101 protein-coding genes, 9 pseudogenes and 1 riboswitch (1 of these 111 running past the window's edge) are annotated in these 113204 nt (G+C 73.3%); of the genes and pseudogenes, 50 read left to right on the forward strand and 60 right to left on the reverse strand.

Annotated features, from left to right (window positions below):
• Positions 1–815, reverse strand: an 815-nt coding sequence (locus ABZZ79_RS28040) for a maltotransferase domain-containing protein (RefSeq protein WP_356693268.1), incomplete at its 3' end; no start/stop codon positions are given.
• Positions 816–946: 131 nt separating this feature from the next.
• A complete protein-coding gene (locus tag ABZZ79_RS28045; protein ID WP_356693270.1) occupies positions 947–1246 on the reverse strand; it encodes a DUF5133 domain-containing protein in 300 nt (99 codons plus the stop codon).
• A gap of 260 nt (positions 1247–1506) precedes the next feature.
• Here ABZZ79_RS28045 and ABZZ79_RS28050 point away from each other — a divergent pair, with 260 nt between their 5' ends.
• Together ABZZ79_RS28050 and glgX are read left to right on the forward strand one after the other, a co-directional pair.
• Positions 1507–2019, forward strand: coding sequence for a pep a2 (locus ABZZ79_RS28050; RefSeq protein WP_356693272.1), 513 nt, complete (start codon positions 1507–1509; stop codon positions 2017–2019).
• Entirely contained in the window at positions 2016–4163 is a 2148-nt protein-coding gene (gene glgX / locus ABZZ79_RS28055) for a glycogen debranching protein GlgX (protein WP_356693274.1), read from the forward strand. The genes ABZZ79_RS28050 and glgX overlap by 4 nt, the downstream gene beginning before the upstream one ends.
• A 142-nt stretch (positions 4164–4305) precedes the next feature.
• Here glgX and ABZZ79_RS28060 read toward each other — a convergent pair whose 3' ends face one another.
• Positions 4306–5103 carry a VOC family protein gene (locus ABZZ79_RS28060; RefSeq protein ID WP_356693276.1) on the reverse strand — a complete coding sequence of 266 codons (798 nt, stop codon included), beginning with the start codon at positions 5101–5103 and terminating at the stop codon, positions 4306–4308.
• 125 nt (positions 5104–5228) lie between these two features.
• Between ABZZ79_RS28060 and ABZZ79_RS28065 the strand changes: the two genes are divergently transcribed.
• Positions 5229–5561 (forward strand): ANTAR domain-containing protein, encoded by a 333-nt coding sequence (locus ABZZ79_RS28065; RefSeq protein ID WP_356693278.1) that lies wholly within the window; start codon positions 5229–5231, stop codon positions 5559–5561.
• Between the two features lie 28 nt (positions 5562–5589).
• Here the strand turns inward: ABZZ79_RS28065 and ABZZ79_RS28070 are convergent, their stop codons facing one another.
• Entirely contained in the window at positions 5590–6381 is a 792-nt protein-coding gene (locus tag ABZZ79_RS28070) for an RNA polymerase sigma factor SigF (protein ID WP_356693280.1), read from the reverse strand.
• A 454-nt stretch (positions 6382–6835) separates the two neighbouring features.
• On the opposite strand from ABZZ79_RS28070, the gene ABZZ79_RS28075 reads away from it, so the two are divergent.
• Positions 6836–7354, forward strand: coding sequence for a hypothetical protein (locus ABZZ79_RS28075; protein WP_356693282.1), 519 nt, complete (start codon positions 6836–6838; stop codon positions 7352–7354).
• A gap of 25 nt (positions 7355–7379) precedes the next feature.
• On the opposite strand, the gene hemC is transcribed toward ABZZ79_RS28075, so the two are convergent.
• The 3 genes from hemC to ABZZ79_RS28090 all read right to left on the reverse strand — a co-directional run bounded on the left by hemC (position 7380) and on the right by ABZZ79_RS28090 (position 10436).
• Positions 7380–8321, reverse strand: coding sequence for a hydroxymethylbilane synthase (gene hemC, locus ABZZ79_RS28080; RefSeq protein ID WP_356693284.1), 942 nt, complete (start codon positions 8319–8321; stop codon positions 7380–7382).
• 229 nt (positions 8322–8550) lie between these two features.
• Complete coding sequence (locus tag ABZZ79_RS28085; protein WP_356693286.1) at positions 8551–9324, reverse strand: NPP1 family protein; 774 nt, start codon at positions 9322–9324, stop codon at positions 8551–8553.
• 131 nt (positions 9325–9455) lie between these two features.
• A complete protein-coding gene (locus ABZZ79_RS28090; protein WP_356693288.1) occupies positions 9456–10436 on the reverse strand; it encodes an ATP-dependent DNA ligase in 981 nt (326 codons plus the stop codon).
• Between the two features lie 224 nt (positions 10437–10660).
• Between ABZZ79_RS28090 and ABZZ79_RS28095 the strand changes: the two genes are divergently transcribed.
• The 3 genes from ABZZ79_RS28095 (at position 10661) to ABZZ79_RS28105 (ending at position 14590) form a co-directional block, all read left to right on the forward strand.
• The gene (locus ABZZ79_RS28095) at positions 10661–11128 is read left to right on the forward strand and encodes a peroxiredoxin (RefSeq protein WP_356693290.1); all 468 of its coding nucleotides are present in this window, start codon (positions 10661–10663) and stop codon (positions 11126–11128) included.
• Positions 11129–11990: 862 nt separating this feature from the next.
• Positions 11991–13544, forward strand: coding sequence for a glycoside hydrolase family 32 protein (locus ABZZ79_RS28100; RefSeq protein ID WP_356693292.1), 1554 nt, complete (start codon positions 11991–11993; stop codon positions 13542–13544).
• A gap of 95 nt (positions 13545–13639) precedes the next feature.
• Positions 13640–14590, forward strand: coding sequence for a TauD/TfdA family dioxygenase (locus ABZZ79_RS28105; protein ID WP_356693294.1), 951 nt, complete (start codon positions 13640–13642; stop codon positions 14588–14590).
• A gap of 89 nt (positions 14591–14679) precedes the next feature.
• Here the strand turns inward: ABZZ79_RS28105 and ABZZ79_RS28110 are convergent, their stop codons facing one another.
• The 3 genes and pseudogenes from ABZZ79_RS28110 to ABZZ79_RS28120 all read right to left on the reverse strand — a co-directional run bounded on the left by ABZZ79_RS28110 (position 14680) and on the right by ABZZ79_RS28120 (position 15792).
• Positions 14680–14997, reverse strand: a complete 318-nt coding sequence (locus ABZZ79_RS28110; RefSeq protein ID WP_356693296.1) for a hypothetical protein — start codon at positions 14995–14997, stop codon at positions 14680–14682.
• Positions 14998–15021: 24 nt separating this feature from the next.
• A pseudogene (locus tag ABZZ79_RS28115) lies at positions 15022–15153 on the reverse strand (MHYT domain-containing protein); the annotation flags it as partial.
• 18 nt (positions 15154–15171) lie between these two features.
• The gene (locus tag ABZZ79_RS28120) at positions 15172–15792 is read right to left on the reverse strand and encodes an L-threonylcarbamoyladenylate synthase (protein ID WP_356693298.1); all 621 of its coding nucleotides are present in this window, start codon (positions 15790–15792) and stop codon (positions 15172–15174) included.
• Positions 15793–15921: 129 nt separating this feature from the next.
• Between ABZZ79_RS28120 and ABZZ79_RS28125 the strand changes: the two genes are divergently transcribed.
• Positions 15922–17394: a helix-turn-helix domain-containing protein gene (locus ABZZ79_RS28125; protein WP_356693300.1), complete on the forward strand. Its 1473-nt coding sequence runs from the start codon at positions 15922–15924 to the stop codon at positions 17392–17394.
• A gap of 246 nt (positions 17395–17640) precedes the next feature.
• On the opposite strand, the gene ABZZ79_RS28130 is transcribed toward ABZZ79_RS28125, so the two are convergent.
• Positions 17641–18867 carry a cytochrome P450 gene (locus ABZZ79_RS28130; protein ID WP_356693302.1) on the reverse strand — a complete coding sequence of 409 codons (1227 nt, stop codon included), beginning with the start codon at positions 18865–18867 and terminating at the stop codon, positions 17641–17643.
• 204 nt (positions 18868–19071) lie between these two features.
• On the opposite strand from ABZZ79_RS28130, the gene ABZZ79_RS28135 reads away from it, so the two are divergent.
• Together ABZZ79_RS28135 and ABZZ79_RS28140 are read left to right on the forward strand one after the other, a co-directional pair.
• The gene (locus ABZZ79_RS28135; RefSeq protein WP_356693304.1) at positions 19072–19512 is read left to right on the forward strand and encodes an Lrp/AsnC family transcriptional regulator; all 441 of its coding nucleotides are present in this window, start codon (positions 19072–19074) and stop codon (positions 19510–19512) included.
• A gap of 35 nt (positions 19513–19547) precedes the next feature.
• On the forward strand, positions 19548–20288 hold the full coding sequence (locus ABZZ79_RS28140; protein ID WP_356693306.1) for a peptidase E: 741 nt from the start codon (positions 19548–19550) through the stop codon (positions 20286–20288).
• Between the two features lie 23 nt (positions 20289–20311).
• On the opposite strand, the gene ABZZ79_RS28145 is transcribed toward ABZZ79_RS28140, so the two are convergent.
• The 3 genes from ABZZ79_RS28145 to ABZZ79_RS28155 form a co-directional block, all read right to left on the reverse strand.
• On the reverse strand, positions 20312–23107 hold the full coding sequence (locus ABZZ79_RS28145; protein WP_356693308.1) for a SpoIIE family protein phosphatase: 2796 nt from the start codon (positions 23105–23107) through the stop codon (positions 20312–20314).
• Between the two features lie 117 nt (positions 23108–23224).
• Positions 23225–25897 carry a SpoIIE family protein phosphatase gene (locus tag ABZZ79_RS28150; RefSeq protein ID WP_356693310.1) on the reverse strand — a complete coding sequence of 891 codons (2673 nt, stop codon included), beginning with the start codon at positions 25895–25897 and terminating at the stop codon, positions 23225–23227.
• 159 nt (positions 25898–26056) lie between these two features.
• Complete coding sequence (locus tag ABZZ79_RS28155) at positions 26057–27076, reverse strand: fructosamine kinase family protein (protein WP_356693312.1); 1020 nt, start codon at positions 27074–27076, stop codon at positions 26057–26059.
• A 329-nt stretch (positions 27077–27405) separates the two neighbouring features.
• Here ABZZ79_RS28155 and ABZZ79_RS28160 point away from each other — a divergent pair, with 329 nt between their 5' ends.
• On the forward strand, positions 27406–27972 hold the full coding sequence (locus tag ABZZ79_RS28160) for an HAD domain-containing protein (RefSeq protein ID WP_356693314.1): 567 nt from the start codon (positions 27406–27408) through the stop codon (positions 27970–27972).
• On the opposite strand, the pseudogene ABZZ79_RS28165 reads toward ABZZ79_RS28160, so the two are convergent.
• Both ABZZ79_RS28165 and ABZZ79_RS28170 read right to left on the reverse strand, forming a co-directional pair.
• Positions 27967–28191: pseudogene (locus ABZZ79_RS28165) on the reverse strand (hypothetical protein); the annotation flags it as partial. The gene ABZZ79_RS28160 and the pseudogene ABZZ79_RS28165 sit on opposite strands and share 6 nt — an antisense overlap.
• 144 nt (positions 28192–28335) lie before the next feature.
• Positions 28336–28660: pseudogene (locus ABZZ79_RS28170) on the reverse strand (hypothetical protein).
• Positions 28661–28821: 161 nt separating this feature from the next.
• On the opposite strand from ABZZ79_RS28170, the gene ABZZ79_RS28175 reads away from it, so the two are divergent.
• From ABZZ79_RS28175 to ABZZ79_RS28215, 9 genes are all read left to right on the forward strand, one after another.
• Entirely contained in the window at positions 28822–29778 is a 957-nt protein-coding gene (locus ABZZ79_RS28175) for an STM4015 family protein (RefSeq protein WP_356693316.1), read from the forward strand.
• Between the two features lie 7 nt (positions 29779–29785).
• Positions 29786–30739 carry an STM4015 family protein gene (locus ABZZ79_RS28180; RefSeq protein ID WP_356693318.1) on the forward strand — a complete coding sequence of 318 codons (954 nt, stop codon included), beginning with the start codon at positions 29786–29788 and terminating at the stop codon, positions 30737–30739.
• A complete protein-coding gene (locus ABZZ79_RS28185) occupies positions 30720–31871 on the forward strand; it encodes an STM4014 family protein (RefSeq protein WP_356693320.1) in 1152 nt (383 codons plus the stop codon). Before ABZZ79_RS28180 ends, ABZZ79_RS28185 begins: the two co-directional genes overlap by 20 nt.
• A 25-nt stretch (positions 31872–31896) precedes the next feature.
• On the forward strand, positions 31897–32709 hold the full coding sequence (locus ABZZ79_RS28190; RefSeq protein WP_356693322.1) for an STM4013/SEN3800 family hydrolase: 813 nt from the start codon (positions 31897–31899) through the stop codon (positions 32707–32709).
• Complete coding sequence (locus ABZZ79_RS28195) at positions 32706–34037, forward strand: STM4012 family radical SAM protein (protein ID WP_356693324.1); 1332 nt, start codon at positions 32706–32708, stop codon at positions 34035–34037. The genes ABZZ79_RS28190 and ABZZ79_RS28195 overlap by 4 nt, the downstream gene beginning before the upstream one ends.
• A 5-nt stretch (positions 34038–34042) precedes the next feature.
• Positions 34043–35005 (forward strand): STM4011 family radical SAM protein, encoded by a 963-nt coding sequence (locus ABZZ79_RS28200; protein ID WP_356693495.1) that lies wholly within the window; start codon positions 34043–34045, stop codon positions 35003–35005.
• Between the two features lie 112 nt (positions 35006–35117).
• On the forward strand, positions 35118–35897 hold the full coding sequence (locus ABZZ79_RS28205; protein ID WP_356693326.1) for an SGNH/GDSL hydrolase family protein: 780 nt from the start codon (positions 35118–35120) through the stop codon (positions 35895–35897).
• Positions 35898–35982: 85 nt separating this feature from the next.
• Positions 35983–36435 (forward strand): NAD(P)H-dependent oxidoreductase, encoded by a 453-nt coding sequence (locus tag ABZZ79_RS28210; protein WP_356693328.1) that lies wholly within the window; start codon positions 35983–35985, stop codon positions 36433–36435.
• Positions 36436–36485: 50 nt separating this feature from the next.
• Entirely contained in the window at positions 36486–36947 is a 462-nt protein-coding gene (locus tag ABZZ79_RS28215) for an SRPBCC domain-containing protein (RefSeq protein ID WP_356693330.1), read from the forward strand.
• Between the two features lie 86 nt (positions 36948–37033).
• Here ABZZ79_RS28215 and ABZZ79_RS28220 read toward each other — a convergent pair.
• A pseudogene (locus tag ABZZ79_RS28220) lies at positions 37034–37702 on the reverse strand (carbonic anhydrase).
• A gap of 423 nt (positions 37703–38125) precedes the next feature.
• Between ABZZ79_RS28220 and ABZZ79_RS28225 the strand changes: the two are divergent.
• From ABZZ79_RS28225 to ABZZ79_RS28245, 5 genes and pseudogenes are all read left to right on the forward strand, one after another.
• A pseudogene (locus ABZZ79_RS28225) lies at positions 38126–38620 on the forward strand (hypothetical protein); the annotation flags it as partial.
• Complete coding sequence (locus ABZZ79_RS28230; protein ID WP_356693497.1) at positions 38597–40036, forward strand: hypothetical protein; 1440 nt, start codon at positions 38597–38599, stop codon at positions 40034–40036. The pseudogene ABZZ79_RS28225 and the gene ABZZ79_RS28230, both read left to right, overlap by 24 nt.
• Positions 40033–41499: a VWA domain-containing protein gene (locus tag ABZZ79_RS28235; protein ID WP_356693332.1), complete on the forward strand. Its 1467-nt coding sequence runs from the start codon at positions 40033–40035 to the stop codon at positions 41497–41499. The genes ABZZ79_RS28230 and ABZZ79_RS28235 overlap by 4 nt, the downstream gene beginning before the upstream one ends.
• A gap of 50 nt (positions 41500–41549) precedes the next feature.
• Complete coding sequence (locus ABZZ79_RS28240; protein ID WP_356693334.1) at positions 41550–42662, forward strand: AAA family ATPase; 1113 nt, start codon at positions 41550–41552, stop codon at positions 42660–42662.
• Positions 42659–45439 (forward strand): hypothetical protein, encoded by a 2781-nt coding sequence (locus ABZZ79_RS28245; protein ID WP_356693336.1) that lies wholly within the window; start codon positions 42659–42661, stop codon positions 45437–45439. The genes ABZZ79_RS28240 and ABZZ79_RS28245 overlap by 4 nt, the downstream gene beginning before the upstream one ends.
• A gap of 76 nt (positions 45440–45515) precedes the next feature.
• Here ABZZ79_RS28245 and ABZZ79_RS28250 read toward each other — a convergent pair whose 3' ends face one another.
• The gene (locus ABZZ79_RS28250) at positions 45516–45875 is read right to left on the reverse strand and encodes a MerR family transcriptional regulator (protein WP_356693338.1); all 360 of its coding nucleotides are present in this window, start codon (positions 45873–45875) and stop codon (positions 45516–45518) included.
• A gap of 89 nt (positions 45876–45964) precedes the next feature.
• Between ABZZ79_RS28250 and ABZZ79_RS28255 the strand changes: the two genes are divergently transcribed.
• On the forward strand, positions 45965–46414 hold the full coding sequence (locus tag ABZZ79_RS28255; protein ID WP_356693340.1) for a hypothetical protein: 450 nt from the start codon (positions 45965–45967) through the stop codon (positions 46412–46414).
• Positions 46415–46418: 4 nt separating this feature from the next.
• Here ABZZ79_RS28255 and mgrA read toward each other — a convergent pair whose 3' ends face one another.
• Entirely contained in the window at positions 46419–47462 is a 1044-nt protein-coding gene (gene mgrA / locus ABZZ79_RS28260; protein ID WP_356693342.1) for an L-glyceraldehyde 3-phosphate reductase, read from the reverse strand.
• Positions 47463–47708: 246 nt separating this feature from the next.
• On the opposite strand from mgrA, the gene rpmG reads away from it, so the two are divergent.
• Positions 47709–47873 (forward strand): 50S ribosomal protein L33, encoded by a 165-nt coding sequence (rpmG, locus tag ABZZ79_RS28265; RefSeq protein WP_356693344.1) that lies wholly within the window; start codon positions 47709–47711, stop codon positions 47871–47873.
• Positions 47874–47962: 89 nt separating this feature from the next.
• Positions 47963–48223 (forward strand): type B 50S ribosomal protein L31, encoded by a 261-nt coding sequence (locus ABZZ79_RS28270; RefSeq protein ID WP_356693346.1) that lies wholly within the window; start codon positions 47963–47965, stop codon positions 48221–48223.
• A gap of 103 nt (positions 48224–48326) precedes the next feature.
• Here the strand turns inward: ABZZ79_RS28270 and ABZZ79_RS28275 are convergent, their stop codons facing one another.
• Both ABZZ79_RS28275 and ABZZ79_RS28280 read right to left on the reverse strand, forming a co-directional pair.
• Positions 48327–48968, reverse strand: coding sequence for a hypothetical protein (locus ABZZ79_RS28275; protein WP_356693348.1), 642 nt, complete (start codon positions 48966–48968; stop codon positions 48327–48329).
• A gap of 72 nt (positions 48969–49040) precedes the next feature.
• A complete protein-coding gene (locus tag ABZZ79_RS28280; RefSeq protein WP_356693350.1) occupies positions 49041–49769 on the reverse strand; it encodes a hypothetical protein in 729 nt (242 codons plus the stop codon).
• 402 nt (positions 49770–50171) lie between these two features.
• Between ABZZ79_RS28280 and ABZZ79_RS28285 the strand changes: the two are divergent.
• A pseudogene (locus tag ABZZ79_RS28285) lies at positions 50172–50423 on the forward strand (lysyl oxidase family protein); the annotation flags it as partial.
• Between the two features lie 152 nt (positions 50424–50575).
• Positions 50576–51721 carry a tetratricopeptide repeat protein gene (locus ABZZ79_RS28290; RefSeq protein WP_356693352.1) on the forward strand — a complete coding sequence of 382 codons (1146 nt, stop codon included), beginning with the start codon at positions 50576–50578 and terminating at the stop codon, positions 51719–51721.
• On the opposite strand, the gene ABZZ79_RS28295 is transcribed toward ABZZ79_RS28290, so the two are convergent.
• A complete protein-coding gene (locus ABZZ79_RS28295) occupies positions 51704–52621 on the reverse strand; it encodes a hypothetical protein (RefSeq protein ID WP_356693354.1) in 918 nt (305 codons plus the stop codon). The two genes, ABZZ79_RS28290 and ABZZ79_RS28295, sit on opposite strands and share 18 nt — an antisense overlap.
• A complete protein-coding gene (locus ABZZ79_RS28300) occupies positions 52618–53007 on the reverse strand; it encodes a hypothetical protein (RefSeq protein WP_356693356.1) in 390 nt (129 codons plus the stop codon). The genes ABZZ79_RS28295 and ABZZ79_RS28300 overlap by 4 nt, the downstream gene beginning before the upstream one ends.
• A 132-nt stretch (positions 53008–53139) precedes the next feature.
• On the opposite strand from ABZZ79_RS28300, the gene ABZZ79_RS28305 reads away from it, so the two are divergent.
• Positions 53140–56991 carry a CHAT domain-containing protein gene (locus tag ABZZ79_RS28305; RefSeq protein WP_356693358.1) on the forward strand — a complete coding sequence of 1284 codons (3852 nt, stop codon included), beginning with the start codon at positions 53140–53142 and terminating at the stop codon, positions 56989–56991.
• Here ABZZ79_RS28305 and ABZZ79_RS28310 read toward each other — a convergent pair.
• The 7 genes and pseudogenes from ABZZ79_RS28310 to ABZZ79_RS28340 all read right to left on the reverse strand — a co-directional run bounded on the left by ABZZ79_RS28310 (position 56950) and on the right by ABZZ79_RS28340 (position 63857).
• The gene (locus tag ABZZ79_RS28310; protein ID WP_356693360.1) at positions 56950–57546 is read right to left on the reverse strand and encodes an HXXEE domain-containing protein; all 597 of its coding nucleotides are present in this window, start codon (positions 57544–57546) and stop codon (positions 56950–56952) included. The two genes, ABZZ79_RS28305 and ABZZ79_RS28310, sit on opposite strands and share 42 nt — an antisense overlap.
• Before the next feature lie 93 nt (positions 57547–57639).
• Positions 57640–58137 carry a lamin tail domain-containing protein gene (locus ABZZ79_RS28315; RefSeq protein ID WP_356693362.1) on the reverse strand — a complete coding sequence of 166 codons (498 nt, stop codon included), beginning with the start codon at positions 58135–58137 and terminating at the stop codon, positions 57640–57642.
• A gap of 245 nt (positions 58138–58382) precedes the next feature.
• Positions 58383–60596 (reverse strand): catalase/peroxidase HPI, encoded by a 2214-nt coding sequence (katG, locus tag ABZZ79_RS28320; RefSeq protein ID WP_356693364.1) that lies wholly within the window; start codon positions 60594–60596, stop codon positions 58383–58385.
• A 32-nt stretch (positions 60597–60628) separates the two neighbouring features.
• On the reverse strand, positions 60629–61066 hold the full coding sequence (locus tag ABZZ79_RS28325) for a Fur family transcriptional regulator (protein WP_356693366.1): 438 nt from the start codon (positions 61064–61066) through the stop codon (positions 60629–60631).
• A 275-nt stretch (positions 61067–61341) separates the two neighbouring features.
• Positions 61342–62511: an oxygenase MpaB family protein gene (locus tag ABZZ79_RS28330; RefSeq protein ID WP_356693368.1), complete on the reverse strand. Its 1170-nt coding sequence runs from the start codon at positions 62509–62511 to the stop codon at positions 61342–61344.
• Between the two features lie 24 nt (positions 62512–62535).
• Positions 62536–63589 (reverse strand): annotated as a pseudogene (locus tag ABZZ79_RS28335) (polyprenyl synthetase family protein).
• Positions 63582–63857: a polyprenyl synthetase gene (locus tag ABZZ79_RS28340; protein ID WP_356693499.1), complete on the reverse strand. Its 276-nt coding sequence runs from the start codon at positions 63855–63857 to the stop codon at positions 63582–63584. The pseudogene ABZZ79_RS28335 and the gene ABZZ79_RS28340 overlap by 8 nt, the downstream one beginning before the upstream one ends.
• 254 nt (positions 63858–64111) lie before the next feature.
• On the opposite strand from ABZZ79_RS28340, the gene ABZZ79_RS28345 reads away from it, so the two are divergent.
• Positions 64112–64747 carry an AAA family ATPase gene (locus tag ABZZ79_RS28345; RefSeq protein ID WP_356693370.1) on the forward strand — a complete coding sequence of 212 codons (636 nt, stop codon included), beginning with the start codon at positions 64112–64114 and terminating at the stop codon, positions 64745–64747.
• Between the two features lie 733 nt (positions 64748–65480).
• Here the strand turns inward: ABZZ79_RS28345 and ABZZ79_RS28350 are convergent.
• Positions 65481–65960, reverse strand: coding sequence for a carboxymuconolactone decarboxylase family protein (locus ABZZ79_RS28350; protein ID WP_356693372.1), 480 nt, complete (start codon positions 65958–65960; stop codon positions 65481–65483).
• A gap of 97 nt (positions 65961–66057) precedes the next feature.
• Here ABZZ79_RS28350 and ABZZ79_RS28355 point away from each other — a divergent pair, with 97 nt between their 5' ends.
• The 3 genes from ABZZ79_RS28355 to ABZZ79_RS28365 all read left to right on the forward strand — a co-directional run bounded on the left by ABZZ79_RS28355 (position 66058) and on the right by ABZZ79_RS28365 (position 68233).
• Positions 66058–67044, forward strand: coding sequence for a pirin family protein (locus ABZZ79_RS28355; RefSeq protein ID WP_356693374.1), 987 nt, complete (start codon positions 66058–66060; stop codon positions 67042–67044).
• 85 nt (positions 67045–67129) lie between these two features.
• Complete coding sequence (locus ABZZ79_RS28360; protein ID WP_356693376.1) at positions 67130–67465, forward strand: GNAT family N-acetyltransferase; 336 nt, start codon at positions 67130–67132, stop codon at positions 67463–67465.
• 258 nt (positions 67466–67723) lie between these two features.
• The gene (locus tag ABZZ79_RS28365) at positions 67724–68233 is read left to right on the forward strand and encodes an N-acetyltransferase (protein WP_356693378.1); all 510 of its coding nucleotides are present in this window, start codon (positions 67724–67726) and stop codon (positions 68231–68233) included.
• A gap of 58 nt (positions 68234–68291) precedes the next feature.
• On the opposite strand, the gene ABZZ79_RS28370 is transcribed toward ABZZ79_RS28365, so the two are convergent.
• The 7 genes and pseudogenes from ABZZ79_RS28370 to ABZZ79_RS28400 all read right to left on the reverse strand — a co-directional run bounded on the left by ABZZ79_RS28370 (position 68292) and on the right by ABZZ79_RS28400 (position 73689).
• Complete coding sequence (locus ABZZ79_RS28370; protein WP_356693380.1) at positions 68292–69188, reverse strand: serine protease; 897 nt, start codon at positions 69186–69188, stop codon at positions 68292–68294.
• Between the two features lie 137 nt (positions 69189–69325).
• On the reverse strand, positions 69326–70180 hold the full coding sequence (locus ABZZ79_RS28375; RefSeq protein ID WP_356693382.1) for an ATP-binding cassette domain-containing protein: 855 nt from the start codon (positions 70178–70180) through the stop codon (positions 69326–69328).
• Entirely contained in the window at positions 70177–70926 is a 750-nt protein-coding gene (cbiQ, locus tag ABZZ79_RS28380) for a cobalt ECF transporter T component CbiQ (RefSeq protein ID WP_356693384.1), read from the reverse strand. Before cbiQ ends, ABZZ79_RS28375 begins: the two co-directional genes overlap by 4 nt.
• 6 nt (positions 70927–70932) lie before the next feature.
• On the reverse strand, positions 70933–71376 hold the full coding sequence (locus tag ABZZ79_RS28385) for an energy-coupling factor ABC transporter substrate-binding protein (protein WP_356693386.1): 444 nt from the start codon (positions 71374–71376) through the stop codon (positions 70933–70935).
• Positions 71373–72062 carry an energy-coupling factor ABC transporter permease gene (locus ABZZ79_RS28390; RefSeq protein ID WP_356693501.1) on the reverse strand — a complete coding sequence of 230 codons (690 nt, stop codon included), beginning with the start codon at positions 72060–72062 and terminating at the stop codon, positions 71373–71375. Before ABZZ79_RS28390 ends, ABZZ79_RS28385 begins: the two co-directional genes overlap by 4 nt.
• A 29-nt stretch (positions 72063–72091) precedes the next feature.
• Positions 72092–72297: riboswitch (cobalamin riboswitch) on the reverse strand.
• A 136-nt stretch (positions 72298–72433) separates the two neighbouring features.
• Positions 72434–72874 (reverse strand): annotated as a pseudogene (locus tag ABZZ79_RS28395) (FCD domain-containing protein); the annotation flags it as partial.
• An 86-nt stretch (positions 72875–72960) separates the two neighbouring features.
• Positions 72961–73689 carry a hypothetical protein gene (locus ABZZ79_RS28400; protein ID WP_356693388.1) on the reverse strand — a complete coding sequence of 243 codons (729 nt, stop codon included), beginning with the start codon at positions 73687–73689 and terminating at the stop codon, positions 72961–72963.
• A 131-nt stretch (positions 73690–73820) separates the two neighbouring features.
• On the opposite strand from ABZZ79_RS28400, the gene ABZZ79_RS28405 reads away from it, so the two are divergent.
• Positions 73821–74483, forward strand: coding sequence for a M15 family metallopeptidase (locus ABZZ79_RS28405; RefSeq protein WP_356693390.1), 663 nt, complete (start codon positions 73821–73823; stop codon positions 74481–74483).
• Positions 74484–74816: 333 nt separating this feature from the next.
• Here the strand turns inward: ABZZ79_RS28405 and ABZZ79_RS28410 are convergent, their stop codons facing one another.
• The 3 genes from ABZZ79_RS28410 to ABZZ79_RS28420 form a co-directional block, all read right to left on the reverse strand.
• On the reverse strand, positions 74817–75611 hold the full coding sequence (locus ABZZ79_RS28410; protein WP_356693392.1) for a methyltransferase domain-containing protein: 795 nt from the start codon (positions 75609–75611) through the stop codon (positions 74817–74819).
• Positions 75612–75725: 114 nt separating this feature from the next.
• On the reverse strand, positions 75726–76301 hold the full coding sequence (locus tag ABZZ79_RS28415) for an amidohydrolase family protein (protein WP_356693394.1): 576 nt from the start codon (positions 76299–76301) through the stop codon (positions 75726–75728).
• Complete coding sequence (locus tag ABZZ79_RS28420) at positions 76184–77128, reverse strand: SMP-30/gluconolactonase/LRE family protein (RefSeq protein WP_356693396.1); 945 nt, start codon at positions 77126–77128, stop codon at positions 76184–76186. The genes ABZZ79_RS28415 and ABZZ79_RS28420 overlap by 118 nt, the downstream gene beginning before the upstream one ends.
• 139 nt (positions 77129–77267) lie before the next feature.
• Here ABZZ79_RS28420 and ABZZ79_RS28425 point away from each other — a divergent pair, with 139 nt between their 5' ends.
• Complete coding sequence (locus tag ABZZ79_RS28425; RefSeq protein WP_356693398.1) at positions 77268–77711, forward strand: Lrp/AsnC family transcriptional regulator; 444 nt, start codon at positions 77268–77270, stop codon at positions 77709–77711.
• 166 nt (positions 77712–77877) lie between these two features.
• Here the strand turns inward: ABZZ79_RS28425 and ABZZ79_RS28430 are convergent, their stop codons facing one another.
• Positions 77878–78360 carry a MarR family winged helix-turn-helix transcriptional regulator gene (locus ABZZ79_RS28430; protein WP_356693400.1) on the reverse strand — a complete coding sequence of 161 codons (483 nt, stop codon included), beginning with the start codon at positions 78358–78360 and terminating at the stop codon, positions 77878–77880.
• Positions 78361–78463: 103 nt separating this feature from the next.
• On the opposite strand from ABZZ79_RS28430, the gene ABZZ79_RS28435 reads away from it, so the two are divergent.
• Both ABZZ79_RS28435 and ABZZ79_RS28440 read left to right on the forward strand, forming a co-directional pair.
• Positions 78464–78847, forward strand: coding sequence for a hypothetical protein (locus ABZZ79_RS28435; protein ID WP_356693402.1), 384 nt, complete (start codon positions 78464–78466; stop codon positions 78845–78847).
• 320 nt (positions 78848–79167) lie between these two features.
• Positions 79168–79377, forward strand: a complete 210-nt coding sequence (locus tag ABZZ79_RS28440; protein WP_356693404.1) for a hypothetical protein — start codon at positions 79168–79170, stop codon at positions 79375–79377.
• A gap of 329 nt (positions 79378–79706) precedes the next feature.
• Here ABZZ79_RS28440 and ABZZ79_RS28445 read toward each other — a convergent pair whose 3' ends face one another.
• From ABZZ79_RS28445 to ABZZ79_RS28460, 4 genes are all read right to left on the reverse strand, one after another.
• Positions 79707–80036, reverse strand: a complete 330-nt coding sequence (locus ABZZ79_RS28445; RefSeq protein WP_356693406.1) for an antibiotic biosynthesis monooxygenase — start codon at positions 80034–80036, stop codon at positions 79707–79709.
• Positions 80037–80203: 167 nt separating this feature from the next.
• Positions 80204–82636 (reverse strand): FtsX-like permease family protein, encoded by a 2433-nt coding sequence (locus tag ABZZ79_RS28450; protein WP_356693408.1) that lies wholly within the window; start codon positions 82634–82636, stop codon positions 80204–80206.
• Position 82637: 1 nt separating this feature from the next.
• On the reverse strand, positions 82638–83396 hold the full coding sequence (locus ABZZ79_RS28455; RefSeq protein ID WP_356693410.1) for an ABC transporter ATP-binding protein: 759 nt from the start codon (positions 83394–83396) through the stop codon (positions 82638–82640).
• On the reverse strand, positions 83393–83908 hold the full coding sequence (locus ABZZ79_RS28460; protein ID WP_356693412.1) for a PadR family transcriptional regulator: 516 nt from the start codon (positions 83906–83908) through the stop codon (positions 83393–83395). The genes ABZZ79_RS28455 and ABZZ79_RS28460 overlap by 4 nt, the downstream gene beginning before the upstream one ends.
• Positions 83909–84028: 120 nt before the next feature.
• On the opposite strand from ABZZ79_RS28460, the gene ABZZ79_RS28465 reads away from it, so the two are divergent.
• The 5 genes from ABZZ79_RS28465 (at position 84029) to ABZZ79_RS28485 (ending at position 90596) form a co-directional block, all read left to right on the forward strand.
• On the forward strand, positions 84029–85297 hold the full coding sequence (locus ABZZ79_RS28465; RefSeq protein WP_356693414.1) for an ABC transporter substrate-binding protein: 1269 nt from the start codon (positions 84029–84031) through the stop codon (positions 85295–85297).
• A 138-nt stretch (positions 85298–85435) separates the two neighbouring features.
• The gene (locus tag ABZZ79_RS28470) at positions 85436–87058 is read left to right on the forward strand and encodes a glycoside hydrolase family 13 protein (protein ID WP_356693416.1); all 1623 of its coding nucleotides are present in this window, start codon (positions 85436–85438) and stop codon (positions 87056–87058) included.
• A 20-nt stretch (positions 87059–87078) separates the two neighbouring features.
• Positions 87079–88404 carry an ABC transporter substrate-binding protein gene (locus tag ABZZ79_RS28475; RefSeq protein ID WP_356693418.1) on the forward strand — a complete coding sequence of 442 codons (1326 nt, stop codon included), beginning with the start codon at positions 87079–87081 and terminating at the stop codon, positions 88402–88404.
• 6 nt (positions 88405–88410) lie between these two features.
• Positions 88411–89760 (forward strand): ABC transporter permease subunit, encoded by a 1350-nt coding sequence (locus ABZZ79_RS28480; RefSeq protein WP_356693420.1) that lies wholly within the window; start codon positions 88411–88413, stop codon positions 89758–89760.
• Complete coding sequence (locus ABZZ79_RS28485; RefSeq protein WP_356693422.1) at positions 89757–90596, forward strand: carbohydrate ABC transporter permease; 840 nt, start codon at positions 89757–89759, stop codon at positions 90594–90596. The genes ABZZ79_RS28480 and ABZZ79_RS28485 overlap by 4 nt, the downstream gene beginning before the upstream one ends.
• Positions 90597–90697: 101 nt before the next feature.
• Here the strand turns inward: ABZZ79_RS28485 and ABZZ79_RS28490 are convergent, their stop codons facing one another.
• The 5 genes from ABZZ79_RS28490 to ABZZ79_RS28510 form a co-directional block, all read right to left on the reverse strand.
• Complete coding sequence (locus tag ABZZ79_RS28490) at positions 90698–91777, reverse strand: CU044_5270 family protein (RefSeq protein ID WP_356693424.1); 1080 nt, start codon at positions 91775–91777, stop codon at positions 90698–90700.
• A complete protein-coding gene (locus ABZZ79_RS28495; protein WP_356693503.1) occupies positions 91774–92445 on the reverse strand; it encodes an RNA polymerase sigma factor in 672 nt (223 codons plus the stop codon). Before ABZZ79_RS28495 ends, ABZZ79_RS28490 begins: the two co-directional genes overlap by 4 nt.
• An 87-nt stretch (positions 92446–92532) precedes the next feature.
• Positions 92533–93798 (reverse strand): glycosyltransferase family 4 protein, encoded by a 1266-nt coding sequence (locus ABZZ79_RS28500; protein WP_356693426.1) that lies wholly within the window; start codon positions 93796–93798, stop codon positions 92533–92535.
• Positions 93799–93904: 106 nt separating this feature from the next.
• Positions 93905–95554, reverse strand: coding sequence for a sigma-70 family RNA polymerase sigma factor (locus ABZZ79_RS28505; RefSeq protein WP_356693428.1), 1650 nt, complete (start codon positions 95552–95554; stop codon positions 93905–93907).
• 446 nt (positions 95555–96000) lie between these two features.
• On the reverse strand, positions 96001–96555 hold the full coding sequence (locus ABZZ79_RS28510; RefSeq protein ID WP_356693430.1) for a YciI family protein: 555 nt from the start codon (positions 96553–96555) through the stop codon (positions 96001–96003).
• A gap of 110 nt (positions 96556–96665) precedes the next feature.
• Between ABZZ79_RS28510 and ABZZ79_RS28515 the strand changes: the two genes are divergently transcribed.
• Complete coding sequence (locus tag ABZZ79_RS28515) at positions 96666–97982, forward strand: DUF3533 domain-containing protein (RefSeq protein WP_356693432.1); 1317 nt, start codon at positions 96666–96668, stop codon at positions 97980–97982.
• 297 nt (positions 97983–98279) lie between these two features.
• Here ABZZ79_RS28515 and ABZZ79_RS28520 read toward each other — a convergent pair whose 3' ends face one another.
• Positions 98280–99611: an MFS transporter gene (locus ABZZ79_RS28520; protein ID WP_356693434.1), complete on the reverse strand. Its 1332-nt coding sequence runs from the start codon at positions 99609–99611 to the stop codon at positions 98280–98282.
• A gap of 272 nt (positions 99612–99883) precedes the next feature.
• Between ABZZ79_RS28520 and ABZZ79_RS28525 the strand changes: the two genes are divergently transcribed.
• Positions 99884–100357, forward strand: coding sequence for a carboxymuconolactone decarboxylase family protein (locus ABZZ79_RS28525; RefSeq protein ID WP_356693436.1), 474 nt, complete (start codon positions 99884–99886; stop codon positions 100355–100357).
• Positions 100358–100500: 143 nt separating this feature from the next.
• Complete coding sequence (locus tag ABZZ79_RS28530) at positions 100501–100689, forward strand: hypothetical protein (protein WP_356693438.1); 189 nt, start codon at positions 100501–100503, stop codon at positions 100687–100689.
• 58 nt (positions 100690–100747) lie between these two features.
• Here ABZZ79_RS28530 and ABZZ79_RS28535 read toward each other — a convergent pair whose 3' ends face one another.
• Positions 100748–101557 carry an alpha/beta hydrolase gene (locus ABZZ79_RS28535; RefSeq protein WP_356693440.1) on the reverse strand — a complete coding sequence of 270 codons (810 nt, stop codon included), beginning with the start codon at positions 101555–101557 and terminating at the stop codon, positions 100748–100750.
• Positions 101558–101863: 306 nt separating this feature from the next.
• Between ABZZ79_RS28535 and ABZZ79_RS28540 the strand changes: the two genes are divergently transcribed.
• Entirely contained in the window at positions 101864–102052 is a 189-nt protein-coding gene (locus tag ABZZ79_RS28540) for a hypothetical protein (protein WP_356693442.1), read from the forward strand.
• A 116-nt stretch (positions 102053–102168) separates the two neighbouring features.
• On the forward strand, positions 102169–102675 hold the full coding sequence (locus tag ABZZ79_RS28545; RefSeq protein WP_356693444.1) for a hypothetical protein: 507 nt from the start codon (positions 102169–102171) through the stop codon (positions 102673–102675).
• An 11-nt stretch (positions 102676–102686) separates the two neighbouring features.
• Here the strand turns inward: ABZZ79_RS28545 and ABZZ79_RS28550 are convergent, their stop codons facing one another.
• From ABZZ79_RS28550 to ABZZ79_RS28575, 6 genes are all read right to left on the reverse strand, one after another.
• Positions 102687–104375: a phosphodiester glycosidase family protein gene (locus ABZZ79_RS28550; protein ID WP_356693446.1), complete on the reverse strand. Its 1689-nt coding sequence runs from the start codon at positions 104373–104375 to the stop codon at positions 102687–102689.
• Positions 104376–104780: 405 nt separating this feature from the next.
• Positions 104781–105956: a hypothetical protein gene (locus ABZZ79_RS28555; RefSeq protein ID WP_356693448.1), complete on the reverse strand. Its 1176-nt coding sequence runs from the start codon at positions 105954–105956 to the stop codon at positions 104781–104783.
• A gap of 37 nt (positions 105957–105993) precedes the next feature.
• Positions 105994–106848, reverse strand: a complete 855-nt coding sequence (locus tag ABZZ79_RS28560) for a hypothetical protein (RefSeq protein WP_356693450.1) — start codon at positions 106846–106848, stop codon at positions 105994–105996.
• Positions 106849–107157: 309 nt separating this feature from the next.
• Entirely contained in the window at positions 107158–108582 is a 1425-nt protein-coding gene (gene rox / locus ABZZ79_RS28565) for a rifampin monooxygenase (protein ID WP_356693452.1), read from the reverse strand.
• A gap of 196 nt (positions 108583–108778) precedes the next feature.
• A complete protein-coding gene (locus ABZZ79_RS28570) occupies positions 108779–109579 on the reverse strand; it encodes a VOC family protein (protein ID WP_356693505.1) in 801 nt (266 codons plus the stop codon).
• Positions 109580–110505: 926 nt separating this feature from the next.
• Entirely contained in the window at positions 110506–111363 is an 858-nt protein-coding gene (locus ABZZ79_RS28575) for a helix-turn-helix transcriptional regulator (protein ID WP_356693454.1), read from the reverse strand.
• 89 nt (positions 111364–111452) lie between these two features.
• Between ABZZ79_RS28575 and ABZZ79_RS28580 the strand changes: the two are divergent.
• A pseudogene (locus tag ABZZ79_RS28580) lies at positions 111453–111725 on the forward strand (hypothetical protein); the annotation flags it as partial.
• 53 nt (positions 111726–111778) lie between these two features.
• On the opposite strand, the gene ABZZ79_RS28585 reads toward ABZZ79_RS28580, so the two are convergent.
• Positions 111779–113204, reverse strand: partial view of a hypothetical protein gene (locus tag ABZZ79_RS28585; RefSeq protein ID WP_356693456.1) — the 3' portion only. Its footprint extends 104 nt past the window's final position; the window shows 1426 of its 1530 coding nt (coding positions 105–1530); its start codon lies off the right edge, out of view; the stop codon is at positions 111779–111781.

Raw genomic sequence — 113204 nt, forward strand, 5'->3', positions numbered from 1 at the left:
GAGCCGATCGCCCAGGGCACGCCGACGTCGTCGGGGCCGGGGGTGAGGGTGTTGTTGCGGCCCTTGCGGTGGGCGGTGCCGATCGGGTGGATCGGCGGGAGGTAGACGACGTCGAAGCCCATCGCGGCGATCGCGGGCAGCCGCCGTGCGGCGGTGCGGAACGTGCCGTGCGGGGTGTCGGGCGTGCCCTCGGAGCGGGGGAAGAACTCGTACCACGAGCCGTACAGGGCCCGTTCCCGCTCCACCAGCAGCGGCATCGCCTCCGACACCGTCACCAGCTCCCGCAACGGATGCGCGGACAGGGCGGCTGCCACCCCGTCCGTGAACGCGGCCGCGAGCCGGGTCCCCACCGGCAGCGTGTCGTCCCGCAGCAGCCGCGCCGCCCCGAGGAGTGCGGTGCGCGAGGGGCCCTTCGGGACGCCCGCGGCGGCGCGCTCGTGCAGGTCGCCGCCCTCCTCCAGGACGAGGCCCGTGTCGATGCCCGCCGGGATCTTGATCCGCGCGTGGTGCCGCCAGGTGGTGATCGGGTCGCTCCAGGCCTCGACGTGGTAGCTCCAGCGGCCGGGCGTGTGCGGGGTGACCTCGGCGCCCCAGCGGTCGGAGCCGGGGGAGAGCTCGCGCATCGGCGTGAACGGGCCGCGCCGGCCATCCGGATCGGTCAGCACGACATTCGCCGAAACGGCGTCATGACCCTCGCGGAAAACGGTGGCGGAGACCTCGAACGTCTCGCCCGCCACGGCCTTCGCCGGGCGTCGGCCGCCCTCCACCGCCGGGTGGACATGGCGTACCGGGATGCGGCCGATGGGCGCGCTCATGGTCTCTCCTCCGCCGTGCTCGACGCCGGCCCGAGTGGCCGGAGCTGGGTTCCGCGGGGGAAGGCGCTGCCTCCCCACGGTGGTGCGCCGGAGGGCGCCTTCGCCCTCCGACGCGACGGTGCGGGTCGGGGTCAGCGGCCCGCGGCGGTGGGCCGGGCGGCCGTGACCGCCGTACGCCGCACGCGCCGCGCCGGACGCGGGCGCCCGCTCTGGTCGCTCAGGAACGCGGCGGGTCCGTGCCGCAGATAGCGTTCGGCGGCGTCCGCGGCCTCCCGCGCACAGCGCTTCCCCATCAGCACGCACAGCGTGTATCCCGAGTCCTCGAAGGAGGCGCGCACCGTGTGGTCGGCCGGGGCGGCGAGCATCATGCGCTCCCAGGCCCGGTACCGCCGCAGCTGCCGGGCGACTTCGGCTTCGGCGGGTAGGAGCATGGCGGGATCACCTTTCCGAGGGGCCGCGAACGGCGCCGTCCCGACGGCCGGGGACACCCCGGACCTTCACTCATGGTGCACGGACGGCGACCCAGCGTCTTGTTGGATCTTCAACGACCCCGGTGCGCGTCTCGTGTTGCACGAATGGACTAGCGCCCGCACTGTGGTGCTTACTCAGAAGCGATCGGTGCTCACGCTTCGTACTCGGGGCCGGCTCGTACGAGCCGGACGGGCGGGAGTCTGGCCGGTGAGGAGCGACGATGAAGACCGCAGTGCCCTGCTACTACCACCTCGACGTGGAAGTCAGCCCGGAACGCGTCGGACAGGTCGGACGCATCCTGGCAGCCCATCTCCGTTACTGGGACCTGGAGACGATCGTGGAACCGGTCCGTGGCGCGGCCGAGCTGCTGCTGACGGCGATCGACGAACACGCGACCGACAAGCACACCTCCGTGGAGTTGTGGTGGAACGGTCAGCACCTGATCACCGCCATCGGGGAGAACGACTGCGACCTGCGACCCGACCAGGACCTGCGCGACTGCCTGGAGCACCTGGCCGCGCACTGCGACGGCTGGGGCTGCTGTGCCACCGACACCGGCTCCAAGGTCATCTGGTTCTCGCAGCGGGCCCGTACCGGTGAGCGCGTCCCGCTGGTGCCCACGGCCCCCGCGCCGAGCCTGCGCGAGGTGCTCCAGGTGCCCCGCGAGGTGGTGCCGACCGCGGTCCTGGCCGGCCGGACCCGCGCCGCGGGCGTGCTGGAGGATGCCCGGTGACCTCGAAGCGAAACCGGAAGTCCGGGGTGCCCGTGTGGAGCGGGCACCCCTACCCGTTGGGCGCCACCCACGACGGCGAGGGCACCAACTTCGCCCTCTTCAGCGAGGTCGCCGAGCGTGTCGAGCTGGTCCTCGTCGACGACGACGGACGTCACCGCGAGGTGCCGCTGACCGAGGTCGACGGTTTCGTGTGGCACGGCTATGTGCCGGGCGTCGGACCGGGCCGGCGCTACGGCTACCGGGTGCACGGGCCCTGGCACCCGGACGTGGGCCAGCGCTGCAACCCGGCGAAGCTGCTGCTCGACCCGTACGCCACGGCCGTGGACGGGCAGATCGACAACCACCCCTCGCTCTACGAGCGCGATCCGTCCGGGCCCGACCCGGCGGACAGCGCCGGGCACACCATGCTCGGCGTGGTCACCGATCCCCGCTTCGACTGGGGCGAGGACCGTCCGCCCCGGCGGCCCTACGCCGACTCGGTGATCTACGAGGCCCACGTCAAGGGCCTCACCCGCACCCACCCCGAGGTGCCGCCCGAACTGCGCGGCACCTACGCCGGGCTCGCGCACCCGGCGGTCGTCGAACACCTCGTCTCGCTCGGGGTGACGGCCGTCGAGCTGATGCCGGTCCACCAGTTCGTGCAGGACGGCGTGCTGCGCGACCGGGGCCTGGCCAACTACTGGGGCTACAACACGATCGGCTACTTCGCCCCGCACAACGCCTACGCCGCCCACGGCACCCGCGGGGAACAGGTCGCCGAGTTCAAGTCGATGGTGAAGGCCCTGCACGCGGCGGGCCTCGAAGTGATCCTCGACGTGGTCTACAACCACACCGCCGAGGGCAACGAGAAGGGCCCCACCCTCTCCTTCCGCGGCATCGACAACGCCTCCTACTACCGCCTGGTGGACGGCGACTGGGGCCACTACTACGACACCACCGGGACGGGCAACAGCCTGCTGATGCGGCACCCGTACGTCCTTCAGCTGATCATGGACTCGCTGCGCTACTGGGTCACCGAGATGCATGTCGACGGCTTCCGCTTCGACCTCGCGGCGACCCTCGCCCGGCAGTTCCACGAGGTGGACCGGCTCTCGGCGTTCTTCGACCTGATCCAGCAGGACCCTGTCATCAGCAGGGTGAAGCTGATCGCCGAGCCGTGGGACGTCGGCGAGGGCGGCTACCAGGTGGGCAACTTCCCGCCCCTGTGGTCGGAGTGGAACGGCCGCTACCGCGACACCGTGCGCGACTTCTGGCGGACCGGCGAGAACACCCTCGGCGAGTTCGCCTCCCGGCTGACCGGCTCCTCCGACCTCTACCAGCACAGCCGGCGCAGGCCGCGCGCCAGCGTCAACTTCGTGACCGCGCACGACGGTTTCACGCTGCGCGACCTCGTGTCGTACAACGACAAGCACAACGAGGCCAACGGCGAGGCCAACCGGGACGGCGAGAGCGTCAACCGGTCCTGGAACTGCGGGGCCGAGGGCGAGAGCGAGAACCCGTCCGTGCTGGAGCTGCGCGGGCGGATGCAGCGCAACTTCCTGGCCACGCTGCTGCTGTCCCAGGGCATCCCGATGCTCCTGCATGGCGACGAGCTCGGCCGCACCCAGCGCGGCAACAACAACGCCTACTGCCAGGACGGCGAACTGTCCTGGATCGACTGGCGGTTGACCGCGGAGCAGCGCGAGCTGCTCGACTACACCCGGCGGGTCATCGCCCTGCGCTCCGCCCACCCGGTGCTGCGGCGGCGCCGGTTCTTCCGCGGCGAGACCCTCACGCACGCGGGGCAGCCGCTGCCCGACCTGGTGTGGCTGGCGCCGGACAGCCGGGGGATGACCCAGCGGGACTGGCGGCGCTCCGACGCCCACTCCGTCGCCGTCTTCCTCAACGGTGACGCGATCGCGGAGCCCGACCCGCAGGGCCGGCCTGTGCTCGACGACTCGTTCCTGCTGCTGCTCAACAGCTACTGGGAGCCGGTCGATTTCACGCTGCCGGGCGCCGCCTACGGGGCGCGCTGGTCGGCGCTGATCGACACCGCCGACCCCCAGGGCGTACCCGACGAGACGGAGCACAAGGCGGCCACCGTGCTGACCGTCGGCTCCCGCAGCCTGGTGCTGCTGTCGCGGCCGTCACGCCGGGGCGGGTGAGCCGTACGGGTGCGGTGAGGTGACGGAGGAGGCGGGGGCGCCGGCGCCCCGCCTCTCCTGTGCGAGGCGGCTCCCGCTTCTCCTGTGCTGGGCGGCCTTCTTGTGCGCGGCCCGGCGGAACCCCGTCGGGTCCGTCAGCGCGTCAGCGCGTCAGGTGGGACGTCACCGTGAACTGGGCGCCGTCCGGGTCGCGCAGCACGGCGTTCTCGGTGTTCTTGCCGAGGACGCTGCCGCCGTGCAGCTCCGCGGCCCGTGCGCAGGCCTCCACGTCCTCGACGGCGAAGTGGACCTGCCAGTGCGGCCGGATCGTGGGGTCCGGAGCGGCCTCCAGCGCGCCCGACTCGATCCGGGCCACCACATCGCCCCGGCTGCGCAGCACCACCTCGTCGCCCTCGTAGTGCACCTCGCAGCCGCCGGGCCGGGTCGAGGCCCACTCCAGGACCTCGCCGTAGAAGATCGCCGAGTCGAAGGCGTCACGGGTGTGCAGCCGGATGAAGGCGGGGGCCGCGCGGCGCCAGGTCTCCCAGTCGGTGAACAGCTCGCCCTCCCAGATCCCGAAGGTGGCGCCGTCGCGGTCGGCGAGCAGCGCCGCCCGGCCGGGCGGGAAGGAGATCGGGCCGACGGCCGCGGTGCCACCGCGCTCCTGGGCACGGGCCGCGGCCTCGTTGGCGCTCGCGACCGCGAAGTACGGCGTCCAGGCCACCGCCATCTGCCACATCGCGGCCACGGCCGCGATGCCCGCGACGGGTGCCGCGTCCGCCAGCGCGATCCGGAACTTGTCGCCCAGCTTGGCCGACCGCCACCGCCAGCCCAGCACGGCCGTGTAGAAGGCCTCGGTGGCCGGCAGGTCGCGGCTGGTCAGACTCACCCAACAGGGTGCGCCGAACACGTGCTGGGTGGTGACGACCTCCGGGGCGGAGGGGGTCGGATGGTGGTTCATGGCACTCGTCCTGGGTGTCGTGGGCCGACGGCCCGCGGTCTCCTCCCAGTGTCCAACCGGATCCGTGCCGGGCGCCTGCCGAGGAACCGTTGGCACGGGATGCTCTCCGGGCGGAGGATGTACGCGTGGTACAGGAACCGGCTGAACCCGCTGGCGAGACGGACCGGATCGTTGAGTTGCAGGAGGAGGTCCAGCAGCTCAAGGAGGCCGTGACCTCACACGCCGTGGTGGACCAGGCCATCGGGATGATGGTCGCGATGGGACGGGTCGCCCCCGACCAGGGCTGGACGGTGCTCCGGGAGGTCTCGCAGCACACCAACGTCAAGCTCCGCCAGGTCGCCGAGCTCATCCTGCTGTGGGGGCGCACGGGCGACATCCCCGGCGAGATCCGGGCCGAGCTCGAGGCGGCGCTCGACCGCCACGGCCCGACCCAGATCCCCGGTAGTCCGTCCGGGTGAGAGGGCGGCGATCCTCATCGGCCGCCTCTCAGCCGGCCTCGGCGAGCAGCTCCTCGCGCAGGTGTGCGAAGCAGCCGCTGAGCAGCCGTGACACATGCATCTGCGAGATGCCGAGCTGCTCGGCGATGGAGCTCTGTGTCATGCCCTGGAAGAAGCGCAGGTAGAGGATGGTGCGCTCGCGTTCCGGGAGGGCCTGCAGGCAGGGCCGTACGGCCACCCGGTCCACGACCAGCTCGAAGCCCGGGTCCGGCCCGCCGATGGCGTCGCCGAGTGCGTAGCCGTCCGTTCCGGGCAGCTCGGCGTCCAGCGACAGGGCCGAGAAGCAGTCCAGGGCCTCCAGCCCGGTGCGGACCTCGCTCTCGGTCAGGTCGGTGTGCCGGGCGATCTCGGCGACGGTCGGTGCCCGGCCCGTGGTGGTCTGGGAGAGTTCCTTCGCGGCCCGGCGGACCCGGTTGCGCAGTTCCTGGACGCGGCGGGGTACGTGCAGGGTCCACATGTGGTCGCGGAAGTGCCGTTTGAGCTCGCCGGTGACGGTCGGGACGGCGTACGCCTCGAAGGCGTGGCCGCGTGCGGGGTCGTAGTGGTCGACGGCCTTGACGAGTCCGAGGGCCGCCACCTGGTAGAGGTCCTCCAGGCTCTCGCCGCGGCCGCGGAAGCGGATGGCGATGCGTTCGGCCATGGGGAGCCAGGCCCTGACCAGGTCGTCGCGCAGGTTCTCGCGCTCCGCCCCGTCGGGCAGTCGCCTGAGCCGGTCGAAGTCGGCGGCGGTGTCGGGGGCGTCGTCGTGGGGGTGTTGGTTCGTTCTGCTGGTGACACTCACGGAGGCGCACCTCCCAAAGCGTGGTGGGTGCCGTAGGGGGCACCGTGGGAGGTGTGCGCGGGGGGCTCACGGAGACGCCGGGGGCCGACGCGCGGTGTCCCACGGTCGTGCCTCCGGTCCGAAGCACGTGATACAGATGCCCGTGACGAAAAGGACGAAACCTGTTTCGTGAAAAGTTGTACGGTCGGCGACCGGACGACCGCACAGCGGTACGGCGCGGCGGGTACGTGACACCACGCGGTGTCACGACCTGGCGGGCGCGGGACGATCAGGGCGGAACGTGATGTGCGGCACGCGGCCGCGGGGTCCGGCGGGCCCGTCCGGCGAGTTCTTCCTGCGCAGCGCTTGATCGCCGATCAAGGCCCGGAAATCCCTGGCCACAGCGCATTCTGCTCATTTGACAGTGCGATCGGCGCACGGATAGGAAGCACCCTTGGAAGTCGAGAGGTGCATTGTGTGCGAGCCGAACGTGGTCGGGGACTGGCAGGATTACGACGAGCATGCCGGTCTGCGCGTCCGCGTCCACCGTCTTGAGCGGAGTGAACCGCCGCGCGGACGCGACGACGCGGCCGAGGGGCTGACCTACTTCAGCCTCCGTGTCACCGTCGAGAACCGTGGCACGGGGCAGTTCGGCATCCACCTGGAAGACGGTCAGATCGACGTGCGCATCGGCCCCGACGGCGAGAGCGTCTTCATCGACTGGCGCAACTCGCAGTTCATCGAGGGCTTCGACGTCTACCCGCTGCGCCGCGCGACGGCCGTGCTGTTCGCCGCCGGGCCCGAGGACTCGCTCGACCGCGTGGACGTCCAGATCCAGTTGCGCGTGGACGAGGAGTGGGCCGAACGCCGCATGTGGGTGGGCGGCCTCGGCCTGGACGAGGACGTCCTGGGCGCCCACCCCGGCCAGGGCTGCGGCGTCGCCCACCAGGTGAGCAACTTCCTGCGCGACCAGGCGGAGGAGGGCACCGCCTGAGGCGGGCCCCAGCTCCTGGCGCGGGTCAGTGCGGGATGCCGTCGATGATCTCGCGGGCACCCTGTCGCAGCAGCGCCACGGCGACGGAGGTGCCGAGGGTGGCCGGGTCGAGCGGGCCCGCCCATTCGTGGGCGTTCAGCCGGGTCTTGCCGTCCGGCGTGAACACGCACGCACGCAGGGAGAGTTCACCCCTGCGGTCGACCTCGGCGAAGCCGGCGATCGGGCTGTTGCAGTGCCCCTGCAGCACGTGCAGGAACATCCGTTCGGCGGTGGCCTCGCGATGAGTGGCCGGATCGCCGAGAGCGCTCACCGTGTCGATCAGCTCCGTGTCGCCCTGACGGCACTGGAGCGCGAGGATCCCCGCGCCGATCGGGGGCATCATCGCCTCCGGCGACAGCACCTCGCTGATCACGTCCTGACGGCCGATCCGCTCCAGCCCCGACACCGCGAGCAGCAGGGCGTCGGCCTCGCCCGCGGCGAGCTTCTCCAGCCGCCGGTTGGCGTTGCCGCGGAACGGCACGCACTCCAACTGCGGGTGCGTGGCGGCCAGTTGGGCGACCCGGCGGACCGAGGAGGTGCCGATGCGGGTGCCGTCGGGCAGTTCGTCCAGGGTGAGGCCGCCCGGATGGACGAGCGCGTCACGGATGTCGTCGCGCCTCAGGAACGCGGCGAACACGGTCCCCGCGGGCAGCGGCCGGTCGGCGGGCACGTCCTTGACGCAGTGCACCGCGAGGTCGGCCTCCCCGGCCAGCAGCGCGGCGTCGACCTCCTTGGTGAAGGCGCCCTTGCCGTCGACCTTCGACAGGTCGCCGAGCCACTTGTCGCCGGTCGTCTTCACCGGCACCACCTCGGTGCGCACACCGGGGTACAGGGCCGTGAGCTCGGCGCGTACGCGTTCCACCTGCGCCAGCGCCATGGGCGAGTCACGGGAGACGATCCGGATCAGTTCGGGAACGGACATGCGCACACGATAGTGCCCCCGCGGGGCCGCATCCGACGTATCCCCCCGTTCGGCGGCAGCCGTCCGGGGCGGCCCGCCAGAATGGAGGCGTCCCGTGCCATGAGGCCGGTGGCCGGTGGCCGGTGGGCGGGGCGGTGGGCGGTGGGCGGTGGGCGGCGGCCGGGTCCGCGACCGACACCCGACGCGGACCGAGCCCCCGGGACCTGGCGCGGCCGGGACCTGGCCGCCGTGCGGCTCAGGCGTACGGGTCGAAGGTGATCCCCGACGGCTTCGCCGACGCCAGGTGCGAGGCGAAACTGGCGTCCTTCAGGCCGAAGTTGGCGCTGCCGAAGTTGTACGAGACCAGCTTCTCGCGGATGCCCGCCGGGTAGCCGTTCCAGCCGACCAGCGCCGGGTACTGCCAGATGTGCTCGTGGTTCTCCGGCGGCTCGTCGCCCGAGTTGGCCGCGCGGAAGCAGTGGGTGCTGATGCCGTCCTTGTGGTAGACGATCTTCGGGTGCGTGCCTTCGAAGCGGATCTGCGAGGCGTTGTGCACCGTGAACGAGCCGTGGTTGGACGTCGAGACGTACTTGACCTGGTTGTTCTGCACCCAGACCGCGACATGCTCCCAGTCGTGCCGGTGCCCGCCGATGCTGCTGCCGGACAGGGCCTGGTCCTTCTCGAAGTACAGGCCGTAGAGGATCGCGCACCAGCCGTTGTTGCACTTGTAGCGCGAGTAGCCGTTGGTGTTGTCCAGGTCCCAGGAGTCACGGCACTGGCCGTTGAGGGCGCCCGTCGGGTTCAGGCCGCCGTTGACCGTGCCGTCGGGACCGATGGCCGGCGTGGAGTAGCAGCCGTCGGTGTCGTAGTCGTAGGCGGGCTGGAAGGTCCGCTCCAGACCGTCCGCGTCGGCGGGCAGCGCCTGCGGAGGCGCGGCCAGGGCGGTGCCGGGGAAGGCGATGACGAGGGCGGCGGCTCCGGCCGGACCGGTGAGCCATCTCCTGCGGATGCGAGTGGACTTCTGCGACACTGCGTCCTCCTTCTGATGCGGGCGCAGCCGAACGGCTGTGGGGGGAAAGGCAGTTCAGCTTGCCGCCGATTTCCGCACGCGCCAAGAGGTCGCGGGCGTCACAGTGGTGAAGGACAGATCGACAAGCCGTGTCAGACGACGTCGTCGGGCAGGTCCGCCGTGGACTCCTCAGGGGTGAGGTCGGGTCGCAGCCTGAGCCAGGACGGCTGGCGCAGCAGGCCGGAGCGGGTCCGTGTGCTGTAGCGGACCTCGCCGACCAGGCGGGGCCGCACCCAGTGGGCGTCCCGGACCCGCGGCACCGGGTCGAACGGGCAGACGTCCGTGGCGTCCGCCCGCAGCAGCCCGGCCAGCTCGGTGCGCTCGGCCTCGCTCCAGCCGGTGCCCACGCCGCCGACGTACCGCAGCCGGCCCGCCCGGCGCTGCCCGACCAGCAGCGCGCCGGGCAGGCCGGTGAGCCGGCCCCTGCCGGGCAGCCAGCCGCCGACGATCACGTCCACGCCCCGCATGTTGCGGATCTTGATCCAGGACCGGGAGCGCACGCCCGGCTCGTAGAGCGAGTCCAGCCGCTTGCAGACCAGGCCCTCCAGCCCGTGGGCGCGGGTCGCGCGCAGGGCCTCCTCGCCGTGGCCGACCAGGGCGGCGGGCGTCGACCAGTACGGCCCCCGGAGCGCCAGTCCCTCCAGCAGACCGCGGCGGCGCCGGTAGGGCAGGCGCAGGAGCGAGTCGCCTTCCAGATGCATCACGTCGAACAGGGCCAGGTGCACGGGCACCTCGGCCGCCTTGCGGGCCGCCTTCGCCGGGGCGTGCGCGAGACCCATCCGCGACTGGAGGGCCTGGAAGTCGGCGCGGCCGCCCTCGTCCAGCGCGAGCACCTCACCGTCCAGGACCGCGGGTGTGCCGCCGAGCGCGGGGCCGAGCCCGCGCAGCTCGGGGTAGGCGGCGGTGATCTCCTCGCCGGACCGGGCGCGCAGCAGCACGCTGCCGTCCCCGGGGAGGTAGACCACCGCACGCTGGCCGTCCTGCTTGGTCTCGTAGGCCCAGCGCGTGTCCTGCGCGGCGGACGGCAGGGTGCCGGGCGTGGCGAGCATCGGGGCGATCAGCGGCAGGGTCACGGCTTATGGTGTCGACGGGTCCGGGCCCCGGCATACGCGCCGGGCGGCGGTTTCCCCTGAACGGCGTCTCGGCGGGGCGGCACCGGGCCGATCCGGGACCGGTCCGGTGCCATGGGGGGCCAATTTCGCCGCCATCCCTGCGGCCGGCTTGATGCGTGGGGCCGCCCCTCCATCCGCACCTACCGTCCAGTACGATCGCGCGACAGACCACCGGAGGAGGAAGCATGGCTGGACATCCCCAAGTCGGCGATGTCGTCGAGGACTTCGCACTGCCGGACGAAACGGGCGCGACGCGCAAGCTGTCGGAGCTGCTGGCCGAGGGGCCGGTGGTGCTGTTCTTCTACCCCGCGGCCATGACCCCCGGCTGCACCGCCGAGGCGTGCCACTTCAGGGACCTGGCCGCGGAGTTCGCGGCGGTCGGCGCGCGACCCGTCGGGATCAGCGGGGACAGTGTGGACAAGCAGGCCGAGTTCGCCGGGCGCCACACCCTGGGCATGCCGCTGCTGTCCGACACCGACGGGTCGATCCGGGAGCGGTTCGGTGTGAAGCGGGGGTTCAGCCTCGCGCCCACCAAGCGGGTCACCTTCGTCATAGGGCGCAACCGGACGGTGCTGGAGGTCGTGCGCAGTGAGCTGCGCATGAACATCCACGCCGACCGTGCCCTCGCCGCCCTGCGCGGACAGGCCGGCTGAGGGCGGCCGCGGCCCCACCCGGCCGGGCCGCCGCCTCGGCGCGACCCGCACCGACCGGCACGGCGGGGTCGTTCTCGGCAGGACTCGTGGCGATCCGCCCGGCGGGTCCGTTACGGCTGGACCGTGACGCCTCGCCGGGCGGCGTCGTCTTGGCCGGACTCCTGGGGAGGCGGGGTCGTCTCGGCTGGACCCGTGGCGGTCCGCCGGGGCGAGGGTGTCCGGCCATCGAGGCTTCGGATGGGTCTCGTCTCTCCCTCTTCCCGGAGGAACCGTCATGAGACCGTCTTGGCCGGACCCCTCACGACTCCCCGGGCGGGGTCGTCTGGGCCGGACCCCTGACGGCTCGCCGGTCGGGGCCGTCTCGACCGGACGTGTGAGGGTCCGCCGGGCGAGTTCGTTTCGGCTGGACCTTTGACGGTCCACCGGGCGGGGTCGTCTTGGCCGGACCCCTCACGACTCCCGGGCGGGGTCGTCTGGGCCGGACCCCTGACGGCTCGCCGGTCGGGGCCGTCTCGACCGGACGTGTGAGGGTCCGCCGGGCGAGTGCGTTTCGGCTGGACCTTTGTCGGTCCGCTGGGAGGGGTCGGCTTGGCTGGACCTCTGACCGTCCACCGTGCGGGGTCGGCTCGGCTGGACCTCTGATGGTCCACCGGGCGGGGTCGCCCTGGCCGGACCCCTGACGGTCCACCGGGCGGCGTCCTCTCGGCCGGACCCCGGACGACTCGCCGGGCAGGGTCGTCTCGGCCGGAGCTGTGACGACTCGGCCGGGCGGGGTCGTCTCGGCCACCCCGTATCGACCGGCACCCGCACCGCCTCGCCCGTGTCCGGCGAGCCGCCGTCCCGACGAAGGGAACGATGTGTGATGCCCGCAACCTCCAGGAGAGCGCTGTTCGCCGGATCCGCGGCGGGGGGTGCCGCGGCGCTGCTGCCGGCCGTGCCCGCCGAGGCGGGGTCCAGGCAGCGCCCCGCCGCCTGCGCGAGCTACCGCGCCGAGTACCACTTCACGGTGCCCGACCAGTGGAAGAACGACCCGCAGCGCCCGGTCTGGATCGACGGCGAGTACGCCTACTACTACCTGTACAACCCGGACTATTTCGCCGGTGGCACCAACGCGGGCACCGCCTGGCGGCTGGTGACCAGCAAGGACCTGGTGGCGTTCACCGACCGGGGGATCGCGGTGCCCAAGGACACCACGCCGAACGGGGACGTGTGGTCCGGCTCGGCGGTGGTGGACACCGACAACACCGCCGGGTTCGGGGCGGGGGCCGTCGTCGTCCTGGTCACCATGGAGCCGGTGGAGAGCGCGAACACCCAGGCGCAGTACCTGTACTACTCCACCGACGGCGGCCGCACCTTCACCAACTCCGGCACGGCCCCGGTGCTGCCGAACCCGGGGGTGCGCGACTTCCGCGACCCCAAGGTGATCCGCGACGAGGAGCGTGGCCGCTGGGTGATGGCGCTCGCCGAGAACCACCGGATCGGCTTCTACCACTCGGCGGACCTGAGGAACTGGGCCTACGCCGGCGACTTCGTCGAGGAGGGCCTCGGCGTGCTGGAGTGCCCCGACCTGTTCCGGATCACCGCCGACGACGGCACGGTGAAGTGGGTACTGGGCGCCAGTGCCAACGGCAAGGGCAGCGGTCTGCCCAACACGTACGCGTACTGGACCGGCGCCTTCGACGGCTCGGCCTTCACCGCCGACTCTCCCGACCCGCAGTGGCTGGACCACGGCTGGGACTGGTACGGGGCGGTGACCTTCGAGAAGCGGGACGCGGGCGGCGCGCCCGACCCGCGCGGGCGGTACGCGATCGGCTGGCTGAACAACTGGGACTACGCCAACTTCACCCCCACCATCGACACCGACGGCTTCAACGGCACTGACTCGATCGTGCGCGAAGTGACCCTGGAACGGGCCGCGTCGGGCACCTACCACCTGGCCTCGCAGCCGGTCGTGGCTCTGGACGCGCATGTCTCGCGCACGCTGCGCCTGGGCGACATCGAGGTCGACGGCAGCCGTGTCCTGGACTACCGGGGCCGGGCCTACGAGATCAGCTGCGAGATCACCTGGGACCAGCTCACCGGCGCGGGTCTGCAGTTGCGCCGCTCCCCGGACGGCAGCCGTCACATCGACGCCGGGGTCTACCGCGACTTCGCCTTCCTCAACCGCCGCGGCACGGTCAACCCGGACGCGTCGGGCCGCTGGCAGGAGAGTCACAGCCCCTTCGACCCGTCGGCCCGCCGCGTGCGGCTGCGCGTCCTGGTCGACCGCACGTCGGTGGAGATGTTCGTTGACGACGGCCGGCACACCCACTCCTCGGTGGCCTTCCCGTATCTGATCGACACGGGCCTGTCACTCTTCACGATCGAGGGCAGGGCGCTGTTCCGGAACGTGGTGATCAGGGAGTTCACCCTCTGACCCGAGGCCGGGGCCCGATGCCGGGGCCCTGTGGCCCGGCGCGCTGATCGCTGACACCATCGGGCTGGTCGGCAGTGGCGATCAGCGGAGGGCGGATGGTGGAGCGGGAGACGGCCGGGGCCGAGGTGCGGCCGATGGCCGGGTACATCGGGGCCGAGATCAGCGGTGTGGACCTGATGGAGGAGCTGAGCGAGGAGACCGTCGGGGTGATCCGGGCGGCCGTGCTGCGCTGGAAGGTGGTGTTCTTCCGGGGGCAGCGCCTGGATCACGCCGGGCATGTGGCGTTCGCGCGCCGGTTCGGGCAACCCGTGGTGCTGCCCCGGCGCGGGAGCGCGTCGCCGGCGGACGTGCCGGAGATCGAGACGACCGCGGACCGGCTGGAGTTGGGCGGGCGGTTCGGGATGGAGCACGAGGAGTGGCTGCGACGGCGCAGGCACACCCTGCTGCGCGGCTGGCACTGCGATCACGGTGCCCGCGTCGACCCGCCCGCCGCGACGATCCTGCGGGCCGAGACCGTTCCGCCGTACGGCGGTGACACCACCTGGGCCAACCTCGCGGCCGCGTACGCCGGACTGTCCGCGCCCGTACGGGAGTTCGTCGACGGACTGCGGGCCGAGCACCGGCTCGGCGTCGGGTACCAGCCGCGGCCCGGCGACGACGCCTACGTCCGGCATCTGCTGGACCATCAGGTCGCCTCCCTGCACCCACTGGTCGGGGTCCATCCCGAGAGCGGTGAGCGGGTGCTGTTCGTCAACGGCTACTACGTAGAGCAGATCGACGGCCTCTCCCGCGCGGAGAGCGCCGCGGTCCTGGAGATGCTGCTGGAGCAGGCGGTCCGCCCCGAGTACACCGTCCGCTTCCGCTGGGAGCCGGGCAGCGTGGCCTTCTGGGACAACCGCGCCACCATCCACCTCGCGCCCGGCGACAACACCCATCTCGGGTTCCCGCGCACCATGCACCGCGTGATGCTCACGGGCGAGGTGCCGGTCGGGGTGAACGGCAAGCCGTCCGAGCCGATCACGGGGACCGAGGTGGGCCGCTGGTGACCGGCCCGGTGCCGCGCGCCACGGCTCGCGGCTCGCGGCTCGCGGTTGCGGCGAGCGGGACGGCGGCTCAGCGGGCCCGACGGCGGCTCTCAGCGCCCCCGACGGCGTGCCGAGCCGCCGTCCCGGGACCGGGCGGTCGGCTCGAACAGGGAGGCCGGGGCCGGGTTCTCGCGCTGCGGGGTGTGCTTGGCCGCGGTGCGGTTCCAGTCGCCGTCGCCGAGGACCAGCAGCGGGTCGAGCAGCACGATGACGCTCGCCAGCGCCAGGAAGACGGCCGGACCCAGCAGCGTGGGGAACAGCTGGGCGGACGCCGGGTCGCCCGCCCAGGTGCCGCCCGGTACACCGTGCACCTCGACGGTGACCGCGGCCATCACCGAGTAGTACGTCCCCGTGATCGCCACGCCCATGACGACGCTCGCCCCGAGGGCCGCCCGGAAGCCGCGGACGGTGACCGCGACCCACAGCGCGGCGCCCGCCCCGACGACGGCGAGGACGACGGACAGCGCGAAGGCGGGCGGGTCGTGGCCGACGTCGCCGTCCAGGTGCAGCGCGGCCAGACCCAGGCAGTGAGTCCCGGGGCCCTACTCGAACCGTGAGGTGTCGCCCGCCCCGTGCCGTACGATCTCGGCCTCGCCGCTGGAGAAGTCGATCACCGTGGTCGGCTCGGTGCCGCAGTCACCGGAGTCGACCACGCCGTCCACCACATGATCGAGCCGGTCCTTGATCTCCCAGCCCTGGGTGAGAGGTTCGTCCTCGTCGGGCAGCAGCAGGGTGCTGGACAGCAGCGGCTCGCCCAGCTCGGCGAGCAGGGCCTGGGTGACGACATGGTCGGGGATGCGCACGCCGACGGTCTTCTTCTTCGGGTGCTGGAGCATCCGCGGCACCTCCCTCGTCGCCGGAAGGATGAACGTGTAACTGCCCGGCGTCGAGGCCTTGACCGCCCGGAAGACGTCGTTGTCCACGCGCACGAACTGGCCGAGCTGGGCGAAGTCCTGGCACACGAGGGTGAAATGGTGCCGGTCGTCCAGCTTGCGGATGGCCCGGATCCGGTCGATGCCGTCACGGCTGCCGATGCGGCAGCCCAGCGCGTAGCACGAGTCCGTCGGGTACGCGATGAGCGCGCCCGCCCGGACACTGTCGGCGACCTGGGCGATGGTGCGCGGCTGGGGGTTGTCGGGGTGCACGTCGTAGTACTTCGCCATCGTCCGAGCTTATGCCTCGCGCGAAGGCCCCCCGCGCAGCCCCGCCGGGTCCGGCCGGCGCGGGGGCCCAGGCCCCTGAGGTAACGTCCCAGCCGACGGGGGCCGCACGACAGGCGAGGAGGAAGCGGCATGGCCGGCCGCGAGGGGCTGGAGAACGGGCAGTCCGTCTGGGCGGACGAACTGCTGGAGCATCTGCGTCCGACGGGCCGAGATCTCGGCCGGGTCGTCGACTGGCTGGCGAGGACGGTGGACGGCACCGTCTGCCTGCGCGGGTACGACGGCGCCCTGCTCGCCGGGCGGCCGGTCACCACGGACGAGACGCTGGCCGCCGAGGTCGCCGCCGGGCGCATCGCCTCCGCCGCGCTGGAGGAGGCCGGGCGCCATCAGCGGCTGGTCCGCGTGGTCCGGACCGGGCCGGAACCGGACGCCGTCCTGGCCGTGTGCCGCTCCGCGCCCTTCGACCGCAGGACCGCCGACGTCGTCACCCACACCGCCTCGGTCGTCGAACTGCTGCTGGGCGCGGGCGAGAGGGCCCGGGCGGCCCGCCGGTTCGACCGGGCCGCCGCCGATCTGCGGCTCGCCATCCTGCAGTTGCTCATGGTCGAGGACATCGTCGCCGCCCGCCGGGTCGCCGCCGGTCTGTGGCCCGGCCTGCTGGACACCGACACGGCCTGTGTCTATGTCGCCGAGACCACGCCCGAGGACCGCGACCGGCTGGTCGGGGAGTGTCTGGACGTCACCGGCGAGCGGGCGCTGGTCGTGCGCTGCCCGGCCGTCGACGCCCATGTCATCGTCGTCGTGCCCGGCGAGGCGGACGGGGCCCGGCTGCGCGACCTGGCGGGCCGCCGTCACGACACCTTCCTCGGCGGCAGCGCCCGGCACGGCCTCGCCCGGACCGCCCTCGCCTACGGGCAGGCGGTCAGCGCGCTCGCGGTCGCCCGCTTCCGCCCGGACCGGGCCGCGGTGTACGCCGAACGCACCCGCCCCGAGCGGCTCATGGACCCCGGCGCGCTGCACACCTGGACGGCCCGGCTGCTCAGCCCGCTCGACGGCCTCGCCCACCACACCCGCGCCGATCTGCTCGCCACCACCCGTCTGGGCCTGGAGTTCACGGCCGTCAGCGCGGCGAAGCTGCTCGGGGTGAGCCGCAACACCGTGCGCGCCCGCATGGAACGCGTCGAGGGGCTGCTGGGCACCGACTTCTCCGACGTCGCCGTACGCGCCGCCGTCCACCTCGGCCTCACCGTCCAGGCCGGACTGGCCGAGGCACCGCGCGCGGACGCCGCCATGCCCCAGGACCCGTTCGCCGGACTGCTGACCGGGCCCGCGCTGCGCACCTGGGCGCAGGACCTGCTCGGGCGGCTGGAGGGCGACGGCCGTGACCTGCGGCGCACGGTGCGTGCCTGGCTCGCCGCGGGCGGCAACGCCGAACGGGCCGCACAGCACCTCGGTGTGCACGCCCAGACCGTCCGCGACCATGTGCGTGCCGCCGAGCCCGTGATGGAACGGCAGCTGCTCGCGGCGGGCGGCGATCTCTACGAGGTCGTCCTCGCCCACCTCGCGGTCGGCGACCTCGCGCCGCCCGTGCTGCCGGCCGCGTAGCCGCGAACCGGGGTCATTCGGACTCACCTGTGCACAGGTGAGTCCTCCCGCCGTCCGATCGGGCATCGGCACGGTTCACAACCGGCCGGTCGTCCACGTAGGTTCGCAGAGCCGCGGGGGCACGACCGGCACGGGGGACCGGTCGGCCCCTCGCGGCGACTCCCTCCCGCCATCGTGTCCGGCGGACGCTCCCGGTCCGGCCTCGGCCGTCCGCCGCACCGGCAGCCGTGCAGCCGGACCGTCACCTCAGCCGTGCAGCCGTACCGGCACCTCCTGCCAGCCGTAGGCGACGAAGGACGGCACCTGGCGCAGCTCCTCGTCGGCCAGCCGCAGCGCCGGGAAGCGGTCGAACAGCGCCGGCAGCGCGGCGAGCGCCTCCAGGCGGGCCAGCGGCGCGCCCACGCAGCGGTGGACCCCGACGCCGAAGGCCAGGTGGTCGTCCGTGCCGCGCCGGGCGTCGAAGGTCTCGGCGTCCGGGCCGTAGTGCTCCGGGTCGAGTCCCGCGGCGGCGTACGTCGTGATGATCGCGTCCCCGGCCGGGACGGTGACCCCGTCGACCGTGATGTCCTCGACGGCGAACCGCAGCGGCAGCGAGGCGATCGACGGATGGACGCGCAGGGCCTCCTCGACGACCGCATCCCAGCCGATCTCGCCGCGGCGCACGGCCGCGAGCTGCTCGGGGTGGCGCAGCAGGGCCACCACCGCGTTGCCGATCAGGTTGACGGTCGTCTCGAAGCCCGCGCCGATGACGAGCAGCAGTGTGTGCAGCAGTTCCTCGTCGCTCAGCCGGTCGCCGTCCTCGTCGCGCACCCGGATCAGCTCGGTGGTGATGTCGTCGCCCGGGTTCTCGCGGCGGTGGGCGATCAGCGCGCCCAGCACCGTGCCGATCTGCTCCTGCACATGGGCGGCCTGCTCCGGGCTCTGGTCGGAGGTGTCCATGATGGCGGCGATGAGCCGGCCCGCGCCGTCCTGCAACTGCTTGGGGACACCGACCAGTTCGCAGATGATCCGCATGGGCAGCGCATGCGCGAGCCCCGCCTTCACATCCACCACCTCGCCGTCGGCCCCGTCCTCGGCCAGGTCGTCGAGCAGCTCCGCGGTGACCTCCGCGACGCGCGGTCGCAGGGTCTCGGTGCGCCGGTGGGTGAAGCTCGGCGCGACGAGCCTGCGCAGCCGCGCGTGGTCGGTGCCGTAGGTGGAGAGCATGTTGACCACGGCCACCCAGCTCATCACCCAGCTCCAGGACGGCTGTCGCGCCGCCTCCGACCACAGCTTCCAGTGCCGCCGGGCGTCCTTGCTCACCCGTGGGTCGAGGATCAGCTCCCGCAGGGTGGCGTGACGGGTGGGGGCCCAGGCGGGGATGCCGCCCGGCAGTTCGACGGGCACGATCGGGCCGAGGGCGCGCAGTCGGGCGCTCTCGCCGGGGATGTCGGCGCCCAGCGGATCGAGTGCGATGCGGTCGGACACGGTCAAGCGGTCTCCAGACGTGGGGGACGGAGAAGGCGCGTACCACGCTAGTCACAGCCATCGGATACTGACCAGTACGCATAACAGGCCATCGGCGCAAGGGAGTTGACCGGAACCCGGTGGCCGCCCCCGAGTCGGCCGAACTGGGGTGCGGTCGGGCGAGGTTAGGGTGATCCGGCCGAACCCGCAAAAGGGAGAACAAGGAACACCATGGACGACATCGACCGGGCCATCCTGCGCGAACTGCAGACCGACGGGCGCATCGCCTACGCCGAACTCGGCCCCAGGGTCGGCCTGTCGGCGTCGGCGGCCCGCCAGCGGCTGCAGCGCCTGACGGACTCCCGGGCCGTCCAGGTCGTCGGCGTCACCGACCCGATGGCGATGGGCGGACAGGCCATGGCGCTGCTCGGCATCGGCGTCCACGGCGACCCGCGGACCGTCGCCGACACCCTGGCCGAACGCCCCGAGGTGGTCTACTCGGTGCTCACCTCCGGCGGCTTCGACCTGTTCGCCGAGGTCGTCGCCCCCGGCCCGCGCGAGCTGCTCGACTTCGTCAACGACGTCGTACGGCCCCTCGAAGGGGTCGAAGAGGTGCGTTCCTTCCCGTACTTCGGCATACACACCCATCGTTTTCTGTGGGACGTGGGCTGACCCCGAGCGGCGCGTCCGTGGATAAGATCGCGTACATGACAGCTCCGGAACCGACCATCCTCGCGACCTCCGGCGGCCACCGCCGAGGCCGGCGCACCATGGTTCTGTTCGACTCCCTGGTCCACCACGCCGTGGAGCTCTCCGGCGTGCACGGGCGCCGTCCGCGCATCCTGTACGTCGGCACCGCGGTCGGCGACTCCGAGGTCATGGCCGCCCGCATGGCCGAGGCGGCCCGGGAAGCCGGATTCGACCTCATGCCGTTGCAGCTGTTCCCCATGCCGAACCTCCAGGACATGGAGGGCGAGGTCCTCGCCGCCGACGTCGTGTGGGTGATGGGCGGCTCGGTCGCCAACCTGCTGGCCGTGTGGCGGGTGCACGGACTGGACCGCGTCATGCGCCGCGCCTGGGAGTCCGGGGTCGTGCTCAGCGGGGTGAGCGCGGGCTCCATCTGCTGGTTCCAGGGCGGCACGACGGACTCCTACGGACCCGAACTGCGCCCCGTCTCCGACGCGCTCGGCCTCCTGCCGTACGGCAACGGCGTGCACTACGACTCCGACGAGGGCCGGCGCCCGCTGATGCACCGGCTCGTCGCGGACGGCACCTTTCCGGTCGCCCACTGCACGGACGACGGCGTCGGCCTCGTCTACCGCGGCACCCGGCTGGTCGAGGCCGTGACCGAGATCCCCGGCAAGGGCGCCTACGTGGTGCGCGCCGAGGGCGGCGAAGCCGTGGAGGAGCGCATCGAGCCGCGCCTGCTCCCCAGTGCCCCGGACTGACCCCGGGCGAGGGCGCCCGCGCCCTACGGCAGAGGCTGTTCCGCCCAGATGACCTTGCCGTCGGCGACATAGCGCGTGCCCCACCGCTCGGAGAGCTGTGCGACCAGGAACAGTCCGCGCCCGCCCTCGTCGGTCATCGCCGCGTACCGCAGATGGGGGGCGGTGTTGCTGCTGTCGAACACCTCGCAGATCAGCGTGCGGTCGTGCAGCATCCGCACCCGGAGCGGCGCCGCGCCGTAGCGGATCGCGTTGGTCACCAGCTCGCTGAGGATCAGCTCCGTGGCGAACGCCAGCTCCTCCAGGCCCCACCCGGCCAGCTGCCGGGTGACCGCGGCCCGCATTCGGGCGACCGCCGCCGGTTCGGCCGGGACGTCCCACTCGGCGATCCGGTCCGTCGGCAGCCCCCGCGTCCGCGCCACGATCAGGGCGATGTCGTCACCCCGCCGGGTCGGCAGCCGGGCGTCCAGCACCGTCCGGCAGGTCTCCTCCGGCGACGGACCCGCGTGCTCCAGCGCCTCGCGCAGCAGCTCCAGGCCGACGTCGATGTCCCGCCCCCGGTCCTCGACCAGCCCGTCGGTGTAGAGCACCAGCCGGCTGCCCTCGGCGAGCTCCACCTCCGCCGTCTCGAACGGCAGCCCCCCGAGCCCCAGCGGGGGACCGACCGTCACGTCCAGGAACTCGACCCCGCCGTCCGGCCGGACCACCGCGGGCGGCGGATGGCCCGCGCGGGCGATGGCACACCGCCGGGTCACCGGGTCGTAGATCGCGTACAGGCAGGTCGCGCCCGTCACCAGCGCGCCGCCGCCCTCGGCGGCCTCGTCCTGGAGCCGGGCGACCAGTTCGTCCAGCAGCCCGAGCAGTTCGTCCGGCGCGAGATCCAGGGCCGAGAAGTTGTGCACGGCGGTGCGCAGCCGGCCCATGGTCGCGGCCGCGTGCAGCCCATGACCCACCACGTCGCCCACCACCAGCGCCACCCGTGCCCCCGACAGCGGCAGGACGTCGAACCAGTCGCCGCCGACACCCGCCTGCGCGGGCAGATACCGGTAGGCGATCTCCAGCGCGGACTGCTCCGGCAGGGTGCGCGGCAGCAGACTGCGCTGGAGCGTGACCGCCATCGTGTGCTCGCGGGTGAACCGGCGCGCGTTGTCGATGGACACCGCCGCCCGAGTCACCAGCTCCTCCGCCAGCGCCTGGTCCTCGTCGTCGAACGGCTCGGGCTTCTGCGAGCGCCACAGGGTGACCAGGCCCAGGATCAGCGAGCCCGCGCGCAGCGGGACCGTGATCAGCGAGTGGATGCCGTACTCCACCACCTGTCCGGTCCGCTCCAGGTCCTGCCGTTGCCAGCCGTGCGCCGCGCTCAGGTCCCGTTCCAGGACGGACTCGCCCGAGTTCAGCGCGCGGGCCTGCGGGGAGGTGGGCACGAACCGGATCCGCTCGCCGACCGGGTACAGCGGGGCGTTCCCGCGGATGCCGCTGGAGGCCGTGCGGCGCAGCTCCGTACCGGCCTGCGGCGCCTCACCGTCGAGCACCGCGCCGAACAGGTCCACCGTGACGAAGTCGGCCAGCCGGGGCACGCTCAGCTCGGCCAGCTCCTCGGCCGTGCGGGTCACGTCCAGGCTTCCGCCGATGCGCACTCCCGCGTCGTACAGCAGGTCCAGCCGCTCACGCGCCAGCTCCGCCCGCCCGGACAGGGCACGCAGTTCGGTGGAGTCGCGCAGGGTGGCCACGCTGCCCGCCGGGCTGCCCCCGAGATCGGTGGGCCGCTGGTTCACCGCCAGCAGCCGCTCGCCGACCAGGTGCACCTCGTCCGTCGCCATCCGGGCCGAGGCCAGCAGCTCGGCGGTGTCCGGGTCGAGACCGAGGTCGCGCACCTGGCGCCCCTCCGCGTCGGCGGACAGGTCGAGCAGCCGGTGCGCCTCGTCGTTGGCGAGGAGCAGCTCGCCCTCGGCGCCGACGATGATCACGCCCTCGCGCACCGAGTGCAGGACCGCGTCGTGATGTTCGTACATCCGGGTCATCTCGTCCGGACCCAGCCCGTGCGTCTGGCGCAGCAGCCGTCTGCTCACCAGCGCGGTGCCGGCCAGCGCCAGGGCCAGCGCGACCCCGGCGGCGCCCAGCAGCAGCGGCAGCTGCTCGTTCGCCGTGCCGCCCACGTGCTCGGTGGTGATGCCCGCGGACACCAGGCCCACCACCGCGCCGTCGCCCGCCCTGACCGGGACGACCGCCTGCACCAGCCGGCCGATCGTGCCGTCGATCTCCTCGACCACGACCTCGCCGGCCAGCGCGGGCTCGATGTTCCCGACGAACTTCTTGCCGATGCGGTCGGGATTGGGATGGGTGTAGCGAACGCCCTCGGCGTCCGTGACCACGATGAAGTCGACCCCCGAGGCCTCGCGCGCGGCCTCGGCGCGCGGCTGGAGAATCGCCGTGGGATCGCGGGTGGCCAGCGCCGCCGCGGTGCCCGGCGCGTTGGCGAACGTCTCGGCCACCGCGACCGAGCGGTTGCGGGCCTCCGTCGTGGTGTCCACCCGGCTCTGGAGCACCAGGGCCATCACCGCGGCCACCACGAGCAGCAGCACGATGACGAACTGGAAGACGAACACCTGTCCGGCCAGGCTGCGCACGCCGAGCGCGGCCCGCAGCGCCGCGAGGCGCCCCGGACGCACGTGTCCGGCCCCGCCGCGGGTCCGGCGCGGCGACGGGCGGCCCGCCGCGTGCCGGACGCCCCGCTCACGCATCGGACGGGCCGAGGCGTGCGCGCGCCCGCCCGCGAGACGACGGGCCGGCCGCGTCCCGGACCGCCCCACAAGCCGGACCATGAGCCATGTCTACACTCCCGCGGCCCGTGAGGCGAGGGGCGTAACGACGGATGCCGGCGGCCGGTGGTGTCCGCGCCGACGGCCCGACGCGCGCGGTCCCTGTGCGCCGCCGGGCGGTCATCCGGGCCCCCCGTCCCCGCCCCGGCGCGCGGCGAGCAGCAGGGCGATGTCGTCTGGCCGGTCGGCTGCGTGCCGCATGGTGGCGGTGAGCCGGTCGGCGACGGACATCAGGGACCGCCCGTCGGGCCGCGCGGCGGGTGCGCCCACCCTGGCCAGGGCGACCCGCAGGGCGCCGATCCCGTCGTCGATGTCATGGCCGGGCCGCTCGACCAGCCCGTCGGTGTAGAGCGCGAGGATCGCGTTGGGCTCCAGCCGCACCTCCGTCACCGGGTAGGTGGCATGGGCGACGACGCCGAGCACGACGCCGACCGGTGTGTCGAGCACCTGCGTGCGGCCGTCCGGGTGGCGCAGCAGCGGCGGGGGGTGTCCGGCCCGCGCGATCCGGGCCAGACCGGTCGCCGGGTCGAGCCACACGTAGCAGCAGCTCGCGAACTGGCCGGGGTCCAATTCGATGAGCAGCCGGTTGGTGCCGCTCAGCACCTGCTCCGGGGGCCGGTCGTCCAGCGCGAACGCCCGGACCGCGCTGCGCAGCTGGCCCATCGTGGCCGCCGCCTGCACACCGTGCCCCTGCACATCGCCGATGACCAGCGCCATCCCGTCGCCCGCCTCGACGACGTCGTACCAGTCCCCGCCCACGTCCATGCCCTCGGTCCCCGGCAGATACCGCCCAGCCGTCTCCAGCAGCGGATGCACCGACAGCCGACGCGGCAGCAGGGCGCGCTGCAGACCGCGGGCGAGCGCCGCCTCGGTGTCGTAGCGCTGGGCCTTCTCCATGGCGTGCGCGATCAGCCCGGCCAGCGCGGTGAGCACCGTGCGCTCCTCCGGGGCGAAGCTGCGGGGCCGGTCGAAGCCGAGGATGCAGGAGCCCACCGGGCGGCCCGAGGCGATCAGCGGCAGAAACGCGCGGGCGCCCTCGGAGGCGTCCAGCGCTATGCCCGGATAGGCGGCGGCGAGCTGTTCCATCGAGTCGAAGAACAACGGCTGACCGGTGGTGAGCGTCTCCACGCCGGGCAGCCGGGTGTCCAGGCCCACCCCGTCGTAGGGGGCCAGGAAGCCCTCCGGGAAGCCGGTCTCCCAGGCCAGGTACAGATGCCGGTCCTGGACCAGGTAGATGGCGAGCCGCCGGCCGCCGAAGGCGGGCAGCAGCTCCTGCATCACCACGGCCGAGACCTGGCGCGCGGTGACGGCCTCGGTCAGCGCGATGGCGAGGGTGATGGGGCGGTAGTGCAGGGCGGCCGAGGAGGCGGGCTCCGGGGCGGGCGGGGGAGCGTCGGCCGGCCGTGTGCGGGTGGGCAGCGGGGGCAGGGCCGCGTTCGACGGCAGCGCGGCCGAGGTGGCCGGCTCGTGCGGCGTCGGCCCGGGGGCATGGGTCGGCGCCGCCGGCGGGTTCGTCGGCGGCCCCGAGGCCGGTGTCGGCGGTGTCGGCGGACCAGGGGCGTGCGTCGGCGCGAGCAGCTCCTCCGCCGCCGGGACGGGGGCGTCCATCGACCGGTTCGCCGGTACGACCGTGCAGGTCAGGACGTCCGGGCCGGGCCGCACCGAGAAGGCCAGCCAGTCGCCCTCGTACGACTGCCGGCCGGGTTCCGGCGGCCGCCGCACATGGAAGTGCACCGCCTCCAGGGCGAGCAGCGCCGCCCGCAGATGGTCCTCGCACACCGGCTGCTGCAACCAGGGCACGGCCGCCCACAGCGGTCGCCCCACGAGCCTTTCGCGGTCCACGCCCAGCAGGTGCGCGGCCCGCGGATTGGCGTAGACGACCAGTCCCAGCCGGTCCAGGCAGAACACGCCCTGGGGCAGGCGTTCGGCCACCGTGTCGGCCACCGGGTCCGCCTCCAGCACCACACCGGCCACCAGCCGCGCACCGGAGGCCGGGCGCAGATCGACCAGACGCACCGCGCCGTGCGTGATCCGCACGGGCAGCGGGCGGTCGGGCGTACGGCCGCGGGCCGTCTCCCGCAGCAGGGCCATCAGCCGCAGCGCGTCCCCGTGGTCCACGGCCCGTACCAGTGCCTCGGCGGGGCCGGGAAGGTCCTGCGGCGCCAGCTCCAGCAGCGTCCGCGCGCCGTCGTCGGCGGTGACCAGGTCGGCGGCCGGGTCCCAGGTGAAGCGGCCCACGCGGGCGGAGCTCAGCCTGGCGGGCGGCGGCCGCAGACACAGCGGGTCGTCCTCCCAGACGATCGCGATGCCGGACTGCGTCAGCGCGTTCAGCTGCCGGCCGAGCCCGTCCGCGAGCGCGGCCAGCCGGTCCCGCTCGGCCAGCAGCTCGGTGACGTCGGCGACGGCCGGCCGCAGTGTCGTCAGCGCGCCGAGCGGCTCCGCTCCCGCCGTGACGGGCAGCGTGATCGAGCCGAGCGGGATGGGCAGCGCGGCGGCGAACTGGGGGAAGCGGCGCATGGTCTCCGTCGCGTTCGGCAGCAGCACCTGCACCCCGGAACGGAACGCCTCCGAGACCGGGAACCGCCGGTCCACATGCACCCGCCACCACGGCCGGAACAGCGGGCCGGGCAGCCCCGCCAGCACGGCGAGTCGCAGCACCCCCGGGGCCTGCGAGGGCAGGTAGACGGCCGCGACGGTGCCGCGGACCGTGCTGATCGCCTCGGTCGCGACCTCGGCGAGCAGCGCGGCCAGCCGTCCCGGCATCCCACTCCCGCTCTCGGCGCTCCCAGTCATCGGCCCTTACCTCATCGATGCCCCGCCGCGCAGGGACACAGCCAGAATGCCTCTGTACGGCCAGGGAGCGCACCTGGGCGGGGCTCGGAGAACGCCGACGGCAGGCCGCGTCGCCGGGCCGTCGCCGGGCCGACGCCGAGCGCTCCGAGGCTCCGCCGTCTACCGGGCCAGCGCCGACCGGGCCACGGCGAGGGCCTGCTCGGCGTAGCCCCGGCCGAACAGCACCGTGTGCACCAGCAGCGGAAACAGCTGATGCAGCCCGACGCGCTCGGCCCAGCCGGGGGCGAGCGGCGCGGCCTCACGGTAGGCCTCCAGTACGTCGTCCAGGTACGGGCAGCCGAACAGCCGCAGCATCGCCAGATCCGTCTCGCGGTGCCCGCCGTGGGCGGCCGGGTCGATGATCCAGGCGACCGTGCCCGTCCCTTCCGCCGAGTCCGCCTTTTCCGACCTTTCCGCCCTTTCCACCGTGTCCGCCGTGGCCGTTGCTTCCGCCGTGTCCGCCGTGGCCGTTGCGTACGCCGTGGCCGTTGCGTCCGCCGTGTTCGCCGTGTTCGCGCCCCACAGCACATTGCCGTTCCAGAGGTCGCCGTGCAGCCGGGCGGGCGGCTCCGGCGGTCCCGCGAGGGCGGGCAGCCGCTCGCACACCGTCTCGATCACGCCCGCCTCGGCCGCGCGGACCGTGCCGTCGTCGACCGCCCGGCGCAGATACGGCAGCACCCGCTGCTCGGCGTACCAGCGGGGCCAGTCGTCCCGGGGGCTGTTCCGCATCGGCGCCGGACCGATGTACGCGTCCCCGGGCCCTCCCGGAGGGGGCGCGCCGAACGCGGGGGCGCCCGCGGCGTGCAGCGCGGCCAGGCCCCGGCCGAGCCGCGCGGCGGCCTCCCGGGTCGCCGTGCCGGTCGGCACGCGTTCGGTGACCAGCCAGGTGTCGTCCGAGCCGAGCACCGCCGGGACGCGCACGGTCCCGGCGGCGGCCAGCCAGCGCAGTCCGGCCGCCTCCGCCCGCACCGCGTCCGGACCGTCCCCCCGCTTGACCATGACCACGGTCCCGTCCGCGCGCGCGACCTCGGTGAGCGCCCCCGACACCCTTCGCGCCCCGGTCACGTCCCGCCCGGTCAGCCGGGCGACGGCGGCCTCGGGCGCCTCGTGGTCACTGCGCGCGTCGCTGCGGCGGATCATGCCGTCCAGGGTACGAGGCGAGTGGCGGTGAGAGGCGGCGTACGGCACCTGGTGCGACCGGCGGGCGGGGGCACGGTGGTCCGCCCTGGCCGGCGGCCGGGCGGGGCCGGTGCCCAGTGCGGCCCAGTGCGGCCCAGTGCGGCCCGGTGCGGCCCGGTGCGGGTCGTCGTGGGTGAACGCCCCCGCGACGGAAGTCCTTTGGCAGGATATGGGGCAGCGCGACACCCGCCGCGCCGCACGGTCCCGACGCACCGCACCGCACCGCCCCCGCACCACAACCGCACCACCCCCCGATCCACCGTGATCCGCCCCGGGAGAGGAACCGCTCCGTGCGACGCCCGCTGCTCTACCTCGACGTGGACGGCCCGCTGAACCCGTACGCCGCCAAGCCGGAACGCCGACCCGAGGGCTACACGACCCATCGCATGGCTCCCGAGGGCTGGCTCGCCCGGCACCCCGCCTGGGAACGGCACCGGCTCCAGCCCCTGCGCGTCTGGCTCAACCCCGAACACGGCTTACGCCTAAGGGAGTTGAGCGAGCTGTACGACCTGGTGTGGGCCACGACCTGGTGCGCCGACGCCAACACCCTGATCGCGCCCGTCCTCGGCCTGCCCGAACTCCCGTTCGTCGACTGGCCCGGGATGTTCGACGAGGGTCCCGAGGGCACGTTCTGGAAGACCCGCCACGTCCTCGCGCACGCGGCGGGCCGCCCGTTCGCCTGGGTCGACGACGAACTCCGGGACGCCGACCGCGCCTATGTGGCGGACCACCACCCGGCCAGCGCCCTGCTGCACCGCATAGACGCCCGCCACGGCCTGCGCACCCCGGACTTCACCACGCTGCGCGCCTTCGCCCACGCCCTCAGCGGCTCCCCGGACCCCGACCCGACGGCGTAGCCGACAGCGCACGCTCGGTCCCGCGTCCCGGAGCGAGCGCACCAGCTCCACACCCTCACGCGGCGACCCGGCCCACACCACCCGCTCCGGCTCCGCGAGCCCCGCCCGCCGGTACGCCAGCCGGACACCCGCCTCGGCCTCGGCCCGGTCCGCGGGCACCGCGGCCGCGGCGCACTCCCGCCACAGCGCCACCTCGTCCGGGGCGGACGCCGCCGCCAGGACCGGCACGCCCCTGTCGTCCACGGCCGCCCTCCCCACCCGGTCCACGACCTCGTCCACCGTCCCGGAACCCGTCACGTCCCCTGCCCTCATCGCGCTCCTCCCCGTCATCTCCCCGGCCTCCGCCCGTCCGCTCCCGCCCGCTCAGTCGGCCACGATCCGCACGGAACCCGGCACGTACTCGCGCTGCCGGATCACCCGGAACCAGCCCTTGGGCAGCGCGATCGCCGCGTGCTCCTCGTGCACCACCCGGCCGCCCTCCGGCAGATGCAGCAGCATCGGACCGAACGGGCCCGGCTCCCGCATCAGTTCACCCGGGCCCACGACCGCGTGGGCGTGGCCGGTCACCTCGCCCAGGGCCAGCCAGCCGGCCCCGGCCGTCGCGCCGTTCCTTCGGCGCCCGCGCCACATGCGAGGGCACCGCGTCCTCGGCGACGGGCACGATCAGCACATCTCCCTGCCGGTACACGGCTCTCCCCTCCGGCCCGGTGCGCGGCGCACCGGCCATGACTGCGACAGTACGAGCCACCACTGACAACGGCCCCGGGCCCGCGCCCCGCGTTGTCACCGCGGGTTGATACAACTGCTGGCGCACCACGGATCTCGACCATCACGTCAGGAGCAGCGCGCATGACCATCGGCGACCACCTGCAGGAGCTGTACGGCCTGCCCGCGTTCACCTTCCCCGGGCCGGACGAGGAGGCGAAGCTGCCCGCGGCCGACGCCGTGGCCTGGCGGGTCACCAGCGATGTGTACGACGCCGACGAGGAGTGGGAGGCGGCCTTCGCGCGCTTCTGCGCCCAGGTCGACACCACCGAGGTCCGCGCGCTGATCGTCGGCGCCTGGCGGGAGGCGTACGACACCGACCCCTCGGCCGTCGTGGCCGCGCTGCTGGCCGCCCGCGACCGGCTGCCCGCGCTGCGGGCCCTTTTCCTCGGTGACATGGTCGTCGAGGAGTGCGAGATCTCCTGGATCAACCAGTGCGATGTCACCGAACTGCTGACCGGCTTCCCGGAGCTGGAGGAGTTCGGGGTGCGCGGCGGCACCGGCCTGGGACTGAGCGGGCTGCGCCACGACCGGCTGAGGAAGCTCACCGCCGAGACGGGCGGCATGCCCGTCGGCTTCGTGCGCGGGGTCGGCGCGAGCGACCTGCCCGCGCTGGTCCACCTCGACCTGTGGCTCGGCACCTCCGAGTACGGCGCCGACACCGAGGTGTCCGACCTGGAACCCCTGCTGTCCGGCACCCGCCTGCCGAGCCTGCGTCATCTCGCGCTGCGCAACAGCGAGATCCAGGACGAGATCGCCGCGGCCGCCGCCTCCGCCCCGGTGGTGGCCCGGCTGGAGGTGCTCGACCTGTCGATGGGCGTCCTGACCGACGAGGGCGCCGCGGCCCTCCTCGGCGGCCAGCCGCTCACCCACCTCAAGCAGCTCGACCTGCACCACAACTACTTCAGCGCCCCCCTCAAGGACCGCCTCCGCCAGACCCTCGAAACGGCCGGTGTCGAGCTCGACCTCGACGAGGACGACGCCGACGAGGACGAGGAGGACGACGGCACGGTCTGGCGCTTCGTGGCCGTGGGGGAGTGACCACGCCGTGCCGAGCTACTACCCGTCCCATCTCCAGGACTTCCACGACCTGCCCGTCCACACCTTCCCGGCCGAGGAGGTGCCCGGCGGCCGGCCCCTGCCCGGCGCCGCCTCCGTCGCCTGGCGGATCAGCACCGACTGCGAGTTCCCCTTCGAGCCGATCTGGCGGCGCTTCCTGGACCAGGTGCCCGGCGAGGACGTCACCGCCCTGGTCATCGGGCCCTGGTGGGACGACTACGACACGCGGAGCATCGACCCGGTGCTCGAACTGATCACGGCCGACGCCGAGCGCCTTCCCCACCTGCGGGGTGTGTTCCTGGCCGACCTGGTGTCCGAGGAGATGGAGCTGTCCTGGATCCAGCAGGGCGAGGTCACCCGGGTGCTGCGGGCCTGGCCCGGCCTGCGCGAGCTCGGCGTGCGCGGCGGCGAGGGACTGACCGTCGAACCCCTGCGGCACGACGGGCTGCGCGACCTGTGGATCGAGTCCGGCGGACTGCCGGCGGAGCCCGTACGGGCCCTGGGCGCCTGCGAGTTCCCCGCCCTGGAGCGACTCGAACTGTGGCTGGGCACCACCTGGTACGGCGGCGACTGCACCGCCGAGGACATCGCCCCCCTGCTGACCGGGCTCGGCCGCTGCCCCGGGCTGCGCCATCTCGGCCTGCAGAACAGCGACATCCAGGACGACATAGCCGCGGCCCTGGCCGCCGCGCCCGTCGTCGCCGGACTGGAGAGCCTCGACCTCAGCATGGGCACCCTCGGCGACGAGGGCGGCGCCGCGCTCCTCGCCGGGCAGCCGCTCACCCACCTCCGGTCGCTCGACCTGGACCACCACTATCTGAGCGAGGAGTTGACCGACCGCCTGCGCCAGGCCCTCGAACCGCACGGAGTGCGGCTCTCCCTGGCACCGTCCCGGCGCTCTACCCACGACCCGGAGGCCCGCTTTGTCGCCGTCGGCGAATGACGGCGGCCTCGCGCGTGTCGCCGTCGTCGGCAACCCCGAGAACCGGCGTGTGACCCTGTTCGCCGAGGCGGTGCGGGCGGCCGGTCTGCCCACGCCCCGGGTCGTGCCCTGGGCACGGGTACTGAGCGAGGGCGGCGCCGGCTTCGCGCCCGAGGAGGTCGTACGGCTCGACTCGCCCGGCGAGAACGCGGACGTTGACCGGCTGCTGCGCGGCGCCGAGGACCCCACCCGGGTCGAGGGATCGGCCCGCTGGCACACGGCCTTCGTGGCGGCCGTGCGCTCTCTGCGCGGCGGCGTCCGGCTCGACGACCCGGACGAGCTGGCGGTGCTGTTCGACAAGCGCCGCTGCCACGGCGTCCTGAGCGAGGCGGGCGTCCCCGTGCCGTACTCGCCCACCTCCGGCCCGGCCGGCGCGCCCGTGCGCGGCTGGGACGACGTACGCGCGCTGATGCGCGAGCACCGCATGCCCCGGCTGTTCGTGAAGCTCGCGCACGGCTCCTCGGGATCCGGGGTGCTGGCCGTCGAGTCGGCCGGGAGCGGCCGGATCAGGGCCACCACCTCGGTGGAACTGACCGAGGAGGGCGCCCTGTTCAACTCCCTCAAGGTGCGCCGCTACGACCGGGAGCGGGACATCGCGGCCATCGTCGACACCCTCGCCCCGGACGGCCTGCACCTGGAGCGCTGGCTGCCCAAGGCCTCCCAGGGCGGCCGGGCCGCCGACCTCCGGGTCGTCGTGGTGGACGGCCGCGCCACCCACGCGGTCGTGCGCACCAGCGCCTCGCCCATGACCAACCTCCACCTCGGCGGCAGCCGGGGCGAGACCGACCTCGCGCGGCAGGCCTTCGAGACGGCCGGCGCCCGCTGGGCCGACGTCCTTCAGGTGTGCGAGCGGGCCGCCGCCTGCTTCCCGCGCACCCTGTGCGTGGGCGTCGACCTGCTGCCCGCCACCGGGTGGCGCCGGGCCGCCGTCGGCGAGGTCAACGCCTTCGGTGACCTGCTGCCCCGGCTGACCGGCCTGCCCGGCAGCGGCGCCGAGGGCCTCGACACGTACGCCGCGCAGGTCGCCGCCCTCATACGGCGCCGCGCACCGCACCACCCGCACAGAACGGAACCCGCCCATGCCGGCGCCTGAACCCCACGCCGACACGCCCCTCGACATGAACGAGATAGTCGGCAGCCACGACCTGCTCCTGGTCACCCTCGACACGCTTCGCCACGACGTGGCCGCCGAGCTCGCCGCGGCCGGGCGCATCCCCAACCTCGCCCGCTGTCTGCCCGGCGGCCGCTGGGAGCGACGGCACGCGCCCGGCAGCTTCACCTACGCCTCCCACCAGGCGATCTTCGCCGGGTTCCTGCCCACCCCGGCCGCCCCCGGCCAGCACCCACGCCTGTTCGCGGCGAGCTTCGCGGGCAGCGAGACCACGGCCGAGCGGACGTACGTCTACGACACCCCCGATCTCGTCTCCGCGCTGGCCGCGGACGGCTACCGCACGGTCTGCCTCGGCGGTGTCGGCTTCTTCAACAAGCAGGGCCCGCTCGGCTCCGTGCTGCCCGGCCTGTTCCAGGAGTCCCACTGGGAGCCGGAGTTCGGCGTCACCTCACCCACCTCCTTCGAGGCCCAGGTCACCCGCGCCGAGGAGATCGTCCGCCGACTGCCCGCCGAGCAGAGGCTGTTCCTGTTCGTCAACGTGGCCGCCCTGCACCAGCCCAACTGGTTCCATCTGCCCGGCGCCACCCGCGAGGCGGGCGACTCCCGCGCGACGCACGCCGCCGCCCTGGAGTACGTCGACCGGCACATCGGCCGCCTCTTCACCGCCGTGAGCAGCAGACGCCCCGCCTTCGCCATCGTCTGCTCCGACCACGGCACCGCCTACGGCGACGACGGCTACACCGGCCACCGCATCGGCCACGAGTCCGTGTGGACCGTGCCGTACGCCCACTTCCTCCTCGAAGCGGGGGCCGCCCGGTGACCACGCCCGTCCGCCCGTACCAGAGCTACGTCTACGCCTACCCGCACAAGACCGCCTACCGGAAGCTGCCCGACCGCCCCCTGCTGCGCGACCTGTGGGACGCGGAGCCGAAGGACGCCCTCTCCCTCTATCTGCACATCCCGTTCTGCGAGATCCGCTGCGGCTTCTGCAACCTGTTCACCCGCATCGGCGCCCCGGACGGCCTCACCGGCGCCTACCTCGACGCCCTGGACCGGCAGGCGACGGCCGTACGGGAGGCGCTGGGGGAGCGGCAGCGGGTCCGCTTCGCCACCGCGGCCTTCGGCGGCGGCACACCCACCTTCCTCACCGCCGCCGAGCTGGAGCGGCTGTGCGACATCGCCGAGCGCCGCATGGGCGCCGACCTCAGGGCCGTCCCCCTGTCGGTGGAGGCCTCGCCCGCCACCGCGACCGCCGACCGGCTCGCCGTCCTCGCCGAACGCGGCACCACCCGGCTCAGCCTGGGCGTGCAGAGCTTCGACGACACCGAGGCGCGGTCCGCCGTACGCCCGCAGCGGCGCGCCGACGTCGAGGCCGCGCTCGGCCGTGTCCGGGACGCGGGCCTGCCGGTCCTCAACATCGACCTGATCTACGGCATCGACGGCCAGACCGAGGAGAGCTGGCTGAAGTCCCTGGACGCCGCGCTCGCCTGGCGGCCCGAGGAGCTCTACCTCTACCCGCTCTACATCCGCCCCCTGACCGGCCTGGGCCGCCGCGCCGACGACCACGACCCGGCCTGGGACGCCCAGCGCCTGCGCCTGTACCGCCTCGGCCGGGACCACCTCCTCGCCCACGGCTACACCCAGCAGTCCATGCGCATGTTCCGCCGCGCCGACGCCCCGCCGCAGGGCGCCGACGACTACGCCTGCCAGACCGACGGCATGATCGGCCTGGGCTGCGGCGCCCGCTCCTACACGGCCGATCTGCACTACTCCTTCGACTACGCCGTCGGCATGCACGAGATACGCGGCATCATCGACGACTACGTGGCCCGCCCGGCCGCCGACTTCGCGCACGCCGAGTACGGCCGCCGGATGGACGCGGACGAGGCCCGGCGCAGACATCTGCTCCAGTCGCTGCTCCAGGCCGACGGCCTGGATACGGCCGACTACCGGGCCCGCTTCGGACGGCCGCCCACGGACGGCTTCCGCGCCGAGCTGGAGGCGTTCGCCGCCCGCGGCTGGCTTCAGGACACGGACGGGCCCGTGCTGCGCCTGACCCCGGAGGGCCTGGCGCACTCCGACGCGATCGGGCCCGAGCTGTTCTCCCCGGCCGTACGCGCCGCGATGGCCGCCTACGAGCGGAAGTGACCGCGATGGACCTGACCCTGCTCTACCGCGGTCCGCTCGCGTCCTGCGACTACGACTGCCCGTACTGCCCGTTCGCCAAGCGGCGCGACACCCCTGAGCAGTTGCGCACGGACCGGGCCTGTCTGGAGCGGTTCGCCGGGTGGGCCGAGGCACAGACCGGTGACCGGCTGTCGGTGCTGTTCACGCCCTGGGGCGAGGGCCTGGTCCGCTCCTGGTACCGGCGCGCCCTCACCGAGCTGTCCCACCGTCCGCATGTGCGCCGGGTGGCCATCCAGACCAACCTGAGCTGCCGCACCGACTGGCTCGCCGAGGCCGACCGCGACACCCTCGCCCTGTGGTGCACGTACCACCCGGGCCAGACGCCGTACGACCGCTTCCTGGCCAAGTGCCGTGAACTGGCCGGGGCCGGCGTCCGCTTCAGCGTCGGGATCGTAGGCCTGCCGGAGCACCTGGAGCACGCCCGCCGGCTGCGCGCCGACCTCCCCGAGCACGTGTACCTGTGGGTCAACGCCGCCGAGGGCCACCTCTACGACGACGCGGCGGCCCGGCGGTGGACCGACCTCGACCCCCTCTTCCCGTACAGCCGCCACCCGCACACCAGCGCCGGTCTGCCCTGCCGCACCGGCGAGTCGGTGATCTCCGTGGACGGCGACGGCACGGTCCGCCGCTGCCACTTCGTGCCCGCCGAGCTCGGCAACCTCTACGACGGCTCCTACCGCGAGGCGCTGCGGCCCCGTGCCTGCCCGCTGGCCGTGTGCGACTGCCACATCGGGTACGTCCACTTGGAGACGCTGCCGCTGTACGACGTCTTCGCGGGCGGGGTGCTGGAGCGAATACCGGCACGCGGCGCGGAGGAACAGCGGGCGGGCGCGGGAGGCGGGCACCGGGCGGGCGCGGGGGGCGGGTACCGGGCGGGCACCGGGAGCGCGGTCGCCGCGTCCTCCGCCGACGGGAGCGGCATCCAATAATCTCTTCTGAAGGTATTCAATTAGATGAGTATCATGGAGTGTCTCCGGACGTCCGGCAGAGATGAGAGCGGCGCGCCGTGAGCGCAGCGCACGGCAAGGAAGGCAACCCCTCATGACCGCCCCGTACACCCGCTATGTCGCCCTGGGGGACAGCCAGACCGAGGGCGTCGGTGACGGAGACGACCTCACCGGGCTGCGCGGCTGGGCCGACCGCCTGGCCGAGCGGCTCGCCCGCCACAACCCCGGCCTGCGCTACGCCAACCTCGCCGTCCGAGGCCGCCTCGCGGGCCAGATCCACACCGGGCAGCTCGCCCCCGCCCTGGCCCTGCGCCCGGACCTGGCCACGGTCGTCGCCGGGGTGAACGACCTGCTGCGCCCGCGCTTCGACGCGGACGAGGTGGCGGGCCACCTGGAGGCGATGTTCGCCGCCCTCACGGCACAGGGCGCTCAGGTGGCCACCCTGACCTTCCCGGACCCCTCCCGCATCACCCCCCTGGCCCGGGGCCTGGCCCCGCGGGTGGTCGCCCTGAACGAGCGCATCCGCGAGGCCGCCCGCCGCCACGACGTCATCGTGGCCGACACCGCCACCGCGACGGTCGTCAGCGACCCCCGCCTGTGGAGCGCGGACCGGCTGCACGCCAGTCCGCTGGGCCACGACCGCATCGCCGCGGCCATGGCCTACGCCCTGGACCTGCCCGGCAGCGACAGCGCGTGGACCGACCCGCTGCCGACCGCGCTCCCGGCGCCCACCGGCCGGGGCACCGTCGCCGCCGAGGTCCGTTGGGCGGCCTCCTTCCTGGGCCCCTGGCTGGGCCGCCGCCTGCGCGGACGCTCCTCGGGGGACGGGCGTCGGGCGAAGCGACCCGAGCTTTCGCCGGTCGCGGTGGGCTGACCGGCGGCAGCGGCACCACCACGTCACCCGGGCCCGGCCCGGCGCCGGTTGCGCGGGGGTACCGGCGCGAGGCAGGGTTCGGGGCGTGGCCACCTTGTTGATCGTTCATCACACGCCCTCCCCGAACTGCCAGGCGATGTTCGAAGCCGTCGTCTCGGGTGCGACGGCGCCGGAGATCGAGAACGTACGGGTCGTGCGGCGGTCGGCGCTGTCCGCGACCGCGTCCGACGTGCTCGACGCGGACGCGTATCTGCTGGGCACCCCGGCGAACCTGGGCTACGTCTCCGGCGCCCTCAAGCATTTCTTCGACCAGGTCTACTATCCCTGCCTGGACGAGACGCGCGGTCGGCCGTTCGGGTACTACGTGCACGGCGGGAACGACGTCACCGGGGCCGTGCGGGCCGTCGAGGCGATCACCACCGGGCTCGGCTGGCGACGCGCCGCGGATGCCGTGACCGTGACCGGCGAACCGTCCAAGGACGACCTCCAGGCATGCTGGGAACTGGGAGCCGTGCTCGCCGCGGGGCTCATGGAGTGACGGAGGCCGCCCCGGGCGCTCGCCCGCCGAGCGCGCCCTAGGCTGACCTCATGTACGTGACACGGACGTCCCGGCACATGAACGCCCCGCCCTCTGCCGTCTACGGCGCGCTGCTCGACGCGGACGCGGTCGGGCGCTGGCGGGTGCCGGACGGGATGAGCGGCCGAGTCCACGAGTTCGACGCCAGGGAGGGCGGCCGCTTCCGGGTGTCGCTCACCTACGAACACTCCGACGCCACCGGCAAGTCGGGCGCCCGCACCGACACCTACCACGGCCGGTTCGTGCGGCTGGAGCGCGACCGGCTGGTGGTGGAGGAGCTCGCGTTCGAGACCGACGACCCGGCCCTGCGCGGCACGATGACCATGACGACCGTGCTCACGGCCACCGAGGACGGCGGCACCGAGGTCGTCATGGTGCACGAGGGCGTCCCCGACGCCGTGCCGCCGGGCGACAACGAGGCCGGCACGCGCATGGCCCTCGCCAACCTCGCCGCACTCGTCGAGGCGTCCTGAGCCGACGCCGCCCTCCCGGCGCGGGTCAGCGCACGCGGCGGACCAACGGAACACGCACGGCGCGCTCACCCTCCACCGGGCTCGGGTCAGCGCACGCGGTGGACCAACTGGCTGCTCAGCTCGTACCGCGCCCACCACCGCGAGCCGCCCCTGGCCCACCCGCGCGGCGAGGTCGGGCACCGAGGCCAGTCGTGAGCGGACGAGCCGCACCTGGGCGTCGACGGTCGCGTCGACGCGGGCGTCGCCCTCCACACGGTGATCGATGGCCGGGCGGATCTGGTCGGCCAGGTACTGGATGTGGTCCGGCAGGGGTTCCCCGGTCCGCTCCGCCTCCACGGCCGCCCGCACCGCGCCGCACGACTGGTGCCCGAGCACCACCACCAGCGGTATGCCGAGTTCCAGCACCCCGTACGCGACGCTGCCGAGCACGGCCTCGTCCAGCACCTCGCCCGCCGCCCGCACGGTCAGCAGATCCCCGAGCCCCTGGTCGAACACCAGCTCCGGCGGCACCCTGGAGTCCACACAGCCGAGTATCACGGCGAACGGGTGCTGCCCGGCCGTAAGCGCCTGCCGCACCGCCGGTGTCTCGTCGGGGTGCCGTCCCGGTACGTGCGCCGGCGCAGATTCCCCGCGGCCAGCGCGCGCAGCGCCTGCGCGGGGGTTCCGGGACGCGGCTGAGCGGGCGGTCGCGCGGCCGCCGAGGCGGGCGCGGTGACGGTGAGCGCGGCGGCTCCCGTCAGCCCGGCCCACAGCAGGGCGCGCCGGGCGGGAGGGGTGAACGGGGCGGGGGAGGTGGCATCGATGGTCACGGCGTTCGAACGTACGGCCGTACGGCCGGCTGTCCGGCCGCCCTTGCCGAATGATGACGTCGCCTGGGTGAACCGTGATCCGGCGTTGAAGCGCCCTTGGGCGGATCGTTTCCGTGCCCATACCCGGCCGGGTGGTCATCGCGCCCGCCCCAAGCGGCTGTTGACGTGCCATCAGATGCGAAAGTGTCCCGGACGATCACGGCCTCGCCGAGCGGGGGTGAGGGCGGCTCGGGCGCGGTGGGGGCGGGCGGGCGCCCGGAGACCGCGTTGTCAGTGGGCGCCGCTATGTTCGGTCGTGTTCCCGCCGGAAGGTGTCGGCACGTGAGATCTCACGTGCCCAAGTGGTGTGCCCGCAAAGGAGATGATGCGTTGTCCGACTGGGAGAAGTCGAGCACGGCCCGGGTGGTGCGGCCCGCCCGGCCGCGCAAGCTCGCCAAGGTGCCGTTCGTCGAACTGGCCGACGGACGACTGCAGGGCGTGGTGTCCAGCGGCTCGGACATCGAGCGGGTCTATGTGTCCTCGGTGGCGGCCGGGACGTACGCGTTCGCGTGCAGCACCAACAACAACCGCCCCTGCGGCGGCGCCCGCGGCTCGTTCTGCAACCACATCCGGGCGCTGATCACCGAGGCGGTGCTCCAGTACGGCCCCGAGCGCGTCGCCCGCTACCTGCGCGTCGACCTCGCCGACGGCGAGCCGAACGCCGGCTCCCTCGCCCACGCGATGACCGCCACGCGCCCCTCGGCGGCCGACGGCAAGGCCGCCGCGGCCCCCGTCTTCAGCCGCTTCCTGCGCCACCTGGCCTACCTGGAACTCGCGCCGGGCACCGAGCCGTTGCCGGAGATGCACTGGTTCCCGCCCACCAGGGGGCAGGAGCCGGGGAGCGACCTCGAAGCCGCGGGCCTGGTGGCCGCGCCGATCGACGGACTCGACGAGGCGCTCGCCGTCGTCGACGCCTTCGACCGCATGCTCACCGCGGGCCTGCTCAGGCCGCGCGCCGACCAGTCGGCCGGCCTGACCGGACTCGCCGACGCCGTCGCGGGCAGCCCGCTGGCCGCGCGGGTGGCGGAGGCGGCCGAGAAGGCGGCCGCCGGCGGCGCGGGCGAGGACCACTTCGTCGCCCTGGCCGCCGCCCGCACCGCGCTGCTCGGCTCCGCCCACGACGCCCTCGCCGCCCGGGCCGAGGAGCTGACCGGACGCACCCCGGACGACACCACCGGCCCCACCGCGCCGGGCGAGGGCCAGGCACCCAACCTCCTCGCCGCGGCCCGCTCCTGGCTCTCCGACCTGGCCCGCGCGGGCTGGCAGGGCATCGACCACGACCTGGTGTCGGGCGCGTCCCAGATCGTCTCCGCGATGCTCCCGGACACCTCGCTGCGCCGCCTCGCCACCCTGCTCGACGGCTTTGCCGCCGAACTCGCCGCCTCCTGCCCGGGTGCCTCGCTGGAGCGTGTCCCGGCCCGCCGCTGGGGCGACCTGTGGGCACGTGCCCTGCTCCTCGCCCTGCCCGGCGCCACCGACGCGCCCGCCCCCGGCACGGCCACCGGGCGCCTGCTGCCGCTCGGCGTGGACCTGCACGAACACGCCACCGCGGTCCAGGCCCAGGTCCACGCGGTCCTCGAACCCATGGACGGCGGCCCGCCCCGTCTGCTGCGCGCGGCCGTCTCGGTGCCCAAGCCCGACACGGTCGTCGAGGCCGGCGTCTGGCAGCTGCTGCGGCCCCACATGTCCCTGCTGGCCGCCCTCGGCGAGGGCCGTGCGATGGACCTCGACGCCATGCCGGTCACCGCGCAGGGCGACCTGATCTGGAGCGAGGAGCACGCCCGCCCCGGTGAGGCCGCCGACGCCTTCGCCACCGCCCGGGTCGCCCTGCCCACCGCGAGCGTCCCGGCCACCGCGCCGCTGGACCGTCACCCGGCCCGCCTGGCCGTCCCCGTCTTCCTGGAGGGCTACACCACCCGGCAGGACGGCGAGGCCACGGTGTTCGACCTGCCCTCGGGCCCGCTCGCCGTCGACACCGACCGCATCCCCACCGCCGGACCGCTCACCCCCGAGACCGTGGCCGCCTCCACCGCCTGCATCGGTCTGCTGCGCTGGGACGACGACACCTTCACCGTCCAGCCGCTCGCCGTCGAGACGACCGTACGGAAGAAGACCGTCGCCCTGCACGCGGGTGCCTGGGCCGGCGGCACCACCGACAAGAACGGCGTCAGGGCCGAGAAGGCGGCCACCGACGCCGTGAAGGTGCTGCGCGAGCGCGCCGGAAGGCTGCTGCGGAAATGACCGAGCCCACGACCGCCGAGGAGACGACCGAGGCCGCGACCGCCGCCGGGCAGGCAGCGGCCACGACCACCCACGACAACCGCCGCCAGGTGCTCTACTGGCGCCTGCTGGCCCGGCTGTTCGACCGTGAGGAGCAGCAGACCCTGGAGTCGGCGAGCCTCGCCGTCGTCGAGGACATGGGCCTGCCGGCCGCGCTGCTCGACCCGCAGACCTCTGTCGACTCCCTCGTGCAGCGCCACCCCGGACTGGCCGAGGAGTTCGACGGCCTGATGGTGCCGGAGGACGAGGACGGCGACCGCGACCGCGCCGCCGAGGTACGCCGCGCGGCACTGGTGTCGAAGGTGCTGCTGAACGTGTTCGACTGCGGTTCCGGCACGGTCACCGCCGGACAGCTCGCCCGCTGGCAGGCCGACGCCGCGTGGCTGGAGCGGGCCCTCGGCTGCAAGCCGGGCGAGCTGCGCGGCGGCCGGACCGGCGGACACGGCCCTGGCGCCCGGGCAACCGCCGGACCGGGCGTGAGCCCCACCGGCACCGGCGGCGGCCGCCGCACCCCCGACCTGAGCCGGCTGATCCCGGAGATCGGGCCGGAACTCGGCTCCATCGAGGCCGGCCTCGTCAAGCGCATGCACCTGCGCGAGGTCCTCGCCGACCCCCAGCTCGCCGCGAAGCTCACCCCGAGCATGTCGCTGATCGAGCAACTGCTGCGCGACAAGAACAACCTCTCCGGCGTCGCCCTCGCCAACGCCAAGGCGCTGATCCGGCGCTTCGTCGACGAGGTCGCCCAAGTGCTGCGCACCCAGGTCGAGAAGAGCACGGTCGGCGCCCTGGACCGCTCGGTGCCGCCCAAGCGGGTGTTCCGCAACCTCGACCTCGACCGCACGATCTGGAAGAACCTCACCAACTGGAGCCCGGAGGAGGAGCGGCTCTACGTCGACCGCCTCTACTACCGGCACACCGCCCGCAAGACGACGCCCCAGCGGCTGATCGTGGTCGTCGACCAGTCGGGCTCGATGGTCGACTCGATGGTCAACTGCACCATCCTGGCTTCCATCTTCGCCGGGCTGCCGAAGGTCGACGTCCACCTCGTCGCGTACGACACGCAGGCGCTCGACCTCACCCCCTGGGTGCACGACCCGTTCGAGACGCTGCTGCGCACCAACCTCGGCGGCGGCACCGACGGCACGGTCGCCATGGCCCTCGCCCAGCCGAAGGTCGCCGAGCCGCGCAACACCGTCGTGGTGTGGATCTCCGACTTCTACGAGTGGCGCGGCGAGCAGCTGTTCGAGTCGATGGCCGGCCTGCACCGCTCCGGCGTGAAGTTCATCCCCGTCGGCTCGGTGACCAGCTCCGGGCGCGGCAGCGTCAACCCCTGGTTCCGCGAGCGGTTCAAGGACCAGGGCACCCCGGTGATATCCGGGCACATCCGCAAGCTCGTCCAGGAACTCAAGACGTTCCTCGCCTAGCGCCTCCGAATGCATTCAGAGCATCCGAATACCTGGAGAAAGGCCCTCCCATGTCCGACCTGTTGCGCGCCCCCGCCGAGCTCAAGTACGCCGAGGAGCTGGACTGGCTGGAGTCGATCGACGACAACCCCAAGCCGTTCTCCTGGCGGCTGTCGCCGAAGATGGTCCGTCTGTTCATCCTCGGCTCCGAGCGCGCCGACGGCCTGGACCGTGAGGTCTCGCAGAAGTGGTTCGGCGACCGCAGCTTCGTCGAGCGTTCCATCGTCACCCTCGCCTCCGACCGGGGCCTGCTGCTGATCGGTGACCCCGGCACCGGCAAGAGCTGGCTGGCCGAGCTGCTGGCCGCGGCGATCTGCCGCAACTCCACCATGGTCGTGCAGGGCACCGCGGGCACCACCGAGGACCACATCAAGTACTCGTGGAACGTCTCGATGGTGATCGCCAAGGGCCAGTCCCGCGAGTCGATGATCCCCTCGCCGATCATGACCGCGATGGAGGGCGGTGCCATCGGCCGCTTCGAGGAACTCACCCGTTCCACCAGCGACGTGCAGGACGCGCTGATCTCGATCCTGTCGGAGAAGTACATCTCCGTGCCCGAACTCGACAGCGACAACATCGTGTTCGCCAAGCCGGGCTTCTCGATCATCGCCACCGCCAACTCCCGCGACCGGGGCGTCAACGACCTCTCCTCGGCCCTCAAGCGCCGTTTCAACTTCGTCCGCATCCCCGTGGTCAGCAACAAGAAGGCCGAGGCGGAGATCGTCCGCTTCCGCACCGAGGAACTGCTACGCCGCCACCAGATCGAGCTGGACGTGCCGCCCACCCTGCTGGACGTCCTGCTGCAGAGCTTCGCCGACCTGCGGGCCTCCTCCGCCGCTGCCGCGAGCGACGACGAGAAGCTGGAGTCGGCCCTGTCCACCGCCGAGCAGATCGGCGTCCTGGAGGACGCCGTCCTGCACGGCAACTTCTTCGGCGAGCGCACCCTGACCGCGCACACCCTCGCCTCCTCCCTCGTCGGATCGCTCGCCCGGCGCGAACCGGAGGACCTCGCCATCCTCAACAAGTACCTGCACGGCGTGGTCGAACCGCGCAGCAAGGAAGAGGGCGGATCCTGGCCGGAGTTCCTGGAGGGCGGCCGCGACGCGATCGCGACCCTGTCATGAGCGAAGCCACCTTCACGGCGCTGCGCGCCCAGCTGGAGCAGGCCGCCACGACGTTCGCCGACGGCCCACGCACCCTGGAGGGCATCCTCCTCGGCATGGTCGACGACGTCGACCGGGCCGTCCGTGAACCCCTGGAGATCTTCCCGGTCTGCCACCACTCACCCGCCTCCGCCCTCGCCATGGCCCGCCGGCTGCGCGAGAAGCAGCCCAAGGTGGTCTACCTGGAGCTGTGTGAGGACATGGCCCCGCTGCTGACCGAACTGCGCAACTGCCGCCTGCCGGTGGCGGTGCAGGCCTTCGCCACCGAGGTCGACGGCTTCCCCGCCGACTGGGCCCCGCTGTCCGTCGTCGCCCCGGTCACCGAGGCGTCCGCCGAGTACCAGGCCATCGCGTACGCCCTGGACACCCCGGGCGTCGAACTCGTCCTCGTCGACCGCTCCAGCGACCACGTCTTCCAGTGGCAGGAACCCGAGGCGGAGGCACCGGACGGCGCCGACCCCGACGCGCCGCCGGCCGAGGAGGAGGCCGCGCTGCACGGCGACGCCGTCGGCGTCGAGATCGGCGACCTGCGCCCGAGGTTCGCCGAACTGGAGGAGCACTTGCTGCGGCACGGCAAGGTGCGGCACTGGTCGGAGTGGTGGCACCAGTACGTGGAGCTGCCGCTCGGCGGCAGCGACCACGACACCTACCGGCAGGTGATGTTCCTCATCGGCAGCCTCTTCCGCCGCCTCGCCCCCGGCGGCTCCCGGCGGGTCCGCGTCGACGAGGACCGCGAGCGCTACATGTGGACGCGGATGCGCGAGCACCTCGCCGGCACCGGCACCGACCCCGCCGACTGCCTGTACGTCTGCGGCGCCTTCCACGCGGCCAGCCGCGTCGAGGAGTTCGGCGTCGGGGGCAGCGCCGGCTTCGAGATCTCGCCGCGCACCGACACCAAGTGGCAGTACGGACTGATCCCGTCCAGCCATGCGGCGATCGAGGCCCAGTTCGGCCTCGCCGCGGGCTCGGTGTCGATCGCGGCGACGGAATGGGCGAAGAACCTCAAGCGCACCCGGGTGAAGCCGTACCGGCTGGCCGGACAGGCGGGCACCAGGAAGCCGGCCAGGACCGCGGCGCCCCCGGCACCCATGGCGGACACCCCGCCCGCCGACCGTCTGACGGGCTTCCTGCAACGCCCGCCGGTGCTCGACCCGCTCGACGAGGCCGAACTGCTCGGCTGGTCGGTGGAGATCGTGCGCGCCGCCCGCCGCAACGGCTACCTCGCCTCGACCGCCGACGCCATCGCCGTGTTCGAGACGTCCATCCTGCTGGCCGGGATGCGCGACCGGGCCAAACCGACGCCGTACGACTTCCAGGACGCGGCCGTCACCTGCATCGAGAAGGAGAGCGTGCCCGGCCGGCGCGACGTCCGCAGGCTCGCCGAGATCATGATGGGCGGCGACCGCATCGGCCAGGTCGGCTACGACGCCCTGCCGCCGCTCGCCCGCGACGTGCACGACCGGCTCGCGCCGCTGAACCTCCGGCTCCAGCAGCGCGGCGTCCAGCGGGCCCTGCTCGACATCGCCTCCCAGCCAGAGCTGGCGAAATGCTCCGACGTGCTGTGGATCCTGAAGTACCTGATGCCGCACGGCGCCGCCCGCCCGATCATGGGCGAACGGCGGCTCGGCGAGAAGTCCATCCAGGAGTCCTGGGACCTCGCCCTGGGCACCCACCAACGGGCGCTCATCGAGCTGGGCTACGAGGGCGTCAGCATCGAGCAGGTCCTGGAACAGCGGCTGCGGCGCACCGCGTACGACCCGAAGGCCACGGCCGCGACCGTGCTCCGCGCCGTGGAGGACGCCGTCCTCCATCTGCGCAGCCGCCGCCTCGCCGACGAACTCGGCACCCGCGCCCTGGAGGTGCTGGCGCAGGAACGCAGCGTGGACGGGGCCCCCGAGGTGCTGCGCCGGGTCCGCGGGCTCCTCGCGTACTACCGCACCAACGAACCCGTGCTGCCCGGCTGGGTCGAGTCCTTCGTCAAGACCGGCCACGCGCACTACTGCACACTGCTGCCGACCGCGTTCACCGACGAGGACGCCACCGTCCGCCAGGTCGCGGCCATGTTCGGCTTCCTGTTCAGCATGGAGAGCCTGGCCCTGTCGCTCGGCTGCGACCGCACACAGCTCGAACTGGCCGTCGCCCAGTCCCACCCGCGGGAGCCGGACAAGACGGCCCTGCTCTGGGCGGCCCAGACCCAGCTGGGCCGGCTGTCCCGCGACGAACTGCGCGCCCGCTGCGCCGATCTCCTGGGCAACCCCCTGGTCGTGCCCGCCTACCCGCGCTACCTCAGCGGGTTCCTGCACGCGCTGGAGCCGGTGCCGCAGCTGACCGACTTCGTCGTCGAGGCCGTCTCGAACGCCTTCGCCGAACTCCCCGACCCGGTCCTGCTGCCCTGGCTGCCGAGCCTGATCACCAGCCTGCGCTCCAGCGGCTCCGAACTGGCTCCGCTGCTGATACGCGAGGCCGGGCGGATCTTCCCCGGACGGCTGGACGCCCTGGACACCTGGGTCCCCCCGTGGCGGGCGCAGGCGGCCCCGGCCGCCGCGCTCGGGTCCGGCCGACCGGGCAGCCCGGCCGCCCTGTCCCTGCTCGCCGCCCACCCGGCGGCCTGCGACTCTCTCGCCGCTCTCCTGGGCTGCGAGGGCACATGGGACGAGCCGGCCCCGACCGGCGTTGCGCTCCTCGCCCGCCATCCTGGGACGGCGACCGCGCTGGAGGCCCTGCTGACCCCGTCCTGAGGACTGTCGCCCACGTCGTGAGGGCTCCGGCCCGAAGCCGGCCCGGCCGCCGATCCAGGCGGCCGGGCCGGCCGCGTCAGAGCGCCCCCGCCCGCAGGGGGCAACCGTTGCCGACTCTCTCGCTCAAGTCGGCCCTTAACGACGCCAGTTCGGCCATCCGGCTGTCGATGACACGTATCTTGTCCTCGAACAGCGCGGACAACGCCGCGGCGGTGTCGGGCGCTTCGCGCAGCTCCTCGCGGTGCCGGCGGATCTCGGCCAGGGTGAATCCCAGGGTCTGGGCCGTGCGGACGTAGTACAGCCAGGTGACCGCTTCCTCCGGGAAGTCCCGGTAGCCGTTGCCGAGTCGCTCCCCGGTCACCAGACCGAGCCGCTCGTAGAACCGGATGGCGTCCTTGCTCAGACCGGTCCGTTCGGCCAACTCACCGATGCGCACTCACTTCACCCCAATGTGGACTTGACCTTGGACAGTACTCCAACGCTGAGCATGAGGCGTCGTCGTTCCCACACCTGTGGAGTCCCACCATGACCCCTGCTCAGTCCCGATATCTGCGTCTCGTTCGTATCAGCGCCTGGTACGACCTTGTCGTCACCGCCGGGTTCGTCACCCCGTGGACCTACGCCCTGGTGCACACGGCCCTCTCGTGGGCCGGGGAGGCACTCGGTCTCGGCGGACTGCCCGCCCGCGAGCCCGCGCAGGTCCTCTACGCCAACCTCATGGGGTCCGTGGTCGTCGTGTGGTCCGTACTGCGCCTGCGTCGCACCCTCCCGGTGCACGGCCTGTACGACGGTGTCGCCCGCACGTTGTTCTCACTGGGGCTGGCCTCGGCGCTGGCGGCGGGGATGTCGGGCGTGCTGTGGCTGTTCCTGACGGTCGAGCTGGCCTGGGGCGTCGTACAGCTGCTGCCCTGGTGGCGGCAGCGCGCCGCCGTACGGCGTGGGGCGGGCCGTCCGGCGGTGGGGGAGAGCGTGTAGGGCGTCAGCCCAGGTTGCCCAGGCGGGCGTCCTGCCACAGGTCGACGCCGCCGTCGGTGGCGTACTTGTCGATCTCGGCGAGCTCCTCGGCGCTGAAGGCGAGGTTCTCCAGGGCCGCCACGTTCTGCTCCAGCTGCGCCACGCGTGAGGCACCGACCACGAGGGAGGTGACCCGCTCGTCGCGCAGCGCCCAGGCGAGCGCCATCTGGGCGAGCGTCTGGCCGCGACGGGCCGCGATGTCGTTGAGCGCGCGCAGCCGCTGGACCATGTCGTCCGTGAGCCAGCCGGAGTCGAAGGACTTGCCCTGCGCGGCCCGCGAGTCGTCGGGCACGCCGTCGAGGTAGCGGCCGGTCAGCATGCCCTGGGCCAGCGCGGTGAAGCCGATGACGCCGAAGCCCTCCTCCCGCGCGGCGTCGAGCAGCCCGTCCGTCTCGATCCAGCGGTTGAGCATGCTGTACGACGGCTGGTGGATGAGCATCGGAGTGCCCAGCTCACGCAGGATGCGGGCGGCCTCCCGGGTGCGCTCGGCGTCGTAGGAGGAGATGCCCACGTAGAGGGCCTTGCCCTGGCGGACGGCGGTGTCGAGCGCGCGCATCGTCTCCTCGAGGGGCGTGCCGGGGTCCAGCCGGTGCGAGTAGAAGATGTCGACGTAGTCCACGCCCATCCGGCTGAGCGACTGGTCGAGGGAGGCCAGCAGGTACTTCCGCGAGCCACCGCCCTGCCCGTACGGGCCCGGCCACATGTCCCAGCCGGCCTTGGTGGAGATCACCAGCTCGTCCCGGTACGGCTTGAGGTCCTCCCGCATGAGGCGCCCGAAGTTGATCTCGGCGGCGCCGTAGGGCGGACCGTAGTTGTTCGCCAGGTCGTGATGCGTGATGCCGAGGGCGAAGGCGCGCAGGGCGATCTCGCGCTGGGTCTCGAAGGGCATGTCGTCGCCGAAGTTGTGCCAGTAGCCCAGCGACAGCAGGGGAAGGTCGAGTCCTGAGCGTCCGGTGCGGCGGTAGCGCATGGTGCCGTTGTAGCGATCGGGGTCCGCGATGTGGTTCATCGGGTGCTCTCCGGGTGGTGCGATGAGGGGTCCGTCGTGTTCGGGGACGTGCCCCACCCTGCCCCCGCGTGATCGTGAAGTCCAACCGATCGGGCTCGTGCCATTGAGCGGTGTCGTTTCTGAATGGCTCAGCCGTTCGACGGTGCTCCGGGGCTACGGGAATGCGTCGGCGGGGGGTGTTGTTGGACCCCATGTAGCTGACATGCGCAAGCCAATGGCTTGCGGTGTGGGCGGAAGGAGGACCTCATGGCACGCGCCACCACGCGTCCCGTCATCACCCTGCGGTCGACGGCCGGGACCGGCGTCACCTACGTGACGCGCAAGAACCGTCTCAACGACCCCGACCGGCTGACCCTGCGCAAGTACGACCCCGTGGCGGGCCGGCATGTCGCGTTCCGCGAGGTGCGCTGACGCCGCGTGGTCACCATCGGCCCGACCGAGCCATGAGCCGGCACAAGCAGCCATGAGCAGCCATGAACAGCCATGAGGAGGCACACCCCGTGAAGCACGGAATCCACCCCGAGACCCGCCCGGTCGTCTTCCGGGACCGTGCGGCGGGCGTCGCGTTCCTGACCCGCTCGACCGCGCGTTCGGCGCAGACGGTCGAATGGGCGGACGGCGCCACCTACCCCGTGATCGACGTGGAGACGTCGTCGGCCAGCCACCCGTTCTACACCGGCACCCACCGGATCGTGGACAGCGCCGGCCGCGTGGAGCGGTTCGAGCGCCGGTACGGGCGTGCGGGGGCCGCGCGCCGCTGACGCACCACCACCGAACCCGGCCCGGTCGCGCCTGCCGGCGTGGCCGGGCCCATGATGTGCCGGCGCGTAGGCCCCGGGTCGCTCAGCCCGCCCCGGCCGCCGCTCACCCCCCACCCGCGACCTCTTCCAGAAGCGCCCGGTCCTCCGCGTCGGCCGGCTCCCGTGCCACCGACGGGTCGTCCAGGAGGGCGCGCACCAGAGCCGCCTGCTCGCGGAAGACCGTCCGGCACCGCGCGCGTTCCGGATGGTCCGCCTCGTGGCCGAGCAGCAGCACCTCGCGCGGGTTGTCCGGGTCCACCGACCGGCACAGCTCGGCCGCCACCAGGACGAGATCCAGCAGCCGTGCCCGCTCCAGGGCCCGCGGCTCGACCGCCAGGCGCAGGACGAAGGGCAGCGCGTACGGCATGGCCTCACCAAGGTGGAACAGGCCCGCCACCAAGACATTGGTGAGGACCCTGGCGGCGTCGGGCGCGGCGGCGGGGTCGAGCAGCCCGTGCAGTACAGCGGGTATGTCCGCCGGACACCCGGGGATGTCGCCCCAGGGCACGTCCTCGCAGCCACGGAGGGCGGGGTGGACGAGCGAGGTCCCGCCCGGGTGGCCGGTCGGCGTGTGGTCACCCACCGACGCCGCGTCCCGCTGCCCGGGCTGCGCCCCGTGACCGCCGGCGGCACCCCGCAGGTGCGGGTACCGCCGCAGGAGGCCGTCGACCTCCGCCTGCTTCGCCGCAGCGTCCAGGACGCACATCCGGATCCACCCCTCCCGGTGGTCTGCCCGCGGCCGTTCGCAGCCGACTCCACACCCGGCCCCGCGGGGACATCAACCGGATTCTGCCGCACCCCGCTCGGCGACCAGCCCGGCCAGGGTCGCCCGCGCCCGTGCGCGCAGATCCTCGTCCCTGCGGACGATGTCGCTCTCCAGCCCCGACCGGACCACTCTGAGGTCCCGCTCCGACAGCGCGGCCAGTCTGCGGAAGGCCTCGTCGGGGAGAGAGGCGGCGCCGAGGGCCGTCAGGGCTTCGAGGGCCGTGCCGGCGTCCTCGTCGCGTTCGGCCGAGTCCAGAAGCAGGGCGGCGAGCGCGCCGCGGTCACGGCCGCCGAAGGTCTGCCCGGCGGACGCGGCCGACAGCAGCGCGAGCGCGGCGGCCGGCGCCGTCACCGATGTGCCGAGCATCTGCTCCAGGAGAGGCCGCAGGGGCCGTGCCGAGGGGCCGAGCCGGGCCGCCGCCCGCGCGGCACGGATGACGGGCCAGTCGTGCCACGGTTCGTCGGCCGTCGCAAGCACCGAGCCGAGGACGGTCACGGCCTCGGAGGCGTCGCCGGTCACCCGCCACAGCGCCTCGGCCAGTGCCGTGTCCGCGTCCAGGCGGGGGATGTTCCGGTCGAGCGACGGGTCGCCGAGCGCGGCCCGCAGTTCCGGCACCAGCTCGCGCGCGGCCTCTGCGAGCCCGGCCGCGTCCTGGGCTGCCGCACGTATCTCGTGTCCCCCGCGGAGTTCGGCCCGGATCGCGGTCAGGAAGGCGTCGGTCCGCCCGGTCAGGCGGTGCACCGCGCGTGCCGCGGCGAGCCGCCCGCCCCCGCTGTGTCCGGCCGCGCTGTCGAGACGGCGGACGACCTGCGCACGGACCCGATCGTCCTCGGGGCACACGGCCGCCAGCGCGATCGGCCCGGCGAGGGCGATCCCCGGCAGCGCGTCGAGCAGTTCGGGCACCGCGGCGGCCGCCCCCGGGCCCCAGCCGGCCAGCAGGAGGGCGAGCCGGATGGGCTCGTTCCCGGACAGCCCGGGCTCGGCGAGGCGGCGGCGGACCGCGTCCAGCAGCGCCGGTGTGCACGGCAGGGCCGCGGCCTGAGGCGTCTCCCGGGAACCCCACGCGGCGGACGCCGCCTCCAGCGCGCGTGGGCGCTCGGGCAGGTCGGCGGCGAGCAGCCGGGCGGCCTCCTCGGGCGCGGCTCCCTGTCCGTCCGTGAGGTCCTGGACGTCGGCTCCGGCGACACCTACTCCCAGTACCGCCCCGGCCAGTCCTTCGACATCACCGACCTGCCGAACGGCACCTACTACATCCAGGTGATCGCCCACCCGGCCAAGCGCCTGAAGGAGAGCGACGTCAACAACAACACCGCCCTGCGCAAGGTGGTCCTCGGCGGTGAGCCGGGCGCCCGCACCGTGCAGGTCCCGCCGCACCAGCTGATCGACGCCAACTGACCCACCTCACGACCGGCCCCGGGGACCGCCGCGCACCAGCGGCCGCCTCCGGGGCCGCCTGCCTCCTTCGACGGAACCTCCACACGCGCGCGTGGGCACGACGGCACCGGCCCGCCACAATGGAACCGCCCGGAACGAAGGAGGAACCGGCCGTGCCGGAACAGTCGTTACAAGACCTGCTCGCCCGTGTGGAACGCCTGGAGGCAGGAAAGGGACCGCTCGCCCTGGAGACCACCGCGGCCCGGCACGACCTCGCGGGCGCCCTGCACCGCGCGGGACGGCTGGCGGAGGCCGAGGCACAGTACCGACGCGCGTACGAGGGCTTCGCCCACAGCCGTGGCCGCACCCACCTGTTCACCCTCACCTGCATGAACAACCTGGCCCTGGTGCTGCGCGACCGCCGCGACTGGCAGCCGGCCCTCGGCCTGCTGGCGACCGTGGTCCAGGAGCGCGCAAACCTGCTCGGCCCCCAGCACCCGCTGACCCTGAACGCCGCCAACAACTTCCTGACCGTGCAGGTGCTGCAGGGCGACCTGGAGTCCGCGGTCAGCGAGTACCCCGCCCTGCTCGCCGCCTGCGAGGCCACCTTCGGGCCGGACGACCCCGGCACCCACGCGGTCCGCGCCGGCTACGCGAACGTCCTGCGCCGCCTCGGACGCGACCGCGAGGCCCTCGAACAGGCGGGCGCGGACGTACGGCCGGTGGCGGAGGTGCTGCTGGGCTGCGCGCGACTGCTGCGCTACACCGGCCTCTTCCCGGTGGCCCTGACGGCGAGCCGCTACGGCGCCGAGATGGCGCTCGGCACGCACCGGGAGGCCCGCACGGAACACCGCCCCGGCGAGGTGCTGCGCGACGACGACCTGGACATCGCCTGCCACGTCCTCGGACCGCACGACCTGAAGATGCCGTACGACGAGAACCAGGACCTGCTCACCCCGGCCGACCAGGTGGCCGACGCGGTCGGAGCCCTGGCCGAACACCTCGCGCGCGCCGACCGCGAGCTGGGCGAACAGCGGCTCAGGGTGCGGGTGTTCGTCCACCACGAGCACTGGCCACTGCTCAGCGCACCGCCGTCCCTGACCGTGGACCGCCGTCTGATGTCCACCCGCGACCAGGCCCGCCACGACCGGCTGATGAGTGCCACGGCCCACCAGAGCGTCCCGCATCCACGCGCGCACAGACGAGGATTCCGGCGCACACCGGGCTTCTCCGTACGGCTCGCCGACGGCCCCCAGGTGACGGTGTCCACCGCCATCGGCCTCGAGAGCAAGCCCGCCCCCTCACCCTTCGAGGCGTGAGCGGTCCGTACGGTCCTTGCGCATCACGGAGGTGGCCCGGGCACCCGCCTCGCGGTCGAGCGGCCCGTCACAGGCGAACCCCAACTGCACGACCAGCTCACGCCCGTACAGGTCGACGGCCGCCTCCACCAGATCTGCCTGCACCGCGACCGAACCCCGCGCCCGGTACCGCGCGGTGACCAGCACACCGGCCGCCAGCAGCGCGGCGGGCCACCACACCGCCGCCAGCGGCAGATACAGCACACCCCACCCCGCGAGCCGTGCCGCCGCGGCGCACGCGGCCGTCGACTCGACCAGCTCCGCGCGCGCGGCGTCCGGCATCAGCAGCCAGAGCCGGGGCCAGGCCGCCGACAGATCGAGGTGATAACTGGCGTGCACCCGCTGGTCCACGGCGTACAGCCGGTCACCCACCCAGGTGGGGCGCGCGGCCGGCTCGGGGCTGATGGCGTCCCGGCGTACGATCGCCGCCCGCAGCCGCCGCGCGGCCGCCGGACCGCCGCCCGACGCGGCGAAGTCCCGCAGCGCCGCCGACACCGCCTCCTCGTCACGGTCCCAGCGCCTGCGGCGACGGGCGGTGAGCCTGCGCAGGCCGGGCTCCTCGCCCGACGCCCACCACACCCGCTCCACCAGCTGCGCCGCCGCGGAAGCACCCAGACCCGCGGCGGCCGCCGCCGCGGTGAACGCGGCCGCCCCGATCAGCACCGTCCCGAACCGCCCGCTGGCCGGAGCCGCCGCGACCGAGTCCAGCCACGCCGTCAGCGGGCCCGGGTCGAAGGCGTGACCGTGCCCCAGCAGCACGGCGACCGTCGCCGCGCACACGTAGAACGCACCGGGCAGAAGCAGCAGCACGGCCCAGCGGCCCGCCAACTGCTTGCCCAGTTCCGCCAGTACGACACTCACAGCCGGAACGTACGGGAGACCAGCGCCGATCCGGTCAGACCGCAGAGCGGTGCCGTGTCGGCCTGTGCCCCCTCCTGCGGTTCGAGGCGCGAGCAGCCGGCCGGGGACGGGCAGCCCCACAACGTCACCGCGGGATGGGCGGTCCCGCCCCGCAGCGCCTCGAACACCCGCACACCGATGGTGAGTCCGTCGATGCCGTTGCGGGCGAACGCCTCGTCCAGCGCGTCGAGATCCGCGGCGAGCGACCTGCCGCGCTCACCCGACCGGGCGGCGGCCCGCACCCGCTCCAGCGCGTCACCCACGCCGTACCGCTCCGCCCGCTCACGCAGCGCGTCCCCGCCCGACTGCGGGCACAACCGCGCCAATCGCTCCGCGATCACGTCCATCCCGGCTCCTCCCCGTACCACGCCGCACGAATGTCCCGACACGCTACTACCGGCCACCGACCGTGGTGGTCACGATACTGAGGGGAACCGCAGAGCCAGGCCGGACGTTGTGCGGGGTACGGGGGTGAAACCATGGAGGATCTGCGACGCTACCTGCGAACCGGGGACGGACGGGACATCCCGCCGCTGCCCGACGCCGTCCTGGAGCCGGAGCCCGGCGCCGACCCGGCCGAGACGGCGCGCCTGGCGCTGATCCGCTGGTACCGCTATCTCCATCTGCCCGGGGTGCGCGGCCTCCAGGAGTACCGGGCCGCCCTGAGCCTGGCCGCCCGGCTCACCGCCCTGCCCCCGGACCTGCCGCCGCTTCCGTCGACCCTGCGCGCCCGCGTCGCCGACGGCTCACCCGTCCCCGGCCGGCGACGCTGGTTCGGCCGGCGCGAGAGGCCGGCCCCGGCCGCGCCCGAGGAGGAGAAGGGCACCCTGGGCGCCGCCCGGATCGACCAACTCCTCTTCCTCATGGCCCGGTTCGAGGAAGAGGACGACTTCAAGGCGCTCGACACCGTCCTGGAGCTTCAGATCCGCTGGCTGAAGGACGACACGACGACCCGGCGCGAGAAGGCCGCCCTGCTCAGCGACCGCGCCGTACTGATGCTGGGCCTGGCCGATCTCGGCGCCCACCGCTCCTGGCTGGAGGAGGGCGAGCACAGCGCCGAGCTGGCCGTGACGGGCACCGTCCGCCACCCCGAGCACGACGATCCCCACCTCGCCAACCGCCTGCTGCTCAAAGCCCGGTGCGCCGCCGGGTTGCAGGACGAGACGCTCGACCCCGCCGCCGCCGCGCGGGCGCTCGCCGACCTGCGCCGAGCCGTGGAGGCGGCCGGTCGAGAACAGCCGCCGCATCTGCATCCCGCGCGCGAGCTGGTCGACCTGCTGCGGCGGCAGGCGCGGGACGACGGCTCGGAGGAGACCCTGCTGGAGGCCCTCAGGGCGGCCGACTCCCTGGTCCGGGCCACCAGCGACGACGACCGCCGACTGGAGGAACACCGCCTTTGGCGGACCGAGCTGGAGGAAGACGCCGTCGCACGGGCCGGCCGGGCCGCGGTCGGGGCGGTACTCGACGGCCCGACGCCGCCCGCGCCGGCCGAGGACGCGGAGCCGGGCCTGTACGAGGTGTGGCGTACCGTCGACGATCCCGACGCCCCTCCGGCGCACCGCAGGAGCGCCGCCCTGACCCTGATCGACGCGGTGCCGGGCGGACACGAGGACCGGCCCGGAGCCCTCGTCGTGGCCGCCGAGTCGGAGTTCCGGCTCTGGGCGTCCGGCAGTGACGAGGCCTCGCCCGAACAGGCCCGCCTCTGGGCGCTGCGAGCCGTCGACGCCACCTCCACCGGTCATCGGCTCGCCGCCCGGGCGCTGATCGCCCTGGCGCAGTCCACCGTCCACCTCGCGGCCGAGTCCCCGGACCGCGTCCACCTCGCCGACGAGTCGCTCAGCAGCGCCCGGAGGGCCAGAAGGGCGCTGCCGGACGACGACCCGGACACCCCCCGGCATCTGGAGCGGCTCGCCGACGTCCTGATCGCCGCCGCCACCGTCCTGTCCGACGCCACCCTGCTCCCGGAGTCACTGGACGTGCGCAGGCAGGCACTGGCCCTGACACCCGAGGACGCCCCGTTCCGTCCCTACCGCATGTCCAACCTGGCCGGCGCCCTGCGTGACTTCGCCGAGCAGGCCCGTGACCCCGAGGCGGCCGCGGAGGGACTGGAGCTGGCCCGTCAGGCGGCGGACGCCCTCGCCGAGGACCATCCCCGCAAGCACGAACTGCTGCTCAACCTGGCCACCCACCTCCTCAAGGAGGGCGACGCGCAGGATCCGGAGCGGCTGACCGAGGCCGAGCGGCTCTACCGGCACGGCCTCGCGCTGATGCCCGCCGACCACCCCGACCGGCCGCGCTACCTCAGGTCCATCAGCCAGGTACGCCACCTCACGTACGAGCGCACCGGCGACCGGGAGGCTCTGGCGGACGCCGTCCGGCTGGCCCGCGACGCGCTGGTCCGCACCACCCCGGACGACCCGCACCGGATCGCCCGCACCATCCTGCTCGCCCGCCCCTGCACCTCCCTGCACGCGCTGACCGACCCCGGGTCCCCGGAGGCCCGGGCGCTGTGCGCGGAGGCCCTGGAGCTCTGGGAGACCGTGGCCCTCGATCCGGACACCGGGGGGAAACGCCTGCTGGAGGCACAGGGACAGCGCGCGGCCCTCGCCCAGAGCTCCGGCGATCCACAGCTGGCCCTGCGTGTCCTGGAGAGCCTCCTGGAGGCGGAGATCCCGAGGATGGCCCGCCGGTCCCTGTCCGGGGCGGTGCGCAAGGGCACCGCAAGCATCGCCCCCACCCTGGCGGTCCGCGCCGCCCGCGCCGCCCTCGACACGGGAGCCCCCGAACGGGCCGTGGAGCTGCTGGAGAACGGCCGTGCCATCCTCTACGGCCAGACCCTCGCCGTCCGGCGCCACCGAGAAGCCATCCGGCGCATCGAGCCGCAGGCCGCGCAGCGCCTCGACGAGATCGAGGCGAAGCTGAGCGCGGCCGACCTGTACGCGAACGTCACCGCCATCGAGGCCAGAACCAGCAGGGAGGACGCGTCCGGCCACGTCGTGGAGGTGAGCCGCAGCAGTAAGGACCCGCGTCCCGGCTGGGCGGCCGAGACCCGCAGGCTCGCCGCCGAGCAGGAGCGCATTCTCCGGCGTCTCGCGGAGCGCCCGGAGCTCACGGCGCTGACGCGTGCCGAGCCCCTGTCCGAGCTGCGCACGCGAATGGCCGGGGCGCCGGTGGTGCTGGTCCTCACGCACGAGGACCGGGGTGACGCGCTGCTGGTCCCGGCCGACCCGGCGCGACCGATCGAACACCTGCCGCTGCCGGGCCTGTCCGAGGCGGCGGTCCGCGAACGCACCGCGCAACTGGAGGCCTCGCTCACCCAGGCCCTGGACGTGGCGACCTCCATGGACGACAGAGAGTCCGCGCAGGAGAGGATCCACGCGGTACTGGCCTGGCTCTGGGACGAGTTGGCGGGCCCGGTCCTGGACCGTGTCCCCGCCGACGGCACCGCGCCGGAGCGCCTGTGGTGGTGTCCGGTGGGCCCCGTGCTGCGACTGCCGCTGCACGCGGCCGGACACCACCACGACACGGCGGGCGCCGCCGCTCCGGGCGAGGGCCCCGGCGGGCGTGGAGGCACGGCCGGCGACGGCAGCCGCCCAGGAAGCCCCGCCGAGGACGGCACCCGACCCCGCCCCCGGACCGTCGTCGACCGCGTCGTCCCCTCCTACACCCCCACCCTCGCCGCCCTGGCCCACTCCTTGCGCGACGCCCCGCCACCGGCCGGCTCCGCGCTCCGCCGGGGCGCGCTCGTCGTCACCGGGGCGGAGAGCCCGCGGCTGCCGCCGCTGCCGGAGGCGGCGAAGGAGGCCGCGGCCGTACGGGCCGTGCTGCCCGCCTCACGAGTCGTCAGCGGCGAGGAGTCCCGGCTCCGGGAGGTCGAGGCCGCCCTGCGGGAGCACGCTCTGGTCCATTTCGCCTGCCACGGCGACCACGATTCCTCCAGGGGCATCCTGCGTGGCGGCGGCCTTCATCTCGACACGGGCGAGACCCTGACCGCCGCCCACCTTCAGGACGTCGCCCTCGAACACGGCGCGGTGGCGTTCCTCTCCGCCTGCAGTACGGCCGAACCGCACGCCGCGATGCCCGACGAGCCGATGCATCTGGCCGCGGCTTTCCAACTGGCCGGATTCCGCAGCGTCGTCGGCACGCTCTGGCGGGCTCCCGACACTCCCGCGATGTCCGGATCGTTCTACCGGTCCCTCACCGCCGACGGCACCCGCCCGCCCGACACCACGGCGACCGCGCACGCCCTCAACGCCGCGGTCCGCGAGATCCGGGACAAGTACCTGGCGTCACCGACCCGTTGGGCGGCGTACCTGCATGTCGGCGCCTGACGCGGCCGCATGTCGGCGGGTGAGGCGGCGGGCCGCGGAGTGCACCACGCCGGTGGCGACCGGCAGCAGGGCGAGGCCGAGGGAGGCCGGGGCCGAGGGCAGGCCGGCGCGGCGCAGCCGGGTCAGGGCCCATGCGCTGTAGGGGAGGACGACCGTGGGGGCGGTCAGCACACCGGGCGTGTAGCCCCGCCACGCGGCGGACTGGGCCAGGTGCACCAGGCCGTGCACACCGAAGCCGGTGAGGACGGTGCGGTAGAAGGCGCTTGTGCCCCGGGTGCGGGCGCCGTCCGCGGCGGCGGCCGCCATGATCACGGCCATCAGGCCGATCGCCGCGTTCACTTGGGCCTGGTCGGTGTCCAGCCGCCTCCACACCGTGTCCGGCACCCGCGGGAAGCGCTCCCTCAGCCGGGGCACCGCGGTTCGCGACCAGCGGGCCATGGTGAGCAGTTCCTCGACGTCGTGGACGGCCCAGGCGGCGAACAGACCCCAGTAGGCGGCCGAGGGCACCGGGCTCTCGGCCGCCTCGGGACCGGCGGTACGGGATGCGCGGGTCATGGCTCCTCCTGGTCCCCTCGCGCGGCGGCGGCCCGGCGCCGCGCGAAGATCATGCCGGACCGGGAGCCGGCCCGCACACGGCTCGACGGAACGTCAGCCGTGGTAGTTGATGTAGCCGTTGCCGTCCGCGTCGTTGGCGGACTTGGTGTAGGCGTGGGCGTCGGCGCGGCTGCCGGAGGACTTGATCACGTAGATCGTGTCCTTGTCGTTGTTCCACATGAAGTTGCAGTTCTGGCGGTAGACGACGTTGTTCCGGTCGGAGTCGGGGCCCCGGCCGCCGCGCAGCTTCACGTAGTCGCCGGGCTCCAGGTAGTGGTTGGCGGGGAACGTGAAGGTGTTGCCGGTGGCGTCCTTGACCTTGTAGCCCTTGAGATTCACGGTCGCGGTCCGCGAGTAGTTCTTGAGCGTCAGGTACTCGGCCTTGGTGTTGCCGGTGGTGCAGTTGTTGGAGTCGCGGCCGGGAGCGTCGTACTGAATGCCCTTGATCTTCACGGCGGACGCGTACTCGGTGGCGTTCGCGGGGCCGGCCGCGGTGAGCGCGAGAGCTCCGGCGACGGTGACGACGGCGGCCGCGGACGTGCGTATGCGCATGAGGTGTTCCCCCCAGTGGTGCGTTTCGGGAGCCTGGAGCATATCCAAGCCGTGAACGGCTCCTGGGGGCAGCGTGGTGAATCAGTGAAGACCGGACACGGAAACGTCCGGATCGGGCCGCGGGGACCGGACGCGGGAAGCGCCCGGACCGGCCGCGGGAGCGGACACGAAAACGTCCGGGCCGGCCCCTGTGGGCCGACCCGGACGTCGGAGCTCGTGCGTCGGACCCCGTCGGGTCAGAGGGTTCAGACGAGGTCGAACCGGTCGAGCTCCATGACCTTGACCCAGGCCGCGGCGAAGTCGGTCACGAACTTCTTCTTCGCGTCGTCGCTCGCGTACACCTCGGCGAGGGCACGCAGCTCCGAGTTCGAGCCGAAGACGAGGTCGGCGCGCGAGCCCGTCCACTTCACGTCACCGGCCGCGTCACGGCCCTCGAACGTGGTCTGGTCCTCGGAGGTCGACTTCCACGTGATGCCCAGGTCGAGCAGGTTGACGAAGAAGTCGTTGGACAGCACACCGGGGGTGTCCGTGAGGACGCCCAGCGAGGTGCCCTGGCTGTTGGCACCCAGCACCCGCAGACCGCCGACCAGGACGGTCGTCTCCGGGGCGCTCAGGGTCAGCAGGTTGGCGCGGTCCAGCAGCAGGTACTCGGCCGGCAGGCGGTTGCCCTTGCCGAGGTAGTTGCGGAAGCCGTCCGCCGTCGGCTCCAGGGCCGCGAAGGACTCGGCGTCCGTGTGCTCGTCGGTCGCGTCGACCCGGCCCGGGGTGAAGGGCACCTCGATGTCGACGCCACCGTCCTTGGCGGCCTTCTCCACGGCGGCGGTGCCGCCGAGGACGATCAGGTCGGCCAGCGACACCTTCCTGGCGCCGGAGTTGAACTCCTGCTGGACGCCCTCCAGGACACGCAGCACCTGGGCGAGCTGGTCGGGGTCGTTGGCCTCCCAGCCGCGCTGCGGCTCCAGCCGGATACGCGCGCCGTTGGCGCCGCCGCGCTTGTCGCTGCCGCGGAACGTCGAGGCCGACGCCCACGCGGTGGAGACGAGCTGGGACACCGTCAGGCCCGAGGCGAGGAGCTTGGCCTTGAGCGCCGTGACGTCGGCGGCGTCGATGGTCTCGCCCTCCGCCTGCGGCAGCGGGTCCTGCCACAGCAGCGTCTCCGCCGGGACCTCCGGGCCGAGGTAGAGCGACTTCGGGCCCATGTCACGGTGGGTCAGCTTGTACCAGGCGCGCGCGAACGCGTCCGCGAACTCCGCCGGGTTCTCGTAGAAGCGGCGGGAGATCGGCTCGTAGATCGGGTCGAGCTTCAGGGAGAGGTCCGTGGTGAGCATCGTCGGCAGGTGCTTCTTCGACGAGTCGAAGGCGTCCGGGATGATCGCCTCGGCGTCCTTCGCCACCCACTGGTGGGCGCCCGCCGGGCTCTGGCTGAGCTCGTAGTCGTACTCGAAGAGGTTCTTGAAGAACCCGTTGCTCCACTGGGTCGGGGTGGTGGTCCAGGTGACCTCCAGGCCGGACGTGATGGCGTCCTTGCCCACCCCCGTGCCGTAGGTGCTCCTCCAGCCGAGGCCCTGCTGCTCCATCGGGGAGGCCTCGGGGTCCGGGCCGACGCTGTCCGCGGGGCCCGCGCCGTGGGTCTTGCCGAAGGTGTGGCCACCGGCGATCAGGGCGACGGTCTCCTCGTCGTTCATCGCCATGCGGCGGAACGTCTCACGGATGTCGCGGGCCGCGGCGATCGGGTCCGGGTTGCCGTTGGGGCCCTCGGGGTTGACGTAGATCAGGCCCATCTGGACCGCGCCGAGCGGGTTCTCCAGCTCGCGGTCACCGCTGTAGCGCTGGTCGTCGAGCCAGGTGGTCTCGGGACCCCAGTAGACGTCCTCCTCGGCCTCCCAGACGTCCGCGCGGCCGCCGCCGAAGCCGAAGGTCGTGAAGCCCATGGTCTCCAGGGCGACATTGCCGGTGAGGATCATGAGGTCGGCCCAGGAGATCGACTGGCCGTACTTCTTCTTCACCGGCCACAGCAGGCGGCGGGCCTTGTCGAGGCTGGCGTTGTCGGGCCAGCTGTTCAGCGGGGCGAAGCGCTGCTGTCCGGCGCCGGCGCCGCCGCGGCCGTCGCTGATGCGGTAGGTGCCCGCGCTGTGCCAGGCCATACGGATCATCAGCGGGCCGTAGTTGCCGAAGTCGGCCGGCCACCAGTCCTGCGAGGTGGTGAGCACCTCGGCGATGTCCCGCTTCACGGCCGCGAGGTCGAGGTTCTGGAAGGCCTCGGCGTAGTCGAACTCCTCGCCGAGGGGGTTCGCGACCGCGGGGTTCGTGGCAAGGACCTTCAGGTTGAGTTTGTCCGGCCACCACTGGCGGTTTCCGCCGCCCTGCGTCGGGTGCGGAGCGCGTCCGTGCGCGACCGGGCAGCCGCCTCCGGCCTCGGTCTTCGCGTCTGTGACGATTGCTTCGTGGTTCTCAGACATGCCAATCCTTCTGTTCTAAGCGGATCACGTGCTCAGGAACTGGGGGTGGGGGAGCAGTCGGGGCACAGGCCCCAGTAGATGACCTCGGCCTCGTCGATGAGGAAACCGTGGTCCTCGGAGGCGGTCAGGCAGGGTGTCTCGGCGACCGCGCAGTCGACATCGGCGACAGCGCCGCACGATCGGCACACGACGTGGTGGTGATTGTCCCCGACGCGTCCCTCGAAGCGGGCCGGGCTGCCGGCCGGTTCGATCCGGCGGACGAGTCCCGCCGAGGTGAGCGCGTGCAGGGCTTCGTAGACGGCTTGGAGGGATATATGGCCCACACGGTCGCGGACTCCCGCCGCGATCGCGTCGACGCCCAGGTGATCACCGCTGCGCACGGTCTCCAGCAGCGCCACGCGTGCGGCTGTCACGCGCAGGCCGGCACCGCGCAGCTCCTCGGCGGTGTTCGGTGTCCCCGATGCGGTCATGAGGCCGAACCTACCCTCATAAACACGAATGATTCAAGGAAACGAGCGAGACAAGTCTGGCTGTGTCGAGGCCATTCGATGTTTGCACATGCATGTCTTGACCCGTTGCCCGGAATATGGTATTCCGTCCGCGCGACGAGCGCGAGCACCGGCGGTGAGCACGAGCACTGGCGGTGAGCGCGAGCACCGGCAAGCACCGGGGTTGAGCGTGATCAGCGAGGGTGAGCGCGAGCACCGGGGGCGAGCGCGGGCGTGAGCGCCAAGGCGCCTGCGGCTCACACGCCGACCGTCGGGGCGGGCGGCGTCCAGCGGCGGTTCGGTGCGACGGAGGTGCCGACGCCGTAGTCCTTCCTGAACTGCTCGGGGATCGCGTAGTGCATCACGCGCCCGCGGGTGAGCGACGACAGCTCGAACACGGTCGTCAGATGCCCGAGACGGTCCAGGGCCCACGCGCCGAGCGGCGAGCGGTCCTCGATCGCCTCCAGCACCCCGAGCAGACGCGGTACGGCCTTCACCACCGTGTCCCACGCCGTGCGCGGCACCTCCAGCCAGTCCGCGCACGTGTCGCCGACCAGATGCCGGATCAGGGCCGAGACGATCGGGTCGAAGAAGGTGCCGGGGACGACCTCCTCGTAGAGGTCGATCAACTGCCGGGTCAGCTCCGCGCCCTCCGCGGACGGACCCATGTGCCGGACCATGTACAGATCCAGGAAGCGCCGGGCGTCGTCCAGGTCCTTCGGCACGGCGTCCTGGTCGACGCCGAGCATCGCGCCGACCACCCGCCACGCGTAGAAATACGCCTGGGCACCCTCGGTGCTCATATGGACGCCCAGCCGGTGCAGGCTGTCCAGGACGACCAGCGAGAAGAACATCTGCCCGCCGATCATGTCCTCCTGGCAGATCGGCACGCCCAGCGCGTCGACGTCCCAGCGTCCCTCCCGCCGCAGATGATGACGGATCGAGGCGTGCAGCAGCCGCACCTTCTGCGCGGCGGGCACGAACCGGCTCCCGGCCTCGAAGGCGTCGGGCCGCATCAGGTACACCGTGAACTGGCCGGTCTCCGCCATGCGCTTGGCGGGGTACTTCAGCGAATGCGTGGCCGACAGCAGCTTCGCCACGTGCGGCACGACGTAGCAGGCGGGCATCGACGCGAAGGACAGCGCGGTGGAGATGTGCACATTGTTGTCGGCAAAGAACAGCCGCGCCTTCTCCATCTCGCCCCAGTCCACCCACGCCGGCGGTGCGCTCGTCGCGCGCAGGTAGTCGACCGCCACGTCCGGCAGCCCCTCGGGCAGGGGCGCCCCGGCCGTCGAGACGTACCGCATCAGGGTGTTGAACTTCCCCACCTCGCCCCGCTCGAAGAGCGCGGCGACCGTGGCGTCGGCCAGTTCGTCGCCGGTGCGGCGCAGCGCGTCCATGGACGTCTCGGTGCGGGTCGTCGTCATCGCGGGCTCCTCATGGGGGTCGGGTCAGTGCAGGCGGTCCGTCGCGGACCGGGCGAGCCTGGCCAGTGCGCCGGCCGCGTGGCCGGGGAGGTCCAACTCGTGCAGCGCCCGGCCGGCCTCCTCGACCCGCGCGCCGATCATCCGCTCGATCCGGTCCGGCGCCCCGAGCCGGCGCATCAGCTCACGCACCGCCCGCGCCCCGTCCTCGTCCGGCCCGTCCCGGCCCAACAGGGCGCGCAGCTCCTCGCGTTCGGTGTCCCCGGCCAGCCGCCAGGGTCTCCGCCAGCAGGGCCGTGGGCCGCCTGCCGCGCAGATCGTCGAGGGGCGCCTTGCCCGTGTGCACCGGGTCCCCGAACAGGCCGAGCAGGTCGTCCCGCAGCTGGAACGCCTCGCCCAGCGGCAGCCCGTACGCCGAGAACCCCTCCCGCAGCCGTACGCCCGCTCCGGCCAGGGCGCCGCCGATGAGCAGGGGCTGTTCGACGGTGTACTTGGCCGTCTTGTACCGGATGACCTTCAGCGACGCGGCCGTGTCGGGGGCCGCGTCCGTGCGCAGGATCTCCAGGCACTCGCCCGCGATCAGCTCCCGTGCCAGCGTCCCCCACAGCGGGCGCGCCCGGGCCAGATACGCGGCGGGCAGGCCGCTCGTGACGAACAACTGCCCGGCCAGCGACATCAGCAGATCGCCGACGAGCAGCGCGAGCGAGCGCGCCGCGTCCGCGGCGTCCCGGCGCCCGCCGAGGGCCTCGGCGAGCGCGAGATGGACGGTGGGCCGGCCGTGCCGCAGCGGGCTGTCGTCGATGAGGTCGTCGTGGACCACGGCGGCGGCGTGCACCAGTTCCAGCGAGGCCGCCGCCCGAAGCAGCGCGTCGCTGTCGGGCTGGCCCGCCGACCGCCACCCCCAGTAGCAGAACGCCGCCCGCAGCCGCTTGCCGTCCGCGGTGGCGGCCTCGACCTGCGCGGCGACGGGCACGAGGTCCGGGTCGACGTCCAGGAGCAGTTCGCACTCCTCGGCCACGAACCGGCCGAGCACCTCGTCCACGCGCCGCTTGAAGGCCGCCGGGCGGTGCCGGTCAGTCACCGTCGCCGCCACGCCGGGTCAGGGCGTGCCGCGCGAGCACCTCCAGGTGCGGGGGCGCGGCGGCGTACCGGTCCAGCGCGAGCCGCCCCCGCGCGGCCAGGTCCTGCCGGGCCTCGGCGGCGAGCTCCGAGCGGTCCGGGCGCAGCAGCAGTCCCCGTACGGTGCCCAGTGCCGTTCCGACCGTGCTCACGGCGAGCTCGGCAAGGCCCGCCACCACCAGGACCGCCTGCTCGTCCAGCCCGTCACGACGCGTCATGTCCCCGCCCATCAGCACCTGTTGAGGCGACGCCGGTCGTACGCCGCCCCCGGCCAGCATGAGGGTGTGGGACACCTCGGGCGGGGTGAATCCACCATCGGGTGATCATGCCGTCCCGGTGTTCGGGGCGTGCGGGTGGTGGGGGCGGACAGCGGGACCCGACGGCCGTGCGCCGGGTTGTGGATACGATGATCACGACGGCCCCGGCGGACCGCCCCGGCGCCCGCGCGGGCCCGAGTCCGTGCCTTCGGCGAGAGGACGACCGTATGACCGCGCAGTCCGTCCGCGATCCGCGGGGCCCGCGGACCACTCACGACCCGGACGACCCCGAGTACGCCCGTATCCCCGGCACCCCCGTCGGCGGCACGGTGATCCTGCTCAACGGCGCGTCGAGCTCGGGGAAGTCGAGCATCGCCCGGGAACTGCTCGCCGTCCTTGACGGCACCTGGTTCCATCTGCCGGTGGACGCCTTCCACGCCCTGCGCGGGGGTGTCGTCCCCGAAGGCGGCCTGCAGGCGGAGATCGACCGGACCTGCAAAGGCTTCCACCGGGCGGTCGCGGGGATGGCGGCGGGCGGCAACAACCTCGTCGTCGATCACCCCCTGAGCCGCCGCTGGCGGCTGCTGGACCTGCTCGACGTGCTCGACCCCGAGAACACCGTGCTGGTCGCGGTCCGCTGCCCGCTGCCCGAGCTGGAGCGCCGCGAGGCCGAACGCGGCGACCGGCAGCGGGGTCTCGCCGCCCTCCAGTACCCGCACATCCACTCCCACGGTCCGCACGACATCGACGTGGACACCGGCCGCGACACCGCTGCCGAGTGCGCCCGGCGCGTCCGCGACTTCCTGACGGACCGCCCGCACCCGACGGCGTTCGAGAACCTGCGCCGCGCGTACGGCCGCTGAGCGCCGTGGCTCGGCCCTCGGCCCGCGTCCCCGCCGCGCGACCGGACCGGGTTCACCTCGGTCTCCCGCGGGCTCTCCTCCGCGGCGAGCCGGTCGCGCGCGAACAGCCGCCGCAGGTCGTGCCAGCCGGCAGCGGTCGCCCTCCGCGCCCAGCGGCCCGGCCCTCGACCAGCTCCCTCCCGCGTGTCCTCGGCGTCGAACAGTTCCTGGCCGGTGAGCTCCGCCGCGCCGGGAGCCGCGATGCCGGGGCCCGGGACCAGCGCCAGGCACCGGAACAACCGGGCGGCGGAGGAGGTGAGCTGACGGTGCGAAAGGTAAAAGCCGGGGTCGCCGGAAGCCGACGCGTCCAGCCGCCGTTCCGACAGCCGCCGCCGGTCCGACAGTCGCCGTCCGGTCCAACCAGTCTGGGTGGACGGCCAGTTGCCGACGACGCGCAGCGCGAGCGGCAGATGCCCGCAGTGCCGGGCGACGTCCTCCAGGGCGGCCCGGTCGGCCCCGGCGCGCTCCGCCCCGACCAGCCCCGCGAGGAACGCGGCCGCCTCCGCACCGCTCAACTCCCCGAGCGGCGGCCGGTGCACGCACTCCAGCCCGGTGAGCATCACGATACGAGTGCCGGGCGCGGTTCACGCGGGGCGCTTCACCGGGAGCGCACACGCCGTGCCCCTCGGCGCACCGAACGCGGCGGGGGACAGGCGACGAGGCCACAGGTGCCGTGCGGCCGTACGAATGTGGATCAGTGCTCGGCCCGTACGGGATGCCCGCTCATGATCGAGACCCGGTTGAAGGCGTTGATGGTGATCGCCACCCAGATCACCGCGGAGATCTGGTCCTCGGTGAGCGCCTCGCGTGCGGCGGCGTAGGCGGTGTCCTGTGCCGCCGTACCGGATGCCGCGGTCGTCGCCTCCGCGAGGTCGAGCGCGGCGCGCTCCTCGGGTGTGTAGACCTCGGTCTCGCGCCAGGCGGCGAGCACGCCCAGCCGCTGGTTCGTCTCGCCCGCGCGCAGCGCGGCGCGGGTGTGCACGTGCAGGCAGTAGGCGCAGCCGTTGATCTGGGACACCCGGAGGTTGACCAGCTCCACGAGCCTGCGCTCGAGCCCGGCCTCGGCGGCGGCCGCCCGTACGGCCTCCGCGGTCTGCGTCAGCGCGTGGTAGGCCTTCGGGGTCCGCTTGTCGACGTAGATCCGCTCGGCCTCGGGTTCGGGGCTGCTGTTCAAGCCGGTGCTCCTTCGGGTGCCGTGCGCCGCTGAGCTGCGTTAAGCTGCGCGGGCAAGTATTGTTTAAAGGTAAACTAACATGCGTGGAGGTGTTCCGATGAGCAACATCGAAACAGGACCTGTCGAGATGCGCTGCGGAACCGACACGGCCGGAGCGCCGGCGGTGGAACCGCGCGTCGACGTCCTCACTCCTCGCGATGTGCCCCTGGGCGGCCCGCGCGCGATGACCGTACGCCGCACCCTGCCGCAGCGGGCGCGCACCCTGATCGGCGCCTGGTGCTTCGCCGACCACTACGGCCCGGACGATGTGTCAGCCACCGGCGGCATGGTCGTCCCGCCGCATCCGCACACCGGACTGCAGACCGTGAGCTGGCTGTTCACCGGTGAGATCGAGCACCGCGACAGCCTGGGCAGCCACGCCTACGTGCGCCCCGGCGAGCTGAACCTGATGACCGGCGGCCACGGCATCGCCCACTCCGAGGTCTCCACCGACCGCACCTCCGTCCTGCACGGGGTGCAGCTCTGGGTGGCCCTGCCGCACGAACACCGGCACACCGGGCGGGACTTCCAGCACTACGCCCCCGGGCCCGTGCACGCCGACGGCGCCGAGATCCGTGTCTTCCTCGGCTCCCTCGCCGGATCGGACTCGCCGGTCGCCACCTTCACCCCGCTGCTCGGCGCCGAGATCGTCCTCGCCCCGCACGCCGCCCTCACCCTCGCCGTGGACCCCGGCTTCGAGCACGGCGTCCTGGTCGACCGGGGCAGCGTCCGGGTCGCCGACACCGTCCTCGAACGCGCCGAACTGGGCTACGTCCACCCCGGCCCCACGGCCCTGAATCTCCACAACGAGTCCGCGGCCCCGGCCCGGATCGTCCTGCTCGGCGGCACGCCCTTCGAGGAGGAGATCGTGATGTGGTGGAACTTCATCGGGCGCGGCCACGACGACATCGCCCGGGCCCGCGAGGACTGGGAGAACCACTCCGACCGCTTCGGCGCGGTCGCGGACTACCCGGGCGACCGCCTCCCGGCCCCCGCACTGCCCCACGCGACCATCACCCCGCGCCGCAACCCGCCCCGCCACTGACGCCGGCCCCGCGACGCCCCGGCTCCGGACCGGTCTCGTCCAGCCGCCCCGACCGACCCGACCCGACCCCGAGAGGAACCGCCCCATGAGCGACACCCCGACCGTCACCGTCCAGCCCGTCGACGTGCGCCACCGCTACGAGATCCATGTCGACGGCGTCCGCGCGGGCCTGACCGCCTACCGCGACCGCGACCGGCAGCGCGTGTTCTTCCACACCGAGGTCGACGACGCCTTCGCCGGACAGGGACTGGCGGGCAGGCTGGTCGAGGAGGCGCTGACCGATGTGCGGGCACGGGGCATGCGCGTCGTGCCCGTCTGCCCCTATGTCGCCAAGTTCCTGAAGCAGCACCACGAGTTCGACGACATCACCGACCCGGTGACGCCCGAGGCCGTCGCCTGGCTGCAGCGGCAACTCGGCTGACACCTCCGGTCCACCCCGCGTCCGAGCCGCGGTTCGTCCCGTCCGGTCACGATGTCGGCGACGTGGAGTCGGGACCGTGGTGTCGGAGGGGGACGAGGTGTCGCTGGAGCCGGTGCGGTTCACGGTGCTGGGCCCGGTGCGGGCCTGACGGGCGGGAGCGGAGCCGGACCCACGGCGGCCGCCGACCGGCACAGGGTCCCGCGGAGATAGGGTCGGCCGGGCAATGTCCTGGTACGACACCCTGGAACGGATCCCGCGATGAGCGACGACTGGATCACGCGCACCGAGACCCCCGCGGACGTCCCCGCCGTCCGCGCGATCGTACTCGCGGCCTTCGACACCCCGATGGAGGCCGACCTCGTGGACGCCCTGCGGACGGACGAGGCATGGATCGAGGGGCTGTCCGTCGTGGCGGCAGGTCCCGACAACACCCCCGTCGGCCACGCGCTGCTGACCCGCTGCCACATCGGCGAGGTGCCGGCGCTGTGCCTGGCGCCGGTGGCCGTGCTGCCGGAGCACCAGCGCACCGGTGCCGGTGCGGCGGCCGTCCGGGCGGCGCTGCGGGCGGCCGCGGAGCTCGGCGAGCGGTTCGTCGTGGTGCTCGGCCACTCGTCGTACTACCCGAGGTTCGGCTTCACCCGTGCCTCCGCCCACGGCATCTCGGTGACCTTCGACGTCCCCGACGAGGCCCTCATGGCCCTCGCCCTCGACCCCGAGCAGGCACTGCCGGGCGGCCCCGTCCGGTACGCCGAGCCCTTCGGCATCTGACCAGAAGGAGCCGGGCGGGGCTGTGACAGCCCCGCCCGGCCCGGTGCGCGATCCGGAGTCAGCGGCCGAGCAGTCGCTTCACGCGCTTGCCCTTGGCCGACTCGCCCAGCGTCTTCCACAGCTCGGCGGACCCGGTGTATGTGTAGACGCCCGGGGCGCCCTGCTCGGCGCAGCCGTCGCCGTACGACACCACGCCTATCTGGTAGACGCCCTGACGGCCCTTGAGCTTGCGGAACATCGGGCCGCCGCTGTCACCCTGGCAGGAGTCCCTGCCCTCGACACCCGCGCAGACGTTGACCTTCTTGTCGTAGTCCGGGTACGAGGCCTTGCACTCGATGTGCGACACGATCGGCACGTTCACCGCGCGCAGCCGGTCCGGGTAGGCCGGCACCTCGGTGTTGACGTTGCCCCAGCCGGCGACGGTCGCCTGGGCGCCCGGACGGATCAGGGCGTCCGTGCCGAGCGTGGGCAGCAGGACCGGCGCGACGCCGGTGACCGGCTTGTCGAGGTACAGGAAGGCGACGTCGTACGCCTCCTGGCCCCGGGCGTAACGCGGGTGGACCACGATGTCGGTCACGTTGCGCAGGTGGCCCTGGTTCTTCTTGGAGAGCGCCGTACGGCCGACGGTGGTCTCGATCTCCTTGGGGTCGGTGCCCAGCACGCAGTGCGCGGCCGTCATGACCAGGTCCCGCGCGAGCAGGCTGCCACCGCAGAACTGCCGGTCGACCGGCCTGCCCGGGCCCTTCGACAGCAGCGCCGCCATGAACGGGTGCTTGCCGTCGGGCAGTTGCACACCGCCGATGATGTTCGCGGTCGGCCGTCCGCGGTCCGCTGTGTCGCCGGCCGCCTGGGCGGACCCGACGGACGTGGCGGTCAGCGCGAGCGCGGCGCCGCACACGGCCGTGGCGGCGGCGATCCGCCGGCAAGTCGCTCTGTGGGGGGTGGACAGACGCATGAAGTGTCTTCTCCGTTCTGCGTGTTCCCGGCCACCGCCGGACGCCCGGCCCGGCGCCTCGACCGGGCCCGGAGCCGGGCGAGTCGCCCGGCTCGGTGGCATGTCGTACAGCCAGACGGGAACCGCGGGACGGAGGTTCACTCAGGATCCGGACAAGCCGACCGGGGTGCCAGCGCCGCCAGTTCCTCCGCCGTACGAGGTCCGGGCGCGGCCTCGTCGAGCAGCCCCCGGGCGCGCAGCAGGCCCGCGGCCGCGATGCCCCAGGGCAGGCGCAGTCCGGCCCGGCCGAGGAGATCGGTGCGGGCCAGGACGGTGGCGACCGGGCCGGTGCGCACCCCCTGCGGGGTCAGGAGGGCGGCGTCGTCGGCCCAGCGCAGGGCCAGGTCGACGTCGTGGGTGGCCATCACCACCGTGGTACCTCCGGCACGCAGTTCGCCGAGGGTGGTGAGCAGGCGCTCCTGGCCGTCGGGGTCCAGACCCGCGGTCGGTTCGTCCAGGATCAGCACCCGCGGGCGCATCGCGACCGCGCCCGCGATGGCGGTGCGCTTGCGCTGGCCGTACGACAGCAGGTGCGTGGGCCGGTCGGCCAGCGCGGTGATGCCCAGCGCGGCCAGCGCCTCGGCCACCCGCGAGCGGACCTCCGCGTCGGGCAGGCCGAGGTTCAGCGGGCCGAAGGAGACGTCCTGCGCCACCGACGCGGCGAACAGCTGGTCGTCGGGGTCCTGCACCACCAGCTGCACGGTGGTCCGCAGCCGGGTCAGCCCCGCACGGCCGTACGACACTGGCTCCCCCTCGGCCGTCAGCCTCCCCGCACGCGGCCGCAGGCCCCCGCTGAGCAGCCGCATCAGGGTCGTCTTGCCGCTGCCGTTGCGGCCGAGCAGGGCCAGGGCGCGCCCCTCGCGCACCTCGAAGTCCAGCCCGTCCAGCACGGTCGGCCCGTCCTCGTAGGCGAAGGAGACCCCGTGCAGGGCGACGACGGGGGGCTTGCTCACGGCAGGAGCCTTTCCAGGACGAGGGTGACGGAGATCAGGGCGGTGAGCAGGGCGAGCGCGGCGGCCGTGAAGGGAGCGGAGACCCGGGCCTCGGGCACCAGCACGCGCAGGGTGCCGTCGTAGCCGCGCCCGGCGAGCCCGGACTGCAGCCGCGTCGCGCGGTCGAAGGCCCGCACGAACGCGGTGGCGCCGAGCCCGGCGAGCGAACGCCATGTCGCCGCCCGTGTGGTGTGCCCGAGCCGCGCGGCCTGCGCCTCGTGGACCCGCCGCACCGAGTCCAGCAGCAGGAAGCTCATGCGGTAGGTCACCAGCGCCACGTCCACCACCGGCGCGGGCACCCCGGCCCGCACCAGCCGCGGCAGCAGATCGGACATGGGCGTGGTGAACGCGAACAGCAGCACCCCGAGCGAGGCCGCCGAGGTGCGCAGCATCAGTTCCCCGGCCCGCACGGCACCCCCGTCCGCGAGCGACACCCAGCCGCCGGGGCCGCCGACCTGGACCAGCAGCGTGAGGGCACCGGTCGCGCAGAAGCCGAGCGGCACCCGGTAGGCGCGCCACAGCCGGCGGCCCGGCACACCCGCCGGACCCAGCAGCAGGGCCACGGCGGTGACCAGGACGAGGGCCGCCCCCGGCCAGGGCGGCAGGGAGATCGCCAGCACGGTCAGACCGAGCCCGAGCACCGCCTTGTCCACGGGGTGGCGACGGCGCCAGCGGCTGCTGTGCGCCGCCGCGTCGATGGGCAGCACGCGCGGTCAGTCCCGCCCGGCGCCCGAGCGGCTGTCGACGGCCGGCCCCTTCGCCGGCTCCCGCCCGGCCTCGTCCCGTGCGGGCGCCGCGTCCCGGTCCGCCCCGGCGCCCTCCGCCGTCGCCGCCTCGGCCGTCGTGTGCTCCGACGCCCGCCGCTCACCCTGCCTGCGGCCCTTGCGCAGCCCGAAGTAGTAGGCGAGGACGCCCGCGCCGAGGGCGGCCTGGAGGGAGAACAGCGCCGACTCGATCTCGCCGGAGGGCGGCTCGTAAAGGGGCGAGAACCAGGGCTCGTAGTCCGGTTCGAGTTCGGTGATGGCCGTCTCCGCCTCGGCGTCCGCGCCGGTGAAGGGCTCCTCCTTGTGGTCCCCGAGCCCGAGTACCAGCGGCAGCACCGCCAGTGCGGCGACGAGAACCAGCAGCAGGAGGTTGATCTTCGTGTTGCGCTTCACCGGGCCACCGCCTCGGTCTTCGGGCTGTCCACCAGGACGCCGAGCCGGGCCAGTTCACCCTTGCTGGACTGGGAGAGCAGCCGCATGACCAGGACCGTCAGCAGGCCCTCGCTCACCGCTAGGGGGATCTGCGTGATGGCGAAGATGGAGCCGAACTTGCCGAGCGCGCCCAGGAATCCGCTGCTCGGGTCCGGGAAGGCGAGCGCGAGCTGCACGCTGGTCACGCAGTAGGTCGACAGGTCCGCGAGGAACGCCCCGCAGAACACCGCGACCATCAGCGGCACGTCGTAGCGGCGCAGCAGGCGGTACACCGCGTAGCCGGCCCAGGGCCCGGCGACGGCCATCGAGAAGACGTTGGCGCCGAGTGTGGTGAGACCGCCGTGCGCCAGCAGCAGCGCCTGGAACAGCAGGGTGATGGTGCCCAGTACCGCCATGATCGGCGGCCGGAAGAGGATGGCGCCCAGGCCCGTGCCGGTGGGGTGGGAGCAACTCCCGGTCACCGAGGGCAGTTTGAGCGCGGACAGGACGAAAGTGAAGGCGCCGGAGGCGCCGAGCAGCAGCGTGCTCTCGGGATGTTCGCGCACCTCACGGGTGAGCGAGCGCACTCCGTGGACGACGAAGGGCGCGGACGCGACGCCCCAGGCGATCGCGTGCGCCGGAGGCAGAAAACCCTCGGCTATGTGCATGGCCCGGCAGACCCTCTCCAGCACCTCGTGGATGGTTGACGCGCCCTGGCCGGTCTCCTGGCTGACGGGTACCACCGCCCGAACTCCGCCTTCCCGGGTCAAGGACCCAGTGGCTGCCCCAGAGGGCCGGAGCCGGACTTCCCGATCACAGTGGCGAGGGCCGCACCGGTTTCGCACCGGATTTCCCGTTCACCAAGGCGTGGCGACACTAGTCGCCGGAACAGGACGGTGACAAGCGGACCCCGGCCGGTGACGAGGGGTTCCGAGGGGCGCGAAGGCCCGAACCGGGCGGAGGGCGCACGACCTTCACGCGCCGGAGCCGCCGCCGTGGTGATCATCGTCACGGCCGGCGGCGGCCGCGCCCGACGGCGTCAGGAGACCGCGCCCAGCTCTCCGCCGAGCACGCGCCGTCCGTCGCGCTCCTCCTTCTCCGGGGCACCCTGCGCCCACAGCGAGCGCACATGGCCGAGATGGCGGGCGATGCACCGCTCGGCGCCCTCCGCGTCCCCGGCGATCATCAGGTCGAGCAGTTCGAGGTGCTCCTCGGCCGACGGGATGAGACGGTCGCTCTTGTCGAGCGCGGTCAGCCCGTACAGCCGGGACCGCTTGCGCAGGTCGCCGACCGTCTCGACGAGCCGGTCGTTGCCGCCGAGCGCGAGCAGCGAGAGGTGGAACCGGCGGTCGGCCTCCAGATAGCCGATGAGGTCGTGCGCGCGGGCCGCGGCCACGATCCGCTCGGCCACCGGCCGCAGCGCCTCCAGATCCGCGCGGGAGGCACAGCGCGTGATCCGTCCGATCATCGTGACCTCGATGCACCGCGGACTTCCGCTGCGAGGGGCCGCTGCGCCCCTGACAGCCCCGGACGCCCCGCAGGGGGCCGCGGCGACCGGGTACGGCGTCAGCCGACCCGGTCGCCCGGTCCGACCGGGTGCGCCTCCAGGCCCGACGCGGCCAGCACATCGGCGATCAGCTCGGCGGAGCCGCACACATACGTGCTGACCAGGTCCACGTCCCCGCCCACGCACCAGGCCCGGTCCTGCGGCCACCACAGATCGGGCAGCTCGGCGAACTCGTCCGCCGACACCGGCGACACGGCGTCGGCCAGCGGCCCGGAGAGCAGCACCTCGTCCCGGCCCGGCGTGGCGAACGTGGGCACGTCGTCGAAGTCCACGCGTCCGTAGCCGCTCCAGAGGCCGAACCAGCACCGCTCCGCCGTGCCCGTGTGCCGGGCGAGCACGGGGATCAGCGCGTCCGCGACCTCGGGCGGCGTCGGGCCCTCCGCCGGATGCTCGTCCCACACGCCCGGCAGGCCGTACTCGGCGGCGTGGTAGTAGTCCCGGCCGGTGCCGATGACCTCGTACCAGTCGGTGAGCGGCGCGACCGCCCGCCCGTAGGCGGCGGCCACCGTCGCCCAGCGCACCGGGCGTTCGCCGAGCGACGCCGGATGGAGCACTCGCGCACAGGCCTCGAATCCGGGCGCGGCGACTCCCGCCACCTTCCCCAGACTCCACTGCTCCGCCGGGCCCTTGCCGATCCACTCGGCGGCGGCGAGGTCGTCGGCGCACACACGCAGCCGTCCGTACCGTTCGGGCGTGGGCTCCCGGTGCACCGGGTGGTAGTCGTTCATCCGCACAGTCTGCCGGGCGAGGCCCTGTCACGGAGTGCGGGGGCGGGAGGCTCACTGGCCGTTGTTCGGACTTTGTTCTGACCCGGAGCGTGCGGCGGTCGCGGCGGCGGGGGATCGGCGAGGATCCGTGCATGGATGAGATCGTGCTCATGTCAGACCCGGAGATCGCCGCCATTCCCGTCGCCGACTGCGGCGAGCCGCTCGTCGACGTACGGCTCGACGGCTCGCTCGTCGTCGACGTCCGTCAGGAGGATGCCCCGGGGGCGTTCGCCCACCTCAGAGAGGGTGTCCTGGCCCGGCTGGTCAAGGCGCAGGCGCAGCTCCCCGACGGTCTGCGGCTGCTCTTCGTCGAGGGATACCGGCCGCCCTCGCTGCAACGGCGGTACTTCGAGGAGTACGCCGACGGCCTGCGCGCCGCCCACCCGGACTGGCCCCCGGACCGGATCCGCCGCGCCGCGAGCCGGTATGTGTCGCCACCGGAGATCGCCCCGCACAGTGCCGGCGCCGCCGTAGACCTCACCCTCGTCGACGCCGACGGACGGGAGCTCGACATGGGGACCGCGATGAACGCGAACCCCGAGGAGAGCGACGGCGCCTGCTACACCGACGACCCGCACATCAGCGCCGAGGCGCGGGCCAACCGTCGCATCCTCACGGACGCCCTGACCTCGGCCGGGCTGGTCAACTACCCCACCGAGTGGTGGCACTGGTCCTACGGCGACCGGTACTGGGCGCTGGTCACCGGCGAACACCGCACCAGATACGCCCCGACCGAACTCCAACTCCCTGACTGACGGCAAACAGCCATCAAGGGCAAGAGGGAGAGGCCATGCTCACCCACAGCCCGCAGCCCAACCGCCCCCAGGGGCGCGGGGAACTGCGCGAACACCCCCACCGGCGGGTCAGCCGAAAACGCACGCGGCCAAGGGAGGGGGTCGCAGCGCCACCGCTCTCAAGGGGCGCGGGGAACTGCGCGAACACCCCCACCGGCGGGCCGGCTGAAAGCGGACGCGGTCAAGGGAGGGGGTCGCAGCGCCACCGCCCTCAAGGGGCGCGGGGAACTGCGCGAACACCCGCACCGGCCGGTCAGCCGAAAACGCACGCGAACGAAAGGCCGCGCCGCCACGTCACGGCCGACGCCCGAAAGCCACGAAGTGGCAGGCGAAGAAGCGCAGGTCGGCCGCATCGCGCTCCAGGCCCTGGAAGGCCTCGTCCCAGCGGGCGAGGTCCTCCGGCCCGGCCAGGCCCTCCGCGACCAGGGCGTCCCGGGCCGCCCAGGCCGGGCCGCGCATACCGGGCGGGGGAGCGACGACCTCGATGTGACCCTCGAAGGCCGTGACCTCCAGACCGGCCGCGACGAGCAGTTCGTCCAGGCGGCCGCCGACACTGAGGTCGTTGCCGCGCCGCCGGTGCAGTGCGCGGTAGCTGTCCTCCAGCTCCAGGAGCACCTCGGGCGCTCCGCGCAGGCGGAAGTTGCGCACGTCGATGTCGACCAGATACACCGCGCCGCCGCCAGGCCGGGCCAGCGAGGCCAGGTGGTCCACGATGGCCTGCTCCCGGCCGCCGTTGTGGGCGAGTACATGCCGGAGCATCACCAGGTCGAAGGCTCCGGCGGGCAGGCCGGTGGCGTCGGCGGACCCGGCGACGGTGTGGACGCTCACCCCCGCCCGTTCCGCGAGCGCCTGCGCGGTGGTCAGCGCGTCGCCGTCCCGGTCGACCGCCCAGACGCCGCCCTCGGGACCCGCCACGGCCGCCAGACGGACGGAGACCGCCCCGGGACCGCACCCCACGTCGGCGATCCGCGCCCCGGGCACCGCCCCGGCGGCATCCCACAACGCGCGCTCGCGCCGCTCGGCGGCCTCGGCCATCATCCGGTAGCGCGCGATCTCCGACTCACTGAGGGACAGCAGGTAATCGGCCACCCCACCATCGTGCACCCGGCGCGCCGAAGCCGTCCGTACTCCGGCCGAAGACGGGCCCCGCGCCGGAGACGGGCACGGCGGGTCACGCCGGGGCGAGCCGGGACCGCCCGGGGCTCAGGCGTCGTCCGCCGGGTGCACCCGCCGTCCCTCCACGAAGGTCTCCAGCACCCGTGTGGCGGCGATCTCCTCTGCCGGACCCGCGAACGGGTCCCGGTCCAGGACCACCAGGTCGGCCGCCTTGCCGACGGTGATGCTGCCGGTGAGGTCGTCGAGATGGTTCACATACGCCGTGCCCGCCGTGTACGCGGCGATCGCCGTGCCCAGGTCGAGCCGCTGCCCGGGCAGGAAGACGGGCGTGCCCTGCGGCGCGCCGGGCTCGACGCGGTTGACCGCCACATGCAGCGCCTGGAGCGGGTCCGGGCTGCTCACCGGCCAGTCGCTGCCGGCGGCGAGCGTGGCACCGGCGCGCAGCAGGTCGCCGAACGGGTACTGCCACGAGCCGCGCTCCGCGCCGAGGAACGGCAGGGTCAGCTCGTACTCGAAGCGCTCGCGGCGCGGGCGCCGGGCGGCGCTCAGAGCCAGGGGCGGTGACCGGGGCCGGTCGGGTGGGTGCCGGTGACGCCCATGACGAGCGAGTACAGCGTGGTGTCGGCGGCGATGAACAGACGGTTGCGCTTGGCGCCGCCCCACGCGATGTTCGCCACCACTCCGGGGACGTTCAGCCTGCCGATGAGGGTGCCGTCCGGGTCGTAGCAGTGCACACCGTCGGCCATCGCGGCGGCCCACAGCCGGCCGCCGTCGTCGAAGCGGAGGTTGTCGAAGCGGCCGGTGCCGCCTTCCTGGATCTCGGCGAAGACGTCACCGCGCGAGAGCGTGCCGTCGGGGCGCACGTCGTACACGCGGATGCGTCCGGCGCGGGTGTCGGAGACGTACAACTGCCGTTCGTCGGGGGAGAAGACCAGGCCGTTGGGTGCTTCGAGGTCGTCGGCCACGAGCGTGACCTGGCCGGTCTCCGGGTCGATCCGGTAGACGTTGCAGGAGCCGGTCTCGGACTCGGCGCGATGGCCCTCGTAGTCGCAGGTGATGCCGAAGTCCGGGTCGGAGAACCAGATCGAGCCGTCCGACTTCACGGCCGCGTCGTTGGGGCTGTTGAGCCGCTTGCCCTCCCAGTGGTCGGCGAGCACGGTCACGGTGCCGTCGTGCTCGGTGCGCGTCACGCGGCGGTTGCCCTGCTCGCAGGTGATCAGACGGCCCTGGTGGTCGAGGGTGTTGCCGTTCGGGTGGCCCGCCGAGGTGCGGAAGACGCCGACCGCTCCGGTGGCCTCGTCCCAGCGCAGCATCCGGTCGTTGGGGATGTCGCTCCAGATCAACTGCCGCCAGGCCGGCACGTACAGCGGGCCCTCGGCCCAGCGGCAGCCCTCGTGCAGGACCTCCAGGTGCGAGTCGCCGACGGTGCAGCGGCCGGTGCGGAAGCGGTCGTCGATGATTTCGTACAGAGGGCGCTCGGTGCTGGTCATGGCGTCACATCCCGGGTGTCGGAGCATGCGAGGGAATACGGCGTACGAACCGAATGCCCTGAACCGAATTCGGCTGATCATGAGTATCACAGAACGCTGTATGGTTGTCACAAGAGTTGACTGAAGGAAGGGATCGAGTGTGGATCATATCGACCGGCAGTTGATCGTCCTGCTCCAGCAGGACGCGGCCCAGTCGTACGCGGCTCTCGGCCAGGCCGTGGGGCTCTCCGCCGGCGCCGCGCACGAGCGGGTGCGCAAGCTGCGGGAGCGGGGGCTGATCCGCCGGACCACCATCGAGGTCGATCCCGGCGCGGTCGGCGGCGACGTACTCGCCTATGTCCAGGTGCACTCCACGGCGTGGATCGGCGATTCCGCCGACCGCTTCGCCGCCCTGCCCGAGATCCAGGAGGCCCATGTGATCGCGGGCAGCGCCTCGGTGATCGTCAAGGTGCGGACGGCCACGACGCGGCAACTCCAGGACGTGCTGCGGCGGTTGCACGCCATCGAGGGCGTGAGCGGGACCGAGGCGACCGTCGTGCTGGAGACGTTCTTCGAGCGTCCGGTGGCGCCTGTGGAGCCTTGAGGCCGGTGTCCGGTGGCGCCGTTGGGGGCTTGAGGCCGGTGTTCGACAGCGCTGTCGAAGCTCCGGGCCGGGCGGAACCGTCGGCGCCTCAGGCCGCCCGCGGCCCCGGCCCGGACGGGGCGCTCACCCTGGAGGCCGAGGCTCCCCGAGGTGCGGGCCGCCCGCGTCAGCCCTGCCGTTCCTCGTCCACCGCCGCCTCGTACGCGAGCAGTGTGTCCACGAACATCCGCCGCTGATCCGGGGTCAGCGGGGCCAGTGCCCTGCGCCAGGCGGCCGCGCCGGGGGCCAGCCAGGCCGTGATCGAGGGCTCCTGCTCGGCCGCGACGGCGATGATTCGGCGACGCCGGTCCGTCTCGTCCTCGCGGCGCTCCAGGATGCCCATCCGGTTCAGCTCGCCGACCAGCAGGCTCGCGGTCGTCGGCGCGACCTGGAGCCGGGCGGCCAGCTCGTTCACGGTCATCGGTCCGTCGAACAACAGGCAGGCCAGCAGCGACAGATGCCGTGGTGCCAGCGGGAAGGACCGCAGCGCCTCGGGGACCGGGATCTTCTTCGCCCGGCCCACCATGCGGGGCATGAGCAGCAGCAGCGCCCGCACGGCGTCGTCCAGCTCCTCAGGGCCCTTCCCCGGGGCGTTCTCGGACGTCGTCATGACGGACCTTCCCTCGGGGCATTTACCTTTGATTCCAAAGATGCTTTACTTGCAAAGCGAATTGCTCCTGCATGATACCCATCGGCGTGAACGGAGATCCACCATGCCGCACTTCAGCGTGCACATCCGCGAAGAGGCCCTGGACGGAACGGTCGAACCGAAGCTCATCAGGGCCCTGACCGACGCGGTCGGCGCGGTCTACGGCGAAGGCTTCAGCCGCCTGGTCGCCGTCGACCTCATCGGTGTTCCGCAGCACCGGCGCGGTATCGGTGGCGTCCGGACCGACAAGGACGCCCCGGTGGTCACCCTCAGCATGCGCGAGGCGGCCTATCACCTCGCCGAGGTCCCGGACGCCCCGGCCCGTCTGGTCGCCGCCGTCGTCGACGCCATGGCGGGCGCGCTCGGCGAGCACATCCGCGACGAGGTCGTGGTCACCGTGGAGGGCGTCCCGGACGGCCGTACCGGGGTGGCCGGCGCGGTGGCCTGAGCGGCCACCACGCCCGGCCGGTCACATGGTGCCCGCGCAGCAGACCGGCCGGGAGCACCACGTACGCCGGGCCGCCCGGCCGGTCGCGGGGTCCGTCACGGTCGGCCGGATCGACGACGCGCGCCGGCCGCGTGCCGTACAGGCGGCGCCGAGCAGGCCGCGGTTCACGTACGAGGCTCAGAACGGCGCCGCTCGCCCGCCTGGTCCGTTCAGGTCGGGGTCGCCGACCTGGAGAGCGCCCAGCCCTGTCCGGTCGTCCCGGCCCCGCATTTGCTGCTCGCCGACCCCGGCTGCCGCAACTGCTGCGCGAGACCGGCGCGGTGGTGGGACCCGCCGTACCGCCCGCGCGGACCGCCGACTCGCCGCGCTGGGCCCGGAGTCTGCGGGACGCGGGAGCCGCCGCCGGTCCGGACGCCCCGGCGGTGACCGACCCGTCCCTCGCCCGGCTGCCGCTGCTCGCGGACCCGGCACTGGTGCCGCTGATGGCACACCGGCATCTCGCACCCCTCGCGTCCCTCACCCCCAAGTAGCGCGACCGCCTCGCCGGCACCCTGTCGGCCTGTCTCCAGACGCCCCACAGCACCGCCCCGGAGATCGCGGCCCGCCTGGGCATCCACCCCAGACCGCGCGGCAGCGCCGCATCAGGTGCGGCGCCTCTTCCGGGACGCCCTGGCCGACCCCGACGCCCGCTTCGAGCTCGGGGCGGCGCTGCGGGCGTGTGCGGCCGTGGTGTCCTGAAGAGACACGATTCCCCCTGGTTCGGCGTTCGGTGCAGTGCGCCAACGTACGCCGGCCCAGTTCCGCTCAGGCCCCACGACCACACAAAATGATCACCAAGAACGGCGGAGGATCCGCTTCCTCAGTCGCCCTTCGGCGCCGCCTGCTGCACCACCTCGAACGACCACAGCGTGGACCCGGAGGCCGCGGGCTTCGGCCGCTCCCCGCCCTGCGGGCCGCCGCCCTGGTGAGCGGCCTTCATCGGGCCCTCCATCCAGGCCTGGAAGGACTCCTCGTCCCGCCAGCGCGTGTAGACGAGGTAGCTGTCGGTGCCCTCCACCGGCCGCAGCAGCTCGAACCACTCGAAGCCGTCGGAGTTCTCCACGGCGTGGGCGCGGGAGGCGAAGCGCTTCTCCAGCACCTCGCGCTGCTCGGCGGGCACGGTCAGTACGTTGATCTTGACTACGCTCATGCCCTCATCCTGCCGCACCCCCGCCCGCACCTGCCCGGCGCCCCGCGCGGCGGACACGGGCCGCTCGGCCCCGGTCACCGGACCGCGTCCGGGATTCCCGCACGCCCGGCCCGGAGCTCGGAGGGGACCAGTTCGGGCAGCCGGCCGGTCCGGCTGGTGGACCGCGCTCAGGCCACCGCGCTCAAGGTGTCCGCGAGGCGGCGGCGGGCCGACCGGGACGCGGGCAGGGCCGCGAGCGCGGTCGCGCCCAGGACCGCGCTCGCGCACAGGAGCAGCAGGAGCACCGGGGAGGGGCCCTGGGCGATGCCGGAGCCGATGCCGCTGGACCGGCCCTGGGCGTCGATCAGCCAGTGGGCCAGCGGCAGGCCGAGGGCCGTGGCGAGGAGCACGGCCACCAGCGCCGTACCGCCGGTCGCGGTGACCGTGATCGCGGTGATCTGCCGGGGCGACAGCCCGATGGCCTTCAGCGCGAGCAGATCGCGCTCGGACTCGCGGACCGTGCCGCCGATCGCGGTCAGCAGCTCCACCAGACCGATCAGGGCGAGGACGGCGATCAGCCCCAGGACGACCCCGCGCAACGGGGAGAGCCCGTCGGCCGGGTTCACGACCGCGTGCACGTCCAGGTGCCCGGACCCGGCCCCGGCCAGACGGCCGGCCACCGTGTGCGGGTCGGCGCCCGGGGCGATACGGACCTGGTAGAGGGTCGGGCCGAGGCCGGGGTCGTTCTCGCGCAGGGTGTCCAGCGTGGTCGAGATGACCCGGCCCGCGTTGTCCGGCTCGATGGAGCGGCCGACGATGTGCAGGATCTGCGGCTGGTCGCCGACGGTCATCCGCACCCAGTCGCCGACCCGTACGTCGAGCAGATCGAGCAGCCCCTGACCGGCCACGGCCTCGTCCGGGCCGCGCGCCGGGCGGCCCTGCGCCAGGGCGTACGGGTAGGGGTCCCGGCGGGTGCCGAGGCCGCGCAGGGCGATGGTCTCCGTCTGCCCGGGGACCAGCGCGGCCACCTCGACGCCCGGATACACGGCGGCCACCTGCGGATCCCGGTCGAGCAGTGCCCGGGTGCGGTCGGCGCCGAGCGAGGCGTCGGGGCGGACGGCCAGCGCGGCGGGCAGGCCGATCTGCTCCGGCCTGCTGTGGAACCGGTCCATCGTGGTCCAGGCGCTCATCGCCACGACGATCAGCAGCAGCGGCAGCGTCAGCCGGCCGACCGCGGCGAGGGAACGCGGGTGGCGCGCGAACGCCCGGTGGCAGCCGAGGACCAGCGCGGGGGAGACGCGCAGACGCGTCAGCGGGGAGCGCGCGGCACGCAGCAAGGCCGCGCCCGCACCGGTCGCGGACGGATCGCCGGTCCGGGACGGATCAGCACCGGTAAGGGGCCGATCGGGCGCCTCGGTCCCGGGCCCGGTCCGCGGGCTGCCGCCGCCCCGGGCGGCCAGGGCCCAGCGGGCCGCTCCCGACAGCCGGCCACCCCGGGGCGCCGCGGGCCGGGGCACCGGCACCGGCGGCACCCGGCCCGCCCGCCACGCGGCCAGCCCCGTCGTCGCGGCGATGAACAGCACCGCCCCGACCGGCACCGCGAACAGCGTCACCGTCTGCCCCGGCAGCCCCTGCCACACCCCGACCGCGTCCCCGAGGCGCCCCGGGACCAGACTGCCGAGGGACTCGGTGAGCGCGGCGGCGGCCACGGCACCGAGCAGCGCGTAGGCGAGGTGCTGGAACAGGAAGAGGCGGACGACCTGGGCAGGCGTGAAGCCGACCGCCTTCAGGACGGAGATGTCCCGCAGATGACCCCGGATACGGGTGCCGATCGCGCCGTGCACCGCGAATCCGGCGGCCAGCAGGGCGCCGAGCCCGAACAGGCCGAGCACCTGGCCGAGCAGCCGGTTGTCGTTCTGGGCCTCGGCCCGCGCCTGCTGCCAGGTGGCGACCTCGCCGATGGCCCCGGCGCCCAGCACGGTCACGGCCCGCTGGACGGCATACCCCGTGTCGGACGGGTCCTTCAGCCGCAGGCCGATCACCTGGCCGTCGGGGTCGGGCAGCGCGGACGGCAGCGCCCAGACCAGGCCGCGCCGCTCGCCGGGCCGGTAGCGCGGCTCGGCGCTGTCGGCGACCCCGAGGACCGTGAGCCGGCGCGGCTCACCGGGCAGGCTGAGCGTGTCGCCGGGCTCCGCCAGCAGCGCGCGGGCGAGCCGGGTCTCCAGCACGACACCGTCGGGCGTCGCCGGGTCCAGCCAGCTGCCCGCGGTCAGCAGCGGACGGCCGATCCCGGGCCGGGCCGAGGTGCCGCGCAGTTCCACCGAGGCGCGTACGCCCCGCGTGGCGACCGTGGCGGAGGCCGCCGGGTAGGGCCCCGCGACGGAGTCGACGCCGTCGAGCGCGGACAGCTTCCCGGCGTCCGCCGAGGAGTCGGTGTGCAGCCACACATGCGCCCCGTGGGCCTGCGTGAACACCCGTTGCCAGGGGTTCGTGGCGTACCCGAACAGGGCGGCCGCGAGCAGCAGCGACACGACGATGCCCGCGGTCGCGAGGACGAGGAACAGCGCCTCGCCGCGATGCGTCCGCAGATCGGAGTGCGCCCAGCGCAAGGTGGCCCGCATCTCAGTCCCTGAGCTCCAGCACCCCGGATGTCCCGGCCCGGCGCGAGGGCGTGCCGTCGAGTTCCGCGTCGTCGGCGATGCGCCCGTCGAAGAAGCTGATCACCCGGTCCGCGGCGCTCGCGAGCCGGGCGTCATGGGTGACCAGGAGGATCGTCTGGCCGCGCTGATGGAAGCGGGAGAGCAGCCGCATCACCTCACGGGTGCCCTTGCTGTCGAGGCTGCCGGCGGGTTCGTCGGCGAGGAGCAGCGGCGGCTGGTTGACCAGGGCACGGGCGAGGGCGACGCGCTGCTGCTCACCACCGGACAGCTCGCCCGGCATGCTGCGCTCCTTGCCGGCCAGCCCCAGCTCGGCCAGCAGCCGCTCCCGCTCGGCGCGGGCCCGCTTCGGCGCCACCCCGGCGAGCAGCGCGGGCAGCTCCACGTTGTCGGCGACGGACAGGTTCGACACCAGATTGAAGAACTGGAAGACGATCCCGATCCGCCGGCGCCGCTCCACCGCCCAGCGGGACTCGCTCCAGGCGTCCGCGCGCACGCCGTCCAGCCACACGCTTCCGGCGTCCGGCCGCTGGAGCCCGCCGAGCAGATGCAGCAGCGTGGACTTCCCGGCGCCGGACGGCCCGGTGATCGCCACGAACTCGCCCGGCCGTACCGCGAGATCGACACCGCGCACGGCGTGCGCGGGCGCCCCCTCGCCGTGGTGGGTCTTGGTCAGCCCGTCGGCGCGCAGTGCCGGTGTCACGGGAGCGGTGCCCTCGGTCACTCCAGCTCCTCCAGCTCTTCCTGGCACCGCTCCAGCCAGTCGAGGTCGGCCTGGAGGTGCAGCATCGCGCCCTCGATGAGAAGTTGCGAGATGCGGTTGTCGCGGTCTTCGGCGGCGGCCAGCCTGGACAGCTGCCGCATGGTGTTCAGGTACTGGCGCCGCTGTCCGTTGATCAGGGCGATCTGGTCGGCGAGGCCGGTCCGCGGGGCCAGGGCCAGCTTCATGAAGAACTCGTCCCGGACCCGTGGCTCGTCCTCGGGCTCCGCGAACCAGGTGCGCAGCGCCTCGCGCCCGGTGTCGGTGAGGTGGTAGACCTTCTTGTTGGGCCGGCTCGACTGCTCGACGTCCTCGCCCTCGATCAGACCCTGTTTCTCCAGGCGGCCGAGGGTGACGTAGATCTGGCCGACGTTCGGCTGAGGGTACGCGGAGCCCAGCAGTTGCTCAAGGTCCTGCTTCAGCTCGTAGCCGTGGGCCGGACCGCGGGCGAGGAGTGCCAGGAGGGGCAGGCGCACGCGTGCTGTCCTCCTGTTCCGGTGATATGTGCCAGGCCCTAGTATCGCCCATGCCTAACAGGTATACATGGCCTCTGACTCCGGGCGAAGGGGCCCGGCGCCGGGTACAGGGAGGAACCTATGCGGTGGACGCGTGCCGCGGGTAGGGGCCTCCTCGTTCTCCTCGTCGTCCTGACCGGCTATGTCGCCTTCGGGGGCGGCGCCCAGGAGGGTCCGGCGGGCGGGCGCGGACCGCTCACCCTGGCCACGGCCGGGGACCTCACCGGCTATCTCGGCCCACTGCTGGAGGGCTGGAACCGTACCCACCCCGGCGAGGAGGTCACCCTCGTCGAGCTGCCCGACTCCGCCGACGAGACGCACGCGCAGATGGTCACCGACCTGCGCGGCGGTGAGCGCAGCCGGTTCGACGTCCTCAACATCGACGTCAACTGGACCTCCGAGTTCGCCGCCGCGGGCTGGATACGCCCGCTGGTCCCCGACCGGTTCCCGCTCGGTACCTTCCTGCCGCCGGTCGTCGACACCGCGACCTACGACGGCAGGCTGTACGCCGTCCCGTACGTCACCAACGCGGGTCTGCTCCTCTACCGCAAGGACGTCCTCGACGAGGAGGGCCTGCCGCCGCCCCGCACCTGGGCCGAACTGGAGCACTACGCCGAGACCGTCGCCCCGAGGCACGGGCTCGACGGCTACGCCGGACAGTTCCTGCCCTACGAGGGCCTGACGGTCAACGCGGCCGAGGCGGTCTACTCGGCGGGCGGCACGATCCTCGGCGACGAGGGCTCGCGCGTCACCGTCGACTCGGCCGGGGCCCGCGAGGGCATCGGCTTCCTGGTGCGCGGCGTCCGCGAGGGCTGGATCCCGCGCGAGGCGCTGACGTACAAGGAGGAGGAGTCCAAGCAGGCCTTCCAGGACGGCCGGCTGCTCTTCCTGCGGAACTGGCCCTACGCCTATGTCGTCGCCTCCGCCGAGGGGTCACGGGTCGCCGGGCGGATAGGCGCCGTCCCGCTGCCGGGCCCCGAGGGGCCGGGCACCAGCGTCCTCGGCGGCTCGAACCTGGCCGTCAGCGCACACGCCCGGCACCCGGACACGGCCGCGCGGCTGATCGCCTACCTCACCAGCGAGCCCGTCCAGCGTCAGGTCCTGACCCGGGGCGCACTGCCCCCGGTGCGCGCCGACCTGTACGAGAACCCTGATCTGATCAGGGAGTTCCCCTATCTGCCGACCCTGCGCAAGAGCGTGCTGGCGGCCGCGCCGCGGCCCAAGAGCCCGCGCTACGAGCAGGTCAGCCTGGCGGTGCAGGCGGTCGTGCACGACGCGATGACCGGGCACCAGACGCCCGAGGCGGCCGTGCGCCGGCTGGCGCGCGAGCTCGACGCCATCGCCCGCTGATAGTTACTTGTTAGGTAACGTCAGGGTCTCATCCTGTTTCTCGCTGCCCTATTTTATCCAGGTTTTTCCGGTCAACTCATCAGTAGCTTCTGTCCAGTTCATTGACACCCTCGGGAAACAGCTACTTAACATGCATACATGTTGAGTAAGTACCGCTGGTGGCGAGACGCGGTGATCTACCAGGTCTACGTCCGCAGCTTCCTGGACAGCACGGGCGACGGCGTCGGCGATCTCGCCGGGGTCCGTGCGGGGCTGCCGTACCTGAAGAAGCTGGGCGTCGACGGGATCTGGCTGAGCCCCTTCTACCCGTCGCCGCAGCACGACCACGGCTACGACGTGGCCGACTACTGCGAGGTCGACCCGGTCTTCGGCGACCTCGCCGAGTTCGACCTGCTGGTGCGGGCCGCGCGACAGCTCGGGATCAAGGTCCTGCTGGACATCGTCCCCAACCACTGCTCCAGCGAGCACCCGTGGTTCCGCGAGGCACTGGACGCCGAACCCGGCAGCCCGGCCCGCGCCCGCTTCCACTTCGCCGACGGCCGCGGCCCGGACGGCTGCGAGCCGCCCAACAACTGGCACGCCATGTTCGGCGGGCCGGCCTGGACCCGGGTCGCCGACGGCCAGTGGTACCTGCACATGTTCACGCCCGAGCAGCCCGACTGGAACTGGCGGAGCCCCGGGATCTCCGCCGAGTTCGACCGGATCCTGCGCTTCTGGCTCGACCGGGGCGTGGACGGCTTCCGTATCGACGTGGCGGCCGGACTCTTCAAGCACCCCGAGCTGCCCGACTCCGACGACCCCGAGGCCGACGCCCGCACCCGCGACTCGGTCAACCCGCTCGCCTGGAACCAGCCCGAGGTGCACGAGGTCTGGCGGCACTGGCGCTCGGTCTGCGAGGAGTACACCGCCCGCGACGGCCGCGAACGCCTGCTGGTCGGCGAGGTGTCGGTGCCCACCGCCCGCGAGCACGCCCAGTACGTCCGCCCGGACGAGCTGCACCAGGCCTTCTTCTTCGACCTGCTCGGCGCCCCCTGGGACGCGGACGCCTTCCGCAAGGTCGTCTCCGAGGCCATGCAGGACATCGCCGGCACCGGCTCCACGGTCACCTGGGTCCTCAACAACCACGACCAGGTCCGCACCGTCACCCGCTACGGCGAACCCGCCACCGGCGGCAGCGGACTCGGTGCCGTCCGCGCCCGCGCCGCCGCGCTGCTGATGCTGGCGCTGCCCGGAGCCGCGTACATCTACCAGGGCGAGGAACTGGGCCTGCCCGAGGTCGTCGACCTGCCCGACGACGTGCTCACCGACCCGATCTTCCGGCGCACCGGCGACCGCGCCCGCATCCGCGACGGCTGCCGGGTGCCGCTGCCCTGGTCGGGACAGGCCTCCCCGTTCGGCTTCACCTCCGGCGCCGACAGCGCCAGGCCCTGGCTGCCGCAGCCGCAGTACTTCGCCGACTACGCCTTCGACCGCGCCCTGGTCGACACCCGCTCCTTCTGGCACCTGTACCGCGACGGACTGCAACTGCGCTCCGCGCTGCCCCAGTTGGGCGAAGGAACCCTTCGCTGGCTGGACACCCCGCCCGGCGTGCTCGCCTTCGTGCGCGGCGACGACCTCGTGTGCGCCGTCAACTTCGGGACCACCCCCGTGCCCGCGCCGGTCTCCGGCACCCCCCTGCTGTCCAGCGGCCCCTGCCCGGCCGGGGTGCTCCCCGGCTCGACGGCGGCCTGGTGGATCGACGACCTCTCACCCAACTCCTGACCCGTGAAGGGACATCGACGATGATGCGACGTACCACCCTGCTCAGCGGCTGCACCGCCCTGGTTCTCGCCCTCGGCGCGACCGCATGCGGAGGCGGCGACGACGTCTCGGCCGGCGGCGGCGACAAGGCGCTGAACGGCAAGACCCTCACCGTGGCCGGCGTGTGGACCGGCAGCGAGCAGAAGAACTTCCAGAAGGTGCTCGACGCCTTCGCGGAGAAGACCGGAGCCAAGCCCCAGTTCGTCTCCACCGGCGACAACGTCTCCACCGTCGTCGGCAGCAAGATCGAGGGCGGCAACGCCCCCGACGTGGTGATGGTCCCGCAGGTCGGCGTGCTCCAGCAGTTCGCGGACAGCGGCTGGCTCAAGCCGCTGTCCGCCACCGCCCAGAAGTCCGTCGACGCCAACTTCGCGCCCGTGTGGAAGAACTACGGCAGCGTCGACGGCGCCCTCTACGGCCTCTACTTCAAGGCCGCCCACAAGTCGACCGTCTGGTACAGCCCCGACGCCCTCGCGCAGGCGGGCGTCGAGACGCCGAAGACGTACGACGAGATGCTCAAGGCCGGCCGGACCGTCTCCGACTCCGGGCTCGCCGCCTTCTCGGTCGCCGGACAGGACGGCTGGACCCTCACCGACTGGTTCGAGAACATCTACCTCTCCCAGGCCGGACCCGAGAAGTACGACGCCCTCGCCGCCCACGAGCTCAAGTGGACCGACGCCTCCGTCGTCCGGGCGCTCACCACACTCGGCGAGCTGTTCAAGGACAAGCAACTGATCGCGGGCGGCCAGAAGGGCGCCCTGAACACCGACTTCCCCGGCTCGGTGGAGAAGGTCTTCGGGCCCGAGCCCGAGGCCGGCATGGTCTACGAGGGCGACTTCGTCGCCGGTGTGGCCAAGGACCAGTTCGGCAGGACCATCGGCAAGGACGCCGACTTCTTCGCCTTCCCGCCGGTCGGCTCCGGCACCGCCCCGGTGGTCAGCGGCGGCGACGCGGCCGTGGTCCTCAAGGACGGCAAGAACGCCGACGCCGCGATGGCCTTCCTGGAGTACCTCGCCACCCCGGAGGCCGCGGCCGTGTGGGCCGAGGCGGGCGGCTTCCTCTCCCCGAACAAGAACCTCGACCCCGCCGCCTACGGCGACGACGTGACCCGCGCCACCGCCAAGTCCCTGGTCGCGGCCGGGGACTCGGTCCGCTTCGACATGTCCGACCAGGCCCCGGCCGCCTTCGGCGGCACCAAGGGCGCCGGCGAGTGGAAGGTCCTCCAGGACTTCCTGCGCGACCCCTCGAACCCGGCGAGGACCGCGGCCCAGCTCGAGTCCGCCGCGGCCAAGGCATACAAGGGCTGACCGGACATGACCGCCACGCTCGTGAAAGAGACGAGCCCTCCGCCCGCCGAGGGTGCCGGCACCGCCCGGCACCCCCGGCGGCGGGGACGGGCCGTCGCCCTGCTCTTCGTTCTGCCGGCGCTACTCCTGCTCGGCGCGCTGGTCGTCTACCCGGTGCTGTTCTCGGTCGGCCGCAGCTTCTTCGACGCCTCCGGCACGAAGTTCGTCGGCGGCGACAACTACACCGAGATGTTCCGCGACCCGGCCACCATGCGAGCCGTGCGCAACACGGCCGTCTGGGTCGTGGTCGCCCCCACCCTGCTGACCGGCCTGGGCCTGATCCTGGCCGTCCTGGTGGAGAAGATCCGCTGGGCCACCGCCTTCAAGCTGCTGCTGTTCATGCCGATGGCCGTCTCCTTCCTCGCCGCCGGCATCATCTTCCGCCTCGCCTACGACGAGGACCCGGACAAGGGCGTGCTGAACGCGGCCGCGGTCTCCGTCCACGACGCCTTCGCCGGGACCTCGCCCTACCCGACCGCCCGCGCCCGCGAGGGACTGGAACTCACCAGGACCGCCGACGGCGGCTACCGGACCGCCGCGACCGTGTCGCCGGGCGACTCGCTGACCCTCGGCCTGGTCGGCGTACAGCCCAAGGACCTGCCCGCCGGGGCCGCCGCCGCCCGGAGCGCCGCGGCCGGGCCCGGCGAACTGCGCGGTGTGGTCTACCTGGACTTCACCCCCGGTGGGGGCGGACGGCAGGGCGCGGTGGACCCGAAGGAGAGCGGACTGCCCGGGATGCGGGTCGAGGCGGTGCGCGACGGCGACGCGGTCGCCACGACGACCACCGCGTTCGACGGAACTTTCCGCTTCGAGGGACTCGACGACGGCCCCTACACGGTGACGCTGGCCGCCGCGAACTTCGCCGCGCCCTACGACGGTGTGTCCTGGCTCGGGCCCACGCTCGTCACCCCGGCGATCATCGGCGCCTACCTGTGGATCTGGACCGGCTTCGCCATGGTCCTCATCGGCGCCGGACTGTCCACCCTGCCCAGGGACGCGCTGGAGGCGGCACGCATCGACGGCGCCAGCGAGTGGCAGATCTTCCGGCGCATCACGGTCCCGCTGCTCGCCCCCGTGCTGACGGTCGTGTTCATCACCCTGGTGATCAATGTGATGAAGGTCTTCGACCTCGTCTACATCATCGCGCCCGGCCCCGTGCAGCAGGACGCGACCGTGCTCGCGACGCAGATGTGGCTGGTGTCGTTCGGCGGCGGCAACGACCAGGGCCTGGGCAGCGCACTGGGCGTGCTGCTCCTGCTGCTCGTGGTCCCCGCGATGGTCTTCAACGTACGCCGCTTCCGAAGGAGCCAGCGATGAACACCGCCCGCCGCTACCTGGGCAACGGGGTCGTCCAGGCCTTCCTGCTGATCACCGGCCTGGTCTGGATGACACCGCTGGCCGGACTGCTCCTGTCCTCGCTGCGCTCCGCCGAGGACACCGCGAAGGGCGGCTGGTGGACGGTGTTCACCAGCCCGGGACAGCTGTCCTTCGACAACTACTCGGCGCTGCTGGAGAACGCGGGCATGACCCGGGCGTTCTGGAACACCGTGCTGATCTCGGTCCCCGCCACGTTCCTGGTCGTCGTCATCGCCGCGCTCGCCGGATACGCCTTCGCCTGGCTGGACTTCCCCGGCCGGGACGCCGTCTTCCTGCTGGTGGTCGCCCTGTTGGTGGTGCCGGTGCAGATCGGTCTGCTGCCCGTCGCCAAACTCTTCGGACAGCTCGGCCTGTTCGGGACCATCCCCGGCGTGGTGCTCTTCCATGTGGCCTACGGTCTGCCGTTCGCGGTGTTCCTGCTGCGCAACTACTTCGCCGAGATCCCGAAGGAGATGCTGGAGGCCGCCCGGATGGACGGCGGCACCGAGTGGCGCATCTTCACCCGCCTGGTGCTGCCGGTCGGCCTGCCGGCCATCGCCAGCCTGGCCATCTTCCAGTTCCTGTGGGTGTGGAACGACATGCTGGTCGCGCTGCTGTTCGCGGACAGTTCCGCGCAGCCGCTGACCGTCGAACTCCAGTCGCAGATCCGGCAGTTCGGCAGCAACATCGATGTGCTGGCACCCGGCGCGTTCCTGTCGCTGATCGTCCCGGTGGCGGTGTTCTTCGCCTTCCAGCGGCACTTCGTGCAGGGGGTGATGGCGGGCTCCGTCAAGTAGCGAGCCGGGTCGAGCGGGCAGCCGGGTCAGGTGAGGAGCCCGCACCGAGCGGGGGAGCCGGGCGGCCGGCCGCCGCGGGGGCGGGGCCGGCCGCCCGCGCGTCACTCGCCCGAGGGGGTCTCCTTGAGGCCGTCCACGATGGCCCGCTTCATCACGGCGCTGGTGGAGATGACCGTGCCGGGCTTGATCAGGCCGTCCTCGCCACTGCTCCCCGACACCTGCACGGAGCGCTCGCCCAGGAAGACATGGGTCTTCTTGTCGAAGATCCACTCCTCGCGCACGCCGCCGTGCTCGTCCAGCCGTGCCACGGCCACACCGTGCCGGCCCACCGCGTCCACCGCGTCGTTCACCACGACGACCCCCGGGATCTTCGCCGCGGCCTTGAACAGCGCCGGGTACAGCTTCGCCGGCGGGTAGCTCTCGCCGAGGAGGTCGCCGATCGTGGTGAACGCCTGCTGGTCGGGGGAGTTGCCCATCCCCTCGGTCTCCGCGTAGATCTTGGCGAGCAGTTCGTCCGGGTCGGTCGTCAGCTCGGCCAGGTAGTCGTACGACGGGGCGTTGAGGGTGGCCTCGGGTGTGTTGCCCTGCTCGTCGGGGAGGGACAGCGTCTCGCCCTCGGGGTCGTCGTTGACGGCCGGGTCGATCAGCCAGCCCTGGGTGCCGTCGGCGGACTCCCAGATCTGACGGGTGTGCAGGTCCTGGCCGACGAGGCTGGACTTGTCGCCGACGGTCTTGACGAAGGTGCCGGCACCCCTGGACTCGATGTAGATGTACTGGCCGGGCCCGACCTTCGGGTGGGACTCCTCGGCCGCCGCCAGCGCGATCCGGTCGACCAGCTGCGGCAGACCCTCGGTGGAGGCGGCGCCGACGGGGGTGGTCAGGGCGGGGCCGGTGCCGAGGCCGCCCGGCGCCTCCTGGCCGTGCATCAGCGACACGGCGACGAACGCCCCGGCGACGGCGGTGGCGAGCACCGGCAGGGCGATCGCCGGGCGGACCAGCCGCGTCCGGCGAGGCTTCACCGGGGCGGCGGTGGGGACGTGCTGTTCCTGCTGGATCTGGGCCATCAGACGCTCCTTGTGGAACTGGTGACGGCCCGCCGGCAGGTCACGCGCCGTCCGCGAGAACAGCTCGGTGCCGTCCTCGTGCTCGGCCGGACTCTGCCGGGACGTGTTCGCGTTCATCGGTTTCCTCCCTGCGCGGGCCGGACCACGTGAGTGTGATCGCCATTTGTCTGTCGGGCCGGGCGGCCGAATTCCCGGTTCCCCGGAACTTCTTTCGCGGACCCCGCTTTCGCGGCCCGGGCGGCAGGTGCCCCCGGCGGCTCGTCCGCGGCGAGGCGGCGCAGCTTCTTCCGGGCCCGGGACAGCCGGGAGGCGACCGTGCCCACCGGAATGCCGAGCGCCTCCGCGGCGGCCTCGTACTCCAGGCCCTCGCCCAGGCACAGGGCCACCACCTCGCGCTCGGTCCGGCGCAGCGAGGCCAGCGCGGTCAGGGCCTTCGCCAGGCGGCGCCGGTCGTCGACCCGCTCGGCCACCTCCTCTGCATGGTCGGGCACCGACAGCTCCGCCGCCGCGGCGGCACCGGCCGCAGCCCGGTAACGGCGGTTGCTGCGGTACTGGTTGCGCGCGGTGTTCGTCGCGATGCCCAGCAGCCACGGCCGCAGCGAGCCGCCCTCGGCGTCCACCCTGTCCCGCAGCCGCCAGGCCTCCATGAAGGTGGCCGCCATCACGTCCTCGGCGGTCGACCAGTCGGCCGTCAGCCGGTACGCGTGGTTGTAGACCGCGCGGGCATAGCTGTCGAAAAGCTCCGCGAAGGCGCTCGGATCCCCGTCCCGTACCCGGGTACGCATTTGAGTGCTCACGTCCGTCAGCTGTCCGGCGCCCTGGTACGACTTCCCGTGACCTGTGTCACATGCCTGGCCGGCCGTCCGTGCCGCTCATCCCCGCGCCTTGCGCAGCATCCGCCGGGCCCGGCCCGCGGCACCGTAGGCGACATCGCGGACGGCGAATCCCTGGCTGACGAGGACCCGGCCCAGGCCGCCGCCGTCCGCCGCGCGGGGGCCGTCGCCGCGCCGCGCCGCCAGCGCCTCCTCGAAGAGCAGCTCCGCCCGCGCCACCACGGGGCCGGGCGCGAACCGGCGCGCGTTCTCCACCGCCGTACGGCCCATGCGGCGGCGTCGCTCGTCGTCGCCGACCAGTTCCAGCAGGGCGGCGGTGAGCGCCTCGCGGTCCCCGACCGGTACGAGCAGGCCGTCGGCCCCGTCCTGGATGATCTCGCCCGGCCCGTAGGGGCAGTCGGTGCTCACGACGGGCAGGCCGCAGCGCATGGCCTCGACGAGGGTCATGCCGAACGGCTCGAAGTCGGAGGCGGCCGCGCCGATCGAGCCCTTGACCCACTCCGCCTCCATCGGGGCCGCCACGCCCATGAGCCGGACGTTGTCCACCAGACCGAGGTCCTCGACGAGCTGCCGCAGCCGGGGCAGTTCCTGGCCCTTGCCGTAGACGCGCAGCTGCCAGTCGGGGTGCTCGGCGGCGACCCGAGCGAACGCCTCGATCAGCAGGTCGTAGCGCTTGACCGGGACGAGCCGGCCGGCCGCGACCACCACCTTCGCGCTGCCGTCGGCCACCGGCAGCGCCGGGTCGGGCACGCTGTTGGGCAGGGCCGCCACGCGCACACCGGGCAGCCGCATCTTGCGCCGGTAGGCCGCCGCGTCCGCCTCCGTGACCGTGGTGAGCACGTCCAGGCGGCGGTAGGCCCGGCGCAGCGCGGTGCGCAGCCGGGGCGGGTGGTTGTCCAGGGTGAGGTGCTCCTGCCCCACCCGCACACTGCGCTGCGGCCCCTGCAGCGCGAGATGCACGTTGAGCCCCGGCCGGGTGCCCACCAGCACATCGGCGTCGCTGGCCGCCAGGCTCTCGGCGATCCGCGCGTCGGTCAGTTCGCTGTACTGCCGGTACCGGTACTCGGCGGCCGGGAACACCGTCGCCGGTCTGCGGTGCAGCGGATGGTCCCGCTCCGTGCGCAGATCGACGAGCGGCCGCAGCGCCACCCGTGGGTCCAGCGCGATCTCGGGTCTCTCGCGATGGCGCATCACGGACACGATCTCCACGTCGTGCCGGTCCGCCAGCGCCCCGGCGAGATTGAACGTCGTGCTGATCGTGCCGCCGATGCCGTACGCGTTGTGCAGCAGGAACGAGATCTTCATGCCGATTGAGAGTGCCCGTACACCTGTCCGGTTCCCCGCCGTCACCGCAACGTCGCGCCGAACGCCCGCCGGATGGCGCAACGTTGCGGCGAACGCCGGTCCGGCGTCACATCCCGGTGCCGAAGACCTGCGTCCACCACGGCCCGCCCGCGCCCTGATGGAGGCCGAGACCGGTCTCCTCGACCGAGCAGTTGAGGATGTTCGCACGGTGCCCCGGGCTGTTCATCCACGACTGCATCACCTCGGCGGCCGTCTGCTGGCCGCGGGCTATGTTCTCGCCGTACGTGCTCCAGGTGTAACCCGCCGCCGTGATGCGGTCGCCCGGGTCCTGGCCGTCGGGGTTGGTGTGGTCGAAGAAGCCGCGGGCCGCCATGTCGTCGGAGTGCCGCTGCGCGGCCGTGTCCAGCGTGGCGTTCTGGGCGACCGGCGAGCAACCCGCCTTCGCCCGCTCGGTGTTGACCAGCGCCAGCACCTGCCCGGCGACGGAGCTCGGGGGCGCCGGGGCGGCCTCGGGCGTGACCGGGTCGGGCGCGGGGAGCGCCGAGGTGCGGCTCGGGGTGGGCGTGGGCTTCGGCTTGGGCCTCTTCGTGGGGGCCTTGGTGCTGGGCGAGGGCGAGGGGCCGGCCTTGGACGGAGACGCCGAGGGGCCGGACTCCGAGGGCGACGGCGAGGGGGCGGATGCCGACAGCGCGGCGCTGTCGGGCGTTTCGTGCGCGGTCGCGGGCCGGCGGGTGTCGTCGGCGTCGCCCGGTATCAGCAGCGCCGCGCTGCCACCGCCCGCCACCAGCGCTGCCACCGCGGCCAACGCGACCCGGCGCCGGCGCAGGCGGCGCCGGCTGTGCCGCTGCTGGAGACGGCCGCCGGGGGCGCCGTCGGTGTGCTCCGCGCGGTCGTGGACCAGCGGCTCCTGCCCGCCGGGCAGCGGATCGCCGTACGTCCCCGCCGCCCGTGGGTCCGCCGCGAGCGCCACATAGTCCTGCGGTGCCAGGGCGGCCAGCCCCGCGCCCACCGGGACCAGGGCCAGGCCGACGAGCAGGCCCTCCGCCGGGGCGAGACCCGCGCCGAAGCCGCCGCACTGCGTGCAGTCACGGGTGTGCCGGGCGATCCGCTTGCGCCGCAGCGCCGAGGGCGCCCCGTCCCAGGTCGCCACCACGTCGTGGAGCAGCACACAGCGGGGCACGGCCGACAGGGCCCGCACCACGACCCGGGCCGTCTCCAGCCGCTCCTTCATCCGCTGCACCCGTACCGCCGTGTGCTGCGGGGACAGTTCCATCGCGGCCGCGACCTCGGCGCGGGTGAGCCGTCCGGCGGCCTCCAGCCACCACAGCGCCAGCAGGTCCCGGTCCTCCGGGTCCAGCCACCGCGCGGCCTGGGCGACCTCGCGGCGCTGCCCGGACAGCCCGAGCCGCAGGATGGTGAGCCCCACGAAGTCGGCGCCCGGGTCCGGGACGTCGTACGCCTCGTGCAGGCCGTGCTCGGCCGGGGCGCGGTGGTCCTGGCGCTGACTGCGGACGCGGTTCATCGCGATCGCGACCAGCCAGGAGCGGAAGTCCGCGGGGTCGCGCAGCGAGCCGAGCCCGCCCAGGGCGCGGATCATCGTCTCCTGGACCACGTCGTCGACGTCGGCGTGCCCGTCCAGGGCCCGGCCGACGATGTTGTAGACCAGCGGCAGGTAGGTCGCGACGAGTTCCTGCTGGGCCCGCCCGTCCCCCTGCTGCGCCGCCTTCACCAGCGCCACTTCGCCTTGGCTGCTCACCCTGGGACCACTCTCTTCCTCGCTCCTGCCCGCGTACACCGCACGCGGTCCGTCACATGGGAGACCCTGCGACGGGCCGCCGGATAACACAAACTTTCGAGGCGGAGAGTGAATCTTCTCCCGCCCGTCCGTTCCCGGCGCGAGCGGCCCCTCCGATGTCACAGAACGGGGGTGCCGTTCCGCCTGCAGATACGGGAGCGGGAGTGACCGTGATCAGTCGGGTCGCGAGGGAACCGGGGAGGAGTCGGTATGAACCGGACGGAAAACTGCGAGGAGCTGGACGCGTTCGCCGTCGAGGCGGAGGTGCTCCGGGCGCGCCGGCGGGTGCGACCGGGCGAGGGCCGACGGAGCGCGGGTCGTGCCCGGGTGAGGCTCGGACGCGGCCTTCGGGATCCTTCCGGCGCCACGGGACCGGGGAGGTCGGCCGGATCCGAACGGCGGTGCCCCTAGCGCCGACCGCCGAACTCCCAGGAGTACACCTCGATCCCGGCATAGCCCTCGGCCGTGAGCACGGACCGGGCCCGGTCCGCGTCCGGTGCTCGGACCAGCGCGGCCGTGCCCAGCCAGGCGGAGCCGTCGTCAGAGAGCAGCGGCCCGTAAGCGATCAGCTCGTCCCGCCCCGGCGGTACGGCGAGATCGACGCCCTCGCCCCGCCCGAGACCGAGCACCAGATACCGGGCGCCGCCGGACCGGCCCCCGGGGAACTCCCACATCGTGCGCCCCAGCAGGTTCCGCCACCGCCGCAGCAGCACGTCCCGGTACACCCCCGCCTGGTACGTGGGCTCGTCGAACGCGAACGCGCGGGCCGCCGCGGGGTCCGGCAGGCCGACGATGTGCACACTCCCCACGAGCGGGGCGTCCTCCCCGTCCCCAGCGAAGACCGGCCCGCGGGCGATCAGCTCCTTGTCGAAGTGGTCCATGTAGGACCAGTGGCTCTCCAGCATGGCCTCGCGCAGCGGGAGCGAGCCGGGCCGGTCGCGGTGAAAGCAGAAGAAGTCCATGCCCCGACCCTGTCCGACCGTCCCGGCCCCCTCAACGGAAATTCCACGAGGCCGCAGCGAGGGCGCCGTCAATGCCCGGTTCGCGGCCTTCGCGCAACGACGATGACGGCATGACCTCCGCGACCCCTCAGCGCGCCGGCACACTGTTGCGGCACGCCAGGCTGTGGCTCGTGCCGACCGTCCTGAGCGGGCTGGTGGCACTGGTGCTGTCGCTCCTCTACATGGGCGGCATCCTCGACCCGAACGGCAGCCTCGACCGGCTGCCCGCCGCCGTCGTGAACGAGGACCAGGGCCGGCCGCCGCCCGGACAGCGGGAGAACCTGGGCACCCGGATCACGGCTTCGGTCACCGGCTCCGAGGCCACCGCGGGCATCCGCTGGAAGGTGCTGACGCGCGCGGAGGCGGAGGACGAACTCGCCTCCGGCAAGGTGTTCGGGGCGCTGGTCGTCCCGCGCGACTTCACCGCGTCCGTCACGGCCCTGACCACCTCGGGCGCGACCGTCCGGCCCACCCTGACCGTGCTCACCAACCCGGGCATGGGCAGCCTGGGCTCCTCGCTGGCCGCGCAGATCAACCAGACCGCCGCCCGCGGCGCCTCCCAGCAGATCGGCGAGCGGCTCGCCGCCGCCTCCCGCGCCGACGCCACGACCCGCACGCTCCTGGCCGACCCGGTGACCGTGACGACCCGGCCCGGCCACGCGATCGGCCGTCACAGCGGCCTCGGCCTCAGCGCCTTCTACTACACCCTGCTGCTGGTCCTGTCCGGGTTCATCGGCGCCAACCTCGTCAACGCCGGCGTCGACACCGCCCTCGGCTACGCCGACAGCGAGATCGGCCCCTGGCACACCCGTCATCCCACCGTGCCGATCAGCCGCACCCAGACGCTGCTGCTGAAGATGGTCATGACCGCGGGCATCTCGCTGCTGACCACCAGCCTGCTGATGGTCGCCACCATCGCGATCCTCGGCATGGACTCCGCCCACGAGCCGCTGCTGTGGATCTTCTCCTGGTGTGCGACCGTCACCGTGGGCCTGGGCGTCCAGGCCATCAACGCGGCGTTCGGCGGGATCGGCCAGCTGGTGTCCATGTTCGTCTTCATCGCGCTGGCCCTGCCGTCCTCCGGGGCCACCGTCCCGCTGGAGGCGACCCCCGACTTCTACCGCTTCCTCGGTGCCTTCGAGCCGATGCGTCAGCTCACCGACGGCGTGCGCGCCATCCTCTACTTCGACGCCCGCACCGACGCCGGGCTGGGCAGAGCCTGGGCGATGATCGCGATCGGCTTCGCCGGAGCGCTCGTCTTCGGCTTCGCGATGACCCGTTACTACGACCGCAAGGGCCTGGCCCGGCTCACCCCGCAGCCCGAGCCCGAGCCCGAGCCCGAGCCCGAGCCCGGGGCTGGGGCTGGGGCTGGGGCTGGGGCTGGGTGAGCGGACGTGGTCATGGGCCTTCGGTCCGTCCGCCGCTTCTGGCCCGGCGGCAGGCCCGCCTCCGCGCGGTCCTCCTCGACGAACTCCCCCAACTGCTCGTCCTTCGGCTCGCCGGCCCGCCCTCGTGGGCGAGGACGCGGTGCGCGCCGATGTCGGCCTCGACCACATAGGTGGACACCGGCGAGCCGGTGGCTACGCCGGGCCACACGCCGCCTCGGAGCCCCGCCTCGACGGAGTCCCGCCTCGACGGAGCCCCGCCCCCTCGGCCCGGCCCGCGCGGGCCGGGGCTTCCTCGTCTCAGGGGGCGGCCGGGGACGCCGGTTCGTCCTTCTCCCGGCGTGGTCCCTCGTGGAGCAGGCGGCCGCGTTCCCGGTCCATCGCGCGCCACTCCGGCCTCAGCCCGGCCGAGTTGGTGGTGAGGAAGTACCCGGCCGCGCAGGCCAGCAGCACCGGCGCGAGACCGACCGCGGTCACCGCGGCCCCGGCGAGCAGCCCGCCCAGCGGCAGTCCCGCCGAGGTCAGCGAGTCGCCCAGGGCGTTGACCCGCCCCAGCAGATGACGCGGCACCCGTTCCAGCAGTACGGCCCCCAGCACCGGGTTGAGGAAGCCCGCGCCGAAACCGGCGACCCCGAAGACCGCCACCACGGCCGCCATCGGCGCGTCGAACGCGAGGATCGCGTACCTCGGCGCCCCGGCCACCAGGAATCCCGCGAAGAACACCAGCCGCCGCCGCAGCCGGTGCGCGGCCACCGCGGCCACCAGGCTGCCGCCGACCGCCGCCGCGCCGGCCACACTGCCCAGCAGCCCGATAGCGGCAGGCCCGTGCCCGGACTCCCTGGCCCACACCGGCAGGAGCACGGCACTGAACGCCGAGTCCAGCAGATTGGTGATGCCGACCATGACGATCACACTCATCAGCAGGGGCTCACCGCGCAGGAAGGTGAAGCCCTCGCGGAACCGCAGCCAGTAGCCGGGTTCCTCCGAAGTCCCGGACGCGCCCTCGGAGTCGGCGCGGCCGAGGCGCCGGGGCAGCGCCACCGCGACGATCACCGAGCCGAGCGCGAAGCAGACGGCGGTGACGGCGAGCCCCTTGAGCGGGCCGACCAGCGCCACCAGCGCGCCACCGGCCACCGGTCCGGCGGTCGAGGCGAGCCGCTCCGTCACACCCGACAGTCCCGTGGCCCGCTCCAACGGCACCGCGCCGCGCTCGGCCGCCTCGGGGACCATGACCTCCTTGGCCAGGTCGCCCGGCCCCCGGGCCGCGCCGATCAGGGCGACCAGGGCGAGCAGCAACGGAAAGGACAGCGCGTCCACCGCGTGGAGCACCAGCACCGCGGCCGCGCCCAGCGCACTGCCCACGTCGGCGCCCAGTGACACGGTCCGCGGGCCGGCCCGGTCCACCCGTGGCCCGGTGAAGGCCTTCACCAGCACGTAAGGGGCCAGCTCGCAGAAGGCGACCAGCCCGGTCCGGGTGGCGCTCCCGGTCGTGACCAGCACGAACCAGGGCAGCGCCACGGCGGACACCCGGGTGCCGGTCGACGCCACGGCCATCGCGGCCAGGACGCCCACCAGGGGCCGTAAGGAGCGCCTTTCGGACGGGGCACCGATGACCCGAACGTCCGCCGTCATGACCTTTCGGAGCGCACGCCCCACCCCCGAGTCCCCGCCACCGCAACGAAATCCGTACCGCTCGACCCGGTCCCCCTACCGGTCATGCCGCGCGACTCTAGACGGTCGCCAGTTGTTCGCAAAGGCTTCTTCGCGCTGATGTCCGCGTGTCGTGACGGGGGTTCCGTGACCGGCCGGACCCGCGTGACGCGCATCACATGGGCCGGTCTGTCACATCGAGACCTTCTCCCGGGTCAGTCAGGTGAAGCAGGCGACGAGCCAAGGAGAACACGATGGAAGCGCGTCTCAACTACTACGGCAACCCGGTCGCGGTGAAGTTCGCCAAGTACATCAACTCGGCGGGCAAGGCGGTCTCCGACTCCACACTCCCGGCCGCGACCCAGGAACTGGTGAAGATCAGGGCCAGCCAGATCAACGGCTGCGGATTCTGCACCGACATGCACACCAAAGACGCCGCGCACGCCGGCGAGACCCAGACGCGGCTGAATCTGATCGCGGCCTGGCGCGAGGCCACCGTCTTCACCGACGCCGAGCGCGCCGCACTGGAACTGACCGAGCAGGGTACCCGCATCGCCGACGCGGCCGGCGGGGTCGGCGACGAGGCGTGGGCCGACGCCGCCAAGCACTACGACGAGGAGCAGCTCGCCGCGCTGGTGTCGCTGATCGCCCTGATCAACACGTACAACCGGATGAACGTGATCGTCCGGCAGCCGGCCGGTGACTACCGGCCGGGTCAGTGGGGGTGACCCCGCAGGCGGGGTCTGTCCGGCTTCCTGGCAGTATCTGAGGCTGGGAAGCCGGTGATGTCGGTGGCGGACCGTAGGCTGTCCCGCACAGCGCCGTCACGACTTCGCTGATCCGATCATCCGAGAGGCAGGCCGAATTCACCGTGTTCCTGGAAACCCCCATCTACAGCCGCCTCGTGGCCGAACGAGGCGACATCCCCGCCCAGGTGAGCGGTGAAGCCGACCGTCTGATGCGCGAGTTGGCCCGGGTCATACCTCCCATGTCCCCGCCAGGACACCCCGGTCAGCAAGGCAGACCGGGCCCCTGGGCGGGGGTGCCGACCGGGCCGTGAGGCACGGGAGTTGGCGGCCTCCGGCCGGCCTCCCGGCCGGCCATCGGCCCGGCAGCTCCTAAGCCCTGTCCGGCAGACCGTCGACGAAGTCCGAGACGAGCGCGGCGACGGTCTCCGGGCGCTGCAGGTGGAGATCGTGCCCGGTGTCCGGTACGCAGACGGAGCGCGTCGACGGCCGCAGCCGGACCATCGTGTCGAACTCCTGGGCGGGCACGAAGCTCGACCGGGCCAGCACCAGCAGGACGGGACAGGTGACCCGTTCCCACTCGGCGACGAACGAGAGCTCACCGAGCTCGGCCAGCGAACGGACCAGCACCTCCCGGTCGAAGCGCGGCCACCAGCCGCCGTCCCGCTCCTCCAGGCCGCCCGCCCAGCCTTCGCCGAGGAGCCCGCCGCCGAAGTACCGTACGGCCAGGTCCCGCGACCGGAACGGCACCGGCCAGGAGCGCAGCCACGCACCGATTTGGATCGGCACCGAAGGGTCTGGCTCACCCGCCCCCGCCTCGACGAGCACTACGCCCCGCACCGCGTCCGGATGCCCGGCCGCGGTGAGGAACGCGGTGTGCCCGCCCAGCGACTGACCGACCACCACGGGCGCGTCGAGTCCCAACTCCCGGGCGACGGCGACGACATCCGCGACGTACGCGGCCCGCGACACGTCCTCGGGTCGGCGCTCGGCGGCGCCGTGTCCGCGCTGGTCGAGTGCGACGACACGGTACCGGGGGCTCAGCAGTTCGGCCGTCGCCGTCCACTCACCCGCCTGACCCGCGAGTCCGTGCAGCAGCAGAACCGCGGGTCCGTCCCCGCCCCAGTCCCGGCAGACCAGCCGCACACCGTCCCGCACGACCACGCGCTCGTCCCACGCCACCGTTCGCCCCCTCCTGACGGCACACCGGCCGAGATCGTCTCACGAGGCCCGAAATCCCGCATGGATCCGGCCCGTTGGCGTGTCAGGTCGCCGCGGAACGCCCAGCCCCGGCCGGACTCATGACGTCCATGACCTTCACGCGGTACCAGGCCTTCTCCACGTTCCTGACGTTCATGAAGACCCGTCCCGACATCCGCGAGGTCCGGTCACCACATGCGCACGTATCCGGTCGACTTCGGTGTTTGGCGTCCGCGGAAGGCAGGCAGGAGGGTAGGCGGAACCCCCCGACAGATCGGAATGCGAACCGTGAGCGACTTCGCCCCGGCCACGACCCTGACACGCGGCGCCACGGGAGACGCCCCGATCTACGACGACCTCGTACGCGAGTACGGCGATGTCGTCGCGGAGGCGCGGTGGGCGGCCGACCGCCTGGAGTACGAGGCGGCCGGCCTGCTGGGCGGACAGTACGTGCCCCGGCAACTGCGCTTGAGGTGAAGGGTGTTCGGGCGAGGCTCAGATGTGGCTCAGATCCTCCCGCAACCGTCCGCCCCGGCCGCCCCGGTGGCCTAGCGTGAGCCCCGTCGATCACTGTGGAGGTGACTGTGGGCAGCGTGAGCCGCCGTGGAAGCGCCGCCCTCTGGCTGCTGCCGCTACTCGCCGTGGCGGCCTGTACGTCGCAGTCGCAGTCGCAGTCGCAGTCGCCGTCGCCCCGGCCGGCCGCCGACGTACGGTCCGACGCCCCGACGACGACGCCGCCCGTCCGCACGCCCGTCGAGGTCGAACCGCCGGACATCGACGCAGCGGGCGAGTCGCCGGCCGGACAGCGACAACCCACGCACGGCAACGCCGTCTTCGCCTACGAGGGCGGCCGGCGGGGCAAGGCGCTCATCGTGGCCGTGAGCTGCCGGGGCAGGGGCACGGTCACCGTCGACCTCCCCGAGATGCGGGTGTCGTTCCGGCACACCTGCGCCCCGGGGGAAGCGGCCGTCGTCCAGAACGAGTTCGCCCTGGCGAGCGCGTACAGACCCGGAACCGTGTCCGTACGCGCGCCCTCCACGGTCACCTGGGCCGTGACCGTGGGCCGGGGGGAACCGGTCGAGGAGGACCTGGGGGCATGACCGGCCCGTGGTCACCCGGGCAGGATCACGAGCGCGTCACCGTCGGGGCGCTCACCCGTCGTGTCGCTGGGGCGGCCCTGGAGCTTGTTCCCGACGACCATGGCCGTCGAGCCGCCGCCGTCGAGGTTGACGGCGTTCACGGCGCCGAGGCTGCGCATGACCGACGCGGTCTCGGGGATCGTCAGACCGGCGCTGCGGCCGGGGTCGCGCCCGTCGACCGTGAGCAGGACGATCCGCCCGTCCACGGTGGTGCCCGCCGCCGTGCGCGGATTGCGGCGCAGGTACCAGGCGTTGTAGAGGCTGGCTCGCTCCGCTCCCTGGATGGCCTCGGGGCTCCAGCCGTCCCGCACCGGGTTCAGGACCGTCCTGTTGTTGCGCAGCAGCAGCGGGGCGCCGTTGACGATGGAGGTCTGCGAGGTGAGCGGGACGCGCGCGCCCGTCTCCGCGTCGGTCACAGCGCGGTTCAGTGTCAGCGTGGCGCCGACGCGGGCGTGGGTGCGCAGCCACTGGACCGCGGAGCCCGTGCCCTGGAGGACGGTGCCCCGGGCCGGTACGGCACCGCCCCTGCTCGTCCTGACCGCGGTGACCCTGCCGGCCGCGTCCAGGGTGACCTGGTAGCCGCTGCCCTCCGGCGCGCTCTTGCCGAACTTCGGTGTGACGGCGACGAGTTCGTTCTTGTTGCCGCAGGTGTAGTCCTGGGCGGGGTGGGAGAACGGCGTGGCGGTGCCGACACCGCCGCAGTTGACGATCAGCCCCGACTGCCGGTTGAGGCCGGTCACCAGACGCGTCGCGCCGTCCGTCGAGCGGACCGTGACCTTGGTCCTGAGCCTGCGCACCGAGGTGCCCTTGCCGGAGGCGGTCGGCACGATCAGGGCGGGCCGGTCGTTCGCGGCCTCCGAGACCAGGTCGCCGCCGCTGACCGCGATGCCGCCGAGGTCGCCGTCGGTGCCCGCCAGCCAGTTGCCCGGGGTGGTCTTGCCGCTGCCGATGACGAAGAAGCCGCCGTTGACCGCGGCGAGGGCACCGGTGCGCCTCGCCATCGAGCTGGTGGTCTCCCGGCCCGGCACGATCCCGTTGGCCACCTCGGAGCGCAGCCGGCCGCGGAACCGGGCGGGGTCGACGATCAGGACGTCCACCGACCAGGGGCCGGTCGTGGCGTGTCCGTCCTCGCTGGTGTGCTGCACGTTCGCCGTCAGTCCCTTGGCCGCCATCTCGTGCTTGACCCGGCCCGCGGCGTCATGGGTGGCGTACCGGCCCACCCGGACCGCCCAGCCGAGCGGCTGGTCGAGGGGGCCCCGGGGGTCGGGTCCGGCGGTGCGGTCGCGGCGCGGCTCGTACCCGGCGGCGCGGACCCTGGCCTCCACCTCGGTCAGCTCGACCTCGGTCCGGCCGAAGCCGACCGTGACCGTCCAGTAGTCGTCCGCCGACGCTCGGCCGCGCTCGATCGCCATGTGCGTGAGGCCCGGGGCGATCTGACGGGTGGTCCGGGTCTCCGGCAGTGACGCCGGGCCGAGCGGCAGCTTTGCGGTGGCAGCCGCCGCGGCGGCGGGCTGCGACGCCGGGCGGGCCGGCCGCCCGCCGGTGCCGGACATCTGCTCCTTGTCGGACTGCGTGGCCACCGAGGTGGCCATCGTGCCGGCGACCAGGGCGACGGTGATCGCCCCACCGATCAGTCCACGGCGTGCCATTCGGTTGCTCATGCGGCGTGCCCTTTCGCTCAAGGGAAGTTGCTGCGACCGTGCCCGGCGCGTGTGTCGCGGAGTCGGCCGTCCACCCGCTGTGCGGTTAAGGCGGAGTGGCGGTACGGATGCCGCGCTGACCGGGTGGTTCCGGCGTGGGCACGGCTCAGGACCGCCGAGGCTCGCCGAGGCCCGGCAGGACACGCGCAAGGAGCGGTTGCAGGGGGGACAGCGGTGGGAGCGAGACGTGCGCGTCCGGTGACCGGCGACCGCGTCCGGCGGGGCACGCGGATGGCCGGTCCGGGCACGCGGGCGGTCGGTGCCGGCGCGTGGAGGGCCGGTCCTGGCGGATGACGGCCGGCCCCGGCGCGCGGACGGACGGCCCTGCCCGGGGCCCGGCTCACGGCTCGCTACCGGGCGCCCTCGTCAGGCGCAGGCGCGGGAGTTCCGGTCGCGCTGTACCTTCAACTCGCCGACCTGGACGGAGTCGGGTGGCAGCACGGGCGCGGAGATGCCGTAGGGATGGCCGTTCCCGGAGTCGATCAGAGCCGGGTCGCCCTCGTATCCGTTCGCGGCGAGCAGATAGTCGGCCCAGCCTTTGGGGAGGAACAGCGCGATCACACGGCCCTTGAGGTACTGGTCGGCGTTGCCGAGCCGGATGACCTTCGACCACGGTGTGCGTCTGTTCGACGGGAGCTCGCCGCCGTCGGCCGGGCCCATGAGGCTGTACCTCGCGTCATGGGTGTAACGGACGGCGAACCACAGGCGCTTGCCGTCGGGCACGCGCGCGGTCCCTGTGAGGTGGGCGCAGTGGTCCACCTCGACGTAGGCGTCGCCCTGGGGCGCCGGATCGGTGAAGACCACGGCGGCGTCCTCGGCCGACCCACCGGTGCCGTCCGGGACGGACGGGACACCGGGGACGGTCGCGTCGCCGCCGCCCGAGGCACCGCCGGCGGTTCCGTCCGTCCCGCCGGAGCCGCCGTGGCCGCGGCCCCCGCTCCGGCCGTCGCCGTGGTCGCCGGTCGGTCCGGGCGAGGCCCGGCCGGCGGTCGATTCGGCCCCGCCCGTGGGACCGGCGGACGCCGTGCCGGGCGTACCGCTGGCCTCGGTCCTCCGCGCCGACGCGGTCGCGGGCGCCCGGCTGGCCGGGCCGGGGGCGCCCGTCCGCTGGTCGGGCCGGGGCAGCGCCGAGGAGTCGTCGTCGGGGCCGGTGGTGAGCAGCAGACCGGTCAGCGACGCCACCGCCACCAGCAGGAGGCATGCGGCCACGGCGTACCACCGTCGGGCGTGGCGGGCGGTCCCGGACGGGCCGGAACGACGGCCGCCGGGCGGCGCCGTGAGGACGACCGTGGGCAGTTCGATCTCTGTGGGGGACCCCTGCGCCTCGGCCGGTGCGGGCAGGGGGAGCGGGTCCGCGCCGTCGCCCGGCGCGGCTTCGGGGTGCGGTGGCTGTCTCAGACGGTCCGACCGGACCCGGTCGCACGACCGGGCCGCCGCCGTGAGCCCGAGCGGCCGGAACCGCCGGGCACCGGCGCCGCCTTCCTGGCCAGGGGCGGGCAGGCCCGCCGTACCTTCCGCGTCATGCCGGGTGGGGCCGGACATCGTGCCTCCTGTGCCGAAGGTGACCGATGGGGGGCGTTCAGCAGTTGGGGTCGCCCTGGGTGCGCCGGACGGTGACGCTGTCCATGTGCCTGTCGTCGGAGCGTGGGGGGAGGGCGGGGTTGAACAGACCGACGGCCGAGCCGGTTCCGTCCTTCTTCTGGAGCAACCGTCGGTTCTGGCTGTCGGTGATGTCCCTGAGGTACTCGGACACGTCGGAGGGCACCGGTACGGCGACGACCTCGAAGGTCCGGCCGCCTTCGGTGGGTCCGCCCAGTTGGGCCGTGGCCCGCCAACGCCCGGTGCCCGGGGAGACACTGGCCTCGACGTACAGCCCGTAGCGGCGGTCCGTCTCCGTGCGGCCCGCGAGCCACAGCGTGTAGCCGGGCGCCAGCCGGGCCGTGCCCCGGAACTCCTGGCACTGCTCCACCTCGACCTGTTCGCCGTCGCGCGTGGTGGGTTGCTGGATCGTCACCGAGGAGGCGGGCGCGTCCGGGGGAGCTGTACCGGGGCCGGATGCGGTCGGGCCGGACGGCGGCGAAGCGGTGGGGCCGCCGGGGGAGTTGTCGTCCTGGAACCAGTCCGCCGGGCTGCCCCCGATCAGCACCGACACGGCCGTCAGGACCGCCGCCGCGCCACCGAGCCCGCCCATCAGGGCGAACGAGCGGACCGACCTGTGCAGATCGGTGCTCGCGGGAGTGCCGTCCGGCCCCGGCTGCGCGGCTGTCGAGCCGTCGTCCCCGGAACTCGGGCCCTGGGGCGTGCCGTTCGCCGCGGGCGTGCCGTCGGCGCCGGGCGGGCATGCGGCGCCGGACGTGCCCGGGGCCTGGCTCGCGGGCGGCGCGCCGCCGGGGCCGGACGCCGGATCGGACGGAGTGTCGGGCAGTGTGGACATGGGTCTGACCCCCCGGTTCGGGCCCGCGGGCCCCGGGTGCGATACCGGCTCGGCCGGAATCCGTGTGACGGGACTGGATGATGCTCCCGGGCCACAAGGGTCAAACGCCACATGCCGGTTCATCGCGGCATTCATCTGGATTCAATCCGTCCGAACTCCCCGGAATGGGCAGGGCGGCCGCCCCGAACGCCGAATACACCTGTTCCAGGCGCAGTTCGCCTACGCCGAACACACCTGAGCCCCACCAGGTCTCGCCGTACGACACCCGGCCCGCACTCGGCAGGGGTGTTCAACTCGCGGCGGGGGTGTTCAGCTCGCGGCGCCGAACCACCTCGGCAGCGCGTCGAGCAGCTCCCGCTGGTCGTCACCGGCCCACGCCACATGCCCGTCCGGCCGCAACAGCACGGCGGCCACGTCCAGTTCCCCGCTGACGTCGACGATATGGTCGACCCGGTCCGCCCAGCCCGTCACCGCGAGCCGTCCGGTCTGGTCGAGCAGCAGGCCGCGGCCGGTGTGCATCCGCTCGTAGAGGCGGCCCTGCTTCAGCGTCAGGTCCCGCAGCCGGCGGCCGAGCAGGGCATGGCCCTCGCCGAAGTCGTAGCGGATCCCGATCGCGGTGATCTTCTCGATCAGGTAGCGGTTCACCTCTTCGAAGTCCATCAGCTCGGCCAGCAGCCGGCGTACCGCACGCGCGCCCGGCTCGGTGGACATCAGCTCCATCTGGGCGCGTGTGTTGTCCAGCACGGACGCGGCCACCGGATGCCTTTCGGCGTGATACGTGTCCAACAGCCCCTCCGGCGCCCACCCTTGGACCTCGGCGGCCAGTTTCCAGCCGAGGTTGAACGCGTCCTGGATACCGAGGTTGAGGCCCTGCCCGCCGGTCGGCGGGTGGATGTGCGCCGCGTCGCCCGCCAGCAGCACCCGGCCCACGCGGTAACGCTCGGCCAGCCGTGTGGCGTCGCCGAAGCGGGTCAGCCAGCGCGGCGAGTGCACGCCGAAATCCGTCCCGGCGGTCGCGCGCAGTCGCTGCCTGAACTCCTCCAGCGTCGGCGCGATCGAACGGTCCTCGGCCACCCCCTCGGCCGGCACGACGACCCGGTACACGCCGTCCCCGAAGGGCGTGAGGCCGAACCGCACCTGCGTCCTGCGGACCTCGGCCACGACCGCCGCCACCTCCTCGGGCGCGACGGCCACCTCCATCTCGCCCAGCAGCGTCTCGACCCGGGCGGGCTCCCCGGGGAAGGCCACACCGAGCAGCTTGCGCACCGTACTGCGGCCCCCGTCGCAGCCGACGACATGACGCGCGCGCAGGCTGCCGCCGTCGGCCAGCCGGACGGTCACCCCGTCCTCGTCCTGGCTCAGCCCGACCAGCTCGCAGCCGCGCCGGATCTCGGCGCCGAGCTCGACGGCACGCTCGGCCAGCAGCCGGTCGGTGACGGTCTGCGGGATGCCGAGGACGTACGAGTGCGCGGTGTCCAGCCGGTCCGGCCACCCCTTGTCGATGCCGGCGAAGAAGCCGCCGACCGCGTACTTCCGGCCGAGCGGGAGGAAGCGCTCCAGCAGACCGCGCTGGGCCATCACCTCGACGCTGCGCACATGCAGGCCGAGCGCGCGGACGAAACGGGCGGGCTCCGCCGCCCTCTCCAGCACGAGCACCCGCACACCGTGCAGCCGCAGCTCGCTCGCCAGCATCAGGCCCGTCGGTCCGCCCCCGACCACGATCACATCGATCATCACACCACTCATTTCCGCAGGTCCTGGCCTTGGCCCGGAGATTCTGCGGCATGAGCGGGGCCTTGCCGCAAGGCCCCCCACGCGCTATAACTTGAGACAGGCAAGGAGCGAGTGCGCTCCTTGCCTTTGTGTTTGCCCGGCTCCGGGCCGGCGCCGGCGTGGAGCCCGCGCGGCCCGGCTCCCGAGCGCGTACGACTCAGCTCTGAGTCGGCTTCAGCACCACGAAGTCCGCGTTCGACGGGTCGAGGCAGACAGCGAGCCGTCCGACGCCCTCGACGTCCTGCGGACCCATCTGCGTACTGCCGCCGTTCGCGGTGATCCTGGCGACCGCCTCGTCGCAGTCGTCGACATTGAACACCGGATGCCAGTAGGGCTTGCCACCGGTGAGCGTCAGATCCTCACCGGCCATGCCCATCACTCCGCCGTGCATCCGGTCCTCCGGCTGCCCGGCCGGGGTGATCAGGGCGTACGTGCCCGCGCCGCCCGGCAGTTCCATGTCGCTGTACCACCAGCCGAGGACGTCGCCGTAGAACTTCTTCGCGCCCTCCGCGTCCGTGGTGTACAGCTCGGTCCAGGACAGCGCGCCCGGGGCGTCGACCAGTTCCACGCCCTTGCTGGTCCCGGGCTGCCAGACGGCGAACTGGCCGCCGAGCGGGTCGCTGTACTGTGCCATCCGGCCCCACTCGTCGAGGTCCATCGGCGGCACCCGGACCGTGCCGCCCGCCTTGGTGACGGCCTGCGTCGTGGCGTCCGCGTCGGCGACGCTGTAGTAGATCATCCAGGCCGGGCGCGCGCCTTGCTCGGTCAGCTTGCCGAGCCCGGCGACGATCTTGCCGTCCTTGCGGAACATCCCGCCTTCCATGCCCTCGCCGCCGCCCTCCATGGCCTCGTACTCCCAGCCGAGTACCGTGCCGTAGAAGGCCGCCGTGGCCGGCACGTCGGGGGTGCCGAGGTCGAGCCAGCAGGGTGAGCCGGGGACGTAGTCGGTCGTGATCATGGCGATTCCCTTCGCAGGTCCTTGCCACTTCAGCCTGACACCGGGCCGGGGTGGCCGCACGATGGACCGGGACTGCCGGGCACCGGGTCGGGCGCGGACCACCGCCGTGGCGAGCAGCAGGGCGGCGAGGGCCGTGAGAGCCGTGCCGTGCCAGTCGAGGAGGTTCAGCAGGGGGGCCGCGAGGGCGGTGCCGAGTGCGCCGATCGTGAAGTAGAGGACGAGGTAGACGCTGCTCAGGCTGCCGGAGCGCGCGGAGTCGAGGCCGATGACGCGGCTCTGGTTGGCGGCCTGTGCGGCGAAGCAGCCCGCGTCGAACAGGGCGAGTCCGGCGGCCGTGACCAGGGGCGTACCGAGGCCGGTGGCCAGCACGGCGGTACCGGCCGTCGCCGCCAGCAGGGAACCGGTGATCACCGTGCGCGGGCCGTAGCGGTCGGTGAGGCGTCCGGTGACCGGCAGGACGGCGAAGCCGAGCAGGCCGGCGAGGCTGTAGAGGCCGATGGACGTGGGGCCGAGGGAGTGGGGCGGTTGCGCGAGGGCGAGCGCCAGCCTCCTGGTGACGGCGCGGGCCTGACGTGGTCGCGGCTCTCATGGCCGGCGGCGAGCCCACGGGTGCACCGTCAGGCGGAAGCGTTGGGCGGTGGAGCCGTAGCAGATGTGCCGGGTCGGCCGGACGCCGTTCGCCGAAGTGCCGTTCGCCGTCAGGCACTTGCCGCTGTGGCGGGCGAGCGACGAGGCGGTAGCCGTGGGACGGCTGGGCCTCGGGGCGCCACTGCTGGTCGGCGCCGCAGGACCCGCTGCGTGGTCCTGGTGTGTTGGGCGGCGACCACTTCCCCGAAGGCGTCCTGCGGCCCGGCGGACGTGGACCGGGCGCCGTCGATCTGTCCCCATGCTGAGGCCCTCGTACGATCCGCGCGTGGGCCCCGGATTCAGCCGACCATGGCGTCCGCGGTCAGCGAGGCCAGGGTGGCCAGGCGGTCGTGGGAGGGGGTGCCGGGCTCCGCGGTCCACACGACCAGCCGCTGCGTCGGGTCATGGGCGCAGGTGAGGGCGTCCCAGTCGAGCGTGAGATCGCCGACGACGGCGTGCCGGAGCCGTTTGGAGCCCCCGTTGTCGGAGGCCACCTTGTGCTCGCCCCACCAGCGGTCGAAGTCCTCGTCCGTCCCGCGGAGCTCGGCGACCAGATCCGCCAGGCGCTGGTCCTCGGGACGGATGCCGGCCTCCCTGCGCAGCATGGCCACGCACACCGCACCGATGTTCTCGAAGTCCTGGTGAAGGGCGCGCATGGCCGGGTCGCGGAACATCAGCCACGCGTAGTTCCGGCGCCCCTCGGGAAGCCGGGAGAAGTCGGAGAGCAGCGCGGCGCCGAGCGGGTTCCAGGCCAGGATGTCCATGCGCCGGCCCATCACCAGCGCCGGCAGGGTCGTCAGCCCGTCGAGGATCCGCCGCAACTGGGGCTGCGCGGTCTGGGACGCCCGGCCGCCGCCCGAGCCGGTCTCCTCGCGGCCGGCCAGCTCGTGGAGATGGGCGCGTTCCTCGTCGGTGAGCCGCAGGGCGACGGCGAGCACGTTCAGGACGGGGGCGGACGCGCGGCGGCGCCCCTGCTCGATGCGGGTGTAGTAGTCGGTGCTGATCGACGCCAGCAGCGCCACCTCCTCCCGCCGGAGTCCGTCGACCCGTCGGGCGCCGTCGATCTCCGGCAGCCCGACGGCGGCGGGGCTGAGCGACGCCCGGCGGGCCTTGAGGAAGTCACCGAGCGTGTTGGGCGGTGGGGTGGTGGGAGCCATGGCGGCACTCTCACAGGAGGAATGGGGTGGCACTCTCGCGCGAGAAACGGATGAAAACAGCATAGACCCGGCTCACCGCCGTGAAAGGCGGCAAAAGCGGCGACATGGCCTTCAAGCGCCGTTACACCGCGGGTGGCGTCGACAGCTACGCCCTGGTCTCGGCCGGTGGCGGCGCCACCTTCTCCGGTGTCCTCAACGGCACCTACAAGGAGGCCGTCACCGGCCAGACCGTCACCGTCACCAACGGCACCCTCAACGCCCCCGCCTCCGGCAAGGGCAACCTGCGCGTCTACGTCCTCGACCTGGGCGGCGCCAACGCGGCGCCCGGCAAGATCGGCACGGACGGGCCGTACCTGAAGTAGAGCCCGACAGCCGGGTGGCACGGCGATCCCGCCGTGCCGCCCGGCCTCGTACATCAGCCGTCCGAGGTCCTCGCGCACAGATACGGCCGTGCGAGCAGCAGTCCCGTGGCCGTGAGGACGATGCCGAGGTAGACCGGCGCGAGATGGGCGAAGTCGGTGTAGTGGATCGCCCCGTGCACCATGACGGCGGGCAGGAAACCCGCGGCCGCCGCCACGGCCAGGCTCCAGAACACCCAGGCCTCTCCCCGCCGCCAGCCCCACAGGGAGACCAGCGTGATCGCCACCGCGGCGGACATCAGGGCGCCGCCGAAGCCCGCCCGGTCATGGGCGACGAAGGGCACGAGGCGGGAGTCGACGGCCTCCAGCGCATGCCCGCTCGTGCCCAGGAAGGTCAGATCGGTCGGCACGAAGACGCCCGTCAGCCCGACGACCGAGATCACCGCCCCGCCGATGAACAGCCCCACGCCCGTCGCGACCAGCAGCAGCTGCCCGACCAGCGCCCGCCGCCGCTCCCGCTCCGGGCCCTCGGGCACCGCACGCCAGCGCGGGGTGTGCGGAGCGCGGCGGACCCCGGCCACGAACATCGGGAACAGCACCAGGGCCGTCGCCGTGTGCAGCGGCTCCACGAACCCGGTGACGAGGAAGTAGAAGAGCGTCGGGAAGCCGATCGCCCCCGACAGCAGATACGCCTCGCGGGCCCAGGACCAGCCCTGTCGGACGCCGCCCACGGCGAGGCCGGTGTAGAGGGCGCCGATCGCCACCATCGTGCCGGCCATGGTGATCCGGTCGTGCTGCAGGAAGTGCACCAGATGGTGGTTGGCGGCGTGCAGCTCGTGCAGGGTCATGCCGAGGTAGTCGCGGTCGTACCAGAGCAGCACGGGGCCCAGCGTGATCGCCGCGGCGCCCAGTCCGGCGACCGTCATGCCCAGCCCGACCAGCAGCGCCCAGATCCAGGCGGGCCAGCGGCGGGGGTCGAGCCCGGCGTCTTTCAGGGCGGGTGCCGGTTCGGTGGGTGTGGCCGCCTCGGTGACCCGGGCGAACCAGCCGGGCCCGGCCGAGACCAGGACCGAGGGCCGGGCCAGCACGACGGTGTCCGGGTCGCCGAGCGCGGCGGCCGCCGAGGTCACCGACGGGTCGGACACCTGGAGCAGACGCGGGTCGTCGTCACCGGTGAAGCCGTCGACATGCGGCTTGAGGCCGGCCTCGGCCACCGGGTCGGTCGTGCGGACGACCAGCGGTATCGCCCGTCCGGCGGCGGCCCGCCGCACGGTCTCCACATCGGCCGCCGTGACCGGCGCGACCTCGACCACACCGGCCCCGAGCGGAGCCATGGCGTGGACGGTCTCCCGGGCGAGCGAGGGCGGCACGGAGATGCCGAGCCGGACCGCCACGGGCACCCCCGCGACCTCACCGGCGAGCCGCCGGGGCGGATGACGGTGGCCGAACCCCCGCGCGATCAGCCGCGCGCCGCCGGGGCGG

The organism is Streptomyces sp. NPDC006458 (assembly GCF_040612135.1).
In the GTDB taxonomy this organism is placed as follows: Bacteria; Actinomycetota; Actinomycetes; order Streptomycetales; family Streptomycetaceae; genus Streptomyces.

Bases quoted from the DNA above. Each gene is read 5' to 3' on its own strand.
- ABZZ79_RS28045 (WP_356693270.1), bottom strand. From the start codon at position 1,246: ATGCTCCTACCCGCCGAAGCCGAAGTCGCCCGGCAGCTGCGGCGGTAC.
- ABZZ79_RS28050 (WP_356693272.1), top strand. From the start codon at position 1,507: ATGAAGACCGCAGTGCCCTGCTACTACCACCTCGACGTGGAAGTCAGC.
- ABZZ79_RS28060 (WP_356693276.1), bottom strand. From the start codon at position 5,103: ATGAACCACCATCCGACCCCCTCCGCCCCGGAGGTCGTCACCACCCAG.
- ABZZ79_RS28095 (WP_356693290.1), top strand. From the start codon at position 10,661: ATGGCTGGACATCCCCAAGTCGGCGATGTCGTCGAGGACTTCGCACTG.
- ABZZ79_RS28100 (WP_356693292.1), top strand. From the start codon at position 11,991: ATGCCCGCAACCTCCAGGAGAGCGCTGTTCGCCGGATCCGCGGCGGGG.
- ABZZ79_RS28105 (WP_356693294.1), top strand. From the start codon at position 13,640: ATGGTGGAGCGGGAGACGGCCGGGGCCGAGGTGCGGCCGATGGCCGGG.
- ABZZ79_RS28110 (WP_356693296.1), bottom strand. From the start codon at position 14,997: ATGGGCGTGGCGATCACGGGGACGTACTACTCGGTGATGGCCGCGGTC.
- ABZZ79_RS28120 (WP_356693298.1), bottom strand. From the start codon at position 15,792: ATGGCGAAGTACTACGACGTGCACCCCGACAACCCCCAGCCGCGCACC.
- ABZZ79_RS28125 (WP_356693300.1), top strand. From the start codon at position 15,922: ATGGCCGGCCGCGAGGGGCTGGAGAACGGGCAGTCCGTCTGGGCGGAC.
- ABZZ79_RS28135 (WP_356693304.1), top strand. From the start codon at position 19,072: ATGGACGACATCGACCGGGCCATCCTGCGCGAACTGCAGACCGACGGG.
- ABZZ79_RS28140 (WP_356693306.1), top strand. From the start codon at position 19,548: ATGACAGCTCCGGAACCGACCATCCTCGCGACCTCCGGCGGCCACCGC.
- ABZZ79_RS28145 (WP_356693308.1), bottom strand. From the start codon at position 23,107: ATGGTCCGGCTTGTGGGGCGGTCCGGGACGCGGCCGGCCCGTCGTCTC.
- ABZZ79_RS28150 (WP_356693310.1), bottom strand. From the start codon at position 25,897: ATGACTGGGAGCGCCGAGAGCGGGAGTGGGATGCCGGGACGGCTGGCC.
- ABZZ79_RS28155 (WP_356693312.1), bottom strand. From the start codon at position 27,076: ATGATCCGCCGCAGCGACGCGCGCAGTGACCACGAGGCGCCCGAGGCC.
- ABZZ79_RS28175 (WP_356693316.1), top strand. From the start codon at position 28,822: ATGACCATCGGCGACCACCTGCAGGAGCTGTACGGCCTGCCCGCGTTC.
- ABZZ79_RS28190 (WP_356693322.1), top strand. From the start codon at position 31,897: ATGAACGAGATAGTCGGCAGCCACGACCTGCTCCTGGTCACCCTCGAC.
- ABZZ79_RS28200 (WP_356693495.1), top strand. From the start codon at position 34,043: ATGGACCTGACCCTGCTCTACCGCGGTCCGCTCGCGTCCTGCGACTAC.
- ABZZ79_RS28205 (WP_356693326.1), top strand. From the start codon at position 35,118: ATGACCGCCCCGTACACCCGCTATGTCGCCCTGGGGGACAGCCAGACC.
- ABZZ79_RS28215 (WP_356693330.1), top strand. From the start codon at position 36,486: ATGTACGTGACACGGACGTCCCGGCACATGAACGCCCCGCCCTCTGCC.
- ABZZ79_RS28230 (WP_356693497.1), top strand. From the start codon at position 38,597: ATGCACTGGTTCCCGCCCACCAGGGGGCAGGAGCCGGGGAGCGACCTC.
- ABZZ79_RS28235 (WP_356693332.1), top strand. From the start codon at position 40,033: ATGACCGAGCCCACGACCGCCGAGGAGACGACCGAGGCCGCGACCGCC.
- ABZZ79_RS28240 (WP_356693334.1), top strand. From the start codon at position 41,550: ATGTCCGACCTGTTGCGCGCCCCCGCCGAGCTCAAGTACGCCGAGGAG.
- ABZZ79_RS28245 (WP_356693336.1), top strand. From the start codon at position 42,659: ATGAGCGAAGCCACCTTCACGGCGCTGCGCGCCCAGCTGGAGCAGGCC.
- ABZZ79_RS28255 (WP_356693340.1), top strand. From the start codon at position 45,965: ATGACCCCTGCTCAGTCCCGATATCTGCGTCTCGTTCGTATCAGCGCC.
- mgrA (WP_356693342.1), bottom strand. From the start codon at position 47,462: ATGAACCACATCGCGGACCCCGATCGCTACAACGGCACCATGCGCTAC.
- rpmG (WP_356693344.1), top strand. From the start codon at position 47,709: ATGGCACGCGCCACCACGCGTCCCGTCATCACCCTGCGGTCGACGGCC.
- ABZZ79_RS28275 (WP_356693348.1), bottom strand. From the start codon at position 48,968: ATGTGCGTCCTGGACGCTGCGGCGAAGCAGGCGGAGGTCGACGGCCTC.
- ABZZ79_RS28300 (WP_356693356.1), bottom strand. From the start codon at position 53,007: ATGGACGTGATCGCGGAGCGATTGGCGCGGTTGTGCCCGCAGTCGGGC.
- ABZZ79_RS28305 (WP_356693358.1), top strand. From the start codon at position 53,140: ATGGAGGATCTGCGACGCTACCTGCGAACCGGGGACGGACGGGACATC.
- ABZZ79_RS28310 (WP_356693360.1), bottom strand. From the start codon at position 57,546: ATGACCCGCGCATCCCGTACCGCCGGTCCCGAGGCGGCCGAGAGCCCG.
- ABZZ79_RS28315 (WP_356693362.1), bottom strand. From the start codon at position 58,137: ATGCGCATACGCACGTCCGCGGCCGCCGTCGTCACCGTCGCCGGAGCT.
- katG (WP_356693364.1), bottom strand. From the start codon at position 60,596: ATGTCTGAGAACCACGAAGCAATCGTCACAGACGCGAAGACCGAGGCC.
- ABZZ79_RS28325 (WP_356693366.1), bottom strand. From the start codon at position 61,066: ATGACCGCATCGGGGACACCGAACACCGCCGAGGAGCTGCGCGGTGCC.
- ABZZ79_RS28330 (WP_356693368.1), bottom strand. From the start codon at position 62,511: ATGACGACGACCCGCACCGAGACGTCCATGGACGCGCTGCGCCGCACC.
- ABZZ79_RS28340 (WP_356693499.1), bottom strand. From the start codon at position 63,857: ATGGGCGGGGACATGACGCGTCGTGACGGGCTGGACGAGCAGGCGGTC.
- ABZZ79_RS28345 (WP_356693370.1), top strand. From the start codon at position 64,112: ATGACCGCGCAGTCCGTCCGCGATCCGCGGGGCCCGCGGACCACTCAC.
- ABZZ79_RS28355 (WP_356693374.1), top strand. From the start codon at position 66,058: ATGAGCAACATCGAAACAGGACCTGTCGAGATGCGCTGCGGAACCGAC.
- ABZZ79_RS28360 (WP_356693376.1), top strand. From the start codon at position 67,130: ATGAGCGACACCCCGACCGTCACCGTCCAGCCCGTCGACGTGCGCCAC.
- ABZZ79_RS28365 (WP_356693378.1), top strand. From the start codon at position 67,724: ATGAGCGACGACTGGATCACGCGCACCGAGACCCCCGCGGACGTCCCC.
- ABZZ79_RS28370 (WP_356693380.1), bottom strand. From the start codon at position 69,188: ATGCGTCTGTCCACCCCCCACAGAGCGACTTGCCGGCGGATCGCCGCC.
- ABZZ79_RS28390 (WP_356693501.1), bottom strand. From the start codon at position 72,062: ATGCACATAGCCGAGGGTTTTCTGCCTCCGGCGCACGCGATCGCCTGG.
- ABZZ79_RS28400 (WP_356693388.1), bottom strand. From the start codon at position 73,689: ATGAACGACTACCACCCGGTGCACCGGGAGCCCACGCCCGAACGGTAC.
- ABZZ79_RS28405 (WP_356693390.1), top strand. From the start codon at position 73,821: ATGGATGAGATCGTGCTCATGTCAGACCCGGAGATCGCCGCCATTCCC.
- ABZZ79_RS28420 (WP_356693396.1), bottom strand. From the start codon at position 77,128: ATGACCAGCACCGAGCGCCCTCTGTACGAAATCATCGACGACCGCTTC.
- ABZZ79_RS28430 (WP_356693400.1), bottom strand. From the start codon at position 78,360: ATGACGACGTCCGAGAACGCCCCGGGGAAGGGCCCTGAGGAGCTGGAC.
- ABZZ79_RS28435 (WP_356693402.1), top strand. From the start codon at position 78,464: ATGCCGCACTTCAGCGTGCACATCCGCGAAGAGGCCCTGGACGGAACG.
- ABZZ79_RS28445 (WP_356693406.1), bottom strand. From the start codon at position 80,036: ATGAGCGTAGTCAAGATCAACGTACTGACCGTGCCCGCCGAGCAGCGC.
- ABZZ79_RS28450 (WP_356693408.1), bottom strand. From the start codon at position 82,636: ATGCGGGCCACCTTGCGCTGGGCGCACTCCGATCTGCGGACGCATCGC.
- ABZZ79_RS28465 (WP_356693414.1), top strand. From the start codon at position 84,029: ATGCGGTGGACGCGTGCCGCGGGTAGGGGCCTCCTCGTTCTCCTCGTC.
- ABZZ79_RS28470 (WP_356693416.1), top strand. From the start codon at position 85,436: ATGTTGAGTAAGTACCGCTGGTGGCGAGACGCGGTGATCTACCAGGTC.
- ABZZ79_RS28475 (WP_356693418.1), top strand. From the start codon at position 87,079: ATGATGCGACGTACCACCCTGCTCAGCGGCTGCACCGCCCTGGTTCTC.
- ABZZ79_RS28480 (WP_356693420.1), top strand. From the start codon at position 88,411: ATGACCGCCACGCTCGTGAAAGAGACGAGCCCTCCGCCCGCCGAGGGT.
- ABZZ79_RS28485 (WP_356693422.1), top strand. From the start codon at position 89,757: ATGAACACCGCCCGCCGCTACCTGGGCAACGGGGTCGTCCAGGCCTTC.
- ABZZ79_RS28490 (WP_356693424.1), bottom strand. From the start codon at position 91,777: ATGAACGCGAACACGTCCCGGCAGAGTCCGGCCGAGCACGAGGACGGC.
- ABZZ79_RS28495 (WP_356693503.1), bottom strand. From the start codon at position 92,445: ATGCGTACCCGGGTACGGGACGGGGATCCGAGCGCCTTCGCGGAGCTT.
- ABZZ79_RS28500 (WP_356693426.1), bottom strand. From the start codon at position 93,798: ATGAAGATCTCGTTCCTGCTGCACAACGCGTACGGCATCGGCGGCACG.
- ABZZ79_RS28510 (WP_356693430.1), bottom strand. From the start codon at position 96,555: ATGGACTTCTTCTGCTTTCACCGCGACCGGCCCGGCTCGCTCCCGCTG.
- ABZZ79_RS28515 (WP_356693432.1), top strand. From the start codon at position 96,666: ATGACCTCCGCGACCCCTCAGCGCGCCGGCACACTGTTGCGGCACGCC.
- ABZZ79_RS28520 (WP_356693434.1), bottom strand. From the start codon at position 99,611: ATGACGGCGGACGTTCGGGTCATCGGTGCCCCGTCCGAAAGGCGCTCC.
- ABZZ79_RS28525 (WP_356693436.1), top strand. From the start codon at position 99,884: ATGGAAGCGCGTCTCAACTACTACGGCAACCCGGTCGCGGTGAAGTTC.
- ABZZ79_RS28550 (WP_356693446.1), bottom strand. From the start codon at position 104,375: ATGAGCAACCGAATGGCACGCCGTGGACTGATCGGTGGGGCGATCACC.
- ABZZ79_RS28555 (WP_356693448.1), bottom strand. From the start codon at position 105,956: ATGTCCGGCCCCACCCGGCATGACGCGGAAGGTACGGCGGGCCTGCCC.
- ABZZ79_RS28560 (WP_356693450.1), bottom strand. From the start codon at position 106,848: ATGTCCACACTGCCCGACACTCCGTCCGATCCGGCGTCCGGCCCCGGC.
- rox (WP_356693452.1), bottom strand. From the start codon at position 108,582: ATGATCGATGTGATCGTGGTCGGGGGCGGACCGACGGGCCTGATGCTG.
- ABZZ79_RS28570 (WP_356693505.1), bottom strand. From the start codon at position 109,579: ATGATCACGACCGACTACGTCCCCGGCTCACCCTGCTGGCTCGACCTC.
- ABZZ79_RS28575 (WP_356693454.1), bottom strand. From the start codon at position 111,363: ATGGCTCCCACCACCCCACCGCCCAACACGCTCGGTGACTTCCTCAAG.